Below are 115,343 nucleotides of genomic sequence, written 5' to 3'. Positions count from 1 at the left end.
CGGTGGCAATAATGGTTAAATCAGAGCCTTCGGCGATCTGAACAGCTTTACCGTGTTCGAAGGTATAATCTTCATCAAAGATATCATCTACACCGGCACGGCCAAGTCTCAGATAAACCGGTCCTTGATACTGGGCAGCCCACAATACAGCCTGCCGGGTCTCTGCCGCATCAGCCGGTACAATTACCGTCATGTTAGGAATGGCGCGCATCAGTGCAATATCTTCATTCGCCTGATGGGTGGCACCGTCTTCACCTACGGTAAGTCCCGCATGAGTAGCGGCAATTTTAACATTCAGTTTCGGATAGCAAATAGAATTGCGTACCTGCTCATAAGCCCGACCAGTTGCGAACATGGCAAAGGTGGAGGCAAAAGGAATTTTGCCTGCTGCCGCCAGACCGGCGGCAACTCCCATGAGATTTTGTTCTGCTATCCCGGCATTAAAATGACGCTCCGGATAGGCTTTTTGAAATACGTTAGTTTTTGTTGATTTTGATAAGTCAGCATCAAGTACAATGATATCCTGATAAAGGCTGCCCGCTTCTTTGAGCGCGTCGCCGTATGCTTCACGAGTTGCTTTTCCCATATATCACACCTCCTAATCTTCTATTGCCATTTCGCTGAGAAAGAGATCGCACTCTTCCTGGGACGGTGCCTTGCCATGCCAGTCGGCTACGTTTTCCATCTGACATACACCTTTTCCCTTGACCGTTGTGGCAACAATTACGGTAGGCTTGCCTTTAAAGGCCTTGGCTTGTTGAATGGCCTTATAAATTGCCGGAACATCATGTCCGTCAATTTGCAGAACATTCCAGCCGAACGCCTGCCACTTCTCAGGAATAGGCAGCGGTGACAGTACATCAGTTATCCGTCCGTCAATCTGTAAGCCATTAAAATCGACAAAAGCTGTCAGGTTGTCTAACTTGTAGTGAGCCGCAAACATAGCCGCTTCCCACACTTGTCCTTCTTCCAGCTCGCCATCACCGAGCAGGGCAAAAATACGATGCTGTTTGCCGTCGACTTTGGCAGCCAGTGCCATACCGCAGGCGGCACTAATTCCCTGTCCTAAAGAGCCGGTAGACATATCGACGCCCGGTGTCCCCTTCATATCAGGGTGCCCCTGAAGCATGCTGTCAATTTTGCGCAGACCACTAAATTCTTCACTGGAGAAAAAGCCTTTCTCAGCCAAAGTTGCATACAACACAGGAGCAGCATGCCCTTTGGAGAGAATAAACCGGTCGCGGTCAGGATCATTAGGTCGCTTGGGATCAACCTTCATTTCTGCAAAATAAAGGGTAGCCAAGATATCTGTTGCCGATAAGGAGCCGCCGGGATGACCCGACTTAGCTCCGGTCACCATAGATACAATGTGACGCCGGATAGCCTTTGCCCGGCTGGTAACACAGGTCAACTGTTCAGAAGTAAGTTTTGCCATCGATGTACCTCCTCTTTCATCCTTCATCTTCTGCCGCCAGCTTACAAGCAAAATGTTCTACTGCTAAGCTGACAGGCCGCTATTTTTTGTATGCTTTAAATCCTTCGCCTAAGACTTCATGCGCATCGGCTACAATAACAAACGCCTGCTTATCAATGTGATAAACAATGTCTTTGATTTTTGTAATCTCGCGCTTGCCAACTACACAAAAGAGCATTTCCCGTGCTTCACCGGTATAAGCGCCGCGAGCCTGTAAATAGGTGACACCGCGGTCTAACTTATCCATAATCTCACGGGCTACCTGCTCTCCTTTGCCTGTCATAATAAAGAAAGCCTTGGCTGAGGTAGGACCTTCCTGGACCAAATCAATAATTTGAGTTGTCAAAAACAAAGAAATAAGTGCATAAAGCGATAATTCGACGCTGCTAAAAGCCAGGCCTGCTATAGTGATAACAAAAAAATCAATGCCTAGCAGGGACTGACCAACACTAAAACCAAATAGCTTATTGAACATAGCCGCCACTAGGTCAGTGCCTGCCGTCGAACCTTCAAAGCGGAAAACAATACCCAGTCCAATTCCCGACATGATCCCGCCATAGATGGATGCAAGCAGCAAATCACCGGTTAACACCGGAATATAAGGCGCTAATATGTCAATAGATAAAGAAAGTGTTGCCGCTCCGAACAGGGTATTTACACCGAAACGGGAACCGAGAACGCGGACACTGAGTAATAACAGCGGGATATCAAAGCACAGCATGGTCAGTCCTACAGGAAAGCCTAAGAGGTGATGCAGTACCGTTGCCAGCCCGCTTACTCCTCCGGCAGCTACCTTATTGGGGATTAAGAACATATTCAGGGCAACCGCTGTAATCAGCGCGCCTAAAATAATTCCCCCATAGCTACGCAAACTGTTCACCATACCTTTACCTCCTAACGATCCCGAATAAGCTCCAGTGCCAGTTCTGCATTATGAAAAGCTTTATCTCTGAGAAAGCTGATGCGTTCATGGCCCTGCTGCTGCTGGTCCTCCCGCTGCAAAACGGTGCGGACTTTGGCTAGCAGTTGAGGAACGGTAATAGACTGCAGCGTTCCTACATGACAGTCACCAATAGTCTCTAAGAAGCGATCTACTTTCGGATCATAAGAGATACCGATCATCGGAACCTGCATGACTGCCGCAAATATCAAGGCATGAAGCCGGATACCAATGAGAAGCTCCAGGTTGCCGGTCAGAGATAATAACTCACCGGTCGTATATTCTTCCGTCAGAGCCACTGCCGGCCGTTTCATACGGGCTACAATCTTCCGGGCTACAGCCAGATCATCGGGCCACTGCATCGGTAGAAAAACAATACGGGCACCAAATTCATCGACCATAGCATCTGCTGCCTGAGCCAAAATATCTTTATAGTGACGCCAGTCTTTCCACTCGCGAACCGAGAGTCCAATCAGCGGCGCAGCGCCTTCCAAGCCATTTTTACGCAGGATGGAACGGCCAAATTCCTTATCAACAGGATGCATGGCTAAAACGGAATCTGCCGTTACATAAACCGGCGGCTTGGTAATTCCCAAATAACGCAATTCCTCGCGCGATCCTTCATCCCTTACGGTGATTAAATCCACCATATTACCAATATAGCGCATCGCACCTTTAGCCATACTGCCCCGCACCGGTCCGATACCCTGACCGTAGAGCATAACCGGCTTGCCGAGCTTTTTGGCCAGCATCATAATACTCAGGTAATAATAAAGACTGCGGTCGCTTGTAACATCCTGCAGCAAACTGCCGCCGCCGCTGATCAAGAGGCTGCTTTTCGCCAGAACGCGGGTAATTTCCGGATAATTAAGCCGATATACCGCTGAAACGCCATGCCGGCGCCTGGTGTCTTCAGGATTACCTGATAATACTGTGATACCGAGTTGGGGATCTAAATCAGTGAGTGCTTCGATCATAGCTGCCAGCATTGCTTCATCACCGGCATTACCAAAACCGTAGTACCCCGAGATGACAACTTCACTCATGGGCTGACGGTCTCCTTCCCACTGCTCCGGATAGGTACTGCAGCAACCAGAGACCAATAACTGCTAATGCACCAAATACAACGCCTACTGCCAAGCCGTCAATGGCCCGCACAAACGACATAAAAACGGGTGTGCGCAAATGGGCAAACGTTTCTACAAGCGAGCCCTGGGCAATAGTAGCTAACAGAACAAGTACGTAATGAAGTCCCTGCGGCCACCGCCGGTATACAGCCATAACAGCTATCATAAAGGCAGGGTGGCCGATTAGAAATTCCTTTTCTCTGGGGCGGGCATACATGGTTTGTTCCAGAAAAGCCCGCAGTTTTAACTCGATTGCCGGTACAGGAACACCAGCAGTATGCCCGGAGCGACCGATAAAGACCCACGCAACGACAGCGGCTGCACCAGCGGCCAGGAGTGTCTTAATCTGCACGGGATAATTTAAGAAGCAGATCGCCTGATCACAGATATCACGGGAAGAACGAACCGGCGCCCCAACAAGGGGAAAACGGGTCAGATAAGTTAACGTAATTAATACCAGCGGCATAACAAACGTTGCTTTTACACCGCGGAAAATCTCCATTTCCAGCAAGAACCGCACATCTCCCAGCAGACTGGCTACATACATGCCGCCTACCAAGGATAGCAGCAGGGTCAAGGTCAGGCTGACCGCACCGTCCAGTATGACGCGGCCAAGCGAAACCGACTTAGCCATGTCACGCTTGCGCCACCGGTCCAGCTGCCACGTCATAGCAAGTGAAGGTACAATGATAGCACTTGCCAGCGCTGCCATTTGCCTAACCAGCGTACCGCTGCCTTTGAAAACAGGGAAGATCAGTACCGCTCCCAGGCAGACCAGCAAAATATACTGAACCCGTGCCGGGAAAGGAAATACGAGAGTTAGGTATAATACTCCGGCAGCGGTTGCCGCCAATATAACCAGCGCCAATAGCATTGGGTTTGGGAAATAGGCAGGAAACGTACTGGCTTTCCCTAGTACAAAGCCCTTCTCCAGCAAGCCTTCCTTGATACCTTTCACATAGTCCAGATTTGTTTCAATGACCGTGCGATTACCTTCAGCCTTGTCATATTTACGCAGCAAATTAATGCGGATATTGCGTTCCTGATCAGTAACTACCCAGCGTTGAATCGCTTCGTTGATCTTCAGCTTAGGCTGCTCATCCTTGGGTATTACATATACACGGGCAGCCTGGTAATTGAGCAGTACGGCCAGCTGAGTCAGTCCTTCCTGACGGAGAAACTGCAGCTGCAGCGGATGCTCGATAAGCCCGAGTGTCATGTCGCGCTTTTTCATAATTTCAGCGGTCAATGGCAGCAGATCGGGAAAGCCTAGCACTTCGTCCCCGACAAACATCAGGCCCGAAACATTGTCTACGCCTTCACTGCGCTCAAAAACCGAATTCACGTCATCAGGCTTAACCTTGGTATAATTCGTAGGCCGAAGCATGACAAAAAAGCCTTTGCCAGCAGCTTCCCGAATTTCTTGCCGCGACAGGCCCAAATTCCATTTGACCATTTTTTCAACATTACCGTCTACTTCCATGACACGGGTATTGGGGTCAGGTATTTCTCTTACCCGCTCTGCTCCCAGACGGCGTAGTAAATCGCTTTTCACTTCCGTATAAGTGTCATCTGCAACAGCCGGGGAATTACCGAAAATATAAATTTTTGACGAAGAAACCGCCTTTTGCAGGACTCTGTTTTTCTCCAGCACATCTACGCCGGACAATACGGTCAGCTTACCGTCACTGTGCAGCTTTTCCAGCGTAGTGTCATACACCGCCAGTGTTGTAATCCCGGCATCTTTAAATTGCTGGAACAATGTATTGGCAGACTCACCTTCAGTATGGGCAAGTTCCATAATGTCTTCGTAATCCATGACCAGCTCAACGCGGCTGCTATTCTCCTCTACCGTATGCCGCTGCCAGTTAATCATCAGAGCAGCAACCAGGCCGATCAGCATAAGCGCCAGCAAACCTTTGTTGTATTTGAAATCAGCCAAAACTCTCTCCACCTTGCATTTTGAAAAGTACGGTCTATTCTCTCTTACGGATACATTCATTCAGCTTTTTAGCACCCAAATGCCGGCAGCCAGCAGACTAACGCCAGCGGCTGCTTTAACAAGAGATACTTTATCGCCTACGAGATAATAAGAAAAAAGTATTAAGAAAGCATAATAAATAACGGTTTGCATGGCTACTACGGCAGGTACATTCTTAATAGCGCTGTGGCCAAGTCCAAAACCCATGCTGAGCAATATATTGGCAAGAAAAAGCAGTGGTGAAATTGTCAGATTGTATTTCGCTAGCGCCCACCAGTCATTACTGACATGCTTGACCTGCCAGGAAACACCGAGGGCAATAATTGCCGAACCAGCCACAAAACAAGCTAAAATACCAAGCACGTAGCTACCTCCTGGTGACAACTCAATCTTTTTTTGCTGATTTGGGGCGATTATCCGTGAACAATGTGACCTTTCCCTGATCCAGCACAATTTCCCGGACGGTTACACCAAAAGGAAGCTTTTTTAAATCTACCAGCGGAATTTCTGCCAGCATGGCACCACCGATATTGCCTACCGGCGTATTGTTAAGCAAAAAGCGTTCCGTTACAAACTTAATACGCTGCCCATCGGCAATAATGCGGCCTTCCAAAGAAATGGCCACGGTAGCAATACCGCCGAAGGCAAAGGAACTGGAAGCCTGCATCTTCCCTTTATCAATGGTAACTGCAGCGTTTTTTACACCCTTCACATTCTGGTTAATATAGCGGGCCATTTCATCCTGGCTGATGGTAGCAGTTAAGTCAATATCCTTTACTTTTTCAATTGCAACGGACCGGCGGAAATACAACCGTTCCCGATCTAATTGAACATCAGTCAACACTGCTGCCAAGTGGCTAAAAGTCAATTTATCCATTTTGGCATTATCAGCTTCAATCGATATTTGATCAAAACTACCGGTCAGCATGCCAACAGCAGGCCGCTCCTGTACCACAGCCTTAACCTGGGCTGCGCCGGTTAGTTCCGACATCCCCTGTGCAACCGCATCAGAAGCAATCTTTGGCAGGATAACTTCTGCCGCAACACCGGCAATCACGACCAATATAAACAGGATAAGCACCAGGCGCTTGAACATGAGCGCACGCCTCCTAACCATTACTGTCTTCCCTTACTTTCCTAAGCCGCTTTTTAGATAAGCTTCAATAAAAGGCTCTAATTCACCATCCATAACAGCATGAACATTCCCTACTTCCCTGCTGGTACGGTGATCCTTCACAAGATTATAAGGATGGAATACATAGGAACGGATCTGACTACCCCATTCAATAGCCTGGTAGTCGCCACCAATTTCGCTTTTTTTATCTTGCTGCTTCTGTCGCTCCAGCTCAAACAATTTGGCTCTCAGCAGTTTCATACACTGTTCCCGGTTTTGAATCTGCGAGCGTTCACTTTGACACTGGACAACAACACCGGTAGGGATATGAGTCATCCGCACAGCCGAGTCAGTCTTATTGATATGCTGCCCGCCTGCACCGCTAGCCCGGAAAGTATCCACACGAAGATCAACAGGATTGATAATAATTTCCACATTGTCGTCAATCTCAGGCATTACATCTACAGCTGCAAACGAGGTATGGCGGCGGCCGGAGGCATCAAACGGCGAGATCCGCACCAGACGGTGAACCCCCTTCTCCGCTTTCAGATACCCATAGGCATTGCGACCAGAAATCATCAGCGTAGCGCTTTTTACACCAGCTTCATCACCGGCTAAAAAGTCCATAGTCTCTACCTTAAAGCCGCTTTTCTCGGCATACCGGACATACATACGAAGCAGCATCTGTGCCCAGTCCTGCGCTTCAGTACCTCCGGCACCGGCATGGAGCGTCAGTATGGCATTATTGCCGTCATACTCACCGGAAAGCATCAGCGTCAGTTCCTGATGCTCGATTTCCTGCTGCAGGCTCTTCATCATCTGGACAACCTCAGGGTAAACCGATTCGTCCCCTTCTTCCGAGCCTAACTGCCACAGAGTAGACATATCCTGCCAGCGCTCATTCATATCGTGATAAGCAGCGACACTTTCCTTTAAGCCCGTTACTTCCTGGGCTACCTTCTGTGCCACCGCCGGATCATCCCAAAAATCCGGAGCACTCATTTTGCGTTCTAAATCAGCGATTTGTTCTTCTTTGACAGCTAAGTCAAAGAGAAACCCTCACTTCACTCAGTTTTTCCTCAAGCGCCTCAATGTCCCGGCGCAAATCTTCTAACAACACTAGTTTCACCCTCTAATATAAACTGTAGACAAAATGAGATTGCCACGTCACTCACGTTCCTCGCAATGACAGATAAGTCTTGCGAGCGAAGCAATGCAAGCTCCGTCGTTGTTCCCTCTTACGTCGTTCTCCAAAACGCCACCCAGCCATGTTCCCTCTGCCGACAAGCCTAGGCCGCCGAGAAGGCTCCAGCTGCTAGGCGGAGCGAGGACGTGAGCGAAGACAGTACAGCGGCGGTACGGCGAGCGAGCGCCCGCAGCGACAACAACGCAGATGGGGCCTTATCGGCGGCCGTTACCTATTTTGCGCCGCAGCATTTTTTGTATTTTTTGCCCGATCCACAATGACACACTTCATTGCGGCCCGTCACATCGCGGTTAACAACGGGCTGGTTAGCCTGTTCGTCATCTTCACCATGATGCGCTTTGGCATTTTGCAGATAATCTTCAGCCTGGGGCTGTTGATTTGACAGAATATTGACCCTGAACATGTACTTCACAATATCTTCCTGAATATGTTCAATCATTTGCTGGAACATATCATAGGCTTCAATTTTGTACTCGATGAGCGGATTTTTCTGGCCGTAGGCACGAAGCCCGATGCCTTCTCTGAGCATTTCCATCGCATCGAGATGATCCATCCATTTAGCGTCAACCACTTTTAGCATAACTACTTTTTCCAGTTCCCGCATATTGTCGACACCAAACAGCGCCTCACGGGCATCATATGCTTCGGCAGCTACTTTTAGCAGTTCTTCCTGAATTTCCTGACGATTAAAATTCTCTAACAGCTCTTTGGTCAGACGTCCTTCCGGAGCAAAGAAGCCTTCACAGAACTCAATCAAGCCATCCAGTTCCCACTCTTCGGGATAGATCTTTTCGTTTGTATAGATTTCCATACCGCGCTCAATCAGCTTATCGATCATGCCAAAAATATTTTCCCGCATGTTTTCGCCAAGCAAAATTTTGCGGCGTTGGTCATAAATAACTTCCCGCTGCTGGTTCATTACATCATCATATTCAAGGATATATTTACGGATATCAAAGTTACGGGCTTCTACCTTCTTCTGGGCCTGTTCAATAGACCGGCTGATTAAGGCGTGCTCAATAGGCTCATCTTCTTCCATGCCCAGCTTATCCATAACAGTTGCAATATTAGCGGAACCGAATAGACGCATTAGATCGTCTTCCAGTGACAGGTAAAAACGGGAAGAACCAGCATCCCCCTGACGTCCGGCACGACCGCGCAGCTGATTATCAATACGGCGGCTTTCATGCCGCTCAGTAGCAATAATGTGCAGTCCGCCCAGTTCGGGAACACCATCTCCCAAAACAATATCGGTACCACGGCCGGCCATATTGGTAGCAATTGTTACCTGATTAAGTTGCCCGGCTTGCGCAACGATCTCTGCTTCTTTCTCATGGTATTTAGCATTAAGGACATTATGAGGAACGCCTTCTTTTTTCAAATGGGCGCTCAACTCTTCAGACTGCACGATTGATGTTGTACCAACCAGTACCGGCTGTCCGGTGCTATGGCGTTCTGCAATTTCTTTAATCACTGCTTTGTATTTTGCTTTTTTTGTTTTGTAAATGACATCAGGCATATCCTGACGGACGACTGGTTTGTTTGTTGGCATTACCAGTACATCGAGTCCATAGATCTTGCGGAACTCCTGTTCTTCCGTCTTCGCCGTACCAGTCATACCTGCCAGCTTATCGTACATGCGGAAGTAGTTCTGGAAGGTAATCGAGGCCAGCGTCTGGCTTTCCCGCTCTACCTTCAAGCCTTCTTTTGCTTCGATAGACTGGTGAAGACCATCTGAGTAGCGGCGTCCAAACATCAGACGTCCGGTAAATTCGTCAACAATAACCACTTCGCCGTCCTTAACCACGTAATCGCGGTCACGCTTCATCAGAGCATGGGCTCTCAGAGCTTGATTCAGCAAGTGATTCAATTCCATATTATCGGCTTCATACAAGTTATGTACGTTCAGCTGTTTTTCTACTTTGGTAATCCCCGACTCGCTAGGAGCAACGGTATTTGCTTTTTCATCAACCGTATAATCCTGACCTGGAATCAGTTTGGGCACCACTTTTGCTAACGTGTAATAAGAATCGGTAGAGCGTTCGCCAGGGCCGGAGATGATCAGCGGTGTCCGCGCTTCGTCCACCAGAATGCTGTCCACTTCATCGACAATAGCAAAGTTCAAATCCCGTTGTACCATCTGATCGGCATAGATGACCATATTGTCACGGAGATAGTCAAAACCGAACTCATTATTTGTCCCATATGTTACATCTGCACCGTAGGACATTTTACGCTGATGGAAATCAAGGCCATGAACGATGAGGCCTACTGAAAGACCGAGGAAACGGTACAGACGTCCCATCCACTCGCTGTCACGGCGGGCCAGATAATCATTAACGGTAACAACATGGACGCCTTTACCGGCAAGTGCATTTAAATAAACCGGCAGAGTTGCCACAAGCGTTTTACCTTCACCAGTACGCATTTCGGCAATGTTGCCTTCATGAAGGGTAATACCACCCAGCATTTGCACATCAAAATGGCGCATCCCTAGTACGCGGCGGGATGCTTCGCGAACTACTGCAAAAGCCTCTGGCAGCAAATCGTCCAGAGTTTCTCCTTTATCCAAACGGCGACGAAACTCGGCTGTCTTCCCGGTAAGGGAAGAGTCGCTTAAATTAATGAGGTCCTTCTCAAATGAATTGATCCGGTCTACATATTTCATCATCCGCTTAATTTCTTTTTCATTATCATCGCCAAACAGGTTTTTTAAAAACTTCAGCACCAAAATCACTCCCCCAGGAATTCGCACCTGCGCTTATCATAGACATTATATGCCTATTTTACGATTTTACCAGAATACGGGATATAAGTCAAAGAAAGGTCCTTGCCGACACTCTATTAGTATGTCCAATATTCCTCAAAAAGGTCCAGCTTTTTTTTCCTCCATTATGTATAAAAAAATGAGACATGGTAATAATAAAAAAGAATAGTAAATTTCCTTGTACCATGAGGAGGCACGTATGAATATAGTGGAAGTTGTCGGTCAATTAGCCGACTTAAAATCAGTAGATTACCGCAATACCCTTGCCATATCCGTTTTGATCGATTTGTTTATTGACAAAGGCCTTATTACCCGTGATGAGTTTGTTCGCAAAGCAGCCGAGTTGGAAGGCGAGACAATAGCGGAAATTATTATGAAAAGGCGCATCACTCACATATAAACAGGTAAACACAAAACCGGGAAGCGGCTTCGCTTCCCGGTTTTCGTATTCAATTAGAATTCAGGTTCAATCAAACCATAGTTGCCGTCTTTGCGACGATAGAGTACATTCACTTCTTCCGTATCACCATTCATAAACACATAGAAGTCGTGGTGAATCAGGTTCATTTGCAAAAGAGCCTCTTCAACGGCCATCGGCTTAATAGCAAAACGTTTCGTTTTTACGACCTGGAACTCTTCCACAGCCTCCGCTTCCGGAGTATGGCTGGCAACCAGCTCGCCTTTAAAGCCGCCGTTAGTGCGGAACTTGCGGGCAATCCTGGTTTTATATTTTTCAATTTGCCTTTCGAGTTTTTCAATTACCAAATCAATCGATGTGTACATATCGGCAGTAGCTTCTTCGCCCCGTAAGAGCATGCCATTAACCGGTACCGTTACTTCAACGATATGACGTCCTTTTTGCACGGTGAGGACAGCTGTAATTTCGCCGAGATTATCAAAGTACTTTGTGACTTTTCCGATCCTCTTCTCGACATAGTCTCTTAATGCTGGTGTGATGTCGATATTCTTTCCTCGTACGATGATTGCCATGTTCCCCATCCCCCTTCGGATATTCCAGACCGGAAGACGATCCCCCTACAAAGGACTAAATCCATTCGGCCTGTTATAGTATTATTCCCCATAAAAGACAAAATTCCTGTTATAGCACAAAAGATTACCTAATTTTTAAAAAATTCGCTATAAAAATGCAATATAAAAACCCGGCATCCTAAGATGCCGGGTTTGGACGTTGTCTTATGCTTTATAGACGTTAGCAGCTTGAGGTCCGCGAGCGCCATCAACGATCTCGAACTCTACTTGCTGACCTTCGGCCAGGGCTTTGAAACCTTGCTCTTGAATAGCTGAGAAATGAACGAATACATCGCCGCCGTCTTCTCTTTCAATGAAACCATAGCCTTTTTCAGCACTAAACCATTTAACTTTACCGATCATGAAAATTCCTCCTGAAAATAAACTGCTAGTCATTTGCCAATGACCACAAGAAACACTATAGCACAAACTGGGGATAACTGTCAACGTGACAAGGCCTTCGCTAAAGGCGCCTGCCACCCATTACTTTACCGTAATCCAGCTGGCATTGCGCGCTTTCCCGAAGGCTCTAAAGAATCATATAATTATTTTTATGGTTACAAAATCTTGGACAAAAACAGTTTGGTTCTCTCTTCCTTAGCATTGGTAAACAGCTCATCAGGCACGTTTTCTTCGACAATACGGCCTTCATCCATAAAGATGACCCGGTCACCAACTTCACGGGCAAAGCCCATTTCATGCGTTACGACTACCATTGTCATTCCTTCATTCGCCAGTGTCTTCATTACATCAAGTACTTCTTTGATCATCTCCGGATCTAGTGCCGAAGTCGGTTCATCAAACAGCATAATCTTCGGACGCATTGCGAGCGCACGGGCAATCGCCACGCGCTGCTGCTGACCACCGGATAATTGCTCGGGATAAGCCTGCGCCTTATCTGCCAGACCTACTTTCTCCAGCAGTTCAAGAGCAACCTTTTGAGCGTCGCTTTTATTCATCTTCCGCACCTGCATCGGCGCTAAGGTGATATTATCCACTACCGTCATATGAGGAAAAAGATTGAACCGTTGAAAAACCATCCCTACTTCTTCCCGCACTTTATTGATATTTGATTCACTTGTTAATGAAATTCCATCAACAACTATCTCGCCTTCTGTAGGCTCTTCGAGGAAGTTAATGCAGCGCAGAAGCGTACTTTTTCCTGAGCCGCTGGGCCCAATAATAACGACCACTTCTTTTTCTTTGATCTGAGCATCAATACCCTTAAGAACATGGAGTTTGCCGAATTTTTTATGTATATTCTTAATGCTTATCATCGATCTTGTACCTCCGCTCCAGATAATCCACCAGGCGGGAAATAGTCAGCGTCATCACCAGGTAAATGAATGCTACTGTCAGCCAGATCTCAAAAGAACCATAAGTACGGGCAATAATGAGCTGTCCCCGGCGGGTCAATTCTTCAAAGCCAATAACGGATACCAGTGAGGAGTCTTTCAGCATGGCAATAAACTCATTGCCGAGTGGTGGAATAATGCGTTTAAAAGCCTGTGGCAAAATAATAAACCGCATTGTTTGGGTCCAGGTCATCCCTAAAGAACGTCCTGCTTCCATTTGCCCTTTATCGATAGACTGAATACCTGCGCGGAAAATTTCGGCTACATAAGCTCCGCTGTTCACACTACAGGCAGTAATTGCGGCTATAAAAGGATCAATCCGCTGACCAATAATCATTGGTAACGCAAAATAAATCAAAAAGATCTGTACTAACAGCGGAGTACCGCGAATAAAGTCGACATAAACAGTAGCTAAAAATTTGACAAGTTTCACCTTTGACAGGCGGGCAATCCCCACAAACATACCAATGAGCAACCCAAAGCCTACGCTCAGTGCCGTAATTTGAATGGTAACGCCTGCTCCAAGCAGCAACAAGGGAAAGGACTTGACAACTAAATCAAAATCAAAATTCATCAGTTCTCACCTTTTATCTATCATAATCTTTTTTATTCGTCAGCCATTTGCATATAAATGCACATTAAGATTATAGCATCTCACATTAGCCTGTCAATCATTAATTTCTGGTTAAAAAAGAAGAGAGATTGCCGCTTCGCTGCAATCTCCCTTGATTGTTTTCTTATCGTGCTATATTACGGTTTTTTATTAAACCATTTCATATAGATCTTTTCATATTCACCATTAGCTTTTACTTCATCCAAAGCCTTGTTGACTTTTTCAGCTAGCTCGGTATTTTTCTTAGCAATGGCAATACCGTAGTTCTCGGCATTTTGTACTTCACCGGCTAATTTGACATCTTTGGCACCGGTTTTTGCGATGAAATACTCGTTGACAGGTAAATCGTTGACTACAGCGTCAACGCCGCCATTCTTCAACTCCAGGAAAGCTTCGGGAGGTGTATTAAATTCACGAATTTTAGCGTCTTTAATTTTTCTTGCTTCTTCAGCACCGGTAGTCCCAATCTGAACGCCAATGCTTTTGCCTTCCAGATCTTTAAACGATTTTACTGAATTGTTATCGTTCTTAATTACCATAGTAAGGCCGGATTTATAGTAAGGCTTAGAAAAAGCCACTTTCTTAGTCCGTTCCTCGGTAATACTCATACCGGAAGCAGCAGCATCTATCTGACCGCTTTCCAATGCAGGGATAAGGCCGTCAAAGCCCATGCTGACGATCTGCACTTCGTATCCCATTTGTTTACCGATCGCTCTGATCAGATCCATATCAAAACCAGTGTATTCTTTACTGCCTTCTTCCTGAAACTCAAAAGGAGCAAAACTTGGCTCAGTGCCAACCTTTAGAACTTTGGCTTTAGCACCTTGTTTCTGATCAGCCTGACCACCACAGCCGGCAAGTGCTATCGCCAATACAAAAACGCTGAGAATAATAGCAACTAATTTTTTCGACAAACGAATGACCTCCTAAAAAACATACTTTATAAGCAGACCGTTGATAAAGCCCCATCTGCGTTGTCAGGCCTGCGGGGAGCTCGCTTGTCGTACCGCCGCTGTACTGTCTTCGCTCGCTTCCTCGGCCTTCCTAGCATCTGGGACTTTCTGAACGGCCTGGGAACGAGGGTTCTCAACAAACTGTTTATAAGCTTAATGTAAATAATTATACATCACTCTGTGTACATATACAAGCACTCTGCTTAAAAAAGTACAACCCTCGCGGACTTAAGTCAAGCGTTGATAAAGCTAAAAACAAAGCAGGTGAACCCTTACGGGTCCACCTGCTCTAACTGAGACTATTAAGGCTTTTTGCCAAACCATTTTACATAGATTTTTTCATACTCGCCATTTTTCTTCAGTTCTTCTAGAGCCTGATCGAATTTCTTGGCCAGCTCGGTATTTTTCTTGGCAGTAGCAATACCATAGTCTTCAGAGGAAAGCGGAGCACCTACGGTTTTCGCATCTTTACCGCCAGCCTGTTTGATGTAGTAGTCATTTACAGGCATATCATTTACCACAGCATCTACGCCGCCATTTTTCAGTTCCAGGAACGCTTCAGGAGCGGTATTGAATTCGCGGACCTTAGCATCCTTGATCTTTTTAGCTTCATCAGCACCGGTAGTGCCGATTTGTACAGCTATACGCTTGCCATCAAGATCTTTAAAGGATTTAATCGTGTCGTTATCCGATTTAACAACCATAGACAAGCCCGATTTGTAATAAGGCTTTGTGAAGTTAACTTTCTTAGCCCGTTCATCGGTGATTGTCATCGCCGAAATGGTAGCATCAATATTACCTGATTCCAATGCAGGAATCAAACCGTCAAAGTTCAAGCTTTGCACTTCTACCTCGTAACCCATTTGTTTACCAAGAGCTTTAATGAGGTCCATATCGAAACCGACATAATCCTTTGTTTTTTCATCCTGGAATTCAAAAGGAGCAAACGCCGTATCAGAACCCACCTTCAAGACTTTCTTAGCCGCCGGCTGAGACGAGCCACAGCCCGCCAAACCTAGTGACAAAATAAACATACCTAAGATTATAAACACTGTAAGCCGTTTGGACACATCAACTTCCCCCTCATGTGTAACTTTGTAAACTTTATCATAATTATACACTCTACAACTCATCAGTCAAGCTGTTTTTTAGGAAAATAAAAAGCCTGAGGAAATAATCCTCAGGCGCCATTGCCATAAGTTCAGTTATGCTCTTTAAAACAATCGCGGCAGTAGATTGGACGGTCATTACGTGGCTTAAACGGCACTTGCGTAGTTATGCCACACTGGGCACAAACTGCTTCATGCATTTCGCGTTGTGGTGCAGCAGAGTTTGAATCTCCACGTCCACGTTTTCTTGTTTCGCGGCAGTCGCGGCAACGTACAGGCTCGTTTTCAAAGCCTTTTTCCGCGTAAAAATCCTGCTCACCAACAGTGAAAATAAAATCACAGCCACAGTCCTTACACTTTAACGTCTTGTCTTGGAAAGCCATTACCGAAAATCCCCTCACCTTACCAATTTTACAAAGAACCATTGCTCAGCTGACCTGGTCTTTGACCCCACACTCGCCTGCTGGAGGTTTCGCTAATAGAAATTAAACCCTCACTACTAACACTCTCGGCTATTATGTACTTTAATTACTTAAAGCCGGCAGGTCTTATCTCTAAGCCGCACCATGATCAGAATTCTTTGAATTCCTTACGTGGATCGTTTCGCCTGCGACTGGCATCGACTTTCAACCACAGACCTAAGCAACGGGATTCTTCTCTTAAATTATAGGTTTCATGCGGGGAAAATGCAAGGGAAATATGAAAATGATTTAGACAGACACATCAAAAGTGGAGTTGAAATAATAACCAACAGTTTTTTTCGTAATAATATTAACAACATCGAGTAAGGCAGGTGCTAATCCCCCTGGGGCCTCGATCAGCTGTTTCCTTACTGCGCCCCGGTCTTGAACACAATATTCAGCTAGTCTGTTTTCATTCATTGAAATAGCACCAGTACGGGGATCGAGCATAATGCCCATATCTCCAAACTCGCGCCACTTACCTTGCATCATACCTTGAACACGAGACAATAGCTCTTCCCCTTCCTTACTGATCCGGTTAGAAGAGCGCAGTACATCATTCAGCTTATTATAACTGCTGACTAGCGTTCGCGTTGATTGGGAGACCATATCATAAAAACTGGAGCTATCATTCCCATCAAGGAATAAATCGTCCAATACAGCATCGCGCTTAAAAACACGCAGACTCTTGTCCAATTGCTCAACTGCATCACTTAAAGTGGACTTTTCCTTCTGAGTTTTGCCGTCACCAGTGTATACCATTGACCCATTCGCAGTAACAGCCAAGCCTCCTGAAGATGCCGGCAATTGACGATAACCCGTTGTTGTGGAAATAGATGATGTTACAGAAGTTATAGCCATATTGATCACCTGCCTGTCAACTTTTCTGATCCAGCCGATTGCCGACAGGCCGTTCACCATAGCCATCATAAGCATTAGAAACTGTCTCTTGCTGTTTGGCCTGATTCAGCATAAATTGCAGCCTGTGACCAATTCCCTGATTGGTCATTCGAATTGCCTCTAGCAGAGACTTCCCTTCGGCGGTTCGTTTATAATCGTCTTCACAGCTATCAAGCTCAGCCTGGATCTTTTCCCGCTGATTCATTAGCTCAAAGAACAGATCAATGTCATTCCTAACTAAGAACTTGGACATTTCCTCCGTAAGGAAATGATAATCCTGCCATAACTCCCGCGGCGAAGGCATTAGCGAGCCACCGCAACTTGTGCTGGCTGCCGTCCCTTGGCCAGTTTCATGGCCTCTGCCCAGGTATTGCGCAGATCCACTAAAATTGTTTTTGCTTCCTCCAGTGGCTGCACTTGTTTCTTTATATTTCCCTGAATCAGGCTCTGCTCAATAAACTGATACAGGGCCATCCAGTTTTGCGAAAGCTCATACTGCATGTCCAAGGTGCTCATGAATTCCCGTACAATATCCTGCGCCCTTAAGTTAGCGGTATTGGCTTTTTCCAGGTTACCTAGTTGTGTAGCCTGAATACTTTCATTGACAAACCGGATAGCGCCGTTATACAGCATGAGTGTTAACTCTTCCGGTGAAGCGGTCATTACTTGTTGTGTTTTATAGGTATTCGCTGTTGTAGCAGCATTCATATGGATTCCTCCATGCTTTCTGTCAGATTAATTTCTATTGGCCTAGTTGCTGGGATAACCAGGAACTTTGTTTACTAAGGTTACTAAGAGCAGTTTCCATGGCATCGAATTGTTTGTAATAGCGCGCTTCGACTTGGGCTAAGCGATCATTCATATCATATAATTGATCCTTGTAGCTGGCAATACTTTTTGCCATATTACTGGTAGTATCCGTAACGTTTGGCGTACCTGCTTCGGTTTTTAATCTGCTAAGAGAAGTTTGCATTTGGTCGTATAATCGGTTTGCTACACCTTCGGTGCTTTGTGTATCCCCTGGAGTACCAAAGATCTTAAAAACAACATCCGGATCCTCTTCCAGCGCTTTCCGTAAATCTTCTGTATCTACATAAATTTTTCCGCCATTATTGGCTTCCGTTGTAAGATTACCATCATCATCAAAATATTTACCTGTACCAATGCCGATATCAATGGCACTTTGGTATTTTCCAGTCAGACCTTTGATCGGCTCAGTAAAGCTCAGGCGTAGATTAGAAACCATCTGGGTTAGAATCGGATCGCGCCGTAATGAACCACTTTTGGCTTTATCTTCCCATGCTTTAATCTCGCTGTCCTTCATATCAGCCTTCTGAGCATCTGTCAGAGGAGCAAAATCGGAATATTTGTCTTCCTTTAGTTCCTTCTGTATCAAAGCCATGAAGGTATTATAGCTGTCTACGAAGCTCTGGACATTGGCAATCGTTTTATCAATATCTGGTTGAACACCAATATTCGTCGATATCGGATTATTAGCAGAGTCAACAAAACTGGTGGACTTCAAAGTATAGGTAACTCCGGAAGCGGTAAAGGTGTTAGAGCCTTGCCTAAGTGCTACTCCATCCAGCTTAACAATAGCATCTTGACCGTTCTGTAAAAGCTGATTCATGCCAAATTGATCAAGCCCTTCAACTGACCAACCATTGTTAATGTCACTTGCCTTGATTGTGATGCGGCCAGTAGCAGCATCGAAGGAAGCCGCTCCAGCACCTAGTTTGTCATTAAGATCATCCAACATAGTATCAATCGAAGCACTTGAATCCACAGCAACAGTATAGGGGGTAACTGTACCATCGGCGGCAGTCTTCTTAATAGTTACATTAAAAGAGCCAGTTATACCAAAAGCATCCTCAACCGAGTCTGAACTAGTAGAGTTAGCATCGGCCTTTTTACTAGTCATACCAAGTGAGTTGAGATTTGCATTAGAAGTGCCAATTTTTAGATTGCTGAATAAGAAATCTAGTCCTGCACTATCTGTGCCGCTAAAGTTAACAACTGCCGCTGAACCGGTCTTATTTGAATACAAGTAAAAACGGTCCAAGGTAGTATCATAATTAGCCTTTACATCTGCTCCGGCTTTATTGATGCTGCTGACAACCTCATTAAGCGTCATGCTGCCCTTAACTGCAATAGTCTTGCCATTAATCGCCAGATTAAACTCAGAAGTGGCAGTGATTCCATCAAACTGATCAGCAAGCGTTCCTTTCGTCTTACCTGCAGTAGTATCTGTTATGCTTCCACTACTGGATAATTTAACACCATCTGCCAGTTGCTGCACAATAAGCGAATGTGACACATTAGCTGCATCAGCATTGGCCGTGGCACTTGCAACTGTTTCATTTGTAGAAGTCACTTGCTTCGGTGATAAAGTTGTCTGTTTTTTAAAATCAGCGATTGTCTTATTGCGAAGATCCTCTGCCAATGTATAAATCGTATTAACATCTTGTTTTTTCCATTCAACCTGAGTCTTTTTCTGCCAGACCTTATCATATGAAGCCCTGCGAGCCTTCATTAAATCCTTGACCATCTGATCAATGTCCATACCAGAGCCGCTAAGCCCGTATGTTCTCATTACCATATGTACGACCTCCCTATCGAAACTACGCCTTTTTATCTAACAACATACCAACATATTCTTGTATATTGGCAATCGTATCCAGCAATTCATGAGGTGGAAACTCTTTTAGCACTGTACCGTCACGCTTATCAACCATTTGCACGATCAGTCGCTTGGTTTTCTCATGTAAAGAAAACTGCAAATCAGTATTCATTAGCTCCATCAATTTATTCATTCGATCAGTGACTTGCTCTGCATCATCCCGACTAAGAGGACTGGCATCTGCTTGCTTGGGATAATCGTAATTCTTAGCAAGTTTAGCTGTTGCAGATCCTCTAGGCTGATTATCTGCTGAAAGCTTAGAAGCTTGATTAGTTGAAAGTATCGCGGTAGTTTTTAAAGTGACATCCATGTCTTGTTCCACCTCGTCAAATTCTTCTCTATTGTTATATCGAACAAACAGTGCTTTTTCTAAAGAGGAATTTATAAAAAAGTTGCTGCAATTTCGGTATTCCAGCAACCAGATAATGTTAATAATATTAAAATCTGCCGAGCAACATTTGACGCTGACCATCTGAATTTGGATAACATCTTGCTGATCTAGCCACACTTTTTAATAAATCCCAGTACAGCAGCTTAAAACCGCTTGTTTTTTTTGCATGAAGTGAAATGATTTTATACTATATTGTTGCATATAGTACAGTATCTACGCCATAAATCCCGTGACTCCGCAAGAAGAATTTATATTCGGGAACAATGGAGTGAATCAGTAACGGAAGCCGCCAAATGTCATCATTTTTGTGATAAACCGAGATAGCCAGGTCCGGCTTGTCCTCGACAAGGATTTTCTTTGCCCCTAAAATAGCACTGTATTCAGCGCCCTCAACATCCATTTTGATAAATGTCGGATGAAATCCAACCAAGGCCTCAGATAACGACACGCATTGAATCATCGCTGTCCCGAACTCTGAAATGTGGCTGCCCGCTGTTCCCTGGTTCGTAAAAAAGAACTTGCTGGCACGATCAGCAACTCCGCAAGGAAAGCATATGGCTGTTCGATTATCCATGTAGTTTTCCAAATTTTTATGAAGCAGGGCAAAATTCTTCTCATCTGGCTCAAAGCACACTACAGATTGAATCGGAACTTCATGGCGCAATCCGGTCAAAATGCTATCCCCTACATATGCTCCACAGTCGACGAATCTTTCGTAACCCTTATTAAACGCGATAGATTTCACAAAATATTGCGATTCATTGCATGGCAAACAGAACGCAGAGAAATCACTTGTCAGCTTTGACTTTATAAACTGATAGAGCACTCGTATGCTCTCTTCCTCATCCAATAATGCCGCAAATTCCAGAATTTCTTTCTGGGCCTTTTGGACATCCAGTGGATTATACAAAAAAGCCGCCAAACACTTATAATGCAAGATATGGCAAAATCCCACTGCACGCAGTTGATTGGCGACATCGGTAAATTCAGCCTCCCCAGAATCAAAGCTTAATATCACAACTGCGTTTTGGATTGCCTCCTGCGTCAGACCGATCGCATCCAAACTATAAACAGGCTTAGAGCGATAACGCATTTCGCCCGAACCACGTCTATCCAGAAAGGCTATCACCTCCTGACCGTTCCCGACGAGTACATCATAAACCAATTCGCCGACACGCCCCGCACCATATAATAAGATGTCCTTATCATGAAACAACTCGACTGGACATATGGGATTGATTTCTGTGCGAAATAGTTCAATAAATTGTTCTATGTGCTTTTTGTTCATATGCGGTACCTCACTATTTAAACATATCTGTCATTGTATATTCTCGATTGCAAAATTCATCTCTCGATAGATTAGCTTCAAACTCACAATTTTCTACTATAGAATATCTTTGTTGGATTAAACTAAACACCTGATCGGCAAATTGCGAACGAATTCCATTTTCCAGCTTTGAATTCAAGACCATATATTCTTTAAAATAATTCATAATTGCTTGCTGCACTTCGCTTATATACACTAATTGCTTATCAGTCCTGCTTTCTTCTAAATAGATAGGATTTCCCTTTTGATCAAAATGTGACAACGTAGGCTTTGAAGATACAATTATACTTTCCATAAATAAATAGTTGGTAAATAAATAACTTTGTAATCCATACATATAGCCCGATTCCAGAAAAGATTCGACTGTTAATGCTGTCTTTTTATGATATTCTTCAAAAAAATGGATAAAATATAAACCACTTATTTTTTGTGAAACTATATTTATTAAACACATTTGGCAAGTAGCAGAAGAAACAAAATCAAAAAATGCTAGTCTATCATTTTCTTTTAAATTCAAAGTATTTATATACTTAAAATACTGTTTTCGAAGAAGCATCGACTTAGATAATATCTCTTTTTTATGTGAAAGCACATATTGTTGCAAAGTTTCATACTTTTCTTTTTGATAAGGAAGTATTTCTCTATCTTCTAACAAAAATCTTTTCTTCAATAATTTTTCCGGTGAATCATCAAAAGCAATCTGAGATGCATATAGAATATCTTCTTCACAAAAAATCGAAGCTGAAATTGCTGACATTCGCGAGATCAAAAAGTATATATTTTGCGGCAGATTTAATGACCTTTTTTCAGGTTCCCCAATACTATCATACAATTTATTAAAGATATAGCCATCCCTTGCTGAAAAGAGTATTTTATCATATCCCATCTTTACTTTCTGCACCAACCAAACCATGAATGCAGTTATTAATGGTGCAATAAATAAATACCCCATATCATACGCATTATTTATAGTCATCCTACCTTCCGACTTATACAATGCAAAGGGATCGTTAAAAACTTTTGCTAAAAACATCCCTGTTAAAATTCGTTCATCTAATGTTTCTGCCTGGCCTAGGACGTTCTTATACGCTGATATTTCTAACATATCTCCGGCGCTATAAATGTGAAATGAATCAATTCCATTAATCTGTGCATATGTACCATCAATGTCCAGATTATCTCCAATATGCAGATATGACTGACCTTGTATTTTTTCCTTAAATACTTTATAAAGGTTTTGTGATTTCGACGTACGATACTCACAAGAAATAAATACATCCTGATAACCTACTATACCTAAGTTTTCCAATATTTCTTCTAATAAATTCCTTGGCAGATACATATCGGAAATTAAATAGACCTTTTTTTCAGAAGTAATCGCAAAATTAAAAATATCAGTCATTTTCTTTCTGGGAACCAAAACTGATTTATCGGTATCAATTTCATTTTGCATTAATTGATCCGACAATTCAGTCGAAATACCCGTATTTTCTTGAATTCTAGCATAAATTTCGCATAAAGTTGGAATTGTATCCACTGACAAGTCTCGCTCTGCATCAATTCTTTGTTTTACAAAATCATCTTTAAATTCAGATTGCATATTCCTTGACACGAGCTCAAATATATCATGCGGGTATAGAACTTTTCTCATTACTAAAGTATCAAATATATCAAAACTAATAATGTCGTGCTTGAGGATTTCTTCACGCAATAACTTTTCATCCACACTAAAATAAGGATGATTTTTCACCGTTTCATCATTATTTTTTAATAAATTGACACCGTTAAGATCAAATAGCTCTATCTTATGGCTCTTACAAAATTTCGCAATACGTTTACAAATAATCTTCGTTGAATTTGCCCGTGCAATAATAATAATAATGTCTGTTTTAAGTTCTAATACTTCTTCATTGGAAAGAATTCTTTTCCCGTAAATAGATTCACCAGTCTTATAACCATCCATTACGCCCAAAAACTGAAAATCACTAAAGCTATCAAGAATATGCTTTGTATTGTTACTAATACCATATAAAACAATTTTTTTGTTCACACAATCTGCAAATTTGTTTTTAAAAGTATCTATAATATATTGGCGTTCATTCATAGAATACTTTATCCTCCCTTGGGGTGACTGCATTACTTCACACTGCATTCAAAACGTCCCCTTACAAACACTGAATTAAATCCTTCCAAGAAAGAAGCGCCACGTTCTGTTGACCATATAGCCTCTGAAGCTGTTCGAAAACCTTAATGTCTTTACCTGTTTCAACCGATACTAAAATCGCGTCGACCGCTTGGTCACGATCAACCGTCAGCCAATCAGGCGAATATACCGGAATTCCTGAAATAACCTTGTCCTGCATATTAGGATTATTATCCAAGAAACAAACAACCTCAAAAAACTCAAGCCGTAGGTCTTCCAACAAATATAACGCCGTTTTCATGGTGCCGAATATTGCTACTCTGTTAATCCCTTTTGTCCTTAAACTTCGCGATATTCCCTGCTGTTGCAGCAGTAAATTCTCCAGCCATATTTTATAATAACCAGTTATATCAACATCTTTGACCATAGACTCAGGTACCTGTCCAAAAAACTGGATGATAAGCCTTTGCGTTTCTTCCAACAGTTGTTTTCGCCTGATCGGATTGCTGCTTACACCTCCACTGCGAAACACAGCGACGATACGGTTAAAATATTGAGCATACTGTTCGTAATGCTTGAAGCAATACGCTGCAAATTCCATATCACTGACAATCTGATAGGACAAGTCAAACGGGCCATGTGCTGCAAATAACTCCTTGCGGACGAACATACTTGGATGCTGACACATTTCGCCATATCGAAAGTCTTCATAGGTTAACAGCTTGCCCAATGGACGTTCGTAATTATTTTTCTCATCCAGCATCAGTACATTTCCATAGGTTATTTTTAGTTCAGGCCGAGCAGAAAACACTGCCGCTATTTGTTCCAGCACGTTTGAATCATGAAAATAATCATCGGAATTAAGAAAAGAAAGCACATCGCCGCTAGCAAGCCGAACCCCTTTATTAAAAGCATCATAGATGCCCTCATCCGGTTCAGACACCACAGCGGCGATTCGGTGACGATATTTATTGATAATATCCAGCGTCCCGTCCGTGGAACCGCCGTCGATAATGATATACTCAATGTTGGCGTAGGTTTGATTGAAGACACTCAGAATGGTTTGTTCCAAATATTGTTCACTGTTAAATGTAGCAGTAATCACCGAGAATGTAAAAGGCCGCATAGTAGCACCTACCCTATTGATAATTTTGACAAAACCATTCGTAAGTCCGTAAAAGACCGGTATTAAGGTCGGTTGGAGCCGTCCATCCCAGACTGGCAAGGTAAGTCACATCATTAATTTTTATCGGCGTGCCGTCAGGCTTTGACGTGTCAAAGACAACCTCACCGTCATATCCAACCGTCTTCGCAATCTCGAAAGCCAAATCCTTGATCGACACTCCGACACCTGTACCGATATTGACAATCTTGCTGTCATTATAGGTACGCATCAGATAAAGACAAGCATCCGCGAGGTCATCCACATACAAAAACTCCCGCACCGGTGTCCCAGTACCCCACACTGTAAAATTAGGTGAGCCTGTCAGCTTAGCTTCATGGCATTTACGCATGAGTGCAGGTAAAACATGAGAAGACACTAAATCAAAGTTATCATGCGGGCCATATAAATTGGTCGGCATAACAGAAATATAGGCCGTACCGTATTGCTCATTATAAGCCTGGCATAGCTTGATGCCTGCAATCTTTGCAATAGCATAGGCATCATTAGTTGGCTCTAAAGCTCCTGTCAGCAAAGCCTCTTCCTTGATCGGCTGTCCTGCCAGTTTTGGGTAAATACACGAGCTACCCAAAAACAACATCTTTTTAACCTGGTTTCTCCAGGCGGCATGAATAATATTTGTTTCAATCATTAGGTTTTCATAAATAAAATCAGCCGGATACATGGAATTAGTTAAAATCCCACCTACTTTTGCCGCTGCTAAAAACACATAATCAGGCTTCGCTGCAGCAAAGAAATCAGCTACCGCTTTTTGATTTAACAGGTCAACCTGCAGTCTCGTTGCTATTAGGATATTAGTATAGCCTGCCTTCTCTAAAGCACGAATAATAGCAGACCCTACTAGTCCGCGATGCCCAGCAACATAAATTTTGGCTTCCTTATTCATTATACTGCCGTACTTCAAAGCCATTCTCCTCACAGAGTACATCCCGTTGAGCACTCTTTAGGTCTTCCTGAACCATCATCGCCACTAGTTCAGACAATGTAGTTTTAGCTTCCCAACCTAACTTGACTTTTGCCTTACTGGGATCGCCTAGTAAAAGTTCAACCTCTGTGGGACGAAAATAGCGCGGATCTACCTCTATCAGTACATTTCCGGTTGCTTGATCAAGACCTTTTTCGTCCACTCCACTACCCTGCCATTTGATTTCAATACCGATTTCCTTGAATGCTTGCTGTACAAAATCACGAACCTTCGTTGTTTGCCCGGTAGCAATAACAAAATCCTCTGGCTGCTCTTGCTGCAGCATCAGCCACATAGCTTCCACATAGTCCTTGGCAAATCCCCAGTCACGTTTAGCGTCCAAGTTTCCCAAATACAATTTTTTCTGCAAGCCTAGCTTGATTCTGGCTACTGCCCTGGTAATCTTGCGGGTAACAAAGGTTTCCCCTCTTAAAGGGGATTCATGATTAAATAAAATCCCGTTGCAGGCGTACATCCCGTAGGCCTCGCGGTAATTCACCGTGATCCAGTACCCATAAAGCTTAGCGACCGCATAGGGGCTGCGGGGGTAAAAAGGAGTTGTCTCCTTTTGAGGACTTTCCTGGACTTTACCGAATAGCTCACTGGTGGAAGCCTGATAAAAGCGGGTCTTTTTCTCTAACCCCAAAATACGTATAGCTTCCAGAAGCCGTAGGGTTCCTAAAGCATCCGCATTCGCCGTGTATTCGGGGGTTTCAAAAGAAACCTGTACGTGGCTTTGAGCTGCCAGGTTATAGATTTCATCTGGCTGCACCTGTTGAATAATACGAATCAGGTTGGTAGAATCGGTCGTATCGCCATAATGAAGAAAGAAATTCACCTGTTCCTCATGGCGATCCTGATACATGTGATCAATCCGGTCTGTATTAAATTGTGAGGCGCGGCGTTTGATACCATGGACTTCGTAGCCTTTTTGCAATAATAATTCGGATAAATAGGCACCGTCTTGGCCGGTAACGCCGGTGATGAGTGCGATTTTTTTGCCCATAATAACCCCTCTATTTATGTATAGAACAGTATAGTTTTGCAGCAATAGCCGTGAAGCCCATTGCTTCTAGTTGTTTGCCAATTTCGGCATAGTACATTGACGCTATAATTACAGCGTAATCAGCGCCAGGGTCATTCAGCATCATCGGTGAATAAATTGGCCGATTATACATCAAATAATCCCATTTTCTTCTATTGTTATCAATAAACCCTACTACAAGGTTGTCCTGTCCCTGCAGTTTCAACTGCTCGAACAATTCTTGTGCTGTGTTCCCAGTCCCCCAAATTAGTAGTCGCTTATTTCTAAGATTGATCATCTCTGCGATTCGAATTTGCTCATCACATGTGAAACTTATATCCTTGGAGATATCAATAATCCATGGCATAATTGCTTCAGATATTTCTGGAAACATCACTGGAACATGCATAGAAATGGTCGGCCGGGAAGTTTTTACAACATCTTCAAACAAGCCACTGTATCGTTTTGCCTGAACCTCCAAAGCAAATTGTTCTTCAGAAAACTGTCGGCAAAAGCTTTGCATGGAAGACCCTAATAAAACTTCTTTCAGTCTTTGTGCAAACTGTTGACAATTTCCCGATGAAGCTAAATAACCATTTTCCCCATTTTGAATAACATCAGACATACCGCCTATGTCAAAAGCTACAACAGGTGTCCCGCAGGCCATACTTTCCAGCATCACATTGGGAAGGTTATCCTCTAAGGAAGGCAGTGCTAACACATCAGCTGCAGAATACGCCATATTCAAGGCATGATTATCTTTTAGATACCCCAGCGCCCTATATGGCACACCTAAATTCTCAATAAGCGGCGAAGACTCACCAAATAATAATATGAATATCTGCTGGTTATTTATCAGGGACGCAATTTGTTGATCTTCACAAAGCAATTCCATTGATGTTAGCAGCTCGGAAAAACCTTTTCGCCGTTCTTTAAGAGACACAGCACCAAACAGAATTACTTTCGCCGTCTTCGGAATATCAAAAAATCTTTTTGCCGTTTTTTTATCAACTGCAAGGAAGGATTGCGTGTCTAATGAGTTAGGGATTACTTCAATGCGATGCTCTTTCAACACAGTGCTTTCCCGGGCACAATCAGCCAACCATCGGCTAGGAGTGACAATAACAATATCTTTCGGCAAATACCGTTTCTTGGCGGCCAGGATAGTTTGCGTTATATTGAAAGGATTTTCTTTTAGCTGAGGACAACCAGAGCAATCCCTTTTATATTTTTCACAGCCGTGATCATAATGACAGCCGCCGGTCATGAGATTCTGGTCATGTAATGTCCATATGACTGGCTTACCCATCTGTCTTATGTGGACTACGGCCTCAAGCGATAAAAACTGCGTAACCCAATGGAGATTTATGACATCAAGATCTTTAATACTTGATAAAAAGTCAAAACCAACGGACGGATATAAAACCGAACAAATTGTATTGCCCTCATAAATGTTATTAAAAAAATATTTCGTTACAAGGCTATCGAATACAATATTGTGCGTATCAGGAGAAGTAAGGTTTATTACACTTGTACCATTGGTTGATTTATATTTAACAAACATTGTACTGTCCTGCCCGATTTGATTCAGGCCATTATGAAGACGCAGAGCGGCATTGCCCGCTCCTTGATTGTCATATGCGGAAAATAATCCTATCTTCATGGAAACTCTCCCGACTATTTATTTAAGGATGAACCAATCTTTTTCATGCTATTTTATACCGTCATCTTCTCTCGACTATATTCCTTTGTTCATAATGCCTAACAATATGGCATGGATCGTCAATAATTGATCTCATGGAAATCATATGATTAATTTTACCAACATCTGTAAGAAATCCATTAATCTTCCCGCCACTAGTATAGTCGAGTGCAATAAAGTCGGTACCTAGAGTCTGCGCAAATACAACCGAATGAAATCTCATGCAAAGATTTATATGAGATGTTTGCATGGCTTGTGTAATACTTTCAACTGTAGAAAGTCCTCTCTCAACAAAATGCTTACGTCCGGAAAAATATTTACGAGTGAAATTAATATTAAAGTCTCGATCATCATTGCCAATTGCAAAATTATGCATGGAATAAAAGTATGGAATTAAATCATAAGTATCACAAAAGTTTATAATATTCTTTGCCAACGCTTGTTCTAAATCATCTTTAAAACTATAGAATTCATCCATATTCACCGCTGCTCTATATTCAGTCGTTAACTCTCGAAGGAAACAAGCTATTCTTGTTTTCCCTTTACTATTTTTAGTCTGAAATTTTTGTAAAAAGCCGATAGCTGGATCACCGATATTTTTTATACCTTTCCGTCCAGTAAGTCGATGCGCATGTTCGACAGATGCATCATCCCTAAGATAGATTTCATCCCCCATAGCAAGTATATTTTTTACCGCTTCCGTTTTTTCCTCGGTATATATAGGCCCGATACCACAACCATAGACAACTGTCTTACCATCATTTTTTTTCGCCATGTCGAAGGCCCAAAGAATTAGGGATAATTCATCAAGCTCCATTAACGGCCCTCCGCCTGCAACCACCACATTGGCAACAGATGCATACAAAAAGAACTCTTTGCTAAATACCGGAACAACTCTAGCGTTGATTTTAAGTTCTTTTAATGTACGCTCTGTCACAAATGGGTACAGCGATGAAACCATAAATCTTGCGGTAGGATATCTTGCCTTATAGTGATCCACGATCCCTCCCAGAATCGCTTTATCCCCTACTGTTTCTGTACCGTACCAACCCACAATAAATATAGTAAAGTTCTCTGGTTTTTCACCATTTATATCTATACTAAAAGAATTTCTTCGGTTCATATACTGCTTAATAGTAAAGTATTGTCGCCAGTGCTGCTCCTCCCATTTCATATGAATCAATTCAGGTGAAAGTGCACCATGATAATCATGAATACAATAATCACAGTATGTTTGTTTATACTGCTCAAGATATGCTAAGTTTTCCGTATAGAGCTTTATACCGGAGTTCTCCATTAGATTCCCAATAACTTTTGATTTTGGAGCACAATATGCAAGCCCCCCATGACAGTCTAGGTTAACTGCACGTTGTTCTTGATAGGGACAACTGATTAATCTTTTACCGCCTCGAAGCATATTTTTAATACTTCTATACGTATTTTTTATTGTTTCATCTTGCTCATAGGTATACTCTAGCTTAGAAAAAAATAGCAAAAGCTGATATATCTCGTCCTCGTTAAAATTTCTAATGAAATTTTTATTATCATGATTATCCAATCTATTGATAAATTCAGCAATACGAAAACGACCGTAGATACCATTTTCTCTCAAGTAAACTAATACTTCTTCTAAATCCCACACATTTGATTTCGTAATTGTCGTACCAGTGCTAAAGGTAATCCCGCTAGATTTCAGAAATGCAAGAACCTGTTCTACCTTATTGAAACTGCCAGATACTCCTCGGTTGCAGTCATGAGCTGAACCAATGCCATCCAGTGAGAGCATAACGGAAAAGCTTTTTTTGTGCGCCAAACACATCCGGTTTATTTTCTCAATATCAGAAATCACTTTGTCAGGATTGAGTGAATTAGAAATCATACTTAAGCCACTTAACCTCGGCAAAGCATCAATCGCTGCCCGGAAATAATTTGGTAAATTCTCCACTAGCGTCGGCTCGCCGCCAGTGATACCAATATGTTCAACGTTTGCAAATAATGGATCTGTTAATATGTTCCTAAACTCATCTACGGTAAAATACTGTTTATCATTTTTCTTCCAGACATTGCACATCAAGCACTTTGAATTACAAAAGTTATTTACTTGATAATTAATAACTTTAATATTATGACGTATCTCTCGGTCCTTATGGTAAGACTCGCCAAATTCCACATTTTTTTTATTGTATAATTCGTAGATAATTTCACAAAGTTGCAATCCATCATAAAAATGTACTTCATCCTGCAACTGCATCTCGCGAAGCTGTCCAGCTATCTCAGAATAGTATATACTAGCGACTAAAACGATCAATTCGTCTTTGTCTAAATCAGCAATAAAATTCGGATTATAAATCGGAATTCCCTGTAGCTTTCCTCCCTGTTTATGCGGAGCATTATCTACACAACAACGGACAGGAACCGCTATCAAACTCAAGGCTTCCAGTACTTGACCACCTGATGTTCCAGCCCCAAAGACAATCACTTGTTTCTTACGAAAATCATCCGCTAACTTCAATATATCTATTTCCGAATACCGATCAGCTAATACAGCTTGTTGTTGCCAAGCATTTATTGTCTCATATGGAACTTTCAACTATTACTCAACTCCTTGAGTAGCTTTTTTTAAGATTCAATAAGTCTACTGTCCACATTGCATGAATTTGTATATGTAAGCTGAAATTAAATTTCAGTGTATACTTATCATAATTTATCAAAAAATGCCTTACTACTTTTCTTGTAATCAAATATTTCTACAAAAGCATTCTTAACATTGTTTTCATAAAACGGATAATCTTTCACTATTTCTTCAATGGCTTCAGGTATTTCTGCTAAAGAGTCTATAACTTTTCCTAACTTATACTTTTTTACATCATCTGCCATTCCAGGCAAATTCTTAACAATAACAGGTTTTCCACAGCTAAGATACATGAACAGTTTGCCAGAACTTCTGCCGATAAAATGTGCATTATCACATTTTCTAGAATACCAAACTAGTCCAATATCATATTGCTTAACCAGCTTTACATATTCTTCAGGAGATAACTTATGTTCGATTATTGTAATATTTTTCTTAGCAAGTTTATCCTTATTTCTCTCCAAATAACCACTACCTCTATCCCATCCGGACAATGTAAGGCTATGGTTATATTGATTAACATCATTAATAATTTCAGAAATCACTAATTCCTCAAACCCTCCACTAAAAAACAAAGAGCCTGTACATTTTTTGCTATCATTATCAGTCATAGAATGCGAATAATACGTATTTGGTATATAATAGGTGCATTTATGTTTAATACCATGTTTCGCTGAAATTTTTTCTCGTATCGCATCTTGAATAACCATACAACAGCTATTGTAACAATATAATTTTTCTAATATCTTGTTAACGAAAAACATCGCCTTATCACGAAAATCAACTATATATATATCAGAATATCCTTTAGAATCATAGCCCAGCTCTCTTAGTTGCGCGCTAATTTCACCTATGTACATAGAGCCAATAATAACATACGGTCTATCGTCTGCATTTGACTTCTCTAAAGTTAGCGGAGAATGTATGGGAAGGCCTTCGAATTCTTCACCCCATTTAGCTGAATTGTTATCAATAAAACCCGTGGCCTTAAAACCTGATTGCCGTACCCATTGAATGGCCTTCTGCCCAAATTTTCCGGCCCCCCAAATGTATAGAGGTCTATCATTAGGAATTTCTTGAGGTATAATTTCAGATGGCTTTTCCGATATTTCCAAATTGTAATATATATATTTATTAAATCTGTTAAATATAGATGCAATAGCAACATTTTTTGCATCATTTGGGTCAAAGCAGATCACATATTCATAATTATTTTGGATGATAAACTTTGTATATTTTAATAGCTCGTCTAGCCATCCTTTAGCCTGTATAATATGTACCTCATCAAAGAAGCACTTGATATTTTCATCATCACATGTAGAATCAGTCACTATTGTGACATGGAAATTTCGTTCTTTCAGTTCATTAGCACATTGATAAACCGCCGGATAAGTCGATAAGCCACGAGCGGAATTAGCTAAGACTAGTAAAGCTTTTCTCATTTTCCTGTTTTGCCCCCTTTTGTCCCACAAAACACACATTCCAAGTATCATATCCGGGAGTTTTTCCAGTAATAAATTCAAAGGAATCAATCAAGCAAAATCCTACTTGTTCTAACAGAAGCTCTACTTCCGGCCTAAAAAGATATCTCATAGTATGAACTTCCTGCAGCTCGCCAAAAGTTCCGTATTCCTTATCCTTAATATACATGTGATAGTTTACATCTACCAAGTTTGAATTTGGATGCATAACTGGTTCTGCTATTCTTGCTATATGTATCTGTGCATCCTCTAGTCGCTTTACCCGAACCACAGGCCGATTAGACAATACCGCAGGGCCATACCAGCAATCAAAAATAAATATTCCTCCAGGCAGCAGCTGCTCAAAAGCAGTAGAGAAAGCCTTGTACAAATCACTATTGCTAGTCTGATAGCTCATTACATGAAATAAAGCCGTTGCAACATCAAATTTTTCTTCTAAATTAAATTCTTGTAAATTAGATAAGGTGAATGATAAATTCGAATTGTTTTCCGCCCTTATATATGCTTCCTGCAACATTCCCTCACTCATATCCACACCATGCACTTTATAGCCCTTCTGGGATAAAAGTTCTGCATGTTTTCCCGTTCCACAGCCTAAATCTAATATATTTTCCGCTCTAATATTATATTTTCTGATTAAACTATCAATATAATTAGCTTCACCAATATAATCTTTATCCCTATAAAGCAAATCATAATAATGCGCATATTTATCAAAAGCCACTTTGCTTCACCTCAGACAAAGCCTTTTTCAATTTTTCAACAACATATATCTGCTGCTCATCGGTTATTGTAACGCCACTCGGCAAATAAAAGCCTTTTCTAGCCAATCTTTCAGCATGGGGGTAACTTTCTCCAGCAAATAGCTTCATCTTTTCAAATACCGGCTGCTCATGCATGCACCAGAAAAAGCCTCTTGTACCAATTCCTTCTGACGCTAACTTATTCATTACAACTTCAGCATCTATGTTTAACTCATCATCTAATACAATGCCATATACCCAATAAATATTATCGGCATAATCGGTCTTAGCTACCGGCAATTGTATGACCTCCACACCCTTCAGAAGCTCTGTATACATTTTGCCAATATGTCGTTTCTTGGCCACTGTCTCATCAATACGTTCCAATTGCGCAACACCAATTGCAGCCTGCATATTTGTCATCCTGAAATTATAGGAAAGTTCTTCATGCACATAGCGTTTTTCCGGACTAAAGAACAAATTTCGCACTAATTTACATCTCTCCGCTAACTTCTCATCATTGGTTAAGACCATGCCGCCTTCGCCGCAGGTAATATGCTTATTGGGATAAAAGCTGAATGTACTAATGTCTCCAAAGCTGCCGCACGGTCTGCCTTTATATGCCTGCCCATGCATTTCTGCTGCATCCTCGATAATGCGAAGCTTGTATTTTACTGCAAGTTCCAGCACCTTGTCCATATCGACTGGCAACCCATAAATATGAACCACCATAATAGCCTTGGTTTTAGGCGTAATCTTGCTCTCAATATCTTCCACTCTCATATTCCAGGTTAACGGATCAGCATCCACCAGTACCGGTTTGGCACCTGCTCTGACGAGCGGCGCGGCACAAGACATAATCGTAAATGTTGGCATAATTACTTCATCATCTTTGCCTAATTCTAAAGCCATCACTGCCGTATCAAGCGCTACTGAGCCATTAGACACAGCAATACCGTATTTACGATTTGTAAGCTTCGCCATTCCTTCTTCAAACCGGCTTACAAACGGTCCTTCAAAAGAAATCCAGCCACTATCTATACATTCATTCAAATATTTCCGTTCATTTCCATCCAGTTTAGGCTCATTGACAAAAACTTTTCTCAACTTCAACACCTACTCAACTAATTTAACTTGCCTTGCATCAATACCAGCAAATCGCGTTTTATCTCCCTCACCGGCATACGGCCCCTGCTTTACCTCAAACATTTCAACCTCTTCTAGGACCTCAAAGCCATGCCCGCCGGATGCCAGTAAAATTACATCACCTGCGCCAATGATATGACTTTCCAAGTATTTCTGCTGGTTATCATAGAAATCAACTCGCAATTTCCCCTTACGTATAAACAAAACCTCTTGTGTATAATGCACTTGACGTAATATCAAATTGTGAACATGTGGTTCAATCAATTTCCCTATGGGGTGATTCATATATGCTACTTGCTGCGAAAAATCATTAGGAGTAAAAAAGTGAATTCCTGGCTGGGAAAAATTCGCAGGAATTATACAACCCAACAACTCTCCCTTATGCATGACTTGTTGCATCATCATAACCTCAATCTACAATTCTTCTTTTGTTGAAACCAAGTTACCTTTTCGAATTCTCAGTTAGCCTTTAGCCCATTGAGCCAAAAGCCTTATATGCATCCCAATAATGTATGTTTTCTATGAAACCCATTTCTGAAAGCTGAGCACCTATTTCCGCTCCATACTGGCTGGCAATAACGATAGCAATTTTTTCTTTATTTTCTTGAAGTAATTTTTCCGCCCCATAAACCGGCAATCCCTTAAAGACAGCGCCCCACTTTCGTGGATCATTATCTATGAAATAGACAACAGACAACGGCAAGAAACCAAGTAAATAATTACTATATTCTCCTGTACTAAAAACAACTACTTCTCTTTTTATAAAACGATTCATTAATGACAAATCATTTCTTAATCCAAATACTTTGGAATCCATTTCAATATTATTTAAATATACGTCGGCCTCGTCCCAGAATTTATGTCTTATGCACATGACCATCTGTCTGGTTAAATGCTTTATCCATACATCTATTCCACAATAGCTAATAATATCGTTCTTATATTTGCTGATAATATATTGATACCCATCAATATTTCTTTTATGATTTTTAGATATCGTTTCATCATTATGTAAACAATAAACAAATAAAGGCTTATTTAAATAAATAAACTTACAATATTTTGATAAAGAAATCGCAGTATCCCACTCCTGATATGACGGCACTTCATTATCTAGATACCCAATCTTTTCAATAGCCATTTTTGATGTAAAAATAGCTTGAAACATCGGTCCTGGTTGTTTTAACAAGGTACTATAAACATTATCCCCACTAATATTCGGTAGTTTCCACTCAGAATCCTTAGACATCCCATCCTTTCTCACCAAACAGTTTCCATGTACAACAATAAAAGGATTAAATTGATTCACTTTCGCAATATCTATTTGAAGTTCTAATTTATTCTTCTCCCAAATATCATCGCTGTCTAAAAAGGCAATCCATTTGCCACGTGCAAATTTTACACCTTCATTTCTAGCAACTTGTGCACCAGCGTTAGCTTTTAGACAAATATAATGTATCTTAACTTTTATGGAGTTTTTTTTGATATTTGCAACTATAGTTTTAGTATTATCCGTCGAACAATCATCAACTACAATAATTTCATAAGGAAGATAAGTTTGCTCTAAAACCGAGTTTATTGCATACTCAATTGTTTTTTCCCGATTATACGCAGGAATAATAACGGATATTTTATTGTCTTCCATCTAATCATCCCCGGTTATCTCATCTTTATTCTCAGGTCTGCACTTTCGCCTATCATTGATATAAGGCAACCAGATAGGACTGGTGGTACATTCAAAATCTTGCTTAAAATTAACCGCATTCAATGGCTTTTCGGTTCTTGTCCGGTCTAGCAAAATAAAATATATTAGATATTGTACTATTTTAAAAAACTCATCTTTGCTTATATTCGGAAAAATACTATGATATACTTCCCATGCCATATCAATGTGCTCCTCAAAAGTGTCATCTAAAACAATATCATAAATTACTTCCCTATCTTTTATTTGTAGAAAGCCAGGTCTTTCACGAAAAATCCACTTTCCTTTTATAGCTCCAATTTTTCCCCAGGACAGCAATATAATATAATAAAAATATTCCATAAAGTGGAGATTCTTTTTTTGAACAAGCTGAACTTTTTTACTAAGTAAAAACAATACTTTTTGTATCTCTTTTGTACGAAATGCCATGTAGAAGAATGTTTGCGCCGCATGGTTCCATTGCCTTATTCGCATGTCGAAAGCATCAGCAGAGATAGATTCCTTCAGAGTAGCAACATGCTCATATTCAATATTTTTCATATTATTATCATTGAAAGCATAACATTTTCCCGTAGCAGCAAAATAATCACTATATTGTTCTAAAAACTCAACACTTTCCTCTAGCCCTTCTTGTAATAAAAAATCATCATCAGCAGAAATGGCACAAAACTCAGTTTCAACCTTTTGTAACCCCTCATGTAAGCGCAGGAAAACATGCGAAATATCCGCATTTTCTGTGAAACACGGCATACATACTCTATCTTGTGGCATGTCTTTAATAAAATCTGCAATCTGACTTTTTATATTTTGCGGACTAGCATCTAGGATGACTAAGCGGATGCCCAATTCTTCGCTATTAAGGCTACCATAATACGTAATGGCTCGTTTTAGCAACTGCGGTCGTTTATAAGTTGGAATGAGTATAGTTATTTCCCGGTTATATTTCATTTTTTCTGCATTTGCAAAAGGAATCCCAGCCCATTCAAATTCCCCATTGAAATTGACATACTTTTGTATAAAGGGAAGCATATCCATTTCATGTTGCAAAAGTACGTTTCCCTCTTTTATTGGAGCATTAAAGAAATGGGTATTAGCAATCCCCATTGTTAATAATTGAAATCCAATAGTTTGTACATAAGTACTCGCAATGACTACGATATACCTGTTAGGATCATAAATCTCCTTTAATTTAGCAGGAGAAATAACCTCTTTCTCATAAAAAGAGGTACCCCACATGTTTTTATTGTTATCGCAAAAAAAAGCAATGCGCGCCGTTGGATGAGTTGCGACAAAACATTTTGCAGTATTAGCAGTTCCAAATACAATATACTCCATCACTGACTATCTCTCCCTCAGTTAGCTTCTTAAATATATAGTACATCGACGGATTGCCTCGTTTGAATCAAAGAAAATTAGTTTGCACTTCAGATATCCCAATAAATTTTAGATTTAGCTTTTCCGGCCTTGGATTCATATCTGAATAGACTTACTGTTTACCTAATCCGTTTAATAAAAGCTCCCGGCCAGTAAGTAACACGTTCTGTGATGATTCCTTCATTAAATAAGAACTTAGGTTCTTCAATTACAAAATCTTCATTTTGTGCTACAAAATCTAGCGCTGCTTGTTTTGGGTTGCTCCATGACCATTCAGGATTTGTCCGGGGAGCTCCAACGACTTGTTCCATAATCCCATCAGTAGCCACTATGAACGACTCAACACTCACCAGCGGAGCGTAAGCAGATAGCTCGGATAATACGTGACTTTTCGTGTGACAGGAGTCAAGCAAAACCAACACTCTATCTTCTGGTTTAATTTGCTTTTTTACCTGTTCCACAATCAACGGATCAATGGAGTTACCTTCAACTAATGTAATATATGGAAATAGCGGATGTGATTCAATAGCCTTTCTGTTATGAGGTCGGATCTCAACATCCACCCCGATAACTCTCCCCTTATCCATCATTTTACACAGTCCGGCATAAAAAATTAGCGATCCACCGTGTGCTATACCAGTCTCAATAATAACATCAGGTTTTAAGGTATAAATAACTTCCTGAATTCTTATCATATCTTCAGGCAACTGAATTATTGGTCTTCCCATCCAAGTAAAACTGTAGACGTATTTTGTATCCCAGCCAGCACGCAACCAAGCATTGGATATTATAGCGAATGCCTCAGGTGAATTAAGTGGATATATTTGTTGATCCTGTTCGGATTCAGTTTTAATTAGATCATTTTCTAAATCAATTATAATCATTTATTCCTCCTAAAGAATAATATTCACCTACTAAACCTTCCAAGTCTTCTACAATTAACGAGGGTATATAACTGAATTCTTCTTTTATACGAGATATACTAATTTGTGGAAACTGTACTTCTATAGCATGCTTATCTGTTTCAACCTTACATCCTGTTATTTTTTCCAGCTTTTGAGTGATTTCTAAATTCGAAGTATTTATGCCACTTGCCACATTATATATCTGGTAATGTCCATGCATTGTAATTTTCAATATCAGGCTTACTACATCATTCAAACTTATATAGTCCTTTGCTGAAGATAAAGAGGTCAGTAATCTAATTCGTTTTTTCCATATTGCATCTTTTATAATGCTAGGTAAGAAATTATTTGAATGAGTATCTAGACCATACACATTTGACAGTCGTACAGCAGTTGCCTTTTTACCGCAAGAAAATAACAACGATTCTCCCATAAGTTTCGAAATATTATATATATCATCAAGCAGCAAAGGGGTTGCCTCTATAATATTATCTTCTTGTCCCAATACATTCGTACTTTTATATAAACGCGTTGAAGACAAATATACTATAGATTCGAAATCACAATTGCTGAGTAAATTAGAAAGTTTCCCAACATGAGCGTCTACTGTTTCGATTGGTCTTGTCCGAAAATCGGCAGTGATGCCAATGCAATAGATTACTTTTCCAAGCTTTTTCCCACGAATATCCTCATCACGTCCAGGTACAAAATGCTTTAAATTGAGTTCTTTAAGTCTCTTTACTATTGCCGAACCAATAAATCCAGATGCTCCCAGCACTGTAATCATTCGCGTTACCCCACCGATCTCAAAGGATTGCCAGCCATAAACACCATTTCTCCTAAATATCCTTTTACCTAAAGAGTGCGACCCGACCACTACACCTCGTCGTATTACGCTTCCATCTAAAATCACGGTATTCGCACCAATCCAAAAGTCATCTTCAAATGATGCCACCTTTACTAGGCATGAAAGGCTGCTCTTTAATTTTCTTATTTTTTTCTCTGTATTCATGATTACTTGCAGCTAAAGTACAATTAGCTGCAATAAGCACATTACTACCGATTGCAACTCCATTCCCACTATAAATACTGACGCCGGCATTAATATACTATTTTCCCCTATTATTATATTACCGCTCCCCCAGCCGGTTTGATCTTCACAAATGAGTCGATCATCACTCCACTTTCTATGATAATCTCTGAGCCTTTAACAGAATCTTCTATATCAGCCTGCTTAGAAATTCGTGCATTTCCGGATATCCTTAGCATGCAGTCCTCCTATAGTTAAGCTATAAAATTCGCATAACTCTTATCTTTTGAAGATATAATCATTTCTTTGATTTTGGGCCATTCCACATTTATCGTCGAGTCATCCCATCGCACACCCCTTGCACACTCAGGATGATAAAAATCACTCATCTGATAAAAAACGCTCGTATTATCCTGCAAGGTTTGAAATCCATGAGCAAATCCCTCCGGAATATATAGCATGCGATGATTCTGTGCAGATAGCTCAAAAGCTTGCCATTGCTTGAAAGTGGGAGATTTTTCTCGCAAATCAACGATAACATCATAAATCGCACCAGAGATACAGGATACAAGCTTAGCTTCTTCATATGGCGCAGCTTGGTAATGCATACCGCGTAACGTACCCCGTTTAACATTATGAGACAGATTACACTGAACCAAATTTGAATTCAGACCATATTTCTCAAATTCTTTTTTACACCAGGCCCTAGCAAAAAAACCCCGCTCATCATTAATATATTCCAAATCAATAACATAGGCCCCAGACAATCTAGTCTCAGTGAAGATCATTACAATACCTCCACGGTTGGAATGGCCACAATAAATTTGCCGCCCCATTTCCGGATATATTCCAGCTGCTCCATTATTTCATCCTTCAAATTCCACGGTAAAATCAAAACATAATCCGGTTGGGTTTTCCGTATTTCGTCTGGATGGAATATCGGGATATAGGTTCCCGGCAAAAATTTCCCTTGTTTGTGAGGACTGCGATCCACTGTATATTCGAGAAAGTCGGTTCGGATGCCGCAGTAGTTCAAAAGTGTATTGCCTTTTGCAGGGGCACCATAACCTACAATGGTTTTCCCTTGGAGCTTTAACTTAATTAGGGAAGCCAATAATTCTAATTTAAGGGATTTTACTTTTTCAGCAAACGCACGATAAGTATCTATTTCTTTCAGTCCGAATCTTACTTCCTTTTCCTTCATACTGGCTACTCGATCTGTTACTACATGCCCATGAAACTCACTATGACAAGCATACACCCTCAGTGATCCACCATGGGTTGGCAACTCTTCCACATCAAACATTATTAACCCATGTACGCCAAAAATCTTCTCCACTGTTTCAAATGACAAATAGGAAAAATGTTCATGATAAATGGTGTCAAATTGCCGTTCTTCCATTAATTTCAATAAATGGGGAAATTCCATCGTGATGACGCCGTCTTTTTGCAGCAGTATTTTCATGCCCGCAACAAAATCATTGATATCTGGCACATGCGCCAATACGTTATTTCCTAATAGCAAATCAGCTTTTACTCCATCGTCAACCAATTTTTGTGCCAAATTCCTGCCGAAAAAGTCAATCTCTGTAGGAATCCCTTTTTCTAGCGCTGTTTGAGCAACATTAGCCGCCGGTTCAATTCCCAATACTGGGATACATTTTTCGGTAAAATTTTGTAGTAGATAGCCGTCGTTACTGGCAATCTCTACTACAAGCTTCTTGTCCGTAATCGCAAACCGTTCACGAATCTTCTCCGTATATTGCCGCGCATGCGCCAGCCATGTATCCGAATAGGAACTAAAATATGCGTAGTCATTAAATATTGTATCAGGGCTTTCAAAGTCTTCTAACTGAACTAAGAAGCACTTTGGACATACATAAGCATGCAATGGATAAAATGCCTCTTTATTATTAAGTTGCTCAGGCGATACATAGGAGTTTGACAATGGCGACATTCCGAGATCGACTACAGTATCTGTTAAATGGGTTTTGCAAAACCGGCATTGTTTAGCAGACATCTCCATTCTCCTTACATATTTTCTGGTATTGTGCAATTTGCTCTAAGGTTATTGCTCGCGGGTCTTCGCCAGCAAAATATCGCTTATACCACTCAACAGTCATAGCAAGGGTATCCTGCATATTTAAAACCGGATACCACCCCAACTTATGCCTAGCTTTAGATGAATCTAGCTTTAAATAGTGCGCTTCATGCAGATAATCGCAGCTGTTCACAGACCATTTAGCCTCTTGACCCCATAAACGGCAGAAAACATCAACCATTTTCCCTACCGACCAAGCATGGCTTTCATTTGGCCCGAAATTCCAGCCTTCAGCATAAGTTTTTCCACCATCCCATAGTTTTTGCACCAAAAGCAAATATCCTGACAGTGGTTCCAATACATGCTGCCAAGGTCGAATCGCATGCGGATTCCGAAGTAGGATAGATTGTTCTTTGTGGATAGCACGAATACAATCAGGCACAATCCGATCTATTGCCCAATCACCACCACCGATTACATTACCAGCCCTGACGCTTGCAATATTACCAGTATGGTCTGCGGAAAAATACGAACGGCGATAACTGGAAATAACCAGTTCCGCACAGCCCTTACTACAGCTATAGGGGTCATGTCCTCCCATAGACTCATTCTCTCGATATCCCCATACCCACTCACGATTCTCATAACATTTATCACTTGTAACATTAATCACGACCTGGACTTCCGGCGTATGTCGCACTGTTTCCAATACATTGGCAGTCCCAATAATGTTCGTTGATAAAGTTTCTATGGGATATTGGTAGGAATTTCTTACCAGCGATTGCGCCGCCATATGAATCACAATGTCAGGTTTGTGTTTCTGCAATGCTACTTGCAGTTTTGGATAATCCAATATATCTCCCTCAAGAGATATCATCCCATCGCTAACATGCGCTGCATCAAATAGCGAAGGATTGGACGGCGGCTGCAATGCATAACCGATTACTTGTGCACCGAGAGTTTGAAGCCACAAGCTTAGCCAGCTTCCTTTGAAACCTGTATGTCCGGTAATAAAAACTCGCTTGCCCTCCCAGAATTTATCCATATTACCAAACCTTCCAAGGAGCTTTTCCCGACTCCCAAAGTTCTTCTAATTTGATTTTATCGCGTAGTGTATCCATTGGCTGCCAAAAATCTTTATGCTGATAAGCGGAAAGCTGATTGGTTTGCGCCAGCCTTTCCAGGGGTTCCCGTTCCCATATTGTGGAGTCATCCTCAATTAAATTAAAAATTTGGGGTTCTAAAACAAAATAGCCGCCGTTAATCCAGCCACAGTCTCCCTGGGGTTTTTCCTCAAAACTAGTAATACGAGATCCCTGCATGTCCAAAGCGCCAAAGCGTCCGGGAGGCTGTACTGCTGTCAGTGTAGCCCATGTACCCTGAGCTTTATGAAGCTTGATAAGTTCATGTACATTAATATTGGCTACACCATCACCATAGGTAAAGCAAAAGGTTTCTTCCCCTATAAAATTCTTTACCCGTTTGATACGCCCCCCTGTCATCGTCTGTTCTCCGGTATCAACTAAAGTCACCTTCCAAGGATCAGCATGACGTTCATGAACTTCCATGGAATTATTGACCATATTAAAGGTAACATCAGATGTATGTAAAAAGTAATTGGCGAAATACTCCTTTATCATATACCCTTTGTAACCACAGCATATGATAAAATCATTGATTCCATAGTGGGAGTATATTTTCATAATATGCCAAAGAATAGGCTTCCCGCCAATTTCGACCATCGGTTTCGGACGAACCTGCGTTTCTTCACTTATACGAGTTCCAAGTCCTCCCGCCAGTATAATTGCCTTCATCATATACCACCTCCATGTGATAATATCCCCCATGTACTTTCTAGTGAATTTTTCTAACATGTAATAAGCAGGCAGTCTGAGTACTGCTAATTCAATACATATTCCTATCTTTAAATGACTAATGCCTTTATAAAATCATAAATACTTCGTCCTGCTGAGCCAGTAATAATTGATAAAGTATTCATCTCTTCACGCTTTGCATATCCAATATAATTATTATCATCGACTATGCTAGTAAGGTATTCGGCATTACATAGGCCGCCTTCTTGATATAGCATTGATGATAAAGAATCAAAAGATCCTTTAGTTCCTGTTAATACTTCTTCTATATTTAATGGCCTTATATTCCATTCTTCGGTAATTACATCATATTCTTCAATAACATTTCCACATCGAGGAATAGCATAGATTTTTCCACCAGATAAACAAGCAAACATATAACCACTAAACGAACCTAAATGATTATCAATCTCCCGTACAATCTTCATATTTCCATTGTCCCGATTTATTTTAAGAATCATATTTCCTTTATAGGGAAATAGCCAAATATAGTTACCAGCAGACAGTATTTTTATAGAGTGATACTCTCCCGGTAAAAAATTCGCTGGAAATGTATTATACTCTGTAATTATATTTTTTTTCAAATTCCAGCGAACACTTAATGCATTATTTTTAGGAACAAGCCAATAATCCACACCGTCAAAACAAACGTTTGCCCAGTTAGTGGCCTTATCAATCTTAAATACCTCTGTTTTACAGGTAGCCATATCAAATAAAAGCACTGCATTAGTATTGTCGGATGTAGCAACAATAACAGAGCCATTTTGGCAAGCAGCGCGAGTCAGAATGTATTCAGAATGCGATTTCATTTGTTTTACAAATTCAGGCACCCACTCTGTATAATAATCAATTTCTCCTGTCAAAGCATCAAGGCATACTATTGCAGGATATGATAAGCCGATAAAAAACACTTTACTTCCATATGCAAAAACATCATGAAACTTATATTCTTGGAGATAATTGTAATTGATTTCGGCTATTTCCACTGCCGGCTTCAGTGGTATAGACGTCATCGACTGATTAACCATATTATATGTTATGATATGGTTCGCCGCGCAGGGAGTAAAGAACATAGTATCTGCAACTTTAGCCACTGATTGAAGGAACAAATACTCACCATTATTAGGTACATCAGGGAACTGACTAACAAAAGTCGATTTTCCCGTTTGTTTATCCATGCGAAAAAGTCCATTTTTCCCGTATAAGGTATACCAAATATATTCATTATCAATATATAAGCAAGTCGGCAGTATATATGGCTCCGTCGAATAATTCTCATTTATATTTTGCAGCATAACCGGCTTATCAGCAGCAGTGAACAACGAAACTACGGAACTACCATCACCATAATAAGCATCGCTAATAGCAATAGATCGATGCAGGTCAGAAGTATCATCATAAATCCCCCAACCCGCCTCCTTGTATTCTTTAATAACCCGCATATATTTATTGAGCGATTGCGGCTGCAATGTCCTGAAATTCAACTCTGTATTGGGGTGAGGCCGCCACAAAAGCACCACATCGTCGCGGGAGAGAAAGAACTCAAAAACAGCCTGTAACTTCTTAAAATACTGCTCACCACCGTTTAGCCATGTGAACATATGGGTATTGTAGAAAATGACTTTCTTGCGGGTTCCGTCTTTTCGATAAATTCGTCGTTCCCACTCCTCGGGAAGGGAGTACTCCTCTTTTTTCGTGCTCAAAACCTTATCATATTTCGGTGAACCAAGGGCTACAAACTTTTCCATAGGGTTCCCAAAACAACCATTCCAGCCGCCTTGCTTGCCGTATTGTTTAAATAGCTTGATATAGGACTGCCGCTGTGCCTCTGACTGCACAATAACTTTATCAGCATATAGTACTCCCGGAAGTGTAACACAGTAATCCTCTACGACATCGCCAATCGGAACAAAATAAGGTATATATACAAGCTGACCGCAGTGCTCCCGCAATCGTTTGCTGTAAAAATCAGGGTGAATTCTTGCGTTGTGAGCGGCATTATCATAGGCATAGTGAATAAAAACCACATCCGGGCAGCGTGTCTCAATGTTATATTCCCGCCAATCAGTGATCGGTACATTGTCTGGGTATTCGCTACCTTCATAGTGCATTTTTCCAAACGTACCATTAGGTAAAAGCTCATAGTAGGGAACCGGCACAACATATGCATCGCAGCAGGGGTCGGCGTTGGCTGCTAGCCATACCGACTCCAAGCTATCCCACATAGATGCATTGTAGGGGAAAAAGGCTACTTCTAGCTTGTTTGGCTTAAATTCGGTTTTTACACTATTTGTAATTTTGCTCAGTTTCTCTTTTAAGTGTTTCAAAAAGCTCCTGTTTTTTTTCTGTTCAGCAGCTAGGCTTGCCTGATACAAGAGCTCATAATATTCTCCAAGCAGCGCAACTGTTTGTGTGCCTTCCCCTTCAATCTCTTCGATAAAACCGCAAATGGCTGCCACAAACTCTTGACAATCGGCCAATACTTGTAGGAAAGAAGAAACTTCTCCTTGTAAAAAAAGCCGCTTTATTTCCGCGTTTGCCTCAGCCAGCGTTTGTATCATTTCTAAAATTTTCTTCTGTTGGAAGTTTCGCATATCCCCAACTCTTTCGTTTATTATTAAACTCTATCTTAGTTTTATATCCCTAATATTTGCTGGCTCTCCCTGGCTTCATACAAAGCACGGAATATATAATAATCAGCCGGTGATGTAATCTTCATATTATTGGGAGGGCTAATCACCATATGCAGCTCAACACCGTAAATATTACATAAGTGCGCAGAGTCAACCGCAAGCAATCCCTCATGCTGCGCTTTTTGATGCAGGCTCCAGATTGCTTCATAGCGAAAAGATTGGGGGGCCTTGGCTATATACATCTGGCTACGTTCAGGAACAGCATTAATCAAATCTCCTTGCTCGCTGTATATAACACTTTCGATCACCGGTTCTACTGTGATGGCAGTGCCACATTTTTTCACCTTGTCAATATTAACGGAGATAAGTTCCTTATTAATGAGTGGCCGTACACCATCATGTATAAGGACAATATCCTCTTGCTGACAACTTCCTTCCATTGCTTTAAGTCCATTATAGATCGATTCCTGACCGGTGGTGCCGCCGGACACGATTTGCGTTATTTTTCTAAAGTCATAGCGTTTGAGCCAGAGCTTCAGTTCATCAATCCAGCTTTCCAAACAGACTACGACAATATTGTCAACTTCGGGGTGTTCCTCGAAATGTTCCAACGTATATAGAATAATGGGTTTTCCATGCAGCTCAAGGAATTGTTTCGGTTTGGCACGGGCGTTCATTCGCTGCCCTGTACCACCTGCGAAAATAAGCGCTGTTACCATTTATTTCCCCTGCCAATCTGCAATCATTCGTTTATACATAGCAGCCAGCCCGTATCGGGGATACCACCCCAACGCTTTCAGCTTGTCTGCATTGAGTTTAAAGCCGACCTCAGGCGCATAGCCGCGTTTTTCAATGTCACTGGGTATTTCAACAACTGTTTTTATTCTGTCTTGCCCAACCTCGCTTGCAACCAGTTCTGCCATTTCCCGGATGGTTACGCTTGCCTCAGGGTTTGCGATATTGTAGGCTTGGCCGTTGGTGCCGCACAATAGGAGCGTTAGCAAACCGCGCACTGCGTCAGCTAGGTAACAGTAATTGCCTCTGGATCTCCCCTCGGTGTGCAGCACGATATTTTCTTGTGCCATCGCACTGTGCGCAAATTGCGCAAATACTCGCGTGTCCGCTTGCGGTGTTCCCGCACCAAAAGTCTGCGCTAACCGCGCGATTTTTACCGGAACACCGTATTGCGCGGAATAGGCAGCACATAAACTTTCACAAAGCCGCTTGCTTTCGGAATAGCTGCTGCGCGTATTGCACAAATCTAAGTAGCCTAAGTCTTTTTCCTGCACCTCTCCAAGCAGATTCTGCCCATAGACCTCCATAGAGGACAGATAAACAACACTTATCGAGTGGCACTCTTTGGCAAGCTCCAGTACATTTCTTGTGCCGTCCACTGCGGTGGTTATGACATCAACCGGTTTTGCCACCATATCTGCCGATTTGGTAATGGCCGCACAGTGGATGATATACTCCACAGTAGCAGGGATAGCTTCGGTAGATAAAGACTGACGAATATCACCGCTGATGAACATATCCAGTCCATAATCCCTTGTCAACATTTCGCCCTTATCGCTGTCCCTGCCACTGCCGATAAGTTTTAGCTTCAGTCCGTATTTCTGGTTTGCAGCAGCTAACACCCGGACAAGTACAGTACCAATCAGTCCGGTAGCACCGGTAACAAGCACCGAAGTACCTGCCATTTTGCGCCACGGCAAGCGCGAATCTGAAATAATTTGTTCAGTATCCTCGTTAAGAACACGATCAGCCAACCACACTCACTACTTTCTTTTAAGAAACTTTGCTGCTAGCCTAATGAACTAAAATATCCTTTCAGCCTCAGCCCGTAATATTTCCTCAGCCCGCGCTTTCACGCGGCCATCATTGAGCTTATCAACGTTCCACCGCAAATAATCGTAAATATCATTATCGCGGTATCCTGCCTCGTAGGCTTTGACAAACGCTTCAACAGCGGCAGCCGGGTTGTACAAGCGTTGCAGGCAATAGCCCTGATTGAAATAGAGAACCGGATGTACCAGAATTCCGTTAATCAAAGAATAGTCCACTGCTGCATTGAAATGGGCAAGAGCAGCCTGATAGTGTCCTTGATTGAGGAACAATTGAGCAATGGCAGCATCCATATTATGTTGGAATTGTCCCCCTACAGCAAGCATCTTGTGCAGAATATCATCACCGGCCCAAAGAATAAAGGTACGTACCAGACCGAGAAAGGTATCCCTGTCCGCTTCGCAAAGCAGTATAAGGTCGCCGCGATAGGCTTTAAGGATATTGCCATAGGCAGGAGGCAGGCTTTCTATCGCTTGTGTCATATACGCCTTATTGCCGCTTAGTGCTGCCGCTGTAGCTGCTGCCAGCGCCAGTCGCTCATCCTTGTCGCTCTCATAGCAGTCCACTATGGCGGCGAAGGCTTTGTCATAATGGCCGTTAGCTACTAACATCTGAAGCACAAAAAAATCTTGTTTAGTATATCTTTTTTCCCTTAAATTTATATAATAAGCCAGGACTTTAGGTGTCGCATGGTTCACCAGGCGGTTAACTAAAAAGTCCAAATCGGTTTCATTTTCAATTTCATATAAATTATTTAAGAATAAAATAATGTCTTGCACTGGTTGATTGCGGATCAATTTTAACAAACGATCAAAACTTGTTATATCCGTTTTATCAAGTTGCAAACTTTTAACATAATATTCGACCGCCCACATGCAATCATTACGAAACTCACTAACTGCCGCCATGAGGCTATAAACCACATTTAGATTAACGGCAAGTGAATTACTTTCTATATCATTATAATTTTCATGCAATTGTAAAGCTTGCCGCAGTTCACAGAATGCGGCATCATAATGCTTTGAATCATATAACATCTTGCCTTTATAAAAGTAAAACACAGGATGTTGGGGGAATTTATCAATCGCAATATTAATTTCCCGCATAACATCACCATAAGGATATTTAAGCTGCAACATGGCATCAATTAATATATTGCTTGGACGTACATTGTGGCCGACCAATTTAGTTTTACTGTCTAGAAATAATTTGGTATATTCAAGAACCTTATCCCATTCGCCCAGAGTAAAGTAACAGTCTGCAATATAATGATAATAAACTGGATTTGTAGTTGCCTGAGGCAGCTGCTTTAGTAACAACGCCAAATTTCTTTGTGCTTTATCCCGTTGATTATCCTGCGAATATCCAGAGTGATAGATTAAAAGTTCCTGTTTATCTGCCAAAATAGCATTCATCTTTTTGTTTTTTCGAAAATTATACAGCATTTCATGGATAGGATTAACATAACGAATGTATTTATCGTTTTTAAATATCCGTACATGAGTAATTTCACTTAGTATTTGCTGATTGGGTTGATCAATGTTCATCATTTTGCAAGCAATGCTATTAAAACCTTTATCTATTTCTTTTAAGTAGGTTCGAATATTGCCGCCAGTCCCATTAACAAAATACTCATCAGCATCTAAAAAAATAATCCAGTCACCTTTAGCCAGAGAAATCGCATAATTTTTAGCGGCCGCAAAATCATTTATCCAATTGAAGTGAAAAACTTTAGCGCCGAGACTTTCCGCAACAGTTACTGTTTCATCGGCAGAACCAGTATCAACAACTATGATTTCATCAACGGCAGCTCGATAGCTTTCTATACACCTTGCAATTACTTTCTCTTCATTTTTTGCAATTAGGCAAGCCGATATTTTCATTTTGTCTAATATCCTTCCTTATAAAGAGAGGTCAGAGTATATACTCTGACCTCTATAGGTAGTAAGATATGAATTACCGGAGAAGTTGAAGCACGCCTTGTGGTTGTTGGTTGGCTTGAGCCAACATTGCTTGTGCAGCTTGAGAAAGAATGTTGTTCTTTTGGAAGTTCATCATTTCTTTCGCCATATCTACATCGCGTACACGGGATTCGGCAGCGGTGAGATTTTCGCTGGAAGCACTCAGGTTATTGATAGTATGTTCCAGACGGTTCTGGACTGCGCCCAATTTGGAACGTTCAGCCGATACCTGCTCAATTGCATTATTGATGGTAGTAATTGCAGCAGTAGCCTTTTTATAATCACTTACATCCAAGGCTTTCGCATCAGTCCCGCGAACACCGAGGTCCTCAGCTTTCATTGAGTTCATACCAATCAAGATATTCTGACCGCTGTTAGCACCAATTTGCATACTTAAGGAACTTCCAACAGTCGTTTGTGCTTCTACAGCTTTCTTTACACTAATAGTGATACTTTCACCAACGGCAAGCGAAGCCAAAGAACCTGTAAGTTCTATAGTTTTGCCACCAAACGAGATTGTGTTATCGTCAGTAACACTTGCTGTAATACTCGCATTAGGATTACCAACATCAATTTGCGTGGTAGCAAATGCACCTGAAACTAAGGTGCGCGTTAATGTAATAGTGCCGCTAGATGCAATATCCGTATCGGTAGTAGTCGCATTAATCTTAATGTCTGCTCTAGTGTTAAGTTGAATAGTTGTTTTTGAATCAGCAGCTTCTACAAGACCTTTTTTACTGCCGTCAATCAATTTCTGAGTATTGAACTCAGTAGTATTAGCAATACGATCAATTTCATCAGTCAGCTGATTGATTTCTTTCTGGATTTCGCCACGATCAACATCAGTATTGGTATCATTGCCAGCTTGTACAGCAAGTTCACGCATACGTTGCAGAATGCTATGAGTTTCATTCAAAGCACCTTCTGCAGTTTGGATCAAGGAAATGCTGTCTTGAGAGTTACGAGTTGCTTGATCAAGACCACGGATCTGACCGCGCATTTTTTCGGAGATAGCAAGACCTGCAGCATCGTCACCGGCACGGTTGATGCGAAGACCTGAAGACAATTTTTCCAGCGATTTGCTGGTAGCACCGTTGTTAGCGGACAAGCGATTGTAAGTATTAAGAGCCGCAATATTATGATTGATAATCATGAGTGTATTCCTCCCTGAATTTTCGATCTCAAGCATCCTTGCCTGAGTCATTTGAATGAATATCAGTTTCGTTTTCCATCGGCCGCTGGAAAACCATCCTGATAACATTCTCATATACTTTATCGCGGGAGTTTTAACTCTGATTAAAGGTCAAATTTGTCGATTTTTGACTAAAATATCCTTCGCTAATCGTTTTGCTTGATCTAGCTCATTAACTCGCCTCAAACTAATAAAACTAAAGGAAATTTTAATAATTCGTGACGATAATCTATTTCTTGTGTAGTCCTTTTAAGGCATCAAAAGCCGCCGGTATCTGTGGAACTGCCGCTTCTTTATTTTCCGCGGCTATAGCATCGAATATTTCTCCACGATAAATCTTTATCTCCCGCGGTGCGTCGATAGCAAGGCGAATACTGTCACCTTTAATATCCACAATCGTAACTACCACATTATCACCGATGACAATACGTTCTCCTACTCGTCGTGTTAAAGCCAGCATGCTACTTCCCTCCTTGAGTTGCCTGCACGGGCAGACCATTCGGAAATAGCAGATGTTTAGTTGTATACTCTACTTTTTCAAGAATAATTTGTTTTGCTTTGCAGTCTTTCCAGTTGACTATTACGGGAGCAAGAAGATTAACTGTCGATTGCTGCAGAGGTTCCTTTATTGATACAATATTAAAGATTTGAGGTGGATTCTTTGTTGATACGCCAATTTCTTTACTCCACTCATCGGAAAGTTCGAAGGTATATTCCGGTAGGAATGAAAAAGGCTCAACAATTAAAAAGGTCAGATCGGTATCATGAGTCGACTGGAGAAAGGCAAAAGGACTGCCTGCCTCATATGGTAAAAAAGCAAACTCATTTTCATTAGGAAAACCAGGAATGCCTTGGTCAAATTTCAGAATGTTTTCTATGGAGATATCAAGTTCACCAAAACGAGTTGATTGAATTTTCATGTTTGCACCTCTTTTGTTTATTTTAGATGAAGATGGGATTGCCACGTCACTACGTTCCTCGCAATGACAATATGCTAAGTAAAAGTAACATATAAAGATTGTATTTATATTATATCTCATCTTTGAGGCAGCAGTATACGAGCATAATGAGATTGCCACGTCACTGCGTTCCTCGCAATGACAGTAAGACATAATAATAGCGCTTGGGTTTCCCAAGCGCATCATCTATTTTGTAATAATATCTACATTACCGCCAGTTGTCCAGAAGCGAATACTGGGATATTGAGTCATTCGCAATCCTACTTTTCCCTCCCGGTAGTCAATATCCACTTTGCCCCGCTCTGACGAAATATCAAGCTGGGCCGGCTGGGGATTAAACTTAACCGGATTTGCTGTATACCGGATAATTGGTGCTTCCTTCGGGCCCCAGGAAATGCTGGGCACAGGCTGAGAAGTTGATTCGGCTGCAACATTGGCGACCACATCTTCCTTAATCTTAGCCATACGATCACCGATCTGAGCGTGATTAGCCATATAGTCTAGAACTGCCTGCTTACCTTTATCGGCGGCCTCACGAGCCATAGTAGCAATGTCCTTGAAACCCATAGAAGCCCGGCATGGCGACTGGTCAATTTCCAAGGTCCCGTAAGGTCGACTAGAAAATTCCACTACAGTCGGTTCCGTGTCAATCGACAGTATAGCAGGAGTAGTATTAAGATTAAAAACAGTTTTCTGAATGTCCAATTCCGCTTTTGCCGGTTGACTCTCCATGTTAAGACGAATATTCGAAATTGCCATGGCTTACTTCAGAAAGTCTACAAGCGACATCGGCATAATACGGGCCCCGACAGCTAACGCCATATTGTAGACATTCTCAGCCGATTTGGCATCAATAATTGCTTTCGGAATATCAAGGTCCTCATTGGCAGCCAAATCAGCACTAATGATCGTATTATTATTTTGCAATAAATTCAATGACATTTCATACGTTGACATCCGGGCTCCAATATAGGTCTGCTGCAGCAGCATAGCGTTGCGGTCAGCATCCATTTTGCCTTGAATGGTCGACGCAGCTGGTTCACCGGATATCTTTGTCAGATCCGGCGGTTCTTTCATTAACTCATCCCGTAAAGCAATCAGGTTATCAAACATTGTCACCGTCGGATTGCCGTCAGCAGCCGTTGTCTCTGGTCCAAAAACTTCCGTCCCGGTCAAATTAACACTGTCTTTATTAGCATCTGCCAGTCCAGGTTGAATAACCATAGACAGCTTATTCTCGTCACCATTATATACAACATGAGTAACTTTGCCTGACGCATCTTTTACACTGGTAAAAGGTTCTGTCTTATCCTTTTGTCCGGAGAAAACATAACGGTCGCCAAGCTTTGAATTCCCGATTTGAATCAACTGGTTGATAATACCGTCTATTTCACTGGCAATAGCCTTAAAGCCCTCTGTCGGATTTGGCGAAACAGCTTTAATTGCCAGTTCTTTTGCTCTAATAGTAATACTGCTGATATCCTGCAAGGCACCATCGGTAGTATCCATCCACGATACAGCGTCCTTCAAGTTTTGCGTATACTGCTCATTTCCACCAATGCTGGTATTGAAGCGAAGTGCACGAATTGCTTTTATGGGATCATCTGAGGCGCGGTGAATTGCCTTTCCATCAGATAATTGTTCCTGGATGGTATTTTGCCGTTCCAACGATTTATTAAGACTATATAGATAGTTGCCGGTTATCATATTATTGCTAATACGCAATGAAAGTCACCTCACAATAGAGTTTAAAACTTACTTCTATCTCCCGACTACGCCGGTACCGTTAATCAGCTTGTCCAGCATTTCATCGATTGTCGTCATGACCCGCGACGCAGCATTATACCCTTTCTGAAAGCGAATCATATTCGTCATTTCTTCGTCCATATTCACACCCGAGATAGACAATCGCCAGTTATTCACCTGATTAACAAGCACCTTTTGGTTCTCGGTAAGGCTTTTAGCACTTTGTGTCTGAACGCCCATTGCTCCCACCAGGGAGTTATAGTAACCATCGAGTGTACTATTATTCAACGTGCTAAATTTCGTAGTTTTGAGCGCTTCCGACATTTTGACAGCCCAGTCGCCGCTGCCATCGCCATCGGTAGCCTTTCCTTTAGCCGCAATCTTATTCAGCCCATTAGCGGGACTAGTAGCAAATAAAGCTGAGCTGACTTTCAAGCCGTCAATCCAGTTACCGTTTGCCGGAGTAGCAATTACACCGGTATCAGCACCAAAGAAATTATTGTTCGTATTGTCAGGTGCACTAGCATCAAGACCATAACCAGCCCGATGAACTGAGTTAAAGTCGGTGAGTAAAAATTTACTCATAGTATTGAGTTGATCTAAGTAACCTTTAATACCGGAAGTATCATCATCACGGGAATCAATCATGCCCTGGATTTCACCCTTGCCTAATTTAACGTTTTCCCCTGTTTCTTTGATGATAACTTCATAGGCAGGCGTACCGTACGTGGTTACCAGCGGCGAAGTTTGATCTGCCCGCACAGCCAGTTCGGTATAGCTGGTTGCGCTAACCAGCGGCACTCCATTAGACTGAATGGTATAGCTGCCATTTTGATCTTCACTTACCTGAACCTTCATCAAACCAGACAGTTGATCCACCAGCAAGTCACGGCGGTCCCGTAAATCATTAGCATTATCTTTACCACCGGCCTCGATCGCCATAATCTGCTTATTGAGACTTAAAATTTCTGAATTAATCTGGTTGGTTTTGTTTACTTTTATTTCAATAACAGAATTTAAATCGCCCACAACATCTTTGAGCTGCTGGGATGAATGCTGAATGGTATCCACCATTTCTACCCCGCGCTGCCTTAGTGCAGTACGGGTTCCTTCATCCGAAGCGGTAGTGCTCAGAGTCTGCCAGGCACTCCAAAACTTATTCAACACTGCCTGCATACCGGTTTCGGCCGTATCTTTAAATATGCCCTCAATCCGGCTGAGGGTATCATAGTTCATCTGTCCATAGCCAAGTGCACCCGATTCTTTCCACATCTGACTGTCAATAAAGCTGTCCCTCGCCCGTGTGACCGACTGAGCTGTTACGCCCGTACCTAGCTGCATTTTCCCTGCAGCGCCGCCGTAAACCACTTCCGGGCGTGTCGTGCTTAAGTTAACATTTTGCCGTGAATAACCATCGGTATTGGCATTGGCAATGTTATGTCCTACCGTATCCAACGATGCTTGCTGTGCAAAAATTCCTCGTACAACTGTATTAAAACCAGCAAAGGTTGAGCGCATGATACCAACTCCAATATTTTTCTTTACACTTTTGCATCTAAAAAGTTCCTTGATGGCGAATTTTGCCCGGAACTGCCCTTAGCTGCATAAGTCGGACCTGTCTGGGTTTGGGCCAGCAGGTTAATATTATAGTTAACGAAATTGAGCGATTGTTGAATGAGCTGCGTATTAAGCTGATTCAAAGGGACAAGCTCGTTCGTAATACTCGAAAACACTTGTTGAAATTCTTTTATTTGCTCGGCTATCTTTTCGTCCGCCATTTGACTGAGTTGAGAAATGGTAAGTCCCTGTGTAGTCAAATTGTGTGCTGCTGCAATTTCCTGCAGCGCTTTTTCCCGCTGAGTTTCCAGCTTGCCGATCCGCAAAATCAGCACTTCTTCCTGGCGGGTTACCGCTTCCAGCTTCTGAGCTTCCCCAGCAATTAGGAATTCCCGTTTTTGTTTGCTTAGTGCAAGCAAACCCTTACAAAGCTCCGATAGCTCAGCTAACAGAGCAATTAAATTATCCCACATAACAATAAACCTCTTTCAGTTAAGCTTTAGCGGTACTTTAACGACCAAGCAACTTCTCAGCAATGTCTTTTGCAGCCACCTGGTATTTGCCTGAGGAGATGCTTTCCGACAATTGGGCAACACGTTCCTGACGAACTTCCGGCATATTTTGCAGTTTTTGCAGCAAAGGACCGAATCCCTGGGCCTGGGAAGACAAAATCACCTCATCTTGTTTTTGTACCGGACTAGTGGCTGGTGTTGCTCCCGTTTTGGACACCTTTGTTTGTTCGCCGTACAATTTCGCGATATTTTGAACATTTTTACCTGAAATTATCATGTAACCACACCTCACAACAGTAAAGCCGAATTCGCTCATATGTAGTATCGACAAAAATGGCAGGGAAATTAATCCCCGCCACAGCTCATTTCATTTATTTATTATTAATTATCAGGTTTTTACTCTGCATTGCGCCCAATAACGGCTACATCCATTTCCTCGAGGATATAGCGTATAAAGATGAGATTGCCACGTCGCGATGCTCCTCGCAATGACAGGAGAAAGAGGTTACTTCTTGAAAAAACCAGTATGCATACCAGTCTGTTTAGGCAGCGTGTCAGGTACCTGGCGCGCCTGCTCACTTTTCTTGATCTGATCAAGAATTCCTTTGTTGCAGCTTCCGCATAGCCGCCCTTGCAAAATTGGCGTTCCACACATTTCACAGGGGTACGTTACTTCCATATCACTTAAAATGCGTTTTTCCTGAATCATACGCATAATCGTTTTATATTTAACGCCGGTAGCCTTATGGATATCTTCAACTGAGGACCGCTTCTTTTCCCGCAGGAATTCGACTATTGCCAGTTCATCCTGTTCTTCCTGTGCATAGCAATCAGGGCATATGCCCCGCGGATTATCGAGCATTAATTTGCCGCAGCCGGAACAATTTTTAAGTCCCATTGCTAATTTCTCCTTTCTTTGTAAAACCTTAACTATACAGTATCATTATACTATAAAATAGGGTTTGCACTTTAACTATTTTTTCGCTCTTTATTGTCAGTTTTCCTATAGGCCCTGAGACTCATTTCCTGGGAAATAGACATTTTTTTTAGTTCCCTGCAGGATAATGTTACTTTTTAGCTAATTTAACAAAGTACTTATAATCGTGATCCTATCATCACAATTCATAACGAAAGGCAGTTTAGCTTGTTTATGCTAACATTAATGCAAACGCCTGATACGTATTCCGATACGGAAACCACACAAGAAATTATCGCCAACTTAATGCACTTACTCAAATTAAAAGATCATAAGCTGTATTTGCACAGTCAGCAAGTAGCGAACTATGCAGTAAGTACAGCTGCCAAAATGCGCCTGCCTCGCGAGGAGATCGAACGGATTCGCCAGGCCGCCATGCTGCACGACATTGGTCATCTTACAGTACCGAATGCGATACTGGCTAAGATGCCTTATTTGTCAACCCGTGAGCTGAGTGTCTTCAAAAATCATTGCAATGCAGGCAGCTACATGTTGGAAAATATCCCTGGCTGTCAGGAGCTTATTCCTTATATCCGCTATCATCATGAACGCTGGGATGGTATGGGATACCCCAAACGGCTGAAAGGCGTGAACATTCCCTTAGGTGCCCGAATCATCGCCGTAGCCAATTATTATGACCGGTTTATCAATCCCTGTACCCAGAACTGGACCAAGACAAAAGAAGAAGCCGTAAAGGAACTGTTTATTTTATCCGGAATGGTGTTGGATCCCGACGTTGTCAGGGCTTTCGTAGAAGCCCTGGGATAATTTCTTTTCAAAAACGCTCTTAGGCCGTTCAGAAAGCTCCAGCTGCTAGGTGCCCCGAGTACGCGAGCGAAGACAGTACAGCGGTGGTACGGCTAGCAAGCGCACGGAGGGGCAAACAACGCAGATGGGGCTTTATCAACGGCCTTTTATTGAGCGCCGCTGGCTATTGTCAAGCCTACTACTCTCTTAGCACCGGCCTTTTTTAGTACTTTTGCACACTCGTTCATGGTTGTTCCGGTCGTGAATATATCATCTACTAACAAAATTTGTTTGTCTTGCACGACCTCTGGGCGCGTTACTTGAAACGCGCCTTTTACATTTTTACGCCGTTCCGCTATAGTTAGCTCCCATTGGGGTAAAGTTGCTTTTAGCCTAATTAATGCATCACACCAAAGCAATTGTCTGCTTTCTGCCCAAGGGCGAAAAATTACTTCGGTCTGGTTGTATCCCCGGTCCTTTAAGCGTTCGGGGGACAAGGGAACCGGAACGATCACATTGACCGAACCAAGGCGATGGTAATTCTGATAACGGGAAAGCAACCAGGTTAAATAACAGCCGTACCTTCGTCCCTTGCGGAATTTCATGTCCCTGATTAACTTTTGCACCCCTGCCGTATAGTCACACAAAACGAAGCAAGCATCTAATGCCGTAACGCCATGACTAGCCAATTCCAGCTCCCGTGGAGCCCATACCAGAGTTAGGCAGCTGCTGCACCATTCTCCCTGCTGGTCTACGAAAGTCCGGCAGACAGGGCAGCGGGGAGGAAAAAGCAGATCAAGAAATGCCTCCCACAAGCTCTTTAGCATAAACTCTCCCCTCGCAGGCGTTCGGCCAGCAACGTATAACGCCGTTTTGTACGATCATTGGACAGGGCTGTATTCAATGCCGCTTTTGTACCAACCAGGACAACCCTCTCTTTAGCACGGGTTACTGCCGTATAGAGGAGATTGCGCTGCAACATGACATAGTGACTATCGGTGAGCGGCATCACAACAACCGGATATTCGCTGCCCTGACTTTTATGGACACTCATGGCATAAGCCAAATGAAGCTCGTCTACTTCGTTACTCTCATAAATGATGGAGTTTTCCGGATAGCGCACAAAAACCAGACCATTATCAATAGCAGTGATGATGCCAATATCGCCATTAAAAACCCCTTTGGTGTAGTTATTCTTCATCTGCATCACTTTGTCACCCTGGCGAAAAGTGAACTTGGCAGTAGCGATTTCCGGTTTTTCCGGCTGCGCGGGATTAATCGCCTGCTGCAACAAAATATTTAAATTCTCTACACCACAGTCCTGGCGATGCATGGGAGACAGGACCTGAATATCACCCGTGATGGAATAACCATCAGCCGGTAATTGATTAACACATAAATCAACAATAGCGTTTGCCGCTGAGTGACTGTCACCAAACTCTAAAAACTGGAAATCCTGATTGACGTTGTAATCGGGTTTTAAGCCCCGGTTAATGCGATGAGCATTGTGAACAATGATGCTTTCGCCTGCCTGGCGGAACACTTCGGTCAGGCGCACCACCGGCACAGCCTGAGAACGGATAATATCCTTTAATACCGAGCCAGGACCAACTGCCGGCAGCTGGTCCACATCCCCTACCAGAATGACACGACAGCCATCAGGAACGGCCCGCAAGAGATAGTTGGTCAGATTAATATCCATCATCGAAACTTCGTCGACAATTAATACATCGGCATCAACGGTATTCTCTTCATTACGGGAAAAAACCGGTGCGCCCTCCCGTCCGCCGCCTGCCTCGAGCAGCCGGTGAATCGTAGCAGCTTCCCGCCCGGTTGCCTCACCGAGCCGCTTGGCCGCACGTCCGGTAGGCGCTCCCAGCACAATTTTAAAACCTTCTGCTTCCAGCACGGCTAAGATCCCCCGTACTGTGGTTGTCTTTCCAGTACCCGGCCCCCCCGTCAGAATCAGCACCCCATGGGCAAGCGCTGAAATGAGAGCCTGCCGCTGGGCCTCAGCCAGATTTACCTGAGCCGCCCGTTCCCACTGGTTCACCGCTCCCTGATGATCCAGGCTGGGAACTGTTTTGGCATGATCGCGTATTTCCAATAAGCGTTCGGCTACCTTTTTTTCTGCATAATACAGATAAGCAGGATAGACTAGTTCCAGACCAGCATTCTCGGCTGTCATCAGCTGTCCGGTCGTGATCATCTGCCTGAGTTTCCTGTCTACCTCCAGCGCATCGACAACAAGCAATTTTGCTGCTTCTTCCACTAATACGGTATCGGGCACACAACAATGGCCTGACTGGGCAATCTGCAGCAATGCATACTGGATACCTGCGGCCACTCGCTGAGGGTCATCCCGATCAAGGCCAAGGGACTGCGCAATCTGATCAGCTGTCCGAAAGCCGATCCCGTCCACATCGGAAGCCAGACGATATGGGCTGTCCCGCAAAATATCCAAGGCCATTGCTCCATAAGCAGCAACAATTCTTGCCCCATAAGCACCCGATACGCCGTGCAATTCCAAAAACAACATTACGTCCCTCAGTTCCGTCTGAGAAGCAAAGGCTATTCGTATTGCCTCAGCTTTTTTTGCGCCGATTCCCTCTACATCGGTAAGCCGGTGTGGGGAAAACTCAAGGATCTCCAGCGTTCGTGCACCGAAATGACTGACCAGCTTTGCCGCCAGCGAAGGGCCGATCCCTTTAATAATCCCTGATGCCAGAAATCGCTCAATGCCCTTTTCTGTTGTCACCGCAAGCCGCCGGCAAGTCTCAGCCTTGAACTGCCGTCCAAAACGGGCATGCTCCACCCACTCACCGGTAAGCTCCACTTCCTCACCTAAAAGAGGTGAGGCAATACTTCCCACAATCACAGCTGCACCAACGCTGCTCTGGGGGCGGAGGCGAAAAACGACAAAGGTATTGGTTTCATTTTGAAATATGATATTCTCTACAATGCCACGAATGGTTTCAGTTTCCACAGGCCGCTCCACTTCTGTCAAACATTTGTTTGTATTATTCGCAGTAATTCGTTTGAAATCCTGCTAAAATTTATTTTTCTAGCATGCAGGGATTTTGACATAAATACCGTAGAAGTTACATTAATTGCATTAAAACGCGGAGGTTTACCGGTGAAAGAGGATATGTATACCTACCATTATTATAAACACCGTGCTGTCCATAAAGGTGTCCGGGTTACTGAGTACATCTTTCATTTTGCAGCCGGATGTTTTGTTGTGTTCTTCGCAGCCTTAGCGGTTAAGCTCGTAAAATAACCGCAGAATTGCAATTGCAGTACAGCGCCCTTAACACCACAGGTAATTGAACTAAGATCGTAATAAAACAGCCGGACAGGAGCATAAACTCCTATCCGGCTGTTTTTTTGTTATCCTTTTGTCGCAATTACTTTGGCTAATTCACTGATACTATTTGTTAGCTGCTCCAGCTTTGTTTCCATGCGCAGGAGCAAAAAAAGAGTAATTACCATGGGAAAGCCGTAATTCGCGACATAAGTCAGCAGTTGTTCCATTTGCTGCAGCCTCCTTGACTATAGGTTTACGCCAAAGAGACCGTATCACGACTTAGTATACGGGCATCCGCAATTTGCACATAATCACCATTTTTGCTAGTAAAGATATTGCGGCTGACAATCTCCGTCATAGCCTCATTCACCTGTGCCAGAGTCAGATCCGCCTTAGGATCAACCAAAGACAACGTGCATTCTTTACCGGCCGCATCACGAAATACCATCTGCAAGGTTTTGGCCATTAGCTACGCCTCCTTTCTTACTGAATGTACATGCCGGAATTATTGATTGACGAGATTGCCTTCTTCCATGCGAGCTACATTGATTACAGTATGCTGCTGGAGATTGACCAGCGCCTGGGCAACCGCATAGACATCTGCATCTGCTGCTCCAGGTTTAACGTTCTGAAAAGTCCGCAGCCGGTATGTGGGGTTGCCCGAAGCATTAACACCTGTTTCTACCTTGACTACCAGTTTGCCGTTTTGCGCAAGCTTTGTTACTGCCATATTCTCACCTCCTTTCACTGCTACTGTAGCATGGAGCATTGCACAAGCACAAAGACCAGGGAAAGGCAGGTACAGGAATGAGCCAGGCCAGCTCGCTGCCAAAAGGCACAAGGGCAAACAAAAAGAGGGATGACTCAACACGACTTGAATCCGGTTGAGTCATCCCTCTTGTATTCTAAAGTAGCGCCATTACTCTTCGCTGGTTAATTCCAGCCACTTATCATATTTGCTGCCCAGTTTTTCTTTTGTTGCAGCATATTCTTCCGCTAGCGACCGGCTGGCCTCCAGATCGGCATGACTGGCAGGATCATTCAGTTGACGCTCAGCCACCTTGACCATAATTTCCAGCTCCGTTATCTCCAGCTCCAGCTTCTCAATCAGGCGGGTATTGTCCACCTTGCGCGGCTTCGCCGTTCCTGCGGACATATTTTCCGCAGCTTTTGCAGCGGGCTTTTCTGCTTTAGCAGGGGCCTTAACCGGATTGGCCGCTTTCTTGTCCCGGTAATAGCTGTAGTTGCCAACATAATCGGCCAGGTTTCCCTCCGACAGTTCAATCACCCGGTCTGCTACTTTATCTAGAAAGTACCGGTCATGGGAGACTGTCAGGAACGTACCGGGAAACGCCAGAATAGCTTCTTCGACCGCCTCTTTGGCTGGAATGTCCAAATGGTTGGTCGGCTCGTCCAGAATGAGGAAATTAGCACCTGTCATCATTAGCTTCAGCAAAGCCAGGCGGGCCTTTTCGCCGCCGCTTAAGGCGCCAATCACCTTATAGACATCATCGCCACTGAAGAGAAAAGACCCCAGCAAGGTCCGGGCTCGCTCCTCGCCTAGACCAAAATCAGCCATAATCTCATCCAGCATCCGATTAGCGGAATTCAAGTTCTCATGTTCCTGGGCAAAATAGCCTACCTTGACGCGGCTGCCTAATTTGACCTTACCCGCTTTAGGGGCCAGGTCTCCAGTTAACAGCTTAAGCAAGGTCGTTTTGCCTGCTCCATTCGGGCCGATCAAAGCTACTCCTTCTGCTTTGCGAATAAGCAGCGAGAGATTAGCAAAAACAGTTGTATCCCCATATCCCGCCGTTACCTTCTCCAATTCGGCAACCCGATCGGCACACTCACTGAGAGCGGCAAAGCTGAAGGTGAGTGTATCAGCCTGTACGGGCGCCGCAAGTCGCTCCAGACGACTGAGCTGCGATTGACGCCCCCGGGCTTGTTTGGATTTGATGCCAGCCCGGAAGCGGTCAATGTACGCCTCAGTTTTGGCAATATACTCCTGCTGTTTCTCATACGCTGCCGTATGTGAAGCCACCCGTTCCGCTTTCTGAACAAGATAACGGGTATAGTTGCCCCTATATTCATCGATCCGATGCTGTTCCAGCTCCAATATACCGGTAGCCACCTGGTCAAGGAAATAGCGGTCATGCGAAATAATCAGCACTCCGCCGCTATAATCCTTCAGATATTCTTCCAGCCATTCGACCATGGAAATATCAAGATGATTCGTGGGCTCGTCCAGGAAAAGAAAATCCGGACGCCGGGCCAAAGCCTTCGCCAGACTGATGCGAGTTTTCTGTCCTCCCGAAAAAGCGCTGATCGGCCTGTCCAGGTCACCGCCGGTAAAGCCAAGGCCGCTGGCAACACGGCGAATAATATTCTCGTATTCATAGCCGCCGCCCCGCTCAAATTTTTCGGTTATCCGGCCGTATTGCTTAATTAGCACTTGCTGCCTTTCGTGGTCTTTCTCCTGGGCAATTTCTTTTTCCAGCCTTGCCATGTCACGCTGCCACTGCATGACATCCTGCCAGGCGGCACTCAGTTCATCATACAGCGTCCCCTGCCCCAGCGAAGCATCCTGCTCGACATAACCAATAGTTTCGCCTTCCGGTATTCCTACCCGTCCACTGTCAACGGCCTCCAGCCCCAGCATGCAGCGCATGAGCGTCGACTTGCCCGCTCCATTGGCACCGATCAGGCCAAGCTTGTCTCCCCGGCGAAGCTCAAAGCTGATGCCGGAAAAAACGGTTTCAATTCCAAAGGATTTTGTCAGGTCTGTTGCTCGTAAAATACCCATAATACCTACTCTTTTTACTCCCAAAATTCATACTTAGCGCCATTCCCATTGTAAGCAAAATCAGACTCTGCCTGTGAGCAGAGTCTGATAAAGGCTGCTTAATTGTAAGTCCAGCTTACTCGATTGTACAGATGGCATCTGCCCGGCGAACCAGGAGCGCAACTGTTTCCATTACGCGGAACACATGATTCATATTGGCGGGCCCCATATAAGAAGTAACCATATCCTGGCCAACTGCCAAATTAATATTCTGCGAGCCAGTAGCTACAATTACCGCTTTATTGCCGGTAATGACATTGGAATAATATACACCGCCGCTGACCAGTGCTTTTACCTGATCAAGCTCGAGCATCCCGGTATTGCCAAAAACGCGCACCATCCGGCCATACAGCACCGGGCTGACAACCATGGAGTACGGACCATAATGTCCAGCCTGGCTCAAAGCGCCTACTGCTTTCACCACATCGGCTAAAGCACTGCCTGATTCTTCCCAGTTGCTGATCGCCACAGTCTGACGGCCTTTAACGGTAAACAAGCCATGATGCCCCAGCTCTTCATTGCCGTTAAAGATCAGATTATCTTCCTGAACAGCCACGAAGTTAGCTGCAACTGCAGCTGTGCTGACGTCTAGCGGCAAGCCGAGATGACGGTCTGCTTCCACATCGCGCCACATAATTTTAAAATCTTTATAGAGAATAGGCAAATTAACGGTTGCCCGTTTCGTCGCCTCAACCACATACTCATCCGTTTCGCCCACCATATCAATACCGGCGGGAGATTTACCACTGAAGATGGAATAGGGTATGCTGTATACGCCGGACCCCAGCGGTCCCAAGACTTCAACTACACGGCGGCCGGTAAGCATACGGCTGGCAGTTGATACAACGGCCTCGTCGAGGCGCAGCCATTCAGCATCTGTAAGCGGAGCTGCTTTTCTATCCAAAAAGTCCATACGAAATTCCCTCCCCTTCTCTTACTTTTTACCAAATAAATTGCCAACAGTCATTACCTGAGATTCATCGGAACCTGCGTTGACTCTCTCTGATGGAGCTGCCGTATGATCATTGAGGAATTTCTCCCGTTGAATGGCATCCACCCGTGAGATGAGGTGTGTCAACTCAGCGACATGTTCTTTTTCATCATCCCGGATATGCTCCAACAAATCCCTGATTTCTTCTTCCTCAATGTTGTCAATATGCGCCTGATACTGATTAATGGCCTGAAGCTCGCCCATCAAGTCTTCACGCAGCATAATAAGCAGCTGCCCTAACGGACTGGCCTGCTTAGCACCGGACTCCGGTTTTCCATAAGACATAGAAATTACCTCCTATACAAAGCTATTGCCAAATTGGCATTGATTACCTAAATTTCCTATTTCGCTCTTCCCTGTTCATTTCCTGCCGGGAAGTGCAATTTTCCTGCTAGTAATCTTCGTTGCTTGTCTGGATAACCCGGCACTTGGCTTCATCACAAATCATAGCGCAAAAAGGGCAATGAACAACCTGTTCCCCATGATCACCGAACATCCCGCCGCAGCGGCTGCACTTAAACCCCGTTTCCGTATTATCCGGCTGCCTGTCTTTCATCCTTGCTTCGCCTCCTGTCATTGGTTGGAGTATAAGCAGCTAGCAGACAAATTATACACTTGACTCACCAGCTTGTCCTTTGTTACGATAATCACAAACATACGTTCTGAAAAGGAGGTTCTTTATGTGTACCAGCCCTTGCCCATTGACCAGGAGATTGCCGCTCTTATTCCCTGTTACACAGCAACAGGAGACTCTACCCGCGTACTGACAGCGAGCGGTTTGACACTCACCCTGCCTGTCCGGCCACGAGCGGTATTAAACCGGATCGCTCGCCGCCGTGCCACTGATTTAGCCGCCTTGCGGCACATTACATCCCTGAAGACACAGCGTTCCATTCTGCAGCCACTGCCATTGGCACCACACCTGTTGCTCATTCCCGTTAAAGTCCGTACGCCCCGTGTCACCGGTGATACCTGCACCGGCTATATCAATTATTACACCGTTGTTGGCGCAAAGTCTTGTCAAGACCCTCCGGTACATACGGTGCTGACATTAACCGGCGGCCACACGATCGGTACCTTGTGGACGCCGGTTACAATCAACCGCTATTTGCAATTGGCCCGGTTGACCGCCTATACACATACGCCTCAATACAATACATTACAAGAATCGGATACACGCTATGCGCCGGAGCTATTAGGAATTGCGCAAAGATTAGCCGAAGTCTTCCGGGATATCCTCGCGCTTAAAAATCACTAAACCTTGCCTCTAGCCAGGCCGTTCAGAAAGGTCCAGATGCTAGACGAAGCGAGGACGTGAGCGAAGACAGTACAGCGGCGGTACGGCAAGCGAACGCCCGCAGCGACAACAACGCAGATGGGGCTTTATCAACGGCCTATCATCCTCGAATGCGGATCTCTCGCCCTTCATGACTCAACAACGCGCAAACACTAATCATGAACTCCCTGCTGGTCAGGCGGGTAGTCATGTCAAGAATATGTACGATATTGCCGCGGCAAAGCGGCAGCAATTTACTTACCGACCGGGAAGAATCCTGGAGGCTAACCGTATGTATGACCGGACTGTGTGCTGCCATGCGCTCCAAGATGGCAGGAGTAAGATCACTGGAGCCGCAGTCAACCACAACTGCGTCGCATTCCACTTCGGTCAATTCCAGCTCATAAATAAGATACCGGATAAGCTCTTCAATTTCTTCCTGCTGATCCCGGACGAAAATCAGGAAACTGCACCCCGGCGGCTTAATAAAGTGAGGTTGAAGAAACCACTGCCACACATCACGCAGCAAATTCCATAAGCCGTATAAGGCGAAGGACACCAATACAACACTTAATGTATAAGACAAAACTATCCTACCCCCTTTTTTCGGGATAGGATAGTATATTCGCTGCTCTATAATTGGTGATTTAATCAAGGGAGACAATTTTTTGCTTAATGGCATACAGAACGGCCTGTGTCCGGTCGGTTACATTGATTTTGCGAAAAATATTCGTCAGGTGATTTTTGACGGTTTTTTCACTTAAAAACAGCCGCTGTGCCATTTCCTGATTACTGAGGCCTTTGGCTACGAGCTGCAGCACTTCCACTTCCCGGTACGTAAGCCGCTCTTCCTTACGGCGCCTGAGCATATCCACCGATTCATGACGGCGTTCCGCCTCCCGGCGATTCACCTCGCTAAACAGTTTTCTTGCCAGCGTAGGATAAATGAAAGACTCACCTTCAGCAATTGCTCGAATCGCCTTAATCAGCATGCTCGGTTCCACATCTTTCAGCAGATAGCCGACCGCGCCGGCCTTTATGACTTCAAAAACATAATTTTCATCATCATGTATGGTTAACACAACACACTTAACATCCGGTTGAGCAACACTCAGCTTCTTCGTTACTTCCAAGCCATTGCCGCGAGGCATATTAATATCCAAGAGGATAATATCAGGAACCAGTTCGGCTGCTTTGCGCACCGCTTCTTCTCCGTCTGCCGCTTCGCCGATTACTTCCAGGTCTGCTTCAAGACTAAGTACGTTTTTGATCCCCTGCCTCAGCAGTGCATGATCGTCAGCTATCAATATGCGAATCGACATGATGCGTTCCTCTCCTTACCACTATTTAACTATTTGAGCCGTTAAAAAAATGACTACTTCTGTTTCATTCTTAGCTGTATGAGTGCTTTGAAATAACTTTCCCAAAATGGGAAAGTCACTTAAAAAAGGTACCTTGTTTTTGCCGCCTGACTCTTCACTGCCAATCAGGCCGCCAATAACCATTGTTTCTCCATCCTTCATGCGTACCTCTGTCCCCGCTTCCCGTGTAGTAACCCGGTAAGCCTTCATCTCCGGCACAAGTGTGGGAGTACTCACCTCAGTATGAACAATGGCTGTAATTTGTCCGTCGGCATTAATTCGGGGAGTATAATTGAGTTTAATACCTGCATCAATATATTCAATGGTCGATGTTGTTTTACCATTCTCGGTTTTTTCCATAAGCACCGGAATACGGTCACCGATCAGTATTTTCGCTTCCTTCCCGTTGATGGCGACAATCTTAGGTCTTGCCAGGATTTTAGCATTGCCGCTTGAAATAAGGGCACTGATCTTAGCCTGATAGTAAAATTCATAAGGCCAGCCATTCGGTCCTCGTCCAAACTGAATAACGCCGTAATCTCCGGGACGGGTAACCTTCCATTCCCGGTGCTGAACGTCAATATAGGCCGGTTTGCCATCATCGCCATATATCGTGTTGCCATTCTTATCAGTCAACACTTTTTGTTCCGTCCAGTTATCGCGTTCATAAGCAGCTGTTTGCGGAGCTGCCTGCCAGTTCCAGTCAACGCCCAAATCTTGGCTTGCCGCTTTGCTGATCGCCATCACCTGGGCCTCTAAGCTGACCTGTTGGAAGGGTATGTCCAATTCCTTCAGAGTTGTGCGAATTTGAGTATTCTCGTCTGGAGAGGCAAAAAAAATCAACGAGTTTGTTGCTGTATCCACTTTCAAGCGGTTATCCGGAATAATGAGAGATAAAGATTTTTTCACATCTTCAGCAGCAGCGTAATTCAGCCGGATAATCTGAACTGTACCAAAGGATTTCGTCATCTTATCGGCAGCAGCCACCACAATGACCTCTCCGACACGCTGATATGTAAGTCCTTTCGTCTTGGTGACTAAGGCAAGCGCTGTTTCAAAGGGAACCTGCCGGAGCTGAATGGTGATCTTGCCGGTTACCGAATCGTCGGCAACAATACTGACTTGACCGACACTAGCCAGCGCAGTTAAGACATCCCGTACCTGGGCATCGGTCACCGTCATATTCACCAGCAAGGCCGCTGCATGAACCTGCGACCAAGTGCTGAAAAAACAAAGCAGCAGAGAAAATATCACCCTCATGACGCTATTCATTGTCTCACCTACCCACTGTCAATAGTAGAGAGCCTTCAGGGCCAACCACAGTGACTGAATCGCCGGTAATTGCCACAATCCGGTAGCTGCCAGCATATTCACCTAGCTGATAGGAACGGCTTTCATCACCAAAACGGATAATTGCAGCCCATTTACCGTCGGCACCGATTATTCCAGTCAGTGCAGGCTTAGCAACAGCTGTACGCTTTGCTGACGGCTTACTACGGGCAGCTGTAGGCAAGGCTGCTTCAACAGCAGCAGGCTCTTGGATAGGGGCAAACTGTTTTGGCACAGCAAAAGGATCCCTCAGCACCTTCCCCGGTTCAAAGCCAATCGGCATCCTGCCTTGAACAGGTGTATTCCTGGCTGGCGGGATTTCGGCGATAGCTGCCGGAGCATGGACAGTCTCCGGTTGATCATCGTAATAGATGAAGACCAGCAAGACAAGACAGCAAACCATCATTGCTGCAATAAGCTGTTTGCGTGTTATTCTGCTGAAATACAACAGTATTTCCATAGCTGCACTTCCGGTTGTAGAAATAACCTACTATCACTTCTACATAACAACACGAAATCCTGTCAATACTTGACAGGATTCGCGCACAATATTTTCAGTTTATTCTTTCAAACGATAAAAACGATAGGTAACAGACTGACTTAACTGGGCAGGCCCCTGACGATCTTTCTCCCACTGCTTAATCGCACTCCAGCTGCCCACATTAGTATGAGGGCTGACCAGCGCTTCTGACTGCAGATACCACGGAGTCTCTTCCACTACCATCACTAACTCAGCTTTATTCTCTTCTCCCCAGGAGCTTATAATATGTTCGTAGTAATTGCGAACCTGACCATTCTGCCAATAAGTACGCAGGCGCTCAGCTTTCACTTCACCCACTAAGATACCATTTATCGGTGCTTTCTTCGCAATGCGGGCCCCGATCTTGCCGGAAGCCAGAGGAATCTGCATCGCAAACCCTTCCGGGCTGCGGTCATAATCAAACGCCACCTTACCCATGGCGCGAGTGACATAGTTCTGCGGGAAGGTAACCATTAGCCCCGTATAGGCTGTTTGGTTCTTGAGTTTTTCGTACAGTACCCCTACCTGGTATTTGCCTACTTTTGTACCCAGGAAGGTATTAAACCCGGTAGTTTTACGTCCCAGAGGCTCAGGACGCAAAGCCAGCCCACCTACATGAGTCTCAAAATGGACGGCACCGAAATCCTGCTGGTAATATACATAGTTTTCGATCATCTGCGCGCCGCCATCGCGGTCAAAATCCCAGTTTATCCCAGTTGCATGGAGTCCCAAGCCGGTTTTGTGCTTATAATCAAGCGTAAGCAGCTCGCCACTGTAACCCGTCCTGGCGCCGCCTTTTAAGTCAGAAATGCCTGGTACCTGATCAAAAACAGCGATAGAATCAGGATAAGGGAAATGCAAGTACCGGACATTACCAATACGTAAACTAGCACTTACCGTACCGTTTTGGCTCTCGCGAAAACCGAAGCCTTCCACATAGCCTTCATCAAGGATCGGAGAAAAACCCTTTAGCGTATCCTGTTCGCGATTAGTGCGAATAATGCTGTGCAGCCGTAATCCTGGACCTAAGTCTACTTCTGAACGCAGTTGAAAGTTGCGGGCCTTAAATTCATCGGACCATACAAACAGTCCCACGCTAGCTTCCCAATTTCCTCTACCCGCCCCGATAGTGGGAAAAAGCCAGCCCGATTTTTGTTCAAAATTATGCTCAGCTAAGGCTGTCGAGCCGCTAATCAGTAATGCAGCAATAGTTGATGCTAAAATTCGTAATTTCATGATACCATTTCGCTCCATATCTTAGTACCTCATCAGATCTAATCCAGTGAGTACTGACGATCTGGGTACTATTTCTTATTTTTCAGCCTTTGCAGGCTGGGTCCTAGTATACGCTTGTATGTTTCTACTCCCGGCTGATCAAAAGCATCCACGTTGGCCAGTTCGCCTTCATAGGCCACCGATAACGCAAGCAGATACAACAGTTCGCCAAGATGATAGGCGTTCAGCTTTGGCAGAGTAAATGTTGCATTAAAGCGGTAATCACTCGCTAAGGCCTGGGCATTAGCTTGCCGCGCGGCCTCCATCCCCTGACTTAAGCTAAGTCCGGCCATGTCCGCTAATTTGGCCGTCTCGGGAAACAAATTCGGTATAACCGGATCCGTGTCCCACTCTGCAATGCGGACAAACTGGACGATTTTATTTCGCTTGCCATCCTGGTGCTGCTGGGTCTGCGCATGCATATCAGTGGTGCCTACGGCCGCAACGGGAGTCCGTCCATAAAAAACCTCTTGGCCATCCCGATTCACCCGCTTGCCAAGGGATTCGGCCAACAGCTGAATATACCACTCTGACACCGACTTAAGATAGTCACCGTAGGGCATAAATATCTCTATGTCCCTGCCATACTTTTCGGCCCCCATATATTTCAGTGCAGCATTTAAGAATGCCGGGTTCTGCCAAATATTATCCGTCTGGCAATCTTTATCCATACTTTTAGCACCTGCCAAAAAAGCATCCATATTAAAGCCAATGCAGGCTGCTGTAACCAGCCCTACCTCTGAGAAAACACTAAATCGTCCGCCTACTCCGTCAGCCACACTGAACATTGGCCAGCCTTGCTCTCTAGCAAGCTTATGGAGAAGTGTCTCATTTGCTCCTTCAGCTGGATCGGTGACTGCAACAACGGATACCTCAATGGCAGGCATTTGTTTTAGCCGCTCATAGGCAACCATAAAGGTAGCCATCGTTTCCAAAGTAGAACCGGATTTAGAAATAACGACGAGCGTTACCCGGTACGGCTCCCCCTGCTTTACCGCTGCTTCATTGATCACATGACCGATCAATTCCTCAGTGCGGCGGGGATCGAGATTATTACCGCTAAAATACAGTTTAGGGTAACCCTTACGCTCTTCTATTGATTTGAAGTTATAAAAATCACCACAATGAATATCAAATAAGACCTTGTTGCCCAGAAAAGAACCACCGATACCAAAGGATATGACTGTGTCCACCTTGTAGCGCAGTGACTCGCCAAACTCTTTTAAGCGGTCAAGCACGTGAGGCGAATTAATATGGCCCTCTTGGATATAGGGCAGCTGCGTAAACAAGACCTTTTCGGATTGACCATCTTTGGAAAGGTGACCCTTTACAATGCCGGTTGACCGCATATGCACGATAGCCTGGTGAGCCTTAGTCAACTGTCCAGCAGCAACAGAAATGTCCTCAGCAGTCACTTTACTATCACCATACAAATTGGTGTAATCGAAGGTAAAGCCGGAAGAAAGTGTTAGGACTGACATAGATGCACGCTCCTATCATTCTCTACTTAGATTAGTACCCTACTTCACTTTCTACAGTATTTGCCTTATAAGCTGGAAAACCCTTCCTCACTGTAGTAAAATTCAATCAAGACATTTTAGAAACAGGTGATCGTATGCTCTATGTGCTGAAAGTGATCTATAGTACATTTTTCGTTCCGCCGGGAATATTCCTTGTGCTACTGCTCGCCCTTGTCATCCGTCTCTATCGCCGCCAAAGGCAGAGCGCTTCGTTACTGCTCGGCTTCACAATATTCTTTTACCTGTGTACCATTCCAGCTGTTGCCGATTCCGTCATACGTTCTCTAGAGGCGCGCTATACTCCTCCCGCAGCCTTCAGCGGCGATGTGATCGTCCTTTTAGGCGGCGGAGCAACCATGGATACGCCCAACATCGACGGCCATGGGCACCTAAGCGGCTATGCAGCCAACCGTTTACTGACTGCTGCCCAGCTCTATCATAAATATAAGCTTCCCATCCTCACCACAGGTGGCAAAGTGCTGGAGACGACCGGTACGGAAGCAGAAATATCCCGAACTATTCTACTGGGCCTTGGCGTTCCTGATGACAAAATCATCGTTGAAAATCAAAGTCTTAATACAACACAAAATGCAGAATACAGCAAAAAGCTGCTTGATTCTCAGGAATTTAGCCAGCCTGTATTGGTCACCTCGGCCTTTCATATGCCCCGTGCAGTGCTGCAGTTTCAAAAGACCGGCATCAAGGTACTCCCCTGGCCGACCGACTATCAGGCTAACGTTCATAGTCTGATATCATGGTTTGATTTTATTCCGTCCAGCGGCGCTCTTACTAATATTGCCCTGTCAACCAAAGAATATCTCGGCCTTGCCGCTATCAGGTGGTATTAACTTAAAATGTATTCCGACTGTGCTTGTCGGATAAAGTAGTTAGTGATAGAATTAGATATTGTGATTCTCAGATTATTTTCAGGATTTTCAAATGAAAGGAGTTGCAACGTGTCTTTACTTAACTATCCATTATTGGCGGTTATCGCTTTTTCCTATTACGCTGACTCATACTTGCCACTCACTTGGGGCTGGGAAAACGGTCCGTTAGAATGGTCACAAGTAGTAATCCTTACCGCTGGCCTCCTCTTAACTAGCTGCTGGTGGCAGGAAGCAATAACGTCCAGACGTTTTCACCATGCCCGCTTCTTTGCCTGGGCAACACCGCTTTGGCTGCTCATGATCGGGCGTGAGCTTAGTTGGGGACGGGTATTTTACCAGGCCGGACTTGATCCTGTCGAGGGACCTTATTTTATTTCTGTAGCCCAACTTCCCTATGGAAAGTTTGTTTATCCAATACTTGCTATTATTATCCTTTCCTGGTTGTTTGCTGTTATTAAGTACAAGCTCTACGCAATACCTTATGAATTGTTTCGCCAGGGACGTTTTCCAACCAGTGAATTTATTCTTGTAGTTTTGTCCTTCGTCACCGCTTATATTGCTGAACAACATCTTCATAAAGAAATTATGGAAGAACTTGTTGAATGTGTTGCTTATCTTTCCCTAGTGCTTACAGCCTATCGCGTAAAAGCTGCCCTAGAGCAGCGTAATACCATTATATTGCCCAATCGCTTTCTTTAAAGCCGACTATCCAGTCAAATTATTATATTAAAAGGAGGTCCCGACTTGCCCATTAAATGGATTTTATTAGCAGGCGTATTGGCCTCGTATTTTATCAGCCCTTATCTTCCAATATCCTGGGGCTGGGAAAATAGCTTATTAGAATGGCTTCAGGTTGTCATATTGTCGGCAGGCTTAGTTTTGAACTGCAAATGGTGGCAAGATGCCAAAGCTATTGGTAACGCATCAGCTTCTCTCTTGTTATTCAGCGCATTACCGCTCTGGCTGCTCATGATCGGCAGAGAACTAAGCTGGGGCCGCGTGTTTTATCCCAGTGGATTTGATCCTGTAGAAGGGCCAATTTTCCTCTCGCTAGCCCAGCTTCCTTATGGCGCAATTGTTAACCCACTACTGGCAATTATCATACTCGTTTGGTTATTTGCCGTTATCAAATACGGCGTATATAAGATTCCTTACCAACTTTTGAAAGAACAGCGATTTCCGGCAAGTGAACTGGTAATTGCCGTTCTGGCCTTGGTGATTGCCGGGATAGGTGAAAAGCAACTTCATCTACCTGTCATGGAGGAGTTTGACGAGTGTATTGCATATCTGGGATTGATTCTGACAGCTTATCGTGTTAAAAACGCTTTAAAGTAGAAAAATACCAGTTTTGTAAATAAATTGCCACGGAGCAGTTTCGCTCCGTGGCAATTTTTTATATTACAATTGTCTAAACAGAATTAGGATTTATAAGTTACTCCATAGCCAAAGCCTTTAGAGGTTACATTATAAATGCCGGAAATACCTGTTGCTGCTACATTTTTCAAGTTTTTCTAAGCATTCAAGGACATTACTATGCGGTAATTCCTGTAATTCCAAAATATTTTTATTCCACCATTTTAATTCTAGTAACCTCTGAATTGTTTGTTCATCAAATCGATATCTAAGAACCCTTGCGGGTACTCCAACAACAATTGCATAAGGAGGAATATCTTTTGTGACTACTGCTCCCGAACCTATAATTGCTCCATCTCCAACTGTAATACCGGCTTTAATATACGAATTTGCTCCTATCCACACATCATTTCCTATGAAGGTTGTTCGAATATTATCTTTCATATACTGAATATCATGCTCATATTGAAAAGGACTTGTAGATAGCCATTTTTGGGGATGAGTAAGGCCACCTATGACCACATTAGCAGCAATAGAGCAATAACGCCCAATTTGAGTATCAGAATATATTCTTCCCCCCAGCATATATGAATACTTACCCATTCGTACGTTATGCTCAACAGTAACATTTTCTAAATTGACAGGTGATTCTGCATAAAAATCATCTGCTACATGCGCTACATTTCGAATTTGTATCCCCTTCAATTTATACCTGTGTTGTCTTAGTAGATTTTTTACAATATCTTTAGCTAAACGCCCTATCCCAAACAATTAGTTTACCTCTCATTTTATTTAAATTTCATTTAGTTCTTCTCACGTTCTATATAAATTTTAAAAACCCTCTCAATGTCGAAAAAAGATTTAATATGTCGTAAAACTATATATTTTGCTGCCATAGGCTTCAAACGAGGTAAAACTCCCATTAACCATTATCATGCCCATTAGAACTTTAGTAGTTGCTATACTTATGCGCTGCTTCACACTCCTAGTAGGCGCATACACATAATTGAGTTCCAGAATGACTGCCGGTTGAGCTGAATGAGCTTAAGCCCACGGGGTGCCGATTTAGTTAATGCTTTCTACCTAACAGTTAAAATAAAAAATCCGAGCTCAAGGCCCGGATTTTTATTTCCCAATTACATCAATGAAAGCAAGTAATTCTTCTGTTTTAGCTTGCATAAGCGCTGCATCAGATCTTGACTCTACATTTAACCTGATAACCGGTTCCGTGTTAGAGGTACGAAGATTAAAGCGCCAGTTATCATATTCCACTCCTAATCCATCAGTTCGATCAACCCTGGATGAGGGAGTTACAAAATGCGCTTCGACCTGTTGAAGAACCAGCTTTGCATCGGCTACAGTACGATTTATTTCACCACTACACGGAAATTTAGCCATGCGCTCGTCCAAGAGTACCGATAAAGACTTACCTGTTGCACACATAACAGCTGTCACTAACAGCCAGGGAATCATGCCGCTATCACAATAAGCAAAGTCCTTGAAGTAATGATGAGCAGACATCTCGCCACCATAGATAGCATCCTCTTTACGCATGCGTTCTTTAATAAAAGCGTGTCCCGTCTTGCTTTGAACGGCAATGCCGCCAAACTGTTCAACAAGCTCAACCGTATTCCAGGTCAAACGGGGATCATAGATAATCTTGGCTCCTGGTTGCCTAGTTAAAAAAGCCTGTGCAAGCAGGCCCACAACATAATAACCTTCAACAAAGCTTCCTTTTTCATCGAACAAAAAGCACCTGTCAAAATCTCCATCCCATGCAATTCCCAGATCAGCGCCGGTTTCACGGACAACCGCCGCCGTTGATTCCCGATTCTCAGGCAGCAGCGGATTAGGTATACCGTGAGGAAAAGTTCCATCCGGTTCAGTATATACTTTTATCAGCTCAAAGGGCAGATATTTTTCCAGTGCCTCAATAACTGGACCAGCGCAACCGTTACCGGCATTAACAACAATCTTTATCGGCTTCAATTGTGAAACATCTACGTAGCCTAGCAAATGCTGAATATATTCATCCAAAATATTGACGGGAATGATACTGCCCTTTTGCTCAGGCGACTGCTGCAAAAAATTACCGGTGACCGCCATTTCCTCAATATCCCTCAAGCCCGTATCACCGCTAATCGGTTTTGATCCTGCTTTCACAAGCTTTAGACCATTGTAGTCCATCGGATTGTGGCTGGCAGTAACCATGATCCCACCATCTATTTTCAGGTGGAAAGTAGCAAAATAGACTTGCTCCGTACCGCAGAGACCAATATCTACAACATCGCAGCCTGCATCCGTTATTCCACGAATTAACGCTGCGGCTAAAGAGGCGCTGGACAACCGAACATCACGGCCAATAACAACTTTCTTTGCCCTTAGTTGCTCCACATAGGCCCGCCCAATGCGGTAGACCAACTCCTCATTTAGCTCATCAGGCACCTTGCCGCGAATATCATAGGCTTTAAAGGCTGTTCGTTTAAATTTAGCCATCGTATCTCTCCTCCCCAAAAGCAATCAACTTTGTCCTCATTTCGTTAAGATGCTAAATTTATGTTAACCATTTCTCTGCTTCAATCTTATCAATAACTTGCTGAGGAGTAATTTCCAGCATACACTGCTTATATGTATCATTAGTACAACCAAGACGTTGGCAGGGAACGCAGGATATATCAGCCTGTAAAACGCAGGCATGTGATGGCGCCCAACGTTCAGCGGATGTAGGTCCGTATACCGCAAGTATAGGAGTTTTTGCAGTTGCAATAACATGCATTGCTCCTGTACACATTGTTAAACTTAAAGCAGCATATTGCGCAATGGCTGCAACCTCTCGCAAATTAAAATATCCGGCAGCATTAATCTTGATTCCGTGTATAGCTTCTATATACTCATGATCACCACTTGACCCTAGATAAACAGGCGTAATCCCGCGCTTATTAAGGTACCCATTAAGTACGGCAAAGTACTCACAAGGCCAGTTTTTATTATCTGATAATCCCCTGGCAGCAATAAGCATCAGCTTTTTGTTATTAAACTGATGTTGGTGCAACCACTGTTCAATCTTTTGCTTACTTCCAGTATCAGGAATTCCTAGTGTAGGAGGTAGACAAGGAATTTCTCCTTCAGGATTTAAATATTTTAGATAGCTTGAATAGTTATCAATTGCCCTCTTAGAAGAGTATCTTCTCGAAAAAAACCTCCGCTTACCGATTGAAATCTCAAACCCCTTATTAAGTAGCCGGCAGCCTGCTTTTAGTGCCAATAGAGTAGATGAAAACCTTTCATCTACTATTAATGCCTCATCATAGTTTCCATTCCGTAGCTGTTCCAACATAGCCCGCTTAGATGGGTGGCGATAGCCGAAAACCTCATCAATATAAGGGTGATTCTGAAGTATATCAACTGCTTTCGTTGAAACGACAAAGCCGATATGAGCTGAAAATAGCTCTTTAATAGCTTGAGCTAAGGGCGTGGTTAATACCACATCCCCAATGCCCAAACGGTTGATAATTAATATCTTTTTCATCTGCCGCGTCTCCTAATTGCCTCTATAAATACCTGACAATACTTCTTCGCCATATCAGCAATACTTAACCGACTATCAATAAACTGCGCCATTTCCCCAGTTTGTTTGCTTTGTAGTTGAAATGCTTTATTAATTTCTTCAGCGATTTTTTCAGGAGTAACCGGGAACACAGTCCCATCAAAATTGACAGCTATTGCTTCTTGAATATTCTCCGGTGTAACAGCACCAAAGAACATACTGCCATTTCGTATCGCCACTATGGGGCGTTCACAGGCTATCGCCTCAATTGCAACCCGCCCTTCGCAAACTACTAGATCAGCAGCATTATACCAATCAACGATGTAATCAGTAAAATTTAAAATCTCGATACGATCAGGGTAGGTTAGATTAATCGCTGCAGCTTTCCCCTCAATAGCAGTTCGCAAAGGACCTTCCCCAATAATAATCAGTTTACTGTCGCCATTATGAGATAGAACATCTGTCATACTATCAAGTAAGGCTAAAGCAACAGCCCCTTTAATGCTGCTTAATCGGCTTACATGTAAAATGATCTTGCCGGTATAAGTAATTCCTAGTTTATCGCGAGCCGCTTGTTTGTTCTGGGGAACAAATGCAGCAAAATTAATACCATTATTAATAAATTCTATTTGCTTTGCTTGAAAACCAAAACTCCGACATAATAGTTCTTTTAGATTCTCGCTTACAACAATCATTACCGGAAACAAGCCTGCATAGGCCTTCTTAAAAAAAGCGCGATGCCAGGGATCATGCATAGTAACTACAAAAGGAATACCACTATATTTGGATAAAAGATAAGCCCAAATTCCAGCAGTCCTTTGCTGAGCACTCACTACTTCAATTGCATTAGTTTTAATGAGTTTAGCTAAAGCAAAAATATCTCTCACCCAACGGATAATATTTATGCCCCTTGCCTGAATTTCGACAACTTCAAGATTGGCATACTTTTGCCTTAAATTCTGCACTCTTCCTTGATCGCTGCCTTTATTGACCGCCATTATAAGCTGATGCTCAGACAATCCTTGGATTAGGCTTTCCACATGCGTTTCCGCTCCACCAACCCGCCACGGCTGAGAAAATAGTATTAAGATGCGCACTTCTCGTTCTCCCCCGGAATCCTTACTTTACAACATTTAGATTTCTAAAGCACTTATCTACTTAAGATCGTCCATAAACATCATCAAATCGAACAATATCATCTTCTTCTAGATAGTCACCATTTTGGACTTCTATTATTTCCAGTGGAATTCTTCCTGGATTTTCTAAGCGATGCTTAGTAGATACAGGTATGAACACACTTTGATTCTTGTGCACCATTTGCTCATTAACATCAATGGTTACCTTCGCAGTTCCACTAATTACGATCCAATGCTCACTGCGATGATAATGCAATTGCAGACTGAGCTGCTGTCCAGGGTTAACAACGATCTTCTTCATTTTATAACCCGGACCTTCGCCTAATACAGTATAACTGCCCCACGGACGATACATTGTGGTATGCTCGGTAGCCTCTTTGCGTCCCCGTTTTTTCAGATCCTCTACTAAGTCTTTGACCTTTTGGGACTCACCTTTCTTAGCTACCAGAATAACATCATCCGTTTCGACAATTAATAAATCTTCTAAACCTATTCCTGCTATCAGCCTGCTGCGCCCCATCAACAATGTATTACTGCAGTCGAGCGCAATGCAATCTCCAGTAACAGCATTACCATTCTCGTCTTTGTCCAGCACATCATAAATAGCATCCCAGGACCCGATATCATTCCAATAAGCAGTAAAAGGAAGGACAATTACCTTATTTGATTTTTCCGCTACAGCATAATCAATAGATATGCTGGGCATTTCGGAAAATTTTTCAAGAACAGCTGCGTAGCCTTCATTCAATAAGCTATGTATAGCAGGCTGATGCTGGCGTAACTCTACAAGCATACCTGCAATAGAGAAGGCAAACATCCCTGAATTCCAATAGTAATTTCCTGCTGCTATATATGTTTCAGCGGTCAGCTGATCTGGTTTCTCTTTGAAGGACTCGACTTCATAGCCCTGCTTATATTGACTGCCAGCCTGAATATAACCATATCCCGTTTCCGGCTTATCAGGTTTAACTCCAAAAGTAACTAGCTTGTTCTCACTGGCAATAGCAGCTGCAGTTTGTACAAGCTTCATAAAAACGTTCTTCGGACGAATGATATGATCAGAAGTTGAGACAAAAAGTATTTCTTGCTCATTTGCCCCTAAGATATCTAAGCAATATTGTACTGCTAAAGCAATGGCCGGTGCAGTATTTTTGGCTACCGGCTCCAGCAAAATATGAGCGTCGGCAGCACCACATTCTACCAGTTCCGTTTTAACATGGTGATAATATTCCTTGTTGGTGACAATGATAATATCTGACGGAGTAACAATGTCCATAAATCTTCTCACAGATTGAGACAATAGTGAATATTCATCATTCAGCTTCAGAAATTGCTTGGGAAGACAAACCCGTGATAAAGGAAACAGACGGGTTCCACCGCCTCCTGCCAGTATGATAATCTTCATTTTCACTTCTCCTCCGGCACAATATTTAACTTAGCAAACGTTGCTCAAACCGCCAGGCATCTTTGCACATTGCTACTAAATCGCGTTTAGCAGTCCAGCCTAATTCCTGCGCAACCTTAGAAACATCTGCAAAACACTCCGCAATATCGCCTGGTCTTCTGCCTACTATTTCATAAGGCAGTTTTATACCGTTTGCCTGCTCAAAGGCTTCCACTAATTGCAATACACTTGTACCGCAACCAGTCCCTAAATTATAGATATGTACTCCGGCAGTGATTTTATTCAACGCGGCTACATGTCCCTCTGCTAAATCACAGACGTGAAGATAGTCTCTTACTCCCGTACCATCAATAGTCTCATAATCATTACCAAAAACACGCAGTTTAGCTTGCTTTCCTTTGGCTACTTGTGTCATATAGGGCATCAAATTATTAGGTACACCGTTAGGGCTTTCACCAAGCAAACCACTTTCATGTGCTCCAATAGGATTAAAATACCTTAACAGTGCTATCGAATGGTGATTATTTACTTGGGCAAAATCCATAAGAATCCGTTCACTCATCACCTTTGTTTCACCATAAGGATTAGTAGTCGACAAAAGAGGCATGGACTCTATAAAAGGAACCTTATTGTCACCATACACAGTCGCAGATGAGCTAAATACAAAGCGCTTTACACCATATGACCTACACATTTTGGCTAAAACCAATGTACTAACAACGTTATTATAATAATATTCCAAGGGTTTAGCTACCGATTCTCCCACCGCTTTAAGTCCCGCAAAATGAATAACCCCATCAAACATATGCTCAGAAAAAATAGTCTCCATAGCAGCTTCATTCGTAACATCAACTTGATAAAAGACTACTGCCTTGCCAGTAATCTTTTTTATTTGCTCCAAAATCTCTATCTTACTGTTAAGAAGATTATCTACAACAGATACTGTATGACCGGCTTCCAGTAAAGCAACGCAAGTATGTGATCCAATATATCCGGCTCCCCCAGCGACTAATATGTTCACTTGCACGCCTCCTAAAAAGTTAATACTTGAACACGCTCTTATTCAGCACGCATCTACTTGGATTGCAGTTTTTCCACACCATATTTTAAATAGCCTTGAAATGCTTGCCAGTACTGTCCAGTTTGCAAAAGCTTTCGCGCCTTCAGACGTGTAAGTTTAGACTGCCTAAACTGAAATGTCAAATGAGATGCACCGCAATCTCTCAGGGGGCAGAAAAAATCTTCAATCAAATGAATTTCAAATAAATCGGGCTGAGCTCGATAAGCCATAATCAACAACGTCTGATCATCGTCAGCCAGACCACAATTAGTTAAACTAAACAGAGCAGTACGAACCATCTCCAGCAGCTTAGGCCAAAGAACATCAGGTGCCACAATGATGCCGCCAGCAAAATATATCTTCATTGTCCGGACAATTTCAAAAACCGGCATTGTATCTAACGGATCAACAGCAAAAATATGAACTTTCGATGAAAAATCATGTGTCCATAAGAAGTCAAACTCTTCAGGATTTGTATAGAAGCTGCCGCCATGATTGTAACCAAAGTCCATCCAAGCAATCATTCCATCAGCCAAACCGCGTTGGATTGCATCCGTAATCAGATGGGACTTTAAATACATGATATAGTTATACATTGGGTTGCATGACTCGGGATAAGTCGGCTTACGTCTAAACTTAACTGCTGTTTGGTTTGCTAACACATGATCTATTGCCTCGTATATGTCTGGCGCTATACTTGTAACCTCATCAACAGCGATCACTTCAGTACGATCTTTTAATCCAAAAGATTCCCGGATCTCTATAACCTGTTGTGCAGTTTTTGAATCCGTATAGACGACAAGCTTATTTTTCATTCTGGCCCAAAACTTAAAAAACTCAACATATTTGCTGTTATCGCGTTCGAAACCAGACCACTTTTCCCGGCCAATGTCAAAGAATGCCGTAACGATTGTAATTTCTTTCATATTAGTTCTCCTTATCGTGCTTTAAACAGCGCACAACAATTCCATAGGTATTTATTTTGGGACATAATTGCATGATATCGCAAACGTTGTTTAAAGATTAAAGCGGATTTACTAATTTTCTGTAGATCTAGAATACATTCCGGATCAGCTAGCATACGTCGTGCATCCTCATGATATCCATTTTTCACCATTTTCCAGAGTATCCAATACCGACACTGGCCAATTTTACTGTTCAAGATATCCACTATCTCTGAACACTTTACATATTCGAGGCAATTCTTTTGAACGAATTGCTGAGCCCGCTTAAAAGCTTTAATTACATTCATATGCATATTCCAGGAAAAAACAGTATTCATAGCAGAGCCCGGTCTCCTCAACCGATAGAACATTAATTCCTCACGAACAGCACATACCTTTGCAACGCATAACAACTTTATAATAAACTCCACATCTTCACCCATTGGACAGCCCTCAGTGAAGTGGATATTGCAATCATTTACAATTGATTTTGCAATAAGCAATGATCCAATATGCATACCGGTAATTTCCTTCAAATAAGGAATTAAAATATCGCCATCCATGTATTGAAATTGGAAGTTCTTTGAACGGCTATCTTCATAAAAAGATGTATATCCGGTATAAGCCATATCAACATGATTAGCTTCTTTTGCTGAAACTACTTCCGACAGGAATCTCTTATCCCATAAATCGTCACCATCCAGAAATGCAAGATATTCTCCTGCGGCATGAAACATGCCACAATTCCGGGCGGCAGACACTCCGCTATTCTCCTGTTCATAAAGCTTAATACGGGAGTCCCGGCAAGAGTATGCCTGTACAACCTCACCGGTATTATCTGTCGAGCCATCATTTACTACAATGAGTTCCCAATTTTGATATTCTTGATTAATAATTGATTCAATGCTTTTTCCTATATAGCTTCCTACATTGAATGCGGGCATAATAATCGACACTAAAGTCTTCATATAAGCCTTCCTTTTTCATAAGAAGTCAAGCAGTATCTCGCTAATTTTAAGCAGAATATTTTTATTTTCGGCATTTGGTAGTTCATGAGTATATTTACAAAAGAACTTGACTAAGTAGCTCTGAAAACAGATTTCGATAAAAACCTTCGTTATCTTAAAACAAATTTTTAAAATCCCTAATCATAAATCTTAAACGTTTTCTCTTAAAAGTTATCCCTTGTTTCTCCTCATCTATAAAGACAATTGGAATTTCTTTTTTCTTAAGGTGCTTATGATACACAAAAAGATTAAATAAGCGTTCTGATAAAAAGCCAAACACACGTGCTTGATAAGGATCTTTGTCAATAGTTATATTTCTTTCTACTTCATCTAAAATTAAAAAAAGCCACGACATATATTCTTCGAATAACGCTCTTCGCATTATAAACATATTATATGGATAAAACCACTTCTCAGCAAAACATGCTTTCATTGAAGAGCTATATTCAGGAAAAAGTTTACTTACCGCTTTTTTCATCACATTCCAGTCATCTGAAATATGAGCCATGCAGTAATGTTCTTCTAAACTAACTTCAAATTTAACAGGAATTGGAACAATAATATCATGTTTATTCAAATATTCCTCCAAACAAACAGGAGAAACTATTTTGTTGATTTCGTCTTGAGAATCATAGCCCGCGATAATATCTCGAACACCTGGAAAACTTTGCATTTCACCTGCCAAAAATGCAAAGTAGCGACGATAATGGCAGAGACCAATGATGTCACTCGTTGTATCATTCTTCCATACCCAGTAAAGCCCTGTCAGCTCACAATAATTACTGTTTTTAATTGAAATATTACTCCCCGTATCATCTCGTAAGCTAGCCCCCTCCCATGTAGAGGAGGCAGCACCTACATGGAGTGACTTATAAGTAGAATATGTAGAAACCCAGTATGGTTTATGACAGGCAATATATATACTTGTTTTCAAATAATGACACCTCATAAATACTATTAAAACTTCTCACAATTCAGTAATTTAAATACTAAATATACACTTCAATTTTGTTTTAATTTAGCCTGTACATATTTAAAATACCAATATATACTTTTCCATAAGCTTCCATACTTTCTAGAAGTTTTAGCGTATATCTTCATATGTTTATAATGTGTTGGCTTGTCAAATTCTATGTCTCTCCATGGTGACTCCTGGTAATATTTTACGAAATAATCTTTTACCGGGTGAACGCACCATTCACTCCAAGGCTTGGTTTTTCCCGCATAATGCAATAGTTTAATGTTTGAAGGAATAGTGTCTTTATTTATATCAAATAAATAGTTCCATTTCTGATCAATATATAATATATTTTTATCTAGTACTACATTTAATCCATCCTGATCTACCAGAGTAAATCGATCATAATTTTCAATCATCACCTTTATTACTTTTTCAGAAATATTATTAGCATGCCATTTATTAACATTAATATATAGTACTCCTGCGTTAAAATAACCCTCAACAGTAAGATTCAGGTTTTTAATATGGTTACTAATAGCATGTTCAGCCTCTTTAACTGCTGCAACTATATAATCATCAATATTTATAGTTAACATTTCAGATATATCCCCTAGGCAAACTATATCTGCATCTAAATATAACACTTTATCGACGATATTTTTTAATCTATTTACAACTAATAACCTATTGTATGTTGCACTGGTAATATGCCCATTTGTCGGTAAGTTATTAAAAACCTCTTGGTTAATTCGATATAATTTAACCGTGGTCTTATTATCAGTTACTAATTTATTTAATTTATCCAGATCATTTTGAGTAATGGAACCATAAAATATATGAAATATAAAAGTAATGTTGGGATTATTCTTTACTAACGACAAAATTGTAATTCCCATACATTTTATATATTGTTCATCAACTCCAAAAGCAACATGAAAAGTATTAGTATTTACTGGATCTACAGGTATCGCAGATATAAGTTTTTCATCTAAAATTGTATTATCAAAAGAAGTAATCAAAAAGCTCATCCTTTATCATATTATTCATGCTAAATCTATTCATCTTTAAACTTTAATAAAAATATTTTGCTATAGAATGCTGCTTTACCAATTAGAAAAATTTGAACGTGCAGGAACTAGGGTAATACAAGCGGTATCACCCTCATCAAAGACTATGTAAAACTGCGCCCGACAAGATGGTTTATCACTGACTACCAGTAATATTGACCAACATTAAATAGAGGGTTTAGCAACAACTGTATTAAATAGCTCTAATGCTTTTGCTACAACTTGATCCATATTATAATACCTATATTCAGCTAACCTGCCACAAAATAAAATATTGCTACATTGGGAGGCTTCTTCAGCATATTTGTTATATAATAATTGATTTATTGATCTAGGTACTGGATAGTATTTCTCGTAATTATCATCAGCAGCAATTGGGTATTCATATGCAATAGTAGTCGTATCGCTTTTCTGACCAGTAATATGTTTATACTCAGTTATACGAGTAAACTTATATTCATTAGGATAATTAACCTGACCAACTTCTTGAAACTTTTCTTGTTGTAAGTTCTCATATACAAATTCTAAACTGCGATAAGGAAGAGGCCCATATTTATATTTAAAAAATTCGTCTATTGGACCAGTATAAATAACAAATTTGTGCGGAATAACATCTTTTATGCTATCATATTCAGTCTGCAATAAGACAGATATATTAGGGTGAGAAACAATTTTTTCAAACATCTTTGTATAGCCGTGCTTTGGCACGCCCTGATACTTATCGGTAAAATAACGATTATCCCGATTTACTCGAATAGGTATCCTTGCAGTTACGGAAGAATCTAACTCTCTACAATCGATCCCCCATTGTTTGGCTGTATAACCTTTAAAGAATTTCTCATAGAGTTCTATTCCAACTTTACTGATAACCATCTCTTCTGCATTAGCTGGATGCTCATAATTTATTTTTACTTGATCATAATAAGCTTGCACCTCAGTAGGACCATTGATAGTTAATCCATAAAGATGGTTTAATGTATTCATATTTATGGGAATCGGCAGTTTCATTCCATCTACACTGGCTAGCACATTGTGCTCATAAATTCTCCATTCCGTAAACTGGCTAAGATATTCGTGTACTTGTTCATTATTGGTATGAAAAATATGCGGCCCATACTTATGTATTAGCACTCCATGCTCATCATAGCAATCATAAGCATTTCCCGCAATATGTCCCCGCCGTTCAACAATCAAAACTTTTTTATTAAGTTTTGATGCAATCTGTTCAGCTAAAATACATCCAGCAAACCCTGCACCTACTATAAGAAAATCATACACCAAGCGTCCCCCCCTTTAGCGTAAACGTATTAAAAAATTTATGTTTTACTTAACTGCATCTGCCTCTAATTGCTTAGTCCAATTCCATGCGTGAGAAATTTGTAATTCTAGGCTAGAATAATTAGGCTTCCATCCCAAAGTACTATGTGCTTGCGATGCATCACCAACAAGAATAGCCGGGTCACCTGCTCTTTTTGGTCTTACTATGCTCGGTATATCCTTATTGGTTACGTGGCGTGCTATATTAATTACCTCTTCCACTGAAAAGCCCTTGCCATTACCTAGATTGAAAAAAGCTGAGTCCTTCCCCTGGCTAAGATAATCCAATGCAAGTACGTGCGCATTTGCTAAATCATTAACATGTATATAATCACGTATACATGTACCATCCGGAGTGTCATAATTATCTCCAAATATTTCAATATATTCCCGCTTGCCTGTAGCTACTTCAAGTACTAATGGAATCAAGTGGGTTTCAGGGTGATGGCATTCTCCTATTTCGCCCTCAGGATCAGCACCCGCTGCATTGAAATATCTCAAGGCTACCGAACGCAGTTTATAAGATTTATCAAAATCCTTTAACATTTGCTCGACTATTAATTTACTCTGTCCATAAGGATTGATAGGCTTTTGAGGATGTTGTTCAGTAATGGGCACGTGTTGCGGAACTCCATATGTAGCACAAGTACTTGAAAAAACAAATTTATCAATTTTATTTCTCAGTAACGCTTCAAGAATATTTAATGTACCTACCACATTATTGCGATAGTATTTTAATGGATTTTCCACTGATTCCCCAACATAAGCAAAAGCAGCAAAATGGATAACTGCTTCCGGCTTATATTGCTGTAAAACATAATCTAATCTCTCTTCATCTAAAATATCACCAATTTCAAGGGGACCCCATTTTACTGCCCATTTGTGCCCATATATTAGACTATCATAAGTAATTGGACGATAGCCTGCCAGAGAAAGAGCTTTACAAGTATGGCTTCCGATGTAGCCTGCTCCGCCTGTTACTAAAATATTTTTACTCATCATTAGCTCCTTGAGAGAACTTCAGTATAATATGAAATGGTACGTTTAAGTCCTTCTTCTAGCTGAATAGTCGGTGACCACGCCAATTCTTTCTCTGCTAATGTGATAATGGGCTTTCGTTGCAGTGGATCATCTATAGGTAAAGGCTCGTAAGTAATTTTTGATTTGCTGTCTGTTAGCTGTATTATTTTTTGTGCCAATTCCAGCATAGTAAATTCTCCGGGATTGCCAAGATTTACTGGCCCAGTAAATCCCTTGGAACTATTCATAGTACGAATAATACCTTCAATAAGATCATCAACATAGCAAAAAGAACGAGTTTGCTGACCGTTACCATAAATCGTAATAGGCTGGCCACTTAGCGCTTGAACAATAAAATTACTTACTACTCTTCCATCTTCCGGGTTCATGCGAGGACCATATGTATTAAAAATACGAATCACTTTTATGTCGACATTATGCTGACGGTGATAATCAAAAAATAGAGTTTCAGCACAACGCTTCCCTTCATCATAGCAAGCGCGAGGTCCAATCGGATTAACATTGCCTCTATACTGCTCACTTTGCGGATGTACTTCGGGATCACCATATACCTCACTGGTAGAGGCCTGCAAAATGGTAGCATTCACTCGCTTTGCCAAACCAAGCATATTAATTGCCCCTATAACACTTGTCTTTATAGTCTTTATCGCATTATATTGATAGTGTACAGGTGACGCAGGACACGCCAGATTGTAAATTTGATCTACCTCGATAAATAAAGGGTTGGTAATATCATGTCTTATAAGTTCAAAATTAGGATTCGCAATAAGGTGTCTAACATTTTCCTTCCGCCCCGTAAAGAAATTATCCACACAGACTACATCATGTCCATCACTTAGTAAACGTTCACATAAATGAGAACCAAGAAAACCTGCCCCTCCGGTAACTAAGATCCTCTTATTGCTCATTATGATTACTCCTTCCAATACAATAATATTCAAATCCATTATTCACCATCGAGTGAGGATCATATTGATTCCTGCCGTCAAATATAACTGCATTATTAAGTAATTTTTTCATTTTAATGTAGTCCGGACTGCGGTAGTTATTCCATTCAGTAATTAACAAAAGCGCATCTGCCCCTAATAAGGCGTCATAATGGTTTTCAAAATAAGATATGGACTCATGTGGTCCAAAGGTTTTTTTAGCCACTTCAATAGCGACAGGATCATGTGCCTTAATTTTAGCACCACGTTCTATCAAAGCCTGAATCAATTCAACTGAAGGTGCTTCGCGCATATCGTCCGTTTTAGGCTTAAAGGCAAGGCCCCAAATAGCAAAAGTGTAGTTTGACAAATCATCACCATACTTTTCAACGATCCATTGAGCGAGTAGTTTCTTCTGTTTCTTATTTACTAGTTCTACTGCGTTTAATATATTTGTTTCAACATTTAATTTATCAGCAGTTCTTATCATAGCTTGGACATCTTTAGGAAAACAAGAACCGCCATAACCTATCCCAGGATAAAGAAATGACATTCCTATTCTAGAGTCACTTCCAATTCCTAATCTGACTTTCTCTATGTCAGCTCCTGCACTATCACAAACTCGTGCGATTTCGTTCATAAAGCTAATACGAGTAGCCAGCATGCAATTAGCTGCATATTTAGTAATCTCGGCAGAAGAAACATCCATAACAATCACCGGATGCCCATTTCGAATAAATGGAGCATATAGCTCTTTCATTAATTCTCCAGTTCTAACATTGTCTGTTCCAATAACAATTCTATCAGGTTTCATAAAGTCATCTATTGCTGCGCCTTCTTTCAGAAATTCTGGATTAGACACTACATCAAATTCTATTCCCTCTACGCCACGTTGTTCCAGCTCTGATACGATCCGTTCCTTTACTTTCTTAGCTGTCCCTACAGGTACAGTTGATTTATTTACTATTACTTTATACCCATTAATAATTGCTCCTACTTGTTTTGCTACACTTAAAACATGTGACAAATCTGCTGAGCCATCTTCTCCCGGAGGAGTGCCGACAGCTATAAAGACAAACAGACTATGTTGAATTGCTTCCTCAAAATCAGTCGTAAACTTTAAGCGTCCATCACGATAATTTTTCCTCACTAACTCTTCAAGACCAGGTTCATAGATCGGAATGATTCCTTGGTTTAGGTTATTGATTTTACTTTCATCAATATCTACGCAATATACGTTATGACCAATCTCTGCAAAACACGTTCCTGTTACTAATCCAACATATCCTGTACCAATTACTGCAATATCCATCGCAAACACTCCTAAATAATGTTATAATTTTCACTTTAATTTAGCAGATCCGTCTTCAAAAAACCTCATCTTGACTCAAGATGAGGTTTTTGTTATTCTTTTACCCTGCCCGCAGCGGCTTCTTGCTTACCTACAATTAACGGACCAATATTATTCACCAGATATTTCAAAAACTCCTCACGCAACTCAGGACGTTTAAGCGCAAACTCAACAGTCGCTTCCAGGTAGCCTTGCTTATCACCCACATCATATCTGCGGCCCCAGAAGTTATAGGCGTACACCGGATTAATAGCAGCAAGTCTGCGAAGGGCATCAGTTAATTGAATTTCACCGCCTCTGCCAGGAGCAGTATCTTCCAGCAACTCAAAAATATCCGGTTGGATGATGTACCGCCCCAATATCGCTAACTGGGATGGAGCTTCTTCCATTGCGGGCTTTTCAATTAAGTCGACAGCCTTCCAAATATTATTTTTTACTGGCAATGGTTTGACAATGCCATAGCTTGATACCTTATTGATAGGTACCTCTTGGACACCTAAAATAGTGCCTGGACAATCTTCATATACATCCATCATCTGCTTTAGGCAAGGCACCTGGGCATCAATAATATCATCACCAAGCAATACGGCAAAAGGTTCATTGCCCACAAACTGTTTTGCGCATAACACAGCATGTCCAAGTCCTTTAGCTTCTTTTTGCCGAACATAATGTATAGTTACATTCGATATCTCCTGAACTAAACCTAGCAAATCATATTTGCCTTGACTTTTCAAAGTATGTTCAAGCTCAAAAGCACAATCAAAATGATCTTCAATTGATTTTTTATTTCGGCCCGTTATAATCAGTATCTCTTCAATCCCGGACTGAACAGCTTCTTCCACAATATATTGAATAGCCGGTTTATCGACTATAGGAAGCATTTCCTTAGGCTGAGCTTTCGTTGCCGGAAGAAAGCGTGTCCCTAATCCGGCAGCAGGAATAACCGCCTTGCGAATCTTCTTCTGAATCATAGTACACCTGCCTTATTATCTCATTTGCTAAAATGTATATTTTCTATTTTAATTAGAGATTTCCTGCATGTGACAATACTTCCCATAGCAACACCCTATCTGCTAAGCGCACTATGCAGTCTTCAAAGGATGCTTCCTGGTTGCGCACCAGATTACACAGGTAAACACAAATATATAGTTTTCTTCGATAAAATGAGCAATCTGTCTAAACCCACTAAAAATACTCTTCTCTACATTTACCCCAATTCATTCTAAATTGCCCAATCTCTTCCTATGGTAATTACCATCTGTAATTCGATGGCACCAATCCAAGTTATTTAAATACCAGTCAATTGTTTTCACAATACCGGTTTCGAAGGCTTCTGAAGGTATCCAGCCTAATTCCTTTTTAATTTTAGATGCATTAATTGCATATCGCATATCATGCCCGGGGCGGTCTTTCACAAAAGTAATCTGCTCCCGGTAGGATTTGCCGTCTGCTCTAGGCTTCTTGAAATCCAGAATATCACACAGAGTATGAACAATATCTAGATTGGTCTTCTCGTTGTGACCGCCGATATTGTATTTTTCTCCCGGTGTTCCTTTCTCCAGCACCTGTAGAATAGCTGTACAATGATCTTCTACATACAGCCAGTCCCTGACATTCTGGCCTGTTCCATACACAGGAAGTGCCTTCCCTTCTAATGCATTTAGGAGCATAAGAGGAATCAGTTTTTCTGGAAACTGATAAGGTCCGTAGTTATTAGAGCAATTTGTCATTAACACTGGTAATCCATATGTATGATAATACGCTCGTACAAGGTGATCAGAAGAAGCTTTGGAGGCAGAGTAGGGAGAGTTTGGCGCATACGGTGTCTCCTCGGTGAAATAGCCTATTGGGCCTAAGGAACCATAGACTTCATCTGTCGACACATGGAGAAAGCGAAATCTGCTTTTCACCTCATCCTCACTATCTGCCAAATAATGACGAACGGCTTCCAACAAAGTAAAGGTACCATTAATATTTGTTTGAATAAATTCAGCCGGACCATCAATAGAACGGTCTACATGGGATTCTGCTGCAAAATGTACAATTGCTAACGGCTGTTGTTTCTTAAATAACCTCGTTACAAGCTCTGCATCACATATATCACCATGGACGAATGTGTAGCGGGGATCGCCCTCCGCATCGAGGAGTGAATCAAGATTACCAGCATAGGTAAGCTTATCCAGGACAATAATTTGGATGTCTTGAAGTTGTTTTAAAATCAAATGAACAAAATTACTGCCAATAAACCCGGCACCGCCGGTAACCAATAGCGTTTTCACATAATTCTCCCGTATATTTCTTAACCCTTAGGCCATTACTTTACTGAATATATTTGTAATACCATCTGCAAAGTGCCGCAATCCGTCTTCATCTTCGTTTCCGGCTTAAATCCAACTGCTTGTAGCAGTAAATCTCCTCTGCCATTTTTTCTTCACGATTTATACAAAAGGAAATCAGCCGCTTAATTATCTTAAAGCCTGGTGAGGATGATCTTAGGAATGCGGCCTCTTTTAAAAACATACTGTTATTATTGGAGCAAGGGGCTGATATCTATTCCTATATTATCCTGTAGGTGCGGATAACTTTAGGAGACTATATCCAGTTCAGAGCAGCGTTTATGTCAATCCCAGCTTCAACTGTTCTTAAATTATAGCTATGCTGCCGGGCCAAATATTCAACTACTTTCGTCCCTTTTGGAATGCAGGACCCCGGTGCCGCCAGGAGTATCATAGTCATTACCTTAACATCTCACCGGCACCTTAGCTTGTCATCACCAAGAAAGCAAACTTATTAGAACAAAATATTCAATATTTTAACTCAGGCCTCTGTCTTTTTCAGTTACATGAATCTCCTTAACTTGATGCCATATGCAAACGGCTTCTCGCCACGACGTGCCCAAGCTTTCTACGTTCTTTTTCCATGAATACCTGTCATTTATAAACTTCTGTCCATTTGCTAGATATTTTTTTCTAGCGGCTTCATCGTTAATCAGTAGCTCGATTGCCTTGATATATTCCTGCTTAGTATTGGCTACCAAAACTTCATTTGTTGTAATATCCGCAATTCCCTGCAAAGCAAGATTTGATGCCACTGTAGGTACGCCACAGGCTAAAGCCTCTAAGATTTTGTTTTGCATACCGGTCCCTGAATTTAGCGGATAAACTCCAATCTTAGCTTTGCATAGATAATCGCAAATATCTTCCACGAAACCCGTCACAACAATGTTATTCTCCCCATGCAATTTAATTACCGGATCTGCCGGATCTTTACCTACAATGTATAGCTTGAAGCCAGGGTAGTTTTTAATTACAGTCGGCCACACTTCTTTTGTAAAATAGAGAACGGCTTCAATGTTGGGGAAGTATCTCATATTTCCATGGAATATTAGAAAGTTTTCTTTTTCTGTATCTTTATATTTAGCCAAGTATTCGCGGTTAATATACGTTCCGTTAGGATTAATGCGGATAGGGCATGTGGCAGCAAAATGGGAGTTACTTACATCGTTTTGTGATACTACCGAAGTAACTTGATAGTCTTTGACGATTGTCCGCTCATATCGCTTTAAAAAAAATGCTTCTAAATTAAAAATACCTTTTAAAAATTTGTTTTCCTTTTCTGCCCTTCTTTTCATATTTAAAGACAATACGTCTATCATGTCCATCATTTTGGGGACTGGTTTATCGCGTAATAGTTCGCCAAGTCTCACCGTCTGAATATGGACTAAATCAGGCTGTACCTGATTAAAGATTTTTCCTATCCTTTTCTTAATAAGACTGCTTGTATACATGTTAACCTGCAGCGGTTTTTGATTTATTAATGTTTTAGCTGCATTAAAACAAGCGTTTAGCTTGGTCACTTTGATAAAGAATATTTCTTTGCAATACTGCCTAAGGCGAGCAATTACATCCTTCTTCTCATTGTCATGAGTAATAAATGATACTAAGTATACCTCGTAATTCCCTTCAGGTAAATTGCGTAGCTGCTCAAAAGCGATCAATTGATCACCTTTGTGCGGTGGGTAAGGGGCTCTTGTTGTCACGTATAATATTTTCATTTTACTACCTCATCGCACTTAGAACAGTGATCGGCTAAAATATTTGCAACTTTAGCAGCAGATCTTTCCCAGGTAAAGAGTTTAATCCGGTTTTGCCCCTTTTCTACTAAATGCGCATACAACTGCTCATTAAAGTACAGTTTCTCTACAGCTTCCAACGTCACTCTTTCATCGTTATGCGCTGTAATTATGGCAGCGTTGCCCGCTATTTCAGGCATCGACGTAACATTGGTGGTAACAACTGGTGTGTTGAAAGCCATGGCCTCAAGTATCGGTAAACCAAATCCTTCGTAGTAAGAAAGGAACAGAAAAATATAGGCGTTAATATACAATAAATCCAGTACTTCGCCTGGGACATAATCCAAGAACACAACATTTTTGCATATATCTAATTCCTTGACTCGGTCGTATGCAGCTGAGCAGTGCCAGTTTTTTAAACCGCAGATTACAAGCTGAATATCTAAACCATGCTTTTTTATAAATTTGCCGAATACTTCTATCGTATAAACGGTATTTTTTCGCGGCTCAGTAGCTCCCAGACACAACATATACTTATCGTTAATATTGTAAAAAGTCTTAAATTGATTCCATTGACTAAGGTCTCTGCTGATACCTAAGCTTTTATTACAGCCGTTATAAACAACCTCAATTTTACTATCAATATTCTTTATTTCTGAAACAATATCATCTTTCGCATGGTGACTAATTGTTATAATACGCTCGGCTTTTCTGGCAATTTGCGGCGTATTATATTTGCGATAAATGCGGCCAAGTATTTGATACGAGCTTTTTGAATAAGGCAATACTGTCCTGGGCTTCATATACATTACATCGTGAATAGAAACCACTTGACTGCACGACAAAAATAATGAACCAGTATTATACGGATGCCAGAACAATGTAATATTATCCTGTTTAACTCTTTTCGGCAGAAGAAACTGTTCCCAAATTAAATAATTGGAGCCATTAATTATTACCAATTTATATCCTAGTTCTTCCATCTCGCCCTTTAATTCAACATTAATTTCCCGGTCAAAGTAGAGTATAATTTCACGAGAAACAAACTTCGGCAAGTGCAGCAATATGTTATATAGTACATTGCCCATTCCCCGCCTTTCACCGTTAATCAACCGCGCATCTATACCAATTATCACTATTTACCACTCTCCTTATGGGGAGTGCACTTAAGTGCTGAGACTTCTTCAATGTGCTTAAATAAACTAGCTATACATTTCTCCAGTGGGTATTCGGCAGTAATTTTATTAATGTTTTTTTCTCTCATACTTTGTAGTTTTTCTCGATCTTCGCAAAGCAGTCTAATATTCTTTGCAGCCTCTATTACGTTATCCCGGTCAACAAAAATTCCATTCTCTTTCTCAACGATTAGTTCAGGAATACCGCCAACATTAGTGGTAACTATAGGAAGACCAGTGGCCATAGCCTCTAATATAGTAAGCGGAAGACCTTCATTATTAGAAAAACATAATAATAGATCGGCAAGCCAGTAATATTCACTCACATCGCTCAGTTGCCCAACAAGTTTTACCCGTTTAGCCAAGCCCTTTCCTATAATCGTTCTCTCGATGTTCTCCCTGTCAGGCCCCTCGCCTACTAGTATTAGTTTATAATTGCTGCCTAGTGTTTCAAGAATAGATAAAGCTATAACCTGGCCCTTATTGGGGGTCAACGCCCCTACCATCAAGATAATACGGTCTGTATCTTCAAAGCCTAACTGTCTGCGCAAATCCAGCTTCCTCGTTAGTCCGACCGGATAGTATTTATCCGTATTTACACCATTTCGTACTACAAATACTTTAGGGCTGGACTTAAGCGGGGCTATTGTGTTTTCCGAGACACCTATCAGCCTATCAAACCTCGACAATAAAAATTTGTATAACAGCACCCGTAAATATTGCTTAAGCCTACCATCTTGTGAGTCTACAAGAGATGAGTGCTGGATAGCAATTTTTTTATATTTTGTTGGCAGTAGACTTCCTAGATAAATAGCTCTGTTGCCGTTAAATATGAATACATCATTTGCACTTGTCTTTTGAAGGATCTGCTTCCTTACATCTAGGAACTTAGCATACTCGATATTCTTAATATGGAAAAATTCAACTCTAGAAATCTTCTCTTTACCTTGTTTCTTCCAAGGATGAACGTTTGTAAAAAAATTATACATATATTTGTTATGCCATTGCAAAATATTATATAAATATATTTCTTGGCCACCTATTACATTACTTAAGTTTACTAAGTTAAGCTTCATTTCTTGTCCTTTTCATAATATCATCCATCACTATCATTAGTGCAAATAATAAAAAGGTAAATTTAGAATAATACGAAACAATCGTTAAGCTCATTAGAACATAGCTAATTATTGCTAAGAGTACAAGACAATAACTTCTTAACATAGCCTCTTGCTGCCTTTTAAATTGACAAAAAAGTTTTATTGGAATTAGGCAAAAGATCCCTATGAAGGCCATAATACCTATAACACCATACTCAGCAAACATTTCGGCTAATGTGTTATGTGAGAACATGTGGAAGTCATTGTATAAAACATAATTTCCGACTCCGACACCTTTATACCAATATAGGCTTCCAACCTCGATGGCTTGCGCAACTAATAAACTCCGTTCTTCAAGTGAGTTCCGACCTATGTCTCCAGTGTACACATCCTTGTTAAATATGGTCATAAAATTTTCAAATTGATCTGGCATAAAATATGCTAATGTAACGGAAATAATTATTAGCGCAGCTATTGAATAAATAAAAGTCTTAAGACTTTTATTTACCGAAGTATAAAAGATTATAGTAGTAAATAGCATTAATAGAGCTGATCTTGATCCACTCAAAATAATTCCTAACAAAATTATTAGTGTACAAAAATATTTTAAATTATTTTTTTCACTCTTATATAAGAATATGCTTATAAAAAGTCCAAATAGCATTAACTGTCCAAAATAATTAGGATCTAATAACAAGCCTTGAGCTCTGTGTAGATTACCATATAATATAAAGTTTCTTTCTGATATAAAGCCAAGACCGGTAAAGCTTTGAAAAACACCTAACATTGCATTAAAAAATGTACAAATATTTATTACCTTTAGTGAGAACTGAAGGTTACTCATTGTATTTTGCTTATTTGTGCTAATTATTATTGATGACAAAATAAACATGTATATTATACCTATCAATATACTCTGAACAATTGAAAACGAATACTCTGAGAATTCTCTATTAAATACCAAGCTAAATAAAAGTAAACCGCAAAGAGTAATGGTAGTTCTCAAGCTTAATTTTGACATATAAATTTGTTTTTTGAATAACAAAATTAAACCTAATATTGAAATAACTGGGAATAACATCATTTTGGGTAGAGTAATAACAATGTCTTCTTGATATAAGATAATATCGTTGTATAAAGAGCCTATAAGTAGTAGGATCATTGTTTTTCTAAATGACATGGTATAATACACCTTCTATTGCACTCTGGTTATTAAGTAACCGAACTTTTTCTTTTATTAAATTTTTATCCCAACAATATCGCATACTGAACTCTAGAGCAGATACCACCCCTCGTGGATCATCTATATTTCCTATTATAACGCCTGTATTTTCATCTACCAAATCAACAGCAGCACCAACATACTCAGAAGCGATAACCGGAATACCAAAGCACATAGCTTCATTTACAACCATTCCCCACGGCTCACTCTTACTTATTAACAGCAGTACTTTTGCAATTGTGTATAGTTCTGCTAATTGTTCAGTTTTCATGAAGCCTAAAACAATAAGGCCATCAAGCTTATGGATTTCTTTAAATTGCAGGATTGCCTCTGTCAGTTCTCCGCCACCTACCATTATAAATTTAACATTTTTATCTTCTAAATACACCTCTTTATAAGCTTCTAGCATTAACTGTATATTTTTCCTTTTAATAAATTGACCAACATACAGTATGATAAAATCACTTTCATTTATGCCGTATTTATGCCTGATAACTTCACTTTGCGGCTTTAGTTGCGCATGATAGGAAAAATATTCATCATTATTAACTGCATCAGGGATTATGGTTATTAACTGATCTTCAACCCCGTAATTAGTGATAAACTTCTTGGCCAAAGTTCCGGACACAAAATGATGTTCAGCATTCCTAATGCACCATGCTCTTAACTCTCCTAGAATACCTTGTTTAATTGGTGTAAAAGGCAAAGTTTCATTCCACCAAATATAGTTAACTCCAAGCATCTTGCAGCATACAGCTGCAAGATACGAAGTCAAAGAAGCATCACCGATAATCAACTTTTGGGGTCTACTTAGCAGCAGATAGAATAATATGCTGACTTTTAAATAGATAAACCGATAATCATTCAAACTATTTCTTAATGTAAGTGTTAACCCCCGCAGTCGCTTTATTCTGAACTTGTAGTCACTTGAAGAATCCCATTGCCTATTCTTTTCTTTATCTGCACATATCAAAATGTCTAATCTAACTTTTTCCCCAACTCCATTAAATAAAGGCAATCGATAGGGAGGTATAATATTCGTAAGTATAGCTATTTTTTTTCTCATATTAAACACTTTTCCTAGCCAACATTCTTATGTATTGAAAGATGTAATAAACTGCAATTAAAGGATGGATTCTTAGAGCTGATAGAAAGTGTTTTTTAAAGTACATTATAAAGCCGATATAAGCCCGCTTAGATAGGCCTATCGAACCTGAATCATGCTTATAATATAATGTTTCGATACTCTTAACTACTTTACATTGAGTTCCACTAAGAATCATTCTAGTCCACATATCCCAATCTTGGCAGCTTGGTAAGGATTCATCAAATAACCCGGCGTTTATTATATGCGATTTTTTAACCATTATTGATGGTGAGGGGATAAAACAGCCTTTTAAGATTTCCTTTTTTGCATTTCCTTCGATTACATTTCTATATTGATGAAGCACCTGTCTACTATCATTAACTGCATCTGTCCATGTATAAACAATTCCTAGACGTTCGTCACCGCCAGAAATCAACACAACTTGTTTCTCAAGTTTTGCAGGTAACCACTCGTCATCATCATCAACAAGAGCTATATATTCATATTTTGCTTGCCTGATACCTCGATTCCTAGAATAAGGAGCCCCTTGATTTTGATCATTCCGTAAAAATGTAAACTCTGGGAAACTCTCCTTATAATCTAATACCAGTTGATCATATTCCAGATGATTAGGAGAATTATCATCAACTACGATAATTTCGTAATCACGAAAAGTTTGTTTACGTATTGAATTTAGCAAGCGTCGCAAATAGTCAGTTCTTTTATATGTTGGAATTACAATGCTAACTTTCATACTAAACCGGTCCTTTTATCTAAATTTGAATTCAAGTATTGAGCACCTATTATTATCTTTAAACACCCAGAGTTTTCCATCGGAAGAAAACTCATCGATATCGGTCTCAGTTAATTGGCTTCCAACAATCTCCACCTCATTAATTACTAGCATGTTTTCTCTCTTTTGAAGAGTATCAAACTTAAATAGATAGAGATGCGTAAGCTTTAGCCACGAAAAAACTTTAGTCTCAATTTTTATCAAATCTTCATAGAAACGAAAATCGCGTTTTACAATTCCAATCGGCGACACTACCCATAATGTTTTGTCTTTAAAAAAACTAACTGCCATCCATCTTACAGATTTATTAAGCCATTTTGAAAACGGCAGCGGTATTCCCATAGAACTATATATACTTTTTTGAAATTGTTCACCACCATAACAAGGAGTAATGCTTTTGCCTTTACTTACGATATAGGGTATCGGCATATCGTTCGTCCAATAACCACCAACCGTTGATACTACAGCTTCGTAGTTCTTAGTTACCTGTTTAATGTAATTACTGTCAGAATAGTCCTCTTGCGCTTTATATACCGGAATTGTAGTGTCTAATTCATCAAGGACTGTGCTAGCTTTAGCTATAAAAAATCCCATAAAGGGAAGATAGTCAAAATAGTTGTTATAGGGATACCAGCCGCAATAGCTCGGATCGGTCATATCAACTACTGGAGGAATTTGTTGCTTTATTCCGTTTAGAACTAAAGGAAAGCTGCCGTTACTGTCCTGGTGTTTTTTTAAATAGCCCACGACTTTGTGCAAGTCTCCTAAGATAGCATGGTCATTTGTATACTTATAGGCCAAAGCCAGTATATATACTAACGCACCGTAACCAAAAGACTGTTTTTGTCCTCTCCCAATGTAGTTGGCCTCTCCGTTTGATAAAATAAAAACCCTTATAAATTTTACCCCTAGCATAAAACTATCATAAAAATCCTTTTCCCCGGTTTGCTCATATATTTCTGCAATCATAGCTGTCGAAAAGCAGTGATACTGGAAGGACTTAACCTTTTTTTCATCAAGAATTTGACCTGACCCTAGCTGGAATTTAGCGATTTTTTCTCGAGCTTCTTTGGCGGCTAGTTCTTTGTTTTCTCCTCCACACAACCGAGCCGCACTTCTTAGTAAGGTCCAGTTTGTACATGGGGTATTTTTGAACTGGAGCGGGTAAATAAGCGGCAGCACTTCTTGGTCATGAGAGAGGCGATAATATTGAAGTAATGCATAATTATTAAATTCCCAGTGGAATTGTGAATCGGTTTTATCAATTTTGTTATATGCATTTAAAATTTTATGTTTAACCCCCGGCTCCAATATACCAAGCAATTGCATTAAAGCCAGTGTATAGGTTTCTCCGTAAAAACTCCGACATTCAAATCCACTTTTTTCTTGTAACCATTGCTGTATGAAGACAGCTATATTCATACTGATGATGATTAGATTATCTTTTATTTGCATTCACAAGTAATCTCCTTACAAATTGGATATCTTCACCAAATGAGACCACACTTGCAAAATTGTAGTGATATTTTTTTATTTCTTTAATAATTAATATTAACCATATCATTGCAACTAGTATATTAGCTAAAGCGACACCTGAAGGACCAAGGTAAAATGAACTTAAAAGATAGGATAATATGGTTACAACAAACACAGGAATGAGAACTGATTTAAACAGGGAGTTTACTGATCCTTTAATATTAATATAAGCATTTAAAGGTGATGCAAACGTTTTTACGATAACAAGACCAATAACAATTGGAAGCATATAACTGTAAATAACGTCAACGTTTGATTGGCCTGTCATTAAGTATAAGTATATTTTCCCCAAGAAAACAAACCCAAACACTGTAAGGACGCCTACATATATTGATATTCTAATGAAAGTATTTGTAATATGATTAGCCTGTTCTATATCTTTTGCATGAGAAAGGGCAACACTGTTTTGATAGCCAAAAATCATCGGGACTATATTAGCAACGTTTGCACTATTCAGCGCAATATTATAATCACCAATTGCACTCAAACTAGTAAAAAAAGACAAGAAAAACATATCTGATCGGTAGATAAAGCTTGTTACCACTCCGTTTAGATGGGTCCATAGTGAATATCCTAGCAAGCTTTTTTTAATAAAACCATAATCATAATTGCTAAGATTCATAACTTTGCTATAATTTATCTGCCCTTTGGCATAAATTACCCAAAAAACGATGTATAAAACTGAAACGATACAGTCCTTAATTGCAATGTACTTCAGAGAGGGGAAAACAAACAAACCACAGGTTAGTATGACATTTATTATTGCTCTTGCCATTGCAATTTTTGTAACTACTTTTTGTTTAAAAGTTGATGTAGTGTAAATTAAAATTGGAGCAACTAAAGAATCCGCAATTAAAATTACGGTTACAGATATAATGCTATAAATAAAATTCTGATTATCATGGGTCCCTACAAGAATTATTGCTATCATCCCACTCAATAAGACAAAACAAATACTTTTAACTACGCTAAAGGCGAAGAAGTTTATAAAGTAATTGTCCAGGTTAAGACTATATTTCTTGTGATCTCTAAGGATGATTGCCTCCAGAGAGATGTTTACAAAATTGACAAATACATAGTATCCGACTACTACCCCAACAATCCCATAGTCTTCACGATCAAGTAATCGGACTAGTAAGATAGATAAAATAAGCTGAGATCCGATAACAAAAAACTTTTCAATAAACGATTGAATAATATTACTTATGATTTGATTTTTCATTAATCTCGGTACTTACCTTCCACATTAGTTTTGTTCCCCTAGCTAATCTACACATCGGATAAGCACTTGGATTAAATAGCTTAAGAGGAAAATTGTAATTGTGGGGATTGACCTCGCCTCGATACCAAAGAAAGTTTCTAAGCTTTTTATTCTTCAAAATTAGGTTCGATAAAGGTTGCGGCAATGGTCTGGTTCTAGCCCATCGAGTACAAATTTTTATAACTTCCTTCTCATAAATCTTAGGTAACATCCTCACGTGCACAACCCATTCGTTGTCACTATCTCTAACATACATGACTGGTTCCATTTGAGATGGAACTTTAGAATCCATAATTTTTATCTTAATATCGAATTGATTGCCACTAAGAACAACAACATTCACCGGATATTGGTGATATACATTACTCGCCTTATGGTAAATTTTTTTTCCGGAGATTTGAGCAAATTCAAAGTGTTCTTTCTTAAATCTAAAGCGCATGACGAAATCCATAAAAATGCTTTCCTCATGGCACTGAGCTTCGACAAATCTAGTGACTTGATTTAAACTTTCGATCTTATCCGCTATGTTGAGTTCCCATTTTCCTTCCTTCATCTGTGTAACTATGTTAGCTGTAAAATGATCTAAACTGGAGTCATAGAATTCCTTCAGACATTGATGCCTCCAACCTACACCAGCTTCCAAGGAGAAAAAGGCAGATGAATCTGCTGTTTCAAATCCCCATGGATAAATTATGTTAGTCCCATTTACGTACAATTCACTGATAACATGGTTAGATATTTTCCACATTAAATTCAAGTTCTTCCCTCCTCTCTTATTATTCTAAATACCCTATATGGTCTCACTATACTATAACCTGCCCGAGTACTCAGCTTATAATATAGTGTCGTGCATTGTTATGGAATAGGGATAAACCTACTAATTTCTTGCTTAATATTAACATATGCTAAATTTCTCGCTTAAACTGGTGAACAAAGAAGATGGAGATAGCTATCCGATTTTTTCGATCTGATACATTGCTAAATCAAGTTTAACCTTATTTGATATTACACCTTCAGTACTACTTTTTGTTACCAATATTTTTACCGTCTGGAGCATTATAACTATATCTGTAAGCACATTACACTTCTGTATATAAATTAGATCATAAACAAGTTTATTATACGGCGTAGTGTTATACTTACCATAAACCTGGGCCATTCCAGTAATACCAGGCTTAACATTATGTCGATAAACATATTCAGGAATTTCCTTCTTAAACTGTTCTACAAAAAATGGCCGTTCAGGACGTGGTCCAACAATACTCATGTCTCCTAAAAACACATTGAAGAGCTGCGGTAATTCATCGATCCGGGTCGCGCGTAAAAAACGCCCTAGACTAGTAATGCGCGGATCATTTTCCGCTGCTAGTACTGGACCTGTAATTTTTTCAGCATCCTGACGCATAGTTCTGAATTTGTATACTTTAAACTTCTTTTCGTCGCGTCCTGTACGCACTTGTTTATATAATACGGGTCCGGGACTGTCTAGCTTAATGGCAATAGTTATCAGAATACAAAGCGGCAAAAATAATAGCAGCGCTGCTCCGGTAATAGTCAGATCCAATATACGTTTTAAAGAACGCTGTTCTAAAGTAGGCTTCAAATATTGCGGACGAAATACGGGAATATCATCAAATTTATCAAGTTCAACCCCGCTGCAAAATAGCTCATAAACGTTAGGAATTAAAAATACCTGTTTACCATTCACATGACAAAAATGTACAATATCAGCCTTATCACTTAGGCTTAAGCCAGCACAAACAATAATTAAGTCAATATCCTCCGCCACTTTTTTCCATGGCTCGCTATCACAATCAGTACAAATATACCGTACTTCATAGTTTAACTGTGGTTGGGCATTTAATCGGGCAATCACTCTAACGCATTCAGACTGGCTGCCAATAATTAGTGCATTTTGCGGTATAATCCTGGCACGTTCCATTCTCCAGAATATATATTTCCAAACAGCCAACAGAATAAATTGCAGTATCATAGTAACGATGAGTACGCCCCGTGAATAACTGAACTCACGAAGGAAAAAACTAGCAGCCATCATAATAATAAATAGATTAAATAGCGCTACAGCTAAACTTAGTAGAAGCTCACTATACTTTTTTCGCACCAGCGAAAATAATCCGTTAATATTAAACAAAATCCCGGCTGTAATAATCATTACAGGCAACATATTATAATAACTGCCAGATATCAAACGAGGCGTATTACCATAAAAAACAATCACAACAGCTAAATAGGTTGCTACCAACAACAAACATATGTCGCCTGTCAGTAATACCAATTTTCTAAGCATCGGAAATCTGTTCCTCATGAAATCGCCTCAAATTCAAAAATTTTTCTTACAAAATCGCTTTTTACTTTTTAATTCTCACTATCTACTCGGTTTAACTCTGTCATTAATTGACTTTGAGAATTATGTTCGTGCCTTCTCATTCCCGTAATAATAGTAGTAATAGGAGTGCTCCTCTTCAATCTCAACTCGGTTTAGAATAGCCCCCAGGATATGACCATTCGCTTTAATTAATAGGTCCTTTGCCTTTTGGGCCATCTCGGGGCGGACACTTGTAGAGTCAATGACCAATACGATGCCGTCCACTTTAGCTGCCATAACAGCCGCATCAGTCACTGCAATAGTTGGCGGCGCATCAATCAGTATCATATCGGCCATTTTCTTCAGTTCATCAAGCAACTCTGCCATTTTGGCGGAGCTCAGCAATTCTGAAGGATTAGGCGGAATCGGACCGCTGGGTAAAATACGTAGATTATTAATTTCCGTATCCTGCAGAAAAACTTCTGCCGGACTGTCATCAACTAGAATATTAGTCACGCCCTTGTTGCGTTTACCGAATATCCGATGCTGCACTGGCTTACGAAGGTCGCAGTCAACAAGAATGATGCTACGGCCTGACTGAGCCAGTGCTACGGCAACATTAGCAATTGTAGTAGACTTCCCTTCAGCCGGACCAGAGCTGGTAAACATGATTGTTCGCAATTCGCTGTTTACTTTGGCAAACTGCAGGTTTGTCCGCAAAGTCCGATATGCTTCGGAAATAGGCGATTTGGGATCTTCATGAACAATGAGTTTTCTTTGTGCCATAATAACCTCTCATTCTATTCCCGCACGCTAAGCCCGGCGGTCTTGTTTGTTATTACTGTTAAAAAGCTGCTTTACTTTGTCCATTATGCTGGTATCCTTGTGAACCTCGCTGTCAAATGCAGGTATACTTCCCAATAAGGGAAGATCCAGATAGTGCTGGACATCTTCACTCGTACGGACCGTTTTATTCAGGTATTCCAGCGCAAATGCCAGTCCCACACCGGTAAACAGGCCTAAGATTGCGGCGATAACAGTGTTCAGAAGTTTCTTCGGTTTAATCGGTTTTTCCGGTGCAATTGCTATATCAATAATTTGGACATCGGTCGGTTCCATGACCTCACTGATCCGTGCTTCTTCGTACCGTTTAGCCAGCATTACGTAGATTTCCTGTGAAACACTCGCATCCCGCATGACTTTCACTAAACCTTGCTCCTTAGCGGGCAGTTTGCTGACTTGTTCTTCTCCCTGAGAAATTAGCTTTCGCAAGGCCTGCTGCTGAGCAGTCGATACGGCAACTTCGACCTCAGCCTCTAGTTTGGCCTGTAGGAGCCCCTGATGTACCGGATTAGCCGATGGAGCATCGGCATTAACGACCTTGGCAATCTCAACATTCAGCTTACTGAGCGTTTCTGCAATAGCAGCTTTCGTCGCAATAACCTGTGGATGCTTATCCGTATAGTTTTGCTTTAAGCTGACCAGATTGACTTCCAGCTCAGCCAGCTTTAGCTTATATTGCTGAATAACCGGATTCTCGGCAATAAAGCCCGGTTTTTGTCCTGCCAGCTGACTTTGTGCACTGGCAAGCTTCGCCTTTGCCGTCTCAGCTGAAATTTGATTATCTGCTGACAACTTATCAATTGCAGCCAGCTTCTCAATCAGTGCCTTTGTCTCTTCAGTAGGCGCAGCAATTTTCTGACTCTGCTTGTATTTTTGTAAAGCATTTTCTGCTGTTTCTAGTTCCTTTTTGGACTCCTGCAGCCGCTCACCAATGAATTCCTTGACTTTGGACTGTTCTCCGCGAACAAGGGCGATCATTCTATCTATAAAAGTGTTGACCAGTGTATTTGCAATTAGCTGTGCTTCTGCCGGTGTTCCCGCCTGTACCTTAATATTTAGGATTTCCGTATCTTTTACCGGCTGAGTGGTAATTGTTTTGACGAAGTTTTCATATACCGGAAGTTCTTCCTTATCCTGCTGGGTCTGATCAATAACGGATTGAACTACGGTACGGCTCTTCAAAATCTCCGCATAGGTGGACATGACCTGCTTTGTCCCCATCGGATTCATAGAACCTAAACCGCCAAGCAATGAGTCGGCAAGCCCCTTTGACTGCTTAACTCTAAGAGTGGTTTCGGCCTCATATGTAGGAGGAAGTAAGAAGCTTATAATCAGTGCAATACTTACAAATGCTGAGAAAACCGTGAAAATAAGCCTGCGCCTTTTTCTCAAGATCTTCAATATATCCCGTAAATCAAGTGTATTCTCGTCCACGCTTGTTCCCCCGCTCAAATCTTTCTCTAAAAGTTACTTAGTCTTTTCCTAACCGATCTGCTTGATAAACTGCTGAGAACCACGGCAAAATATCAGTTGCAAAGTTAATCTTACCGTTACTGGTTAAGTACACAACATCGCCTTCGTTTAAAGCAACATTTTGGCTGCTATCGCCATTTTTCAGCAGCTTAAGCAAATTGACTTTTTGCGGCTTGTCCACATTGTCTCTGCGGATAATGAAGATTTCTTTCTTTGCCGCACGCTTTGTATAGCTCCCTGCCATGCCGATAGCATCAAGCAGATTGTGCTGCTTTTCCAGTTCATACATGCCGGGCTTAGTAACCTCTCCCAGTACATACACACGAGTTGTACGGAATTTAGCAATATTTACCGTCACATTCGGATCTATAACATAATTTCCGAGTCTTGCGGCGAGAGCAGTTGTCAATTCTCCTGCAGTCATTCCTTGAACATTCAGTTCACCAGCTAATGGAAAAGATAATTTACCGTCAGGACGTATAATAAGCTCTTCATTTTTTAAATCTTCATAACCCCAGACCCCAACACTAAGTACATCGCCAGGCCCTAGCTTATAGTCATCAGGCTGGGCGGAAACACATGCCACATTCAATGCTAACATGGCCGCTACAATACCTGATGTTACAACCTTCTTCATTCTCTTCCCCCTATATTGTCGAATATTGTTTATTCTATAGTTCTTTTTTTTCCACCGATATCCTTCCTTGCAAAATTGTGGATGATTTGAAACGCCTTTGTAAATAGGAAAAAGCGCCTATTTACAAAGGCGCTCTGTTTGTTTAGCACTTCTTCCCTTTACACTTAAAAGCGAAAGAAACATACTCTTGCAAAGCTTCTTCGAGCGTTTGCATCTGTGCTTGTGTTAAGTTTTCAATCTTTGCTATGCCAACAGCATCACGGATTATTTCATCAATCTGAAAGCTGCGATAGCCTAAATCCTCCAGTTGTTTGATATGTTGGTTCATACGTTCACGCTGCTCTAACATTATGAGACCTTCTTCCGTACAAGCACACAACGTCCTAATAATTAAGGACTTTTGCACCATTTTTTCTGAGTCTCATTATAATTTAAAATTTATTAAGTTTCAAACTTTTTAATCTGCTATTTTCCGACATTTTCGGCAATACAAAAAACGTCCACTGTTTTTCAGTGGACGTTTTTCACCTCATTATACCTAACATTCTTTTCAGTAATCCTGGCTTTTTCATAAATTTGATTTGTTGTACATCTGTTAGCGTGATCTCTTCACTATTGATAATACATAACGGATTCGCAAAAAATATTTGCCGAGTTTTGTCCTCACCAATGCAAGCGAAAGACTTTTCTAATGCATCTGTTAGCCGGGGCGTACGAGACTTTGGACCGTGAGTATCTGATCCAAAAAAATGCACGAGATTGCTATTTAGCAATACTTCTGCCGTCTGCATGGCACGATCACCCATTTTCCCCACTAGGCTGGGCCCATTCACTTGCATAAGTATCCCCTTATTGACCCACTCTACGATCAATTCGGGATTGCGGGCAATTTCCGGATGCCGCTCCGGATGCGCTAAAATGGGGCTGACCCCTCGTGCCTGGAGAGTAAAGAAAAACTCATCCGTATATTGAGGGATATGAGTAGCTGGCAGTTCCACCAGCATATATCTGCCACCGTTGATGCAGTAGGGACCAGGTCCCTTGATCAGGTTTAGAATATCCATATTTAATGCTACTTCGGCACCTGGAACAATAGTAAGGGCTATGTTCTCTCGCTTAAGTTCGCGTCTCAATTCAGCGCACAGCCCTTGAATTTTTGACCACTCCGGTAGCCATTGCCCTTCTATCACATGGGGAGTAGCCGCTATAACCGTTGTACCATTATCTATCGCAATCCGGGCCATTTCTATTGAGTTTTCTATTGTTTTAGCGCCATCATCAATACCAGGGAGTATATGACTGTGTAAATCTATCATGTTTAGTCTCCTGTTCTTTCGAAACTACAACTATATTGCAATCAGCTCATTAGTTAGTATTTAGACTTTTATTATAGCATACAACCATAAAAACAGCATTGGAGTGATACAAATTCCTTCTCACACTTGAAAAAATTATGTTACAATCATAGATGCAATATTAATAGTTTATTAAAAACTTTGAGGAGATATTATGAAAGTCCTGCTTGTTGTGCCCCGGTTAAATATAGGTGGAGCAGAGTCTTATGTTTTTACTCTTGCTACTGGACTGCGGAGTAGAGGAATTGACGTTGTTATCGTGTCCGGCGGTGGTCAATTGGCAAACGCCCTTAAGCAAGCTGGGTTTAAGCATTACTATTGCCCCATTCGTCTTAATCGCTATCTTGCTGGCCATGCGCTCACCTATATTATCCGGCGAGAAGAGATTGACCTTGTTCACGCCAATTCGACCGCAGCTGCTTATGCAGCCGCTATTGCCTGTGAAACAGCAGGCGTACCGTGGGTTATGACCGCTCATGGCGTATTTAGCTCATCAGAGGCAGATCGCGGCATCAGACAGGCGGCCCAGATCATTTGTGTCAGTGATTTTCTTAAAAACTATCTAATTGTAAATTCCAGAGTATCCAGCAGCAGCCTCGTTACGATCTACAACGGCGTCGATTTAGAGATATTTAACTCGGCTAAAGCCAATAAGAATTTACGCATCAATTGGAATTTGAAAAACGATGACTTCGTTGTCGGACTCATCAGCAGAATGGCCACGCGTAATAACAAGGGTCATTATGACATGATTCAGGCAATGGCCACGCAATCCGAGAGTAAGCCTTGGAAACTCCTCGTCATTGGCAAAGGTAAGTCAGCATGGCGTATTAAGCTCAAGGTCTTGCTGAAGGGTTTAAGAAACCGAATCATTTTTGCCGGTCATCAGACAGATGTTCCCAATACAATTGCTGCCTGCGATATATTGATCCTTCCTTCTATACTTGAGACCTTTGGTTTGGTACTTGCTGAAGGAATGGCTATGAAAAAGCCGGTAATTTCCTATGCTGTTGGCGGCACACCGGAAGCGGTCGAACATGGTATAAGCGGTTTTTTGGTCTCCTCCGGAAATGCAAATGAGATGATGGAACTTATTGATAGATTATATCACGATCGTGAATTGGGCAAAACATTGGGGGAAAATGGGTTGAAAAGAGTTGAGACTTTATTCGATAGTAAAAATATGGTAGAGGAAACAATTTCTCTATATAATAAGGTTTTAGGCTCTGAGGTAGACAAACCATGCTCATGATACTAGTAGTACTACTCCTAGCAGGTACTTTTGTAATATACCTGCGGTTTTCGAAACGCGTCCCGATCCTCATGTACCACCGGATAGCAGATATTCCTGGTGACCGCAATTCACTTTCGCCTGCTAAATTTGAGGAGCAGTTGGATTACCTATCAGCCTGGGGTTTTCATACGGTTTCCCTTCAGGATGTCCATAGTTATTACACCCAGGGTAAAGAACTCCCACCAAAACCTGTTGTACTAACCTTCGATGATGGCTATGAAGATAATTTTTCTGTTGCTTTGCCTTTACTTACTGCCCGAAATATGAAAGCTACTGTCTTCCCCATTTCTGACTGGATAGGCCAGCCCAATAACTGGGAAAACTTTGGAAAACCTCCGGCTGTTACAATGAATTGGGAGCAGTTGCAGAACTGGTTAAATGCCGGTATGGAAATTGGTTCCCATACCGTTAGCCACCCCTTTTTATCTCAGTTGCCGGGAGACGCTTTGCATACGGAGTTAACCCAAAGCAAAGAAGTTCTTTTATCGCGTTTTAGCCTGCCGGGAGATTTTTTATGCTATCCTTATGGTAACTATAGTGACCAGGTTATCACAGCTGCTAAAGAAGCCCAATATAAAGGAGCTTTAGCGATATACGATAAAGCTCCTTTGTGGAATCTAGACCTATATGCCTTGCCACGCATTCCAGTTTCCTCACGGCAGCCTTTATGGGAATTTGCTATCAAGGTTTCCTGGCTGCATTCGATACTTATTTTCTTTAGAAAAGCAGAAGTGTTTATAAAAAGACGACTTAGAAAGAAACGTCAATGAGCCAGCAGTTTACCTGCTGGCTCTCTTTTTGACAGCTTCCAGTACTTCGTCCACTGTTATATTGGTCATACACTCGTTATTCTTGTCGCATTTACGCTGCCAACAACCGCAGCACTCAATAGCAGCTGTAAGTACGGTGTTTTCTCCACTGTAAGGACCATTGCGTACCGGATCTGTTGGCCCAAACATGGTTACAACCGGTGTGCCCACTGCAACAGCAAGATGCATGGGCCCAGTGTCACCACCAACAAAGACACTAGCATTTCGAATAACAAAAGCAAGCTGCTTCAGCGTAGTTTGTCCAACTAAATCAATAAGCGGGCCTTTGGCTGCAGCTATGATCTCATCGGCAAGTTTCCGGTCCCCTGGGCCACCTATAATAACAGAGGTAAACCCATCAGTGTTTAACTGATCAGCCAGTTCTGCATAGGAGCGAGTTGGCCAGCACTTAGTTGGCCAGTTCGTTCCCGGCGCCAGAGCCACGAAGCGGGTATTCTCTGTAATACCTGCTTTTTTCATGCTCTGCTGTGCAGCAGCCGCTTCCTGCTCTGTAATCGTAATCGTGAATTGCCCCTGTTCAACCTTGCAGCCCAACGCACGGGCTACATCCAAATAACGCTCCACAATGTGCCCATTTTGATGTTCGCCGCATATGGGTGTACTGATTGCATGACTTAGCTCTCGCATGTTACAGTAACCATACCGCTCGGCGGCACTGCTTAGCCAGGCTATGGCTGCGCTTTTGAATAAACCTTGCAAATCCAGCACTACATCGAACTTCCGGGATTTCAATTGCCGTGATAATTCTGGAGCATTCGCTAGCAGCCCTGACAGTGATTTAAACTTCGGCTTATCGAATATGATAATTTCGTCTATAGCGGGGTTGTTCGTCAGCAAATCATACGCTGGCTTCTCTACTACCCAGGTTATGCGCGCCTGTGGATATTGTTGTTTTAAAGCATGTGCCACTGGCAGTGCATGGATGACATCGCCGATGGCACTGAGCTTGACGATAAGAATGTTTTTGTATTGTTTATTAGGGGAGATTGCCACGTCGCTTCGCTCCTCGCAATGACAAGTAGGTTACTGGCTAAATGATGAGATTGCCACGTCGCTATGCTCCTCGCAATGACAATGGCTAGATTGTTTCACTTATTTTCTTGATAATGTTTGAAGATGAGCGTCCAACTACTTCGGGGATTAATATCGTTTTACCACCATTGGCGGCAACTATTTTCGCTTCTGGAATATCCTCGATGCAGTAGTCGCCGCCCTTGACGTAGATGTCAGGTTTAACCTCGCTGATCAAGTCTTCGGCAGTGCGCTCATCAAAAATAACCACGTAGTCTACCGCTGCCAAAGCACCCATTACTTCCGCCCGGTCGTCCTGGTGGTTGACTGGACGGGTAGGTCCTTTTAACTCCTGCACTGACCGGTCACTGTTAAGGCCGACGATCAGGCAGTCACCTAGTTTTCTCGCTTCAGCCAGATAGCGGACATGACCGGCATGGATAATATCGAAGCAGCCGTTGGTAAACACAAGTGTTTTACCAGCGGCTTTACTATTGCGTACAACCTCTGCAATTTGGTCGTGGTTAATGAGCTTCATAGTGCCCTCCCAGAACTTCCTGCAATTCTTTTGGCGTAGCGGTTGCCGTTCCAGGCTTTCTGACGACAATACCGGCAGCAAAGTTGGCTAGGCAGGCAGCTTCTTTATAAGCTGCCCCTGCTGCAACTGCCAGAATCATTGCGGCAACAACTGTATCACCCGCACCGGTAACATCATAGACCTCGCTCACATTTGTTACTGGAATATGGGTCACTTTGCCAGACCTTTCAAAAAGCGTCATGCCATCAGGCCCTTGGGTAATCAGCACCGCTTCCGCCTGCAAATCTGCCAGAATACTTTTCCCCGCCTCAAGCAAGGCTTGCGCATCAAGTGCTTTCAGCCCGACTGCAGCAGCAGCTTCCGATTCATTCTGTTTCACAAGAGTGACGCCTTTATATTCCATCACCTTATAACGGGAGTCCACGATGGATGGTTTGCAGTGCAGCCTGCAAGCCTCAATCGCTGCTTGCAGAACTGCCTGGGTTACGGTAACACCACCGTAGTCACTTAACACGACCGCATCCATTTGCGGAATGAATTGCTGTATATAGTCGATCATTTGTTTTTCAATCTCTGGTGACAATTCGGCTTTGTTCTCCCGGTCAATGCGAACTACCTGCTGGCGTACTGTGGCCTGTCCTCCAGCCATCACGCGCGTCTTGGTAATAGTTGGTCGTGAGCTATCCGGTATAAAACCTGTTGTTACCACGCCCTTGGAACCTAAAACCTTAGTAAGCTCCTGGCCGGGGGAATCATTACCCACTATACCTACGGCGTATACCTTACCACCTAGTGTGGCGGTATTGTGCACAGCATTAGCAGCGCCGCCTGGAACAACATTTTCGGCAGTATGTTCCAGAATGAGGACAGGCGCCTCCCGGGAAATCCGGGAAATGCGCCCTTCTAAATATACATCAGCAATCATGTCGCCAATGAGCATGATTTTTTTATTTTGCATCTTCGTTACTATTTGCAACAAATTATCTCGCATCTATTTTCATCCTCGCTTACCATTTCACCGCATCTACTTTGACCCGTACTTCACTCCGTTTAGCCCTGTAAGTGATATCCGCCTCAAAGCAATGCAGATTCCGTCTCCAGGTATAGTCTATATCTTGCGTACTGCCGTGCTCCAGGTCATAGCGCACTTTAACACCAAGACCATTCAAACGGTCTACTTGGTACATAAACCCGATTCTTCCTTCTTTGGCAACATCGATTCGGTCAAACTCGTATGGTGTAGTACCGATATTGCTGCTATAGCTATATCCTAGCCATGTATCCAGTCGGCTATTAGGTTTCATCTCCAAATTAGAGTCGAAGCGGAAAACACTATTATTCGAGTCATTGTAGCCATAAAAGTTCCGGTCAAAGCCAGTACCCAGATTAAGGGTGGTTTTCGAACCAAGTACAATGGGATCATTAGACAGATACATACTAAATCCAGTATGAGTGCCTCTGACTACTCCTTCGTTCCATTGTCCCCATCCGGCAGAAGCCCCCAGAGTCAGCGAACTCGACCCCAATCGCTGAGAGTTTAGCTGCACTGACAACTCCGGCTCTTTTTTGATCCACTCATGATCACCATTTTCTTCATTGCCATAGCCAAGTTTAGCTGTAAAATTGCTGTTGCGGCTAATTAGTCCATACATGGGTTTGAAATTTACTTTGCTGTAGTAATCAAGGTCTGCAAAGACAGCCAACCGTGGGCTGAAGGGGACTTCAATGTGCTGCTCAATACCGATGCCGTTATCTGAAGAATAGCTTGGTTTAGGAAAGGCAAAGCCAGTTCCCTCCCCTTCTTTCAGGGATGATTGGTATCTGGGCAGGGAAAAAATCACCGTATTCTTAATCCAAAATTTAGCATTGTAAGCAATCATTTTGTCGCCAGGCCATATTTCGACCCGGTCGGCACTGATATGGTAATCCGGCACCTCTGCAGGACAGCCAGTAACCGTTCCGTTATTCATAGTGGTATGCACAGGAGAAGTAGTAATCGCCTTACTAGTAATATGCAGTCTCTCAATTGTGCCCTTGCTTGATTGCATGCTGCCGCTATGGTTAGCAAGGTTATAGTGCATACCAGTAGTGGTTAGCTCCATCCCTGGCCGTGTAATCAGCGCTTCACCATCAGTCCAAACTTCATTTTTCTGCGTATTACCATTCAAAAGTTGAGCTTCTACTTTATCGTCATTTTGTTTGATTTGCACATTTCCCTTAGCATATAGATCTCCGCTAGAATCACTAAAATACAATTCATCAGCCTCTACCACAATTGGAGCTTTTGCAGCAGAAGAATTTGTCGTCGGCTTATTAGGTGCCGCTTGGACCGTTGCTGTTCCAAACACAAATATAAGAGCTAATAAGCCAATCATCACTTTTTTCGAGTTATTCATATATTGCTCCCTCTAGTCTAAACTTACAATGTACCTATCTTACTAATTATTCGCTGCTTGTCCGCTTTTTCCTGCACTATTCTACATAGTAAAGAAAGGCAGATATGCAAAATAGCGCCAGACATGGTAACATGCTGGCGCTATTATTTCCAGTTATTTCACTTTTAAACCATAAACACTGGCTTCGGCTTTCGTCTGAATATAGAGCTCTGCCCCGACAGGTATGGTTACATCCTTGCCATGAATAAAGGCGCCGCCGACAACACCAACAGGGCCTAATACGATCAGACCGGCAACAGTAGCTCCCGCTGCCTTAGCTAAGGATTTCGTCTCTTCTTTGGCCTTATCACCTAGAAAAGTCTGTACCTCTGTTCCGTCAAAAGCCTGCAGGGTATCAAAGCTCAGGTCTAGCTTCGCATCCCGTCCAAAATTTCTTGCTTGCTGTACTTTCAGTATCTTGCCTTCCCCAAC

113 protein-coding genes (2 of these 113 cut by a window edge) are annotated in these 115,343 nt (G+C 41.8%); 8 read left to right on the top strand and 105 right to left on the bottom strand.

The genetic code is table 11. From position 1 onward, the window contains the following. The 9 genes from RTR76_RS07740 to secA form a co-directional block, all read right to left on the bottom strand. Positions 1-586, bottom strand: partial view of a transketolase family protein gene (locus RTR76_RS07740; protein WP_312518777.1) — the 5' portion only. It extends 350 nt beyond the left edge of the window; only the first 586 of its 936 coding nucleotides appear in the window; its start codon is at positions 584-586; the stop codon falls past the left edge of the window. Positions 587-598: 12 nt separating this feature from the next. Continuing rightward, complete coding sequence (locus tag RTR76_RS07735; protein WP_312518774.1) at positions 599-1,435, bottom strand: transketolase; 837 nt, start codon at positions 1,433-1,435, stop codon at positions 599-601. Positions 1,436-1,514: 79 nt separating this feature from the next. Further along, on the bottom strand, positions 1,515-2,357 hold the full coding sequence (locus RTR76_RS07730; protein ID WP_312518771.1) for a YitT family protein: 843 nt from the start codon (positions 2,355-2,357) through the stop codon (positions 1,515-1,517). Positions 2,358-2,368: 11 nt separating this feature from the next. Next, on the bottom strand, positions 2,369-3,460 hold the full coding sequence (gene csaB / locus RTR76_RS07725) for a polysaccharide pyruvyl transferase CsaB (protein WP_312518768.1): 1,092 nt from the start codon (positions 3,458-3,460) through the stop codon (positions 2,369-2,371). Continuing rightward, entirely contained in the window at positions 3,453-5,483 is a 2,031-nt protein-coding gene (locus RTR76_RS07720; RefSeq protein ID WP_312518765.1) for a DUF5693 family protein, read from the bottom strand. The genes csaB and RTR76_RS07720 overlap by 8 nt, the downstream gene beginning before the upstream one ends. A 60-nt stretch (positions 5,484-5,543) precedes the next feature. Further along, positions 5,544-5,885: a hypothetical protein gene (locus tag RTR76_RS07715; RefSeq protein WP_312518762.1), complete on the bottom strand. Its 342-nt coding sequence runs from the start codon at positions 5,883-5,885 to the stop codon at positions 5,544-5,546. A gap of 22 nt (positions 5,886-5,907) precedes the next feature. Further along, positions 5,908-6,618, bottom strand: a complete 711-nt coding sequence (locus RTR76_RS07710; RefSeq protein ID WP_312518759.1) for a DUF2993 domain-containing protein — start codon at positions 6,616-6,618, stop codon at positions 5,908-5,910. Positions 6,619-6,651: 33 nt separating this feature from the next. Then, positions 6,652-7,756 (bottom strand): peptide chain release factor 2 gene (gene prfB, locus RTR76_RS07705; RefSeq protein ID WP_312518756.1). Its coding sequence is split into 2 segments (ribosomal slippage): positions 6,652-7,683 and positions 7,685-7,756, totalling 1,104 coding nucleotides; the frame shifts between segments, so codons are not numbered across the junction. A gap of 298 nt (positions 7,757-8,054) precedes the next feature. Then, positions 8,055-10,571 (bottom strand): preprotein translocase subunit SecA, encoded by a 2,517-nt coding sequence (secA, locus tag RTR76_RS07700; RefSeq protein ID WP_312518753.1) that lies wholly within the window; start codon positions 10,569-10,571, stop codon positions 8,055-8,057. Positions 10,572-10,809: 238 nt separating this feature from the next. On the opposite strand from secA, the gene RTR76_RS07695 reads away from it, so the two are divergent. Further along, the gene (locus tag RTR76_RS07695) at positions 10,810-11,010 is read left to right on the top strand and encodes a hypothetical protein (protein WP_312518750.1); all 201 of its coding nucleotides are present in this window, start codon (positions 10,810-10,812) and stop codon (positions 11,008-11,010) included. A gap of 53 nt (positions 11,011-11,063) precedes the next feature. Here RTR76_RS07695 and hpf read toward each other — a convergent pair whose 3' ends face one another. The 45 genes from hpf to RTR76_RS07470 all read right to left on the bottom strand — a co-directional run bounded on the left by hpf (position 11,064) and on the right by RTR76_RS07470 (position 56,675). Then, positions 11,064-11,600 (bottom strand): ribosome hibernation-promoting factor, HPF/YfiA family, encoded by a 537-nt coding sequence (hpf, locus tag RTR76_RS07690; RefSeq protein ID WP_312518747.1) that lies wholly within the window; start codon positions 11,598-11,600, stop codon positions 11,064-11,066. A 204-nt stretch (positions 11,601-11,804) separates the two neighbouring features. Then, complete coding sequence (locus tag RTR76_RS07685; protein WP_376746776.1) at positions 11,805-12,008, bottom strand: cold shock domain-containing protein; 204 nt, start codon at positions 12,006-12,008, stop codon at positions 11,805-11,807. A 188-nt stretch (positions 12,009-12,196) separates the two neighbouring features. Beyond that, positions 12,197-12,916, bottom strand: coding sequence for an amino acid ABC transporter ATP-binding protein (locus RTR76_RS07680; protein ID WP_312518746.1), 720 nt, complete (start codon positions 12,914-12,916; stop codon positions 12,197-12,199). After that, positions 12,903-13,568, bottom strand: coding sequence for an amino acid ABC transporter permease (locus tag RTR76_RS07675; protein WP_312518744.1), 666 nt, complete (start codon positions 13,566-13,568; stop codon positions 12,903-12,905). Before RTR76_RS07675 ends, RTR76_RS07680 begins: the two co-directional genes overlap by 14 nt. Positions 13,569-13,744: 176 nt before the next feature. Continuing rightward, entirely contained in the window at positions 13,745-14,521 is a 777-nt protein-coding gene (locus tag RTR76_RS07670; protein WP_312518741.1) for a basic amino acid ABC transporter substrate-binding protein, read from the bottom strand. Positions 14,522-14,862: 341 nt separating this feature from the next. Beyond that, positions 14,863-15,594: a basic amino acid ABC transporter substrate-binding protein gene (locus RTR76_RS07665; RefSeq protein ID WP_396144503.1), complete on the bottom strand. Its 732-nt coding sequence runs from the start codon at positions 15,592-15,594 to the stop codon at positions 14,863-14,865. A gap of 167 nt (positions 15,595-15,761) precedes the next feature. After that, the gene (locus RTR76_RS07660; protein ID WP_312518735.1) at positions 15,762-16,052 is read right to left on the bottom strand and encodes a zinc-ribbon domain containing protein; all 291 of its coding nucleotides are present in this window, start codon (positions 16,050-16,052) and stop codon (positions 15,762-15,764) included. Positions 16,053-16,379: 327 nt separating this feature from the next. Then, positions 16,380-17,066, bottom strand: a complete 687-nt coding sequence (locus RTR76_RS07655; RefSeq protein WP_312518733.1) for a hypothetical protein — start codon at positions 17,064-17,066, stop codon at positions 16,380-16,382. After that, positions 17,008-17,334, bottom strand: coding sequence for a hypothetical protein (locus RTR76_RS07650; RefSeq protein ID WP_312518730.1), 327 nt, complete (start codon positions 17,332-17,334; stop codon positions 17,008-17,010). Before RTR76_RS07650 ends, RTR76_RS07655 begins: the two co-directional genes overlap by 59 nt. Continuing rightward, on the bottom strand, positions 17,334-17,738 hold the full coding sequence (gene fliS, locus RTR76_RS07645) for a flagellar export chaperone FliS (RefSeq protein WP_312518728.1): 405 nt from the start codon (positions 17,736-17,738) through the stop codon (positions 17,334-17,336). Before fliS ends, RTR76_RS07650 begins: the two co-directional genes overlap by 1 nt. Before the next feature lie 34 nt (positions 17,739-17,772). Continuing rightward, positions 17,773-19,629: a flagellar filament capping protein FliD gene (fliD, locus tag RTR76_RS07640; RefSeq protein ID WP_312518725.1), complete on the bottom strand. Its 1,857-nt coding sequence runs from the start codon at positions 19,627-19,629 to the stop codon at positions 17,773-17,775. Positions 19,630-19,651: 22 nt separating this feature from the next. After that, the gene (locus RTR76_RS07635; RefSeq protein ID WP_312518722.1) at positions 19,652-20,218 is read right to left on the bottom strand and encodes a flagellar protein FlaG; all 567 of its coding nucleotides are present in this window, start codon (positions 20,216-20,218) and stop codon (positions 19,652-19,654) included. 70 nt (positions 20,219-20,288) lie between these two features. Beyond that, positions 20,289-21,389 (bottom strand): FkbM family methyltransferase, encoded by a 1,101-nt coding sequence (locus tag RTR76_RS07630; protein WP_312518719.1) that lies wholly within the window; start codon positions 21,387-21,389, stop codon positions 20,289-20,291. A gap of 13 nt (positions 21,390-21,402) precedes the next feature. After that, positions 21,403-23,532, bottom strand: coding sequence for a hypothetical protein (locus RTR76_RS07625; protein ID WP_312518717.1), 2,130 nt, complete (start codon positions 23,530-23,532; stop codon positions 21,403-21,405). A gap of 61 nt (positions 23,533-23,593) precedes the next feature. Next, entirely contained in the window at positions 23,594-24,697 is a 1,104-nt protein-coding gene (locus tag RTR76_RS07620) for a glycosyltransferase family 2 protein (protein ID WP_312518714.1), read from the bottom strand. 13 nt (positions 24,698-24,710) lie between these two features. Further along, positions 24,711-25,640 carry a GDP-L-fucose synthase gene (locus RTR76_RS07615; RefSeq protein WP_312518826.1) on the bottom strand — a complete coding sequence of 310 codons (930 nt, stop codon included), beginning with the start codon at positions 25,638-25,640 and terminating at the stop codon, positions 24,711-24,713. Beyond that, positions 25,633-26,724 carry a GDP-mannose 4,6-dehydratase gene (gmd, locus tag RTR76_RS07610; RefSeq protein ID WP_312518712.1) on the bottom strand — a complete coding sequence of 364 codons (1,092 nt, stop codon included), beginning with the start codon at positions 26,722-26,724 and terminating at the stop codon, positions 25,633-25,635. Before gmd ends, RTR76_RS07615 begins: the two co-directional genes overlap by 8 nt. A gap of 10 nt (positions 26,725-26,734) precedes the next feature. After that, entirely contained in the window at positions 26,735-28,405 is a 1,671-nt protein-coding gene (locus tag RTR76_RS07605) for a glycosyltransferase (protein ID WP_312518710.1), read from the bottom strand. 61 nt (positions 28,406-28,466) lie between these two features. Next, positions 28,467-31,034 (bottom strand): polysaccharide pyruvyl transferase family protein, encoded by a 2,568-nt coding sequence (locus RTR76_RS07600; protein ID WP_312518708.1) that lies wholly within the window; start codon positions 31,032-31,034, stop codon positions 28,467-28,469. 107 nt (positions 31,035-31,141) lie between these two features. Next, positions 31,142-32,518, bottom strand: coding sequence for a hypothetical protein (locus RTR76_RS07595; RefSeq protein WP_312518705.1), 1,377 nt, complete (start codon positions 32,516-32,518; stop codon positions 31,142-31,144). Next, complete coding sequence (locus RTR76_RS07590; RefSeq protein WP_312518702.1) at positions 32,490-33,281, bottom strand: methyltransferase domain-containing protein; 792 nt, start codon at positions 33,279-33,281, stop codon at positions 32,490-32,492. The genes RTR76_RS07595 and RTR76_RS07590 overlap by 29 nt, the downstream gene beginning before the upstream one ends. Further along, complete coding sequence (locus RTR76_RS07585; protein WP_312518700.1) at positions 33,271-34,407, bottom strand: DegT/DnrJ/EryC1/StrS family aminotransferase; 1,137 nt, start codon at positions 34,405-34,407, stop codon at positions 33,271-33,273. Before RTR76_RS07585 ends, RTR76_RS07590 begins: the two co-directional genes overlap by 11 nt. A 9-nt stretch (positions 34,408-34,416) precedes the next feature. After that, the gene (locus tag RTR76_RS07580) at positions 34,417-34,851 is read right to left on the bottom strand and encodes a hypothetical protein (RefSeq protein WP_312518697.1); all 435 of its coding nucleotides are present in this window, start codon (positions 34,849-34,851) and stop codon (positions 34,417-34,419) included. 64 nt (positions 34,852-34,915) lie between these two features. Continuing rightward, positions 34,916-36,091, bottom strand: coding sequence for a glycosyltransferase (locus tag RTR76_RS07575; protein WP_312518694.1), 1,176 nt, complete (start codon positions 36,089-36,091; stop codon positions 34,916-34,918). After that, positions 36,092-37,483 carry a TIGR00180 family glycosyltransferase gene (locus RTR76_RS07570; protein WP_312518823.1) on the bottom strand — a complete coding sequence of 464 codons (1,392 nt, stop codon included), beginning with the start codon at positions 37,481-37,483 and terminating at the stop codon, positions 36,092-36,094. Between the two features lie 158 nt (positions 37,484-37,641). After that, the gene (locus tag RTR76_RS07565; protein ID WP_312518691.1) at positions 37,642-38,406 is read right to left on the bottom strand and encodes a CmcI family methyltransferase; all 765 of its coding nucleotides are present in this window, start codon (positions 38,404-38,406) and stop codon (positions 37,642-37,644) included. Then, positions 38,393-39,439, bottom strand: coding sequence for an NAD-dependent epimerase/dehydratase family protein (locus RTR76_RS07560; protein WP_312518689.1), 1,047 nt, complete (start codon positions 39,437-39,439; stop codon positions 38,393-38,395). Before RTR76_RS07560 ends, RTR76_RS07565 begins: the two co-directional genes overlap by 14 nt. 113 nt (positions 39,440-39,552) lie before the next feature. Then, on the bottom strand, positions 39,553-39,696 hold the full coding sequence (locus RTR76_RS07555; protein ID WP_312518686.1) for a hypothetical protein: 144 nt from the start codon (positions 39,694-39,696) through the stop codon (positions 39,553-39,555). A gap of 15 nt (positions 39,697-39,711) precedes the next feature. Next, positions 39,712-40,245, bottom strand: a complete 534-nt coding sequence (gene rfbC, locus RTR76_RS07550; protein WP_312518684.1) for a dTDP-4-dehydrorhamnose 3,5-epimerase — start codon at positions 40,243-40,245, stop codon at positions 39,712-39,714. Continuing rightward, positions 40,245-41,477, bottom strand: a complete 1,233-nt coding sequence (locus RTR76_RS07545) for a class I SAM-dependent methyltransferase (RefSeq protein WP_312518681.1) — start codon at positions 41,475-41,477, stop codon at positions 40,245-40,247. Before RTR76_RS07545 ends, rfbC begins: the two co-directional genes overlap by 1 nt. Then, positions 41,467-42,543, bottom strand: coding sequence for a CDP-glucose 4,6-dehydratase (gene rfbG / locus RTR76_RS07540; protein WP_312518678.1), 1,077 nt, complete (start codon positions 42,541-42,543; stop codon positions 41,467-41,469). Before rfbG ends, RTR76_RS07545 begins: the two co-directional genes overlap by 11 nt. 1 nt (position 42,544) lies before the next feature. After that, positions 42,545-43,312 carry a glucose-1-phosphate cytidylyltransferase gene (gene rfbF / locus RTR76_RS07535; protein ID WP_312518820.1) on the bottom strand — a complete coding sequence of 256 codons (768 nt, stop codon included), beginning with the start codon at positions 43,310-43,312 and terminating at the stop codon, positions 42,545-42,547. 110 nt (positions 43,313-43,422) lie between these two features. Further along, positions 43,423-45,966, bottom strand: a complete 2,544-nt coding sequence (locus RTR76_RS07530; protein ID WP_312518676.1) for a CDP-glycerol glycerophosphotransferase family protein — start codon at positions 45,964-45,966, stop codon at positions 43,423-43,425. Positions 45,967-46,007: 41 nt separating this feature from the next. Continuing rightward, positions 46,008-46,724, bottom strand: a complete 717-nt coding sequence (locus RTR76_RS07525; RefSeq protein ID WP_312518673.1) for an IspD/TarI family cytidylyltransferase — start codon at positions 46,722-46,724, stop codon at positions 46,008-46,010. Beyond that, positions 46,725-47,774 carry an NAD(P)-dependent oxidoreductase gene (locus RTR76_RS07520; protein WP_312518670.1) on the bottom strand — a complete coding sequence of 350 codons (1,050 nt, stop codon included), beginning with the start codon at positions 47,772-47,774 and terminating at the stop codon, positions 46,725-46,727. Between the two features lie 48 nt (positions 47,775-47,822). Next, positions 47,823-49,733 carry a glycosyltransferase family 2 protein gene (locus RTR76_RS07515; protein ID WP_312518667.1) on the bottom strand — a complete coding sequence of 637 codons (1,911 nt, stop codon included), beginning with the start codon at positions 49,731-49,733 and terminating at the stop codon, positions 47,823-47,825. A gap of 73 nt (positions 49,734-49,806) precedes the next feature. Beyond that, on the bottom strand, positions 49,807-50,964 hold the full coding sequence (locus RTR76_RS07510) for a flagellin (RefSeq protein WP_312518665.1): 1,158 nt from the start codon (positions 50,962-50,964) through the stop codon (positions 49,807-49,809). 268 nt (positions 50,965-51,232) lie between these two features. Beyond that, entirely contained in the window at positions 51,233-51,463 is a 231-nt protein-coding gene (csrA, locus tag RTR76_RS07505; protein ID WP_312518662.1) for a carbon storage regulator CsrA, read from the bottom strand. Between the two features lies 1 nt (position 51,464). Beyond that, positions 51,465-51,923, bottom strand: coding sequence for a flagellar assembly protein FliW (fliW, locus tag RTR76_RS07500; protein WP_312518659.1), 459 nt, complete (start codon positions 51,921-51,923; stop codon positions 51,465-51,467). A 225-nt stretch (positions 51,924-52,148) separates the two neighbouring features. Then, complete coding sequence (locus RTR76_RS07495; protein ID WP_312518657.1) at positions 52,149-52,721, bottom strand: DUF6470 family protein; 573 nt, start codon at positions 52,719-52,721, stop codon at positions 52,149-52,151. Positions 52,722-52,724: 3 nt separating this feature from the next. Further along, a complete protein-coding gene (flgL, locus tag RTR76_RS07490; RefSeq protein ID WP_312518655.1) occupies positions 52,725-53,687 on the bottom strand; it encodes a flagellar hook-associated protein FlgL in 963 nt (320 codons plus the stop codon). Between the two features lie 36 nt (positions 53,688-53,723). Further along, the gene (flgK, locus tag RTR76_RS07485; RefSeq protein WP_312518653.1) at positions 53,724-55,226 is read right to left on the bottom strand and encodes a flagellar hook-associated protein FlgK; all 1,503 of its coding nucleotides are present in this window, start codon (positions 55,224-55,226) and stop codon (positions 53,724-53,726) included. Positions 55,227-55,249: 23 nt separating this feature from the next. Then, the gene (locus tag RTR76_RS07480) at positions 55,250-55,738 is read right to left on the bottom strand and encodes a flagellar protein FlgN (protein ID WP_312518652.1); all 489 of its coding nucleotides are present in this window, start codon (positions 55,736-55,738) and stop codon (positions 55,250-55,252) included. Positions 55,739-55,775: 37 nt separating this feature from the next. Then, positions 55,776-56,054: a flagellar biosynthesis anti-sigma factor FlgM gene (gene flgM / locus RTR76_RS07475; protein WP_312518649.1), complete on the bottom strand. Its 279-nt coding sequence runs from the start codon at positions 56,052-56,054 to the stop codon at positions 55,776-55,778. A gap of 228 nt (positions 56,055-56,282) precedes the next feature. Next, on the bottom strand, positions 56,283-56,675 hold the full coding sequence (locus tag RTR76_RS07470; protein ID WP_312518646.1) for a flagellar protein: 393 nt from the start codon (positions 56,673-56,675) through the stop codon (positions 56,283-56,285). A gap of 252 nt (positions 56,676-56,927) precedes the next feature. Between RTR76_RS07470 and RTR76_RS07465 the strand changes: the two genes are divergently transcribed. Further along, positions 56,928-57,521, top strand: a complete 594-nt coding sequence (locus RTR76_RS07465) for an HD domain-containing phosphohydrolase (protein WP_312518644.1) — start codon at positions 56,928-56,930, stop codon at positions 57,519-57,521. 146 nt (positions 57,522-57,667) lie between these two features. On the opposite strand, the gene RTR76_RS07460 is transcribed toward RTR76_RS07465, so the two are convergent. From RTR76_RS07460 to RTR76_RS07420, 9 genes are all read right to left on the bottom strand, one after another. Beyond that, the gene (locus RTR76_RS07460; RefSeq protein ID WP_312518642.1) at positions 57,668-58,327 is read right to left on the bottom strand and encodes a ComF family protein; all 660 of its coding nucleotides are present in this window, start codon (positions 58,325-58,327) and stop codon (positions 57,668-57,670) included. Then, positions 58,321-60,486 carry an ATP-dependent RecD-like DNA helicase gene (locus tag RTR76_RS07455; RefSeq protein ID WP_312518640.1) on the bottom strand — a complete coding sequence of 722 codons (2,166 nt, stop codon included), beginning with the start codon at positions 60,484-60,486 and terminating at the stop codon, positions 58,321-58,323. Before RTR76_RS07455 ends, RTR76_RS07460 begins: the two co-directional genes overlap by 7 nt. Before the next feature lie 404 nt (positions 60,487-60,890). Next, positions 60,891-61,034, bottom strand: coding sequence for a YvrJ family protein (locus tag RTR76_RS07450; RefSeq protein WP_312518637.1), 144 nt, complete (start codon positions 61,032-61,034; stop codon positions 60,891-60,893). Between the two features lie 26 nt (positions 61,035-61,060). After that, a complete protein-coding gene (locus tag RTR76_RS07445; RefSeq protein WP_312518634.1) occupies positions 61,061-61,273 on the bottom strand; it encodes a DUF2922 domain-containing protein in 213 nt (70 codons plus the stop codon). A gap of 39 nt (positions 61,274-61,312) precedes the next feature. Continuing rightward, positions 61,313-61,537, bottom strand: coding sequence for a DUF1659 domain-containing protein (locus tag RTR76_RS07440; RefSeq protein ID WP_312518632.1), 225 nt, complete (start codon positions 61,535-61,537; stop codon positions 61,313-61,315). Positions 61,538-61,726: 189 nt separating this feature from the next. Then, positions 61,727-63,613 (bottom strand): ABC-F family ATP-binding cassette domain-containing protein, encoded by a 1,887-nt coding sequence (locus RTR76_RS07435; protein WP_312518629.1) that lies wholly within the window; start codon positions 63,611-63,613, stop codon positions 61,727-61,729. Positions 63,614-63,728: 115 nt separating this feature from the next. Then, positions 63,729-64,565 carry a family 1 encapsulin nanocompartment shell protein gene (locus RTR76_RS07430; protein ID WP_312518626.1) on the bottom strand — a complete coding sequence of 279 codons (837 nt, stop codon included), beginning with the start codon at positions 64,563-64,565 and terminating at the stop codon, positions 63,729-63,731. 21 nt (positions 64,566-64,586) lie between these two features. Then, entirely contained in the window at positions 64,587-64,928 is a 342-nt protein-coding gene (locus RTR76_RS07425; protein WP_312518623.1) for a demethoxyubiquinone hydroxylase family protein, read from the bottom strand. 106 nt (positions 64,929-65,034) lie between these two features. Then, complete coding sequence (locus RTR76_RS07420) at positions 65,035-65,199, bottom strand: hypothetical protein (protein WP_312518621.1); 165 nt, start codon at positions 65,197-65,199, stop codon at positions 65,035-65,037. 126 nt (positions 65,200-65,325) lie between these two features. Here RTR76_RS07420 and RTR76_RS07415 point away from each other — a divergent pair, with 126 nt between their 5' ends. Next, complete coding sequence (locus RTR76_RS07415) at positions 65,326-65,901, top strand: hypothetical protein (protein ID WP_312518618.1); 576 nt, start codon at positions 65,326-65,328, stop codon at positions 65,899-65,901. 139 nt (positions 65,902-66,040) lie between these two features. On the opposite strand, the gene RTR76_RS07410 is transcribed toward RTR76_RS07415, so the two are convergent. The 6 genes from RTR76_RS07410 to RTR76_RS07385 all read right to left on the bottom strand — a co-directional run bounded on the left by RTR76_RS07410 (position 66,041) and on the right by RTR76_RS07385 (position 71,885). Further along, positions 66,041-66,505, bottom strand: coding sequence for a hypothetical protein (locus tag RTR76_RS07410; protein WP_312518615.1), 465 nt, complete (start codon positions 66,503-66,505; stop codon positions 66,041-66,043). A gap of 61 nt (positions 66,506-66,566) precedes the next feature. Beyond that, the gene (locus RTR76_RS07405; protein WP_312518612.1) at positions 66,567-67,241 is read right to left on the bottom strand and encodes a response regulator transcription factor; all 675 of its coding nucleotides are present in this window, start codon (positions 67,239-67,241) and stop codon (positions 66,567-66,569) included. Positions 67,242-67,262: 21 nt separating this feature from the next. After that, positions 67,263-68,552, bottom strand: coding sequence for a secretin N-terminal domain-containing protein (locus tag RTR76_RS07400; protein WP_312518609.1), 1,290 nt, complete (start codon positions 68,550-68,552; stop codon positions 67,263-67,265). Positions 68,553-68,556: 4 nt separating this feature from the next. Further along, positions 68,557-69,069 carry a hypothetical protein gene (locus tag RTR76_RS07395; protein ID WP_312518606.1) on the bottom strand — a complete coding sequence of 171 codons (513 nt, stop codon included), beginning with the start codon at positions 69,067-69,069 and terminating at the stop codon, positions 68,557-68,559. 99 nt (positions 69,070-69,168) lie between these two features. Continuing rightward, positions 69,169-70,383: a hypothetical protein gene (locus RTR76_RS07390; RefSeq protein WP_312518604.1), complete on the bottom strand. Its 1,215-nt coding sequence runs from the start codon at positions 70,381-70,383 to the stop codon at positions 69,169-69,171. Between the two features lie 50 nt (positions 70,384-70,433). Next, positions 70,434-71,885: a glucose-6-phosphate isomerase gene (locus tag RTR76_RS07385; RefSeq protein ID WP_312518602.1), complete on the bottom strand. Its 1,452-nt coding sequence runs from the start codon at positions 71,883-71,885 to the stop codon at positions 70,434-70,436. Between the two features lie 134 nt (positions 71,886-72,019). Here RTR76_RS07385 and RTR76_RS07380 point away from each other — a divergent pair, with 134 nt between their 5' ends. The 3 genes from RTR76_RS07380 to RTR76_RS07370 all read left to right on the top strand — a co-directional run bounded on the left by RTR76_RS07380 (position 72,020) and on the right by RTR76_RS07370 (position 74,146). After that, positions 72,020-72,772 carry a YdcF family protein gene (locus tag RTR76_RS07380; protein WP_312518598.1) on the top strand — a complete coding sequence of 251 codons (753 nt, stop codon included), beginning with the start codon at positions 72,020-72,022 and terminating at the stop codon, positions 72,770-72,772. 108 nt (positions 72,773-72,880) lie between these two features. Next, entirely contained in the window at positions 72,881-73,510 is a 630-nt protein-coding gene (locus RTR76_RS07375; RefSeq protein WP_312518596.1) for a hypothetical protein, read from the top strand. Positions 73,511-73,555: 45 nt separating this feature from the next. Beyond that, positions 73,556-74,146, top strand: a complete 591-nt coding sequence (locus tag RTR76_RS07370) for a hypothetical protein (RefSeq protein WP_312518594.1) — start codon at positions 73,556-73,558, stop codon at positions 74,144-74,146. A 129-nt stretch (positions 74,147-74,275) separates the two neighbouring features. On the opposite strand, the gene RTR76_RS07365 is transcribed toward RTR76_RS07370, so the two are convergent. The 31 genes from RTR76_RS07365 to RTR76_RS07215 all read right to left on the bottom strand — a co-directional run bounded on the left by RTR76_RS07365 (position 74,276) and on the right by RTR76_RS07215 (position 108,764). Continuing rightward, positions 74,276-74,935, bottom strand: a complete 660-nt coding sequence (locus RTR76_RS07365) for a CatB-related O-acetyltransferase (RefSeq protein WP_312518591.1) — start codon at positions 74,933-74,935, stop codon at positions 74,276-74,278. 354 nt (positions 74,936-75,289) lie between these two features. Beyond that, complete coding sequence (locus RTR76_RS07360) at positions 75,290-76,660, bottom strand: phosphomannomutase (RefSeq protein ID WP_312518589.1); 1,371 nt, start codon at positions 76,658-76,660, stop codon at positions 75,290-75,292. 58 nt (positions 76,661-76,718) lie between these two features. Continuing rightward, positions 76,719-77,693, bottom strand: a complete 975-nt coding sequence (locus tag RTR76_RS07355; RefSeq protein ID WP_312518587.1) for a glycosyltransferase family 9 protein — start codon at positions 77,691-77,693, stop codon at positions 76,719-76,721. Continuing rightward, on the bottom strand, positions 77,690-78,808 hold the full coding sequence (locus tag RTR76_RS07350) for a glycosyltransferase (protein ID WP_312518585.1): 1,119 nt from the start codon (positions 78,806-78,808) through the stop codon (positions 77,690-77,692). Before RTR76_RS07350 ends, RTR76_RS07355 begins: the two co-directional genes overlap by 4 nt. A 61-nt stretch (positions 78,809-78,869) precedes the next feature. Then, complete coding sequence (locus RTR76_RS07345; protein ID WP_312518582.1) at positions 78,870-80,252, bottom strand: mannose-1-phosphate guanylyltransferase/mannose-6-phosphate isomerase; 1,383 nt, start codon at positions 80,250-80,252, stop codon at positions 78,870-78,872. A gap of 25 nt (positions 80,253-80,277) precedes the next feature. Next, positions 80,278-81,273 (bottom strand): UDP-glucose 4-epimerase GalE, encoded by a 996-nt coding sequence (gene galE, locus RTR76_RS07340; RefSeq protein ID WP_312518579.1) that lies wholly within the window; start codon positions 81,271-81,273, stop codon positions 80,278-80,280. A 53-nt stretch (positions 81,274-81,326) separates the two neighbouring features. Next, positions 81,327-82,238, bottom strand: coding sequence for a WlaTC/HtrL family glycosyltransferase (locus RTR76_RS07335; protein WP_312518576.1), 912 nt, complete (start codon positions 82,236-82,238; stop codon positions 81,327-81,329). Positions 82,239-82,249: 11 nt separating this feature from the next. Then, entirely contained in the window at positions 82,250-83,224 is a 975-nt protein-coding gene (locus RTR76_RS07330) for a glycosyltransferase family 2 protein (protein ID WP_312518573.1), read from the bottom strand. Positions 83,225-83,378: 154 nt separating this feature from the next. Beyond that, positions 83,379-84,197, bottom strand: coding sequence for a DUF4422 domain-containing protein (locus RTR76_RS07325; protein WP_312518570.1), 819 nt, complete (start codon positions 84,195-84,197; stop codon positions 83,379-83,381). Between the two features lie 68 nt (positions 84,198-84,265). Beyond that, positions 84,266-85,243, bottom strand: a complete 978-nt coding sequence (locus RTR76_RS07320) for a glycosyltransferase (protein ID WP_312518568.1) — start codon at positions 85,241-85,243, stop codon at positions 84,266-84,268. 213 nt (positions 85,244-85,456) lie between these two features. Beyond that, positions 85,457-86,569, bottom strand: coding sequence for a UDP-galactopyranose mutase (gene glf / locus RTR76_RS07315; protein ID WP_312518565.1), 1,113 nt, complete (start codon positions 86,567-86,569; stop codon positions 85,457-85,459). A gap of 45 nt (positions 86,570-86,614) precedes the next feature. Next, positions 86,615-87,610: a UDP-glucose 4-epimerase GalE gene (gene galE, locus RTR76_RS07310; RefSeq protein ID WP_312518561.1), complete on the bottom strand. Its 996-nt coding sequence runs from the start codon at positions 87,608-87,610 to the stop codon at positions 86,615-86,617. After that, a complete protein-coding gene (locus RTR76_RS07305; protein ID WP_312518558.1) occupies positions 87,610-88,557 on the bottom strand; it encodes a UDP-glucuronic acid decarboxylase family protein in 948 nt (315 codons plus the stop codon). The genes galE (RTR76_RS07310) and RTR76_RS07305 overlap by 1 nt, the downstream gene beginning before the upstream one ends. Continuing rightward, complete coding sequence (locus RTR76_RS07300) at positions 88,547-89,887, bottom strand: UDP-glucose/GDP-mannose dehydrogenase family protein (protein WP_312518555.1); 1,341 nt, start codon at positions 89,885-89,887, stop codon at positions 88,547-88,549. Before RTR76_RS07300 ends, RTR76_RS07305 begins: the two co-directional genes overlap by 11 nt. A 92-nt stretch (positions 89,888-89,979) precedes the next feature. Beyond that, the gene (gene galU, locus RTR76_RS07295; protein ID WP_312518553.1) at positions 89,980-90,897 is read right to left on the bottom strand and encodes a UTP--glucose-1-phosphate uridylyltransferase GalU; all 918 of its coding nucleotides are present in this window, start codon (positions 90,895-90,897) and stop codon (positions 89,980-89,982) included. A gap of 246 nt (positions 90,898-91,143) precedes the next feature. Then, on the bottom strand, positions 91,144-92,205 hold the full coding sequence (gene rfbB, locus RTR76_RS07290; RefSeq protein ID WP_312518551.1) for a dTDP-glucose 4,6-dehydratase: 1,062 nt from the start codon (positions 92,203-92,205) through the stop codon (positions 91,144-91,146). Positions 92,206-92,738: 533 nt separating this feature from the next. Next, the gene (locus RTR76_RS07285; RefSeq protein ID WP_312518548.1) at positions 92,739-93,980 is read right to left on the bottom strand and encodes a glycosyltransferase family 4 protein; all 1,242 of its coding nucleotides are present in this window, start codon (positions 93,978-93,980) and stop codon (positions 92,739-92,741) included. Next, positions 93,977-95,134 carry a glycosyltransferase family 1 protein gene (locus RTR76_RS07280; protein WP_312518545.1) on the bottom strand — a complete coding sequence of 386 codons (1,158 nt, stop codon included), beginning with the start codon at positions 95,132-95,134 and terminating at the stop codon, positions 93,977-93,979. The genes RTR76_RS07285 and RTR76_RS07280 overlap by 4 nt, the downstream gene beginning before the upstream one ends. Continuing rightward, on the bottom strand, positions 95,134-96,249 hold the full coding sequence (locus RTR76_RS07275) for a glycosyltransferase family 4 protein (protein WP_312518542.1): 1,116 nt from the start codon (positions 96,247-96,249) through the stop codon (positions 95,134-95,136). The genes RTR76_RS07280 and RTR76_RS07275 overlap by 1 nt, the downstream gene beginning before the upstream one ends. Beyond that, entirely contained in the window at positions 96,239-97,450 is a 1,212-nt protein-coding gene (locus tag RTR76_RS07270) for an O-antigen ligase family protein (protein WP_312518539.1), read from the bottom strand. Before RTR76_RS07270 ends, RTR76_RS07275 begins: the two co-directional genes overlap by 11 nt. Continuing rightward, positions 97,440-98,558, bottom strand: a complete 1,119-nt coding sequence (locus tag RTR76_RS07265) for a glycosyltransferase family 4 protein (protein ID WP_312518537.1) — start codon at positions 98,556-98,558, stop codon at positions 97,440-97,442. Before RTR76_RS07265 ends, RTR76_RS07270 begins: the two co-directional genes overlap by 11 nt. Position 98,559: 1 nt before the next feature. Then, positions 98,560-99,333, bottom strand: a complete 774-nt coding sequence (locus RTR76_RS07260) for a glycosyltransferase family 2 protein (protein WP_312518535.1) — start codon at positions 99,331-99,333, stop codon at positions 98,560-98,562. Between the two features lie 15 nt (positions 99,334-99,348). Beyond that, positions 99,349-100,827 (bottom strand): hypothetical protein, encoded by a 1,479-nt coding sequence (locus RTR76_RS07255; protein ID WP_312518532.1) that lies wholly within the window; start codon positions 100,825-100,827, stop codon positions 99,349-99,351. Then, the gene (locus RTR76_RS07250) at positions 100,811-102,130 is read right to left on the bottom strand and encodes an oligosaccharide flippase family protein (protein WP_312518529.1); all 1,320 of its coding nucleotides are present in this window, start codon (positions 102,128-102,130) and stop codon (positions 100,811-100,813) included. Before RTR76_RS07250 ends, RTR76_RS07255 begins: the two co-directional genes overlap by 17 nt. Continuing rightward, positions 102,108-102,926 carry a hypothetical protein gene (locus RTR76_RS07245; RefSeq protein WP_312518527.1) on the bottom strand — a complete coding sequence of 273 codons (819 nt, stop codon included), beginning with the start codon at positions 102,924-102,926 and terminating at the stop codon, positions 102,108-102,110. The genes RTR76_RS07250 and RTR76_RS07245 overlap by 23 nt, the downstream gene beginning before the upstream one ends. Positions 102,927-103,118: 192 nt before the next feature. Next, positions 103,119-104,495, bottom strand: coding sequence for a sugar transferase (locus RTR76_RS07240; RefSeq protein WP_312518525.1), 1,377 nt, complete (start codon positions 104,493-104,495; stop codon positions 103,119-103,121). Between the two features lie 102 nt (positions 104,496-104,597). Next, positions 104,598-105,281 carry a CpsD/CapB family tyrosine-protein kinase gene (locus RTR76_RS07235; RefSeq protein WP_312518520.1) on the bottom strand — a complete coding sequence of 228 codons (684 nt, stop codon included), beginning with the start codon at positions 105,279-105,281 and terminating at the stop codon, positions 104,598-104,600. Positions 105,282-105,308: 27 nt separating this feature from the next. Further along, on the bottom strand, positions 105,309-106,772 hold the full coding sequence (locus tag RTR76_RS07230) for a GNVR domain-containing protein (RefSeq protein ID WP_312518517.1): 1,464 nt from the start codon (positions 106,770-106,772) through the stop codon (positions 105,309-105,311). A 37-nt stretch (positions 106,773-106,809) separates the two neighbouring features. Next, entirely contained in the window at positions 106,810-107,448 is a 639-nt protein-coding gene (locus RTR76_RS07225; protein WP_312518514.1) for a polysaccharide biosynthesis/export family protein, read from the bottom strand. Between the two features lie 142 nt (positions 107,449-107,590). Then, positions 107,591-107,797, bottom strand: coding sequence for a hypothetical protein (locus RTR76_RS07220; RefSeq protein ID WP_312518512.1), 207 nt, complete (start codon positions 107,795-107,797; stop codon positions 107,591-107,593). Positions 107,798-107,972: 175 nt separating this feature from the next. Then, positions 107,973-108,764 (bottom strand): CpsB/CapC family capsule biosynthesis tyrosine phosphatase, encoded by a 792-nt coding sequence (locus RTR76_RS07215; protein ID WP_312518509.1) that lies wholly within the window; start codon positions 108,762-108,764, stop codon positions 107,973-107,975. Between the two features lie 193 nt (positions 108,765-108,957). Here RTR76_RS07215 and RTR76_RS07210 point away from each other — a divergent pair, with 193 nt between their 5' ends. Next, complete coding sequence (locus RTR76_RS07210; protein WP_312518507.1) at positions 108,958-110,055, top strand: glycosyltransferase family 4 protein; 1,098 nt, start codon at positions 108,958-108,960, stop codon at positions 110,053-110,055. Further along, a complete protein-coding gene (locus RTR76_RS07205; RefSeq protein ID WP_312518506.1) occupies positions 110,046-110,867 on the top strand; it encodes a polysaccharide deacetylase family protein in 822 nt (273 codons plus the stop codon). Before RTR76_RS07210 ends, RTR76_RS07205 begins: the two co-directional genes overlap by 10 nt. Positions 110,868-110,876: 9 nt before the next feature. On the opposite strand, the gene rfaQ is transcribed toward RTR76_RS07205, so the two are convergent. The 5 genes from rfaQ to RTR76_RS07180 all read right to left on the bottom strand — a co-directional run. After that, complete coding sequence (gene rfaQ, locus RTR76_RS07200; protein ID WP_312518502.1) at positions 110,877-111,920, bottom strand: putative lipopolysaccharide heptosyltransferase III; 1,044 nt, start codon at positions 111,918-111,920, stop codon at positions 110,877-110,879. 85 nt (positions 111,921-112,005) lie between these two features. Next, positions 112,006-112,476, bottom strand: a complete 471-nt coding sequence (gene rfaE2, locus RTR76_RS07195) for a D-glycero-beta-D-manno-heptose 1-phosphate adenylyltransferase (protein ID WP_312518500.1) — start codon at positions 112,474-112,476, stop codon at positions 112,006-112,008. Further along, a complete protein-coding gene (locus RTR76_RS07190; protein WP_312518497.1) occupies positions 112,463-113,467 on the bottom strand; it encodes a PfkB family carbohydrate kinase in 1,005 nt (334 codons plus the stop codon). Before RTR76_RS07190 ends, rfaE2 begins: the two co-directional genes overlap by 14 nt. A gap of 16 nt (positions 113,468-113,483) precedes the next feature. After that, positions 113,484-114,872 carry an LPS export ABC transporter periplasmic protein LptC gene (lptC, locus tag RTR76_RS07185; RefSeq protein ID WP_312518494.1) on the bottom strand — a complete coding sequence of 463 codons (1,389 nt, stop codon included), beginning with the start codon at positions 114,870-114,872 and terminating at the stop codon, positions 113,484-113,486. A gap of 153 nt (positions 114,873-115,025) precedes the next feature. After that, on the bottom strand, positions 115,026-115,343 hold the final stretch of the coding sequence (locus RTR76_RS07180) for a hypothetical protein (protein ID WP_312518491.1). It continues 594 nt past the right edge of the window; the window shows 318 of its 912 coding nt (coding positions 595-912); its start codon lies off the right edge, out of view; the stop codon is at positions 115,026-115,028.

Source organism: Anaerospora sp. (assembly GCF_032013335.1).
Classification (GTDB): domain Bacteria; phylum Bacillota; class Negativicutes; order Sporomusales; family DSM-15969; genus Anaerospora.
The sequence above is the reverse complement of the archived record's forward strand: the minus strand, read 5'-3'. Positions and strand labels throughout refer to the sequence as shown.

Excerpts from the sequence above, each read along its gene's own strand:
- RTR76_RS07735 (WP_312518774.1), bottom strand. The coding sequence starts at position 1,435 with ATGGCAAAACTTACTTCTGAACAGTTGACCTGTGTTACCAGCCGGGCA.
- RTR76_RS07730 (WP_312518771.1), bottom strand. The coding sequence starts at position 2,357 with ATGGTGAACAGTTTGCGTAGCTATGGGGGAATTATTTTAGGCGCGCTG.
- csaB (WP_312518768.1), bottom strand. The coding sequence starts at position 3,460 with ATGAGTGAAGTTGTCATCTCGGGGTACTACGGTTTTGGTAATGCCGGT.
- RTR76_RS07710 (WP_312518759.1), bottom strand. The coding sequence starts at position 6,618 with ATGTTCAAGCGCCTGGTGCTTATCCTGTTTATATTGGTCGTGATTGCC.
- RTR76_RS07695 (WP_312518750.1), top strand. The coding sequence starts at position 10,810 with ATGAATATAGTGGAAGTTGTCGGTCAATTAGCCGACTTAAAATCAGTA.
- hpf (WP_312518747.1), bottom strand. The coding sequence starts at position 11,600 with ATGGCAATCATCGTACGAGGAAAGAATATCGACATCACACCAGCATTA.
- RTR76_RS07680 (WP_312518746.1), bottom strand. The coding sequence starts at position 12,916 with ATGATAAGCATTAAGAATATACATAAAAAATTCGGCAAACTCCATGTT.
- RTR76_RS07675 (WP_312518744.1), bottom strand. The coding sequence starts at position 13,568 with ATGAATTTTGATTTTGATTTAGTTGTCAAGTCCTTTCCCTTGTTGCTG.
- RTR76_RS07665 (WP_396144503.1), bottom strand. The coding sequence starts at position 15,594 with ATGTTTATTTTGTCACTAGGTTTGGCGGGCTGTGGCTCGTCTCAGCCG.
- RTR76_RS07660 (WP_312518735.1), bottom strand. The coding sequence starts at position 16,052 with ATGGCTTTCCAAGACAAGACGTTAAAGTGTAAGGACTGTGGCTGTGAT.
- RTR76_RS07655 (WP_312518733.1), bottom strand. The coding sequence starts at position 17,066 with ATGCTTATGATGGCTATGGTGAACGGCCTGTCGGCAATCGGCTGGATC.
- RTR76_RS07650 (WP_312518730.1), bottom strand. The coding sequence starts at position 17,334 with ATGCCTTCGCCGCGGGAGTTATGGCAGGATTATCATTTCCTTACGGAG.
- fliS (WP_312518728.1), bottom strand. The coding sequence starts at position 17,738 with ATGAATGCTGCTACAACAGCGAATACCTATAAAACACAACAAGTAATG.
- fliD (WP_312518725.1), bottom strand. The coding sequence starts at position 19,629 with ATGGTAATGAGAACATACGGGCTTAGCGGCTCTGGTATGGACATTGAT.
- RTR76_RS07630 (WP_312518719.1), bottom strand. The coding sequence starts at position 21,389 with ATGAACAAAAAGCACATAGAACAATTTATTGAACTATTTCGCACAGAA.
- RTR76_RS07625 (WP_312518717.1), bottom strand. The coding sequence starts at position 23,532 with ATGAATGAACGCCAATATATTATAGATACTTTTAAAAACAAATTTGCA.
- RTR76_RS07620 (WP_312518714.1), bottom strand. The coding sequence starts at position 24,697 with ATGCGGCCTTTTACATTCTCGGTGATTACTGCTACATTTAACAGTGAA.
- RTR76_RS07615 (WP_312518826.1), bottom strand. The coding sequence starts at position 25,640 with ATGAATAAGGAAGCCAAAATTTATGTTGCTGGGCATCGCGGACTAGTA.
- gmd (WP_312518712.1), bottom strand. The coding sequence starts at position 26,724 with ATGGGCAAAAAAATCGCACTCATCACCGGCGTTACCGGCCAAGACGGT.
- RTR76_RS07605 (WP_312518710.1), bottom strand. The coding sequence starts at position 28,405 with ATGAAGATAGGATTATTTTCCGCATATGACAATCAAGGAGCGGGCAAT.
- RTR76_RS07595 (WP_312518705.1), bottom strand. The coding sequence starts at position 32,518 with ATGAGAAAAGCTTTACTAGTCTTAGCTAATTCCGCTCGTGGCTTATCG.
- RTR76_RS07580 (WP_312518697.1), bottom strand. The coding sequence starts at position 34,851 with ATGATGATGCAACAAGTCATGCATAAGGGAGAGTTGTTGGGTTGTATA.
- RTR76_RS07575 (WP_312518694.1), bottom strand. The coding sequence starts at position 36,091 with ATGGAAGACAATAAAATATCCGTTATTATTCCTGCGTATAATCGGGAA.
- RTR76_RS07570 (WP_312518823.1), bottom strand. The coding sequence starts at position 37,483 with ATGGAGTATATTGTATTTGGAACTGCTAATACTGCAAAATGTTTTGTC.
- RTR76_RS07565 (WP_312518691.1), bottom strand. The coding sequence starts at position 38,406 with ATGATTATAATTGATTTAGAAAATGATCTAATTAAAACTGAATCCGAA.
- RTR76_RS07560 (WP_312518689.1), bottom strand. The coding sequence starts at position 39,439 with ATGAATACAGAGAAAAAAATAAGAAAATTAAAGAGCAGCCTTTCATGC.
- RTR76_RS07555 (WP_312518686.1), bottom strand. The coding sequence starts at position 39,696 with ATGCTAAGGATATCCGGAAATGCACGAATTTCTAAGCAGGCTGATATA.
- rfbC (WP_312518684.1), bottom strand. The coding sequence starts at position 40,245 with ATGATCTTCACTGAGACTAGATTGTCTGGGGCCTATGTTATTGATTTG.
- RTR76_RS07545 (WP_312518681.1), bottom strand. The coding sequence starts at position 41,477 with ATGTCTGCTAAACAATGCCGGTTTTGCAAAACCCATTTAACAGATACT.
- rfbG (WP_312518678.1), bottom strand. The coding sequence starts at position 42,543 with ATGGATAAATTCTGGGAGGGCAAGCGAGTTTTTATTACCGGACATACA.
- rfbF (WP_312518820.1), bottom strand. The coding sequence starts at position 43,312 with ATGAAGGCAATTATACTGGCGGGAGGACTTGGAACTCGTATAAGTGAA.
- RTR76_RS07530 (WP_312518676.1), bottom strand. The coding sequence starts at position 45,966 with ATGCGAAACTTCCAACAGAAGAAAATTTTAGAAATGATACAAACGCTG.
- RTR76_RS07525 (WP_312518673.1), bottom strand. The coding sequence starts at position 46,724 with ATGGTAACAGCGCTTATTTTCGCAGGTGGTACAGGGCAGCGAATGAAC.
- RTR76_RS07515 (WP_312518667.1), bottom strand. The coding sequence starts at position 49,733 with ATGAAAATATCGGCTTGCCTAATTGCAAAAAATGAAGAGAAAGTAATT.
- RTR76_RS07510 (WP_312518665.1), bottom strand. The coding sequence starts at position 50,964 with ATGATTATCAATCATAATATTGCGGCTCTTAATACTTACAATCGCTTG.
- csrA (WP_312518662.1), bottom strand. The coding sequence starts at position 51,463 with ATGCTGGCTTTAACACGACGAGTAGGAGAACGTATTGTCATCGGTGAT.
- fliW (WP_312518659.1), bottom strand. The coding sequence starts at position 51,923 with ATGAAAATTCAATCAACTCGTTTTGGTGAACTTGATATCTCCATAGAA.
- RTR76_RS07495 (WP_312518657.1), bottom strand. The coding sequence starts at position 52,721 with ATGGCAATTTCGAATATTCGTCTTAACATGGAGAGTCAACCGGCAAAA.
- flgK (WP_312518653.1), bottom strand. The coding sequence starts at position 55,226 with ATGCGCTCAACCTTTGCTGGTTTTAATACAGTTGTACGAGGAATTTTT.
- RTR76_RS07480 (WP_312518652.1), bottom strand. The coding sequence starts at position 55,738 with ATGTGGGATAATTTAATTGCTCTGTTAGCTGAGCTATCGGAGCTTTGT.
- flgM (WP_312518649.1), bottom strand. The coding sequence starts at position 56,054 with ATGATAATTTCAGGTAAAAATGTTCAAAATATCGCGAAATTGTACGGC.
- RTR76_RS07470 (WP_312518646.1), bottom strand. The coding sequence starts at position 56,675 with ATGGGACTTAAAAATTGTTCCGGCTGCGGCAAATTAATGCTCGATAAT.
- RTR76_RS07465 (WP_312518644.1), top strand. The coding sequence starts at position 56,928 with ATGCTAACATTAATGCAAACGCCTGATACGTATTCCGATACGGAAACC.
- RTR76_RS07460 (WP_312518642.1), bottom strand. The coding sequence starts at position 58,327 with ATGCTAAAGAGCTTGTGGGAGGCATTTCTTGATCTGCTTTTTCCTCCC.
- RTR76_RS07450 (WP_312518637.1), bottom strand. The coding sequence starts at position 61,034 with ATGGAACAACTGCTGACTTATGTCGCGAATTACGGCTTTCCCATGGTA.
- RTR76_RS07445 (WP_312518634.1), bottom strand. The coding sequence starts at position 61,273 with ATGGCCAAAACCTTGCAGATGGTATTTCGTGATGCGGCCGGTAAAGAA.
- RTR76_RS07440 (WP_312518632.1), bottom strand. The coding sequence starts at position 61,537 with ATGGCAGTAACAAAGCTTGCGCAAAACGGCAAACTGGTAGTCAAGGTA.
- RTR76_RS07435 (WP_312518629.1), bottom strand. The coding sequence starts at position 63,613 with ATGGGTATTTTACGAGCAACAGACCTGACAAAATCCTTTGGAATTGAA.
- RTR76_RS07430 (WP_312518626.1), bottom strand. The coding sequence starts at position 64,565 with ATGGACTTTTTGGATAGAAAAGCAGCTCCGCTTACAGATGCTGAATGG.
- RTR76_RS07425 (WP_312518623.1), bottom strand. The coding sequence starts at position 64,928 with ATGTCTTATGGAAAACCGGAGTCCGGTGCTAAGCAGGCCAGTCCGTTA.
- RTR76_RS07420 (WP_312518621.1), bottom strand. The coding sequence starts at position 65,199 with ATGAAAGACAGGCAGCCGGATAATACGGAAACGGGGTTTAAGTGCAGC.
- RTR76_RS07405 (WP_312518612.1), bottom strand. The coding sequence starts at position 67,241 with ATGTCGATTCGCATATTGATAGCTGACGATCATGCACTGCTGAGGCAG.
- RTR76_RS07400 (WP_312518609.1), bottom strand. The coding sequence starts at position 68,552 with ATGAATAGCGTCATGAGGGTGATATTTTCTCTGCTGCTTTGTTTTTTC.
- RTR76_RS07395 (WP_312518606.1), bottom strand. The coding sequence starts at position 69,069 with ATGGAAATACTGTTGTATTTCAGCAGAATAACACGCAAACAGCTTATT.
- RTR76_RS07390 (WP_312518604.1), bottom strand. The coding sequence starts at position 70,383 with ATGGAGCGAAATGGTATCATGAAATTACGAATTTTAGCATCAACTATT.
- RTR76_RS07385 (WP_312518602.1), bottom strand. The coding sequence starts at position 71,885 with ATGTCAGTCCTAACACTTTCTTCCGGCTTTACCTTCGATTACACCAAT.
- RTR76_RS07380 (WP_312518598.1), top strand. The coding sequence starts at position 72,020 with ATGCTCTATGTGCTGAAAGTGATCTATAGTACATTTTTCGTTCCGCCG.
- RTR76_RS07360 (WP_312518589.1), bottom strand. The coding sequence starts at position 76,660 with ATGGCTAAATTTAAACGAACAGCCTTTAAAGCCTATGATATTCGCGGC.
- RTR76_RS07355 (WP_312518587.1), bottom strand. The coding sequence starts at position 77,693 with ATGAAAAAGATATTAATTATCAACCGTTTGGGCATTGGGGATGTGGTA.
- RTR76_RS07345 (WP_312518582.1), bottom strand. The coding sequence starts at position 80,252 with ATGAAGATTATCATACTGGCAGGAGGCGGTGGAACCCGTCTGTTTCCT.
- RTR76_RS07335 (WP_312518576.1), bottom strand. The coding sequence starts at position 82,238 with ATGAAAGAAATTACAATCGTTACGGCATTCTTTGACATTGGCCGGGAA.
- RTR76_RS07330 (WP_312518573.1), bottom strand. The coding sequence starts at position 83,224 with ATGAAGACTTTAGTGTCGATTATTATGCCCGCATTCAATGTAGGAAGC.
- galE (WP_312518561.1), bottom strand. The coding sequence starts at position 87,610 with ATGATGAGTAAAAATATTTTAGTAACAGGCGGAGCAGGCTACATCGGA.
- RTR76_RS07305 (WP_312518558.1), bottom strand. The coding sequence starts at position 88,557 with ATGAGCAATAAGAGGATCTTAGTTACCGGAGGGGCAGGTTTTCTTGGT.
- RTR76_RS07300 (WP_312518555.1), bottom strand. The coding sequence starts at position 89,887 with ATGGATATTGCAGTAATTGGTACAGGATATGTTGGATTAGTAACAGGA.
- galU (WP_312518553.1), bottom strand. The coding sequence starts at position 90,897 with ATGATTCAGAAGAAGATTCGCAAGGCGGTTATTCCTGCTGCCGGATTA.
- RTR76_RS07285 (WP_312518548.1), bottom strand. The coding sequence starts at position 93,980 with ATGAAAATATTATACGTGACAACAAGAGCCCCTTACCCACCGCACAAA.
- RTR76_RS07275 (WP_312518542.1), bottom strand. The coding sequence starts at position 96,249 with ATGAAGCTTAACTTAGTAAACTTAAGTAATGTAATAGGTGGCCAAGAA.
- RTR76_RS07270 (WP_312518539.1), bottom strand. The coding sequence starts at position 97,450 with ATGTCATTTAGAAAAACAATGATCCTACTACTTATAGGCTCTTTATAC.
- RTR76_RS07265 (WP_312518537.1), bottom strand. The coding sequence starts at position 98,558 with ATGAGAAAAAAAATAGCTATACTTACGAATATTATACCTCCCTATCGA.
- RTR76_RS07260 (WP_312518535.1), bottom strand. The coding sequence starts at position 99,333 with ATGAAAGTTAGCATTGTAATTCCAACATATAAAAGAACTGACTATTTG.
- RTR76_RS07255 (WP_312518532.1), bottom strand. The coding sequence starts at position 100,827 with ATGCAAATAAAAGATAATCTAATCATCATCAGTATGAATATAGCTGTC.
- RTR76_RS07250 (WP_312518529.1), bottom strand. The coding sequence starts at position 102,130 with ATGAAAAATCAAATCATAAGTAATATTATTCAATCGTTTATTGAAAAG.
- RTR76_RS07240 (WP_312518525.1), bottom strand. The coding sequence starts at position 104,495 with ATGAGGAACAGATTTCCGATGCTTAGAAAATTGGTATTACTGACAGGC.
- RTR76_RS07235 (WP_312518520.1), bottom strand. The coding sequence starts at position 105,281 with ATGGCACAAAGAAAACTCATTGTTCATGAAGATCCCAAATCGCCTATT.
- RTR76_RS07225 (WP_312518514.1), bottom strand. The coding sequence starts at position 107,448 with ATGAAGAAGGTTGTAACATCAGGTATTGTAGCGGCCATGTTAGCATTG.
- RTR76_RS07220 (WP_312518512.1), bottom strand. The coding sequence starts at position 107,797 with ATGTTAGAGCAGCGTGAACGTATGAACCAACATATCAAACAACTGGAG.
- RTR76_RS07215 (WP_312518509.1), bottom strand. The coding sequence starts at position 108,764 with ATGATAGATTTACACAGTCATATACTCCCTGGTATTGATGATGGCGCT.
- RTR76_RS07210 (WP_312518507.1), top strand. The coding sequence starts at position 108,958 with ATGAAAGTCCTGCTTGTTGTGCCCCGGTTAAATATAGGTGGAGCAGAG.
- RTR76_RS07205 (WP_312518506.1), top strand. The coding sequence starts at position 110,046 with ATGCTCATGATACTAGTAGTACTACTCCTAGCAGGTACTTTTGTAATA.
- rfaE2 (WP_312518500.1), bottom strand. The coding sequence starts at position 112,476 with ATGAAGCTCATTAACCACGACCAAATTGCAGAGGTTGTACGCAATAGT.
- RTR76_RS07190 (WP_312518497.1), bottom strand. The coding sequence starts at position 113,467 with ATGCGAGATAATTTGTTGCAAATAGTAACGAAGATGCAAAATAAAAAA.
- lptC (WP_312518494.1), bottom strand. The coding sequence starts at position 114,872 with ATGAATAACTCGAAAAAAGTGATGATTGGCTTATTAGCTCTTATATTT.